We start from the raw sequence: 89,832 nt of genomic DNA, 5'->3' as shown, positions 1-89,832 counted from the left end.
ATTTTAGAGATTTTTGGCTCGCCGTCAACCACTAATTTCATTTTTTTGAAATTAGTTACTAGATACTAGTTCATTAGCGCAAAAAACGCACAATAAGATAAAGAAATAATCTTAAATAACGTAAGCCAAAGCTTCAGTAAGACTTTGTATTTCAATCGTACCTGCGATTTGCTCTGCTACTTGCTTATCGACATAACGGCTATTCATCAGGATTTTACAATCGATACCCGCATTATCCGCTGCTTGCATATCAGAAAGTTTATCACCAATTAAAATACTCTTTGCCAAGTTAACTCCAAATTCTTGTTGTGCTTGGATGATCATACCTGGTTCTGGCTTGCGGCACTGGCAAGACATGACAAACTCATTAACGCCCTTTAAAGGGTGATGAGGACAAAAATAAACTTTTGAAATTTCGATATTTTGTTCAGTGAATGCTGCAACCATCCATTTTGATAGCTTTTCAAATGTTGGAATATCGTACATTCCGCGTGCTATACCTGCTTGGTTAGTTATAACAAATATTTGATAGCCTTTGTCTATTGCTCTTTTACAAAGCTCAAAAATGCCATCAACAAATTCGAAGTCTTCAATTTTATGAACGTAACCATGGTCAATATTAATAATGCCATCTCTATCGAGAAAAAGTGCTTTACTCATTTAAGATCCAAATAAATATCTAATATTAGAATAAAAAAGACGAGCATAGCTCGCCTTTTCATTATCGTCTTTCTATATACTCTCTGGCAACTATCAAGTTTGCCAAATAAGTTTACATGCAAAGACCACCATCTATTTCAACCACACGACCAGTGAAAAATTCATTTTCAAAAATGTAATTTACTGTATGCGCTATTTCATCTGCCTCACCTAAACGCCCTACTGGTTTCATTTTTTCTAGACGTTCACGCATTTCAGGCTTCATAGCATCGGTCATTGCTGTTCGGATAACCCCTGGCGCAATAGCACCAACACGAATACCGTGGCGGCCAAGTTCTCTGGCCCATGTTACTGTCATGGCAACAACACCAGCTTTTGACGCTGCGTAATTAGTTTGTCCCATATTACCACCGCGAGCAATTGATGACATATTAATGATAACGCCTTTACGGTTTCCTTCAATCATATGAACAGCAGCTTCACGACCGCATAAAAATACGCCAGTAAGGTTTACATCAATAACAGATTGGAACTGATCTAATGACATTTTTTTGCTAACAATGCCATCTTTAGCTTTTACAAACATACCATCTCGTAATATGCCTGCATTGTTAATTAAGCCGTCAATGCCGGAAAAATCTTCATTTATTTTTGCAAAGGTCGTTTCTACTTCACTTTCATTGGTAACATTTGCTAAATAATATTTTGCGTGAGAACCAGCTTCTTCAACTAAAGCTACTGTTGTTTGCAGTTGCTCTTCATTTAAGTCAATTAGCGCTAATTTCGCGCCCATTTTTGCCAAGTTCAATGCCATTGCACGACCTAAGCCTTGACCACCACCGGTGATAACGATAGTTTTGTCATTTAAATTCATTTGTAATCCTCTATTCTCTTTTTACTTATCCATTAAATTCACGTCAACTGAACTTATTTCACTTCAAACTTAGTGAGGTTCAGTTATATAACAGTCAATTCAAAATAATCTTTTATAAGTTTTTTATCGGCGTAAAAAACCAATCTAGTAGCTCTGACGGAATATCTTCAATATGGTTGAATGCCCATTGCGGCTTTTTATCTTTATCAACCAATAATGCACGGACACCTTCTCTAAACTCAGGATATTGACAACAACGAAGACTTAAATTTAGTTCAGATAAAAAGCATTCAGCTAAAGAATAGTTCTTACTACTCTGCAGTTGCTGATAGATTATCATAGCTGAGAGTGGGCTGCCTTTTTTTAATTTTACTTGTGCACTTTGCAACCAATCACTATTTGTTTCTAACGCTATTAACGCGTTATAGCTAGAAACGATATTATCTGATACAAATAGCCTGCTAATTAATTTCCAGTGCTGCTCAATATTCGATTCTATTAATTCAAACGCTTGGTGACTGGTTTTAGTATAATGCGCTAATATTTCATCAAGCAGCTTGAAGTTCTCTTCTTTATTTTTCCATGAAACCTTACTTAAATGCAGTAATATTTCATCTTTAAAATCACTTTTAATTGCGTTATTAGCTAAACCAATATTGAGCGCATCTACCGCATTAAAAACAACGCCTGTAAGACCTAAAAATAAACCTATATTATTAGGGATTTTATTCAAGAACCAACTTGCACCGACGTCTGGATATAACCCAATGGTAATTTCAGGCATTGCTAATAAAGACTTTTCTGTGACGACTCGATGGCTAGCACCTGCGAATAAACCAATACCACCGCCCATAATATAACCATCACCCCAAACTAAAATGGGCTTAGTAAATTCATGTATGAGTTGGTCAAGTTGATATTCTTTAGTGAAAAAGTCATGAACTAAACTATCGACAATATTTTGATCATCAACAAACAGTAAATGCGCTATTGATGGCTGTTCGTCCTTTACTTCAAGACTATGATATAAACTGACAACATCACCACCAGCACAAAACGCTTTATCACCAGCCCCTTGCAATAGCACCATAGCGACTTCGTCATCAGCCTGCCACAGTAATAATTTCTGTAGCAGCAACTCAATCATATTCATGCTTAGCGCATTAAGAGATTGCGGCGAGTTTAATTCAGCAATGGCAATTTTTTTATTATTGCCTGTAACGAGTTCACTAAAAATTACGGGTGACATATTTGCTCTTTGCTCGATATGTTATTCATCTAGACTTGCATCAATTTCAACAACGGTTCTACCAGTAACTGTGCCGTCAACATAAGCATCAAAGGCATTAGGTAAATCTGCGAATTTAATCGTTGTTGGTGAAATCAGTGCCAACTTGCTAGGTTTAAGATCACTAGCTAAGCGTTTCCAACCTTGCTCGCGAACAGAAAGTGGCATTTCAACGGAATTTATACCCAATAGGCTAACACCACGTAAAATAAAAGGCATCACAGTCGACTCAAGCTTAAAGCCTCCTGCTAAGCCAATGGACGCGATATTACCCCAGACATTAGTTGTACGTGTTAGCCATGCTAGTGTATCACCGCCAACATTATCAATGGCACCGCCCCATTGAGCATTCTCTAATGGTTTTGACCCCATATCGATATCATGTCGATTAAGTAATTGACTTGCACCAAGTTCTTTTAAATACGCTTCTTGTTCGGTTTTACCGGTAAATGCAATGACTTCATAACCGATATTAGACAGCATATTAATAGCAAAACTGCCAACTCCCCCAGTCGCACCAGTCACTACAATAGGACCTCGTTCAGGAATTTGGCCATTATCTTCCATACGTTGAATGGCAATAGCTGCGGTATAGCCTGCAGTACCCAATGCCATAACGTCACGTAAACTCATTCCTTCAGGAAGGTTTACTACAGAATCAGCTTTCACACGAGCATATTCGCTATAACCACCGTCATAAAGTTCTGATAATTGCGCACCACATACAAGAACTTTATCACCTGTGTTAAAACGAGCGTCATCTGAGCTTACTACAACACCAGATAAGTCGATGCCACCAACTAATGGGTAAGTTCTTAAAATTCTGCCTTTACCCGTCGCGGCAAGTGCATCTTTATAGTTAATATCAGAATAAGCAACTTTGATAACAACTTCACCAGCAGTTAAGTCACTCATTGCAATTTGTTCAAAGCCACTGCTAATAGTTTTTTCATTTTTATGAATACGAAATGCAGTAAATTTTTCTGGAACTATAGACATGGACTCACCTTTATATAAATTGTTTTATAGCCAGTTTAAGAGTTTTCACAAAGTGGCTAGAACTAATGAATTATCAAGCATCTTATAAGCAAAATACTTAAGCAATTAGACATTAGTCCCGCACTCAATAAATTATCAATTATTATAATTGAATAAGTTTTCAGGCATCGTCATTAAAGTTTTGCTACCCGCTTCAATAGACTTAATATGACTATCAATTTTAGGTAATAAACGTTCAATGAAAAATGCACCTACATACATTTTCGCTTGGTAGAACTCTTCCGAAGGTTGTGAAACTGATTTTTCAGCCATCATCGCCCACATGTAGGCATAACTTACTAAGCCAAAAGCTGCTAAATAGTCAGTTGCCGATGCGCCGACCATATCTTTGTCATTACCTTGCTCTGAAATAATTAAATCAGTTATCGTTTTTAACTTAACAAGTGATTCACTTAGCGGGTTAAGGTACGGCAATAAAGCTTCGTTACTCTGGTTTGCATTAACAAAACTATTAATTTCAGCAAAGTAATGTTCAAGGAATTGTCCTTTATTCGCGACCACTTTACGACCCAATAAATCAAGCGCTTGAATACCATTAGTACCTTCATAAATTTGCGCAATACGGACATCACGAACCAGTTGTTCTTGACCCCATTCGCGCACATAACCGTGGCCACCAAACACCATTTGACCTAAATTGCAGCTTTCATACGCCATATCAGTCATAAACGCTTTAGCAACGGGCGTTAATAATGCTACCAATTGCTCTGCCTGCTGCTTATCTTCTTGATTATCCGAAAATTTAACAATATCTAATTGCTTGGCAACATAGGTAGAAAAACAACGCCCGCCTTCATTGTACGCACGCATAGTTAACAGCATTTTACGAACATCAGGGTGAACAATAATTGAGTCTGCTTTTTTGTCAGGTGATTTCTTACCGGTAGCACTGCGGCCTTGAATGCGTTCAATGGCATATTCTGCAGCTTGTTGATATGATGTTTCAGCAGCACCAACACCTTGAATCCCCATACCTAAACGTTCATAGTTCATCATAGTGAACATGTAGTTTAAGCCTTTATTCTCTTCACCAACTAAATAGCCTTTGGCACCGTCAAAATTCATCACACAAGTTGCTGAGCCTTTAATGCCCATTTTGTGTTCAATTGACCCACAACCAACGGTATTTCTTTCGCCTAAACTACCGTCGTCATTAATTAAGAATTTAGGTACCACGAACATTGAAATACCGCGCGGCCCTTCTGGTGCCCCCGGTATTTTCGCTAACACTAAATGAATAATGTTCTCTGTTAAGTCTTGCTCACCACCGGTGATAAATATTTTAGTGCCAGAAACAGCAAAGCTACCATCTTCTTGCACTTCAGCTTTGGCGGTCATAATGCCTAAATCACTACCGGCATGTGGCTCGGTTAAACACATAGTGCCGGCCCATTGGCCAGAATACATATTTTCTAAATAGGTTTGCTTCATCTCAGTCGAAGCATGAGCTGACAGCGCTAAACAGGCGCCAGCAGTCAACATTGGATAAAGCGCAAATGAAATAGAGGCAGATTGCGTCATTTCTTCAACAAATGATTGCAACATTTTTGGCATACCCATGCCGCCATGCTCAGGGTCACCACTTAATGCCCCCCAACCACCTTCACAATAAAGCTGATATGCCTTAGAAAAACCGTCAGGTGTTGTAACATCGCCATTACTCCAGGTTGCACCTTGTTCATCACTATTGCGGTTCAACGGCGCAATAACTTCAGAAGTTAGCTTTGCCCCTTCAGATAAAATAGCATCTGCGGTGTCTTTATCAATCATGTCCGCAACAGCAGGCATAGTCGCCCACAATTGCTCAGCATTAAAAACTTCATGTAATAAGAACTGCATATCACGCATTGGCGCTTGATAATTACTCATAACAATGTTCCTTACATATTACGGCGGTATTGACCACCAGCATCAAATAATGAGTTAACAATTTGACCCAAAGAACAAACCTTACAAGCATCCATCATGAGTTCGAAAATGTTTTCATGATTAATCGCAGCACTTTGCAGGCGTTTCAATAGTTCTTTCACTTCAACTTCATTAGCTTTATTTAAGCTTGCTAACATATCAATTTGATAGGTTTTCTCTTCTTCAGTTGCACGAATAACTTCATCAGGTACAACCGTTGGAGAACCCGTTGAACTTAAGAAGGTATTAACACCAATAATTGGGAATTCACCTGAATGTTTCAAATGCTCGTAGTGCATACTTTCTTCTTGAATTTTGCCACGTTGGTACATAGTTTCCATTGCGCCAAGAACACCACCACGCTCGTTAATACGATCAAACTCTGTTAGTACGGCTTCTTCAACCAAGTCAGTTAGCTCTTCAATAATAAAGGCACCTTGGATCGGGTTTTCATTTTTCGACAAACCTAATTCACGGTTAATAATTAACTGAATAGCCATGGCACGACGAACACTATCTTCCGTTGGTGTAGTAATCGCTTCATCATAAGCATTAGTATGTAATGAATTACAGTTATCATTTATCGCGTAAAGTGCCTGCAAGGTCGTACGAATATCATTGAAATCAATTTCTTGCGCATGCAGAGAACGGCCTGAGGTTTGGATATGATACTTCAACATTTGTGCACGAGCATTAGCACCATATTTATTCTTCATAGCTTTCGACCAAATACGACGAGCAACACGACCAATTACCGCGTACTCTGGGTCAATACCGTTTGAGAAGAAGAATGATAAGTTAGGCCCAAACTCATTAATGTCCATACCTCGGCTTAAGTAGTACTCAACAAAGGTAAAACCGTTAGCTAAGGTTAATGCCAATTGGGTAATTGGGTTAGCACCAGCTTCTGCAATATGGTAACCAGAAATAGATACGGAATAGAAGTTACGCACGCCTTTCTCAATAAAGTATTCTTGAACATCGCCCATTAAACGAAGGGCAAACTCGGTTGAGAAAATACAGGTATTTTGCGCTTGATCTTCTTTAAGAATGTCGGCTTGAACCGTACCACGCACTAAGGTTAATGTGCGCGCTTTAATTTCTTCATAAACCGCTGGTGGCAATACTTGGTCACCAGTAACACCTAGAAGCATTAAACCTAAACCATCATTACCTTCCGGTAATTCACCTTGGTAACTCGGGCGTTCACAGCCTTTGTCTTTATAAATCTTTTTAATGGTTGCGTTAACTTCTTTTTCTAAACCATTTTCAGTGATAAAACGCTCACATTGTTGGTCAATAGCCGCATTTAAGAAAAAGCCTAGTAACATAGGTGCTGGGCCATTAATCGTCATTGATACTGACGTCATGGCGTGAGCTAAATCAAAACCAGAATAAAGTTTCTTAGCATCATCCAAACAACAAATAGAAACACCAGCATTACCAATTTTACCGTAAATATCTGGACGAATGGCTGGATCGTTACCGTATAAAGTTACTGAGTCGAATGCTGTTGATAAACGTTTCGCCGGCATGCCTTTAGAAACATAATGGAAACGACGGTTAGTACGTTCTGGGCCACCTTCACCTGCGAACATACGGGTTGGATCTTCACCTTCACGCTTGAACGGGAATAAACCTGCGGTATATGGGAACTCACCCGGGACGTTTTCTTGTAAGTTCCACTTTAAAATATCACCCCAACCTTGGTATTTAGGCATGCTAATTTTTGGAATTTCACTACCTGACAACGACGTTGAATGGGTTTCTATTGATAACTCTTTATTACGTACTTTAAATTTAAATTCAGAGTCTTTATAACGCTGAACCTTAGTTGCCCATTCTTCAATTAATAGTTTATTTTTCGGATCTAAATCTAATTCAACTTGGCTATATAAGGCTTCTAATTGTGTAACTAAACCTGATGATACTTCTGAGTCAGTTTCTTTTGCTGTTTCAATCGCCTTATGAATACCATAAAGTTTTTGTGCCACCTTAGCTTGCTTTTCAACCCAAGTATCATAGCCACGGTTATTTTCTGAAATTTCAGATAAGTAACGAATACGAGCGCCAGGAATAACACTGCTCTTATTAGCTAAGGTTCCGTCAACCGATAGCAAGTCGCCAACAGTTAAGCCTGCTTTATTGTTTAGTTCAGTGATAACGGCATTGTATAGTTCAGTCATGCCTCGGTCATTAAATTGTGAGGCGATAGTACCGTATACTGGCACTTCATCATCACCCGCTTCAAACATGCCGCGGTTACGTTTGTATTGTTTTTTCACGTCACGTAACGCATCTAACGCGCCGCGTTTATCAAATTTGTTTAATGCGATAATGTCAGCAAAATCAAGCATATCGATTTTTTCTAGCTGAGTAGCCGCACCATACTCTGGCGTCATCACATATAAAGAAACGTCTGAATGTTCTTCAATTTCAGTGTCTGATTGACCAATACCTGATGTCTCTAGAATGATCAGGTCAAAATCTGTTGCTTTCAGAATATCAAGCGTATCGTTAACATAAACCGATAACGCTAAATTCGACTGACGCGTTGCTAATGAACGCATATAAACCCGATCATTGTTTACCGCATTCATTCGAATACGGTCACCAAGTAGTGCACCACCAGTTTTACGTTTTGACGGGTCAACCGAAACAATGGCAATTTTACTGTCATCTGTTGCCATTAAAAAGCGACGAATTAATTCATCTACCAGTGATGATTTACCCGCACCACCGGTACCAGTAATACCTAATACTGGAGTTTTACTAACTGCAGATATTTTGCGAATTTTATCAAGTGCTGCCTTGTTTTCTTCCGGTGCATTTTCTGCTGCTGAAATTAAACGAGCAATGGCTTGTTTTTTATCTTGTAACGGAATCACTTTTTTAAGGTTTGCAACATCATCTTTTTTAACATCTAAACCAGTTTTAAAGTCACAACGCTCAAGCATGTCATCAATCATACCTAACAAGCCAAGTTCACGACCATCATCTGGAGAGTAAATGCGGGTAATGCCGTAATCTTGCAGCATTTTAATTTCTTCAGGTAGAATTACACCACCGCCACCGCCAACAATACGAATATGTTCACAACCACGCTCTTTTAACAGGTCATACATATATTTGAAATATTCGTTATGACCACCTTGATACGAAGTCATAGCAATAGCATTAGCATCTTCTTGAATCGCGGTATTAACCACCTCTTCTACACTGCGGTCATGACCAAGATGAATAACTTCTGCACCACTTGATTGTAAAATTCGACGCATAATATTAATAGCTGCATCATGACCATCAAATAGCGAGGCCGCGGTTACGATACGAATCTTATTTTTTAACTGATATCTTTCAGTATTCATCTTAAACTCTCTTAATTTGTCAAAATTGTTTTTTTATAAAACAATATTTACCAGAACAATTACATATAGACGCTATAAACAAATTGCTAATGCACTAGTTTTAGTCATAAAAATTGATAATAGAAACCTAATGATAAAATTAGACCATACTAAAAGTATGATGAACATTGATTTTATTGTTAATTTGATGGACTATATTGTGATTGCAGTAGTAAAAAGAAGTTCATCGAAAATTTAGGCAATCATGGCAAACAATCAAAGTTATAGCTCTTCAGATATTCGCTTGTTTATTCCGATATTCTTATTAAAAAAGTTGTCCAAGCATCGCTTAACAGATGGTTTATACCCAGTTTCATTAGGGATGACCCAAGCAGCCAGCAACTATAAGTTGCAGCAAGGAAACGAAGACTGCTATACGCTCATCTACTGTTTTTCAGGTAAAGGTAAATTACAATATAAAGGGCGAGAGAGAGTAATTGAACGTGGCGATCTTGTTATTATAAAGCCAAACTCTCCTTTTACATTTACCATTGCGCAATCAAATGAAACAACATTAAATAGTGTTTATTGGGTTAATTTTACCGGCGATTTAGCTCACGATTTTGCTGAGCGATTATTAATGAAAATGGAAGGAGGAGTAGCACAGGTTGGGGTTCAGAATAATATAGTTACCGATTTCGATCATTTATTAGCACTAGGGGCAAGGGGCTACACTGCCACCAACGTAATACATGCTGTACATATTCTACAGCAGGCATTAAGCTTTTTAGCACTACAATTACGCCTAACTATATTTAACAGTAACTCTAGCTTCGACCTTGAAGCTGTCGAGGCTCTTATGCGTAATAGTTTACATCAAGAGTTAAGCTTAGATACTTTGGCACATTACAGCCAATTATCGAAATTTCACTTTGCTAAAAAGTTTAAAGAATTAACCGATAGCTCCCCTATTCAACATTTTATTAATATGAAAATTCAACATGCCTGCTCGCAATTAGATAACACAGATATTACCATTAAGGATATTGCTAATGACCTTGGCTACAGTGATCCTTATTATTTTTCTCGACTATTTAAAAAGGTTGTTGGTATATCACCAAAGCAATACCGAGACTCTCGTCATAGCTTGTGAATTGAAAATAACAAAACATGTCTGAATATCATAAAATCAATTACAGTAAAATTTCTTTATTAACATAAACATACCTAACTTAAACTCAATAAAAAAGCTACATTGACTTAACCAATGTAGCTCAAAATTATTATTTCGCTTTAAAATAAAATGATTTAGCGAAAATTAAATATATAAATAATATTCAACTAACCGCTCAACTTTTTGTTCTTAGCAAAGTCAATCCAATCATTAACCAGAGTAGTATTGCTATCGCACCACCGCCACTGCTTGCGCGTTCAGGTAAATCAGGTGTCGTTACAACATTCGTCAAGGTTACGTTTTGCTCTGTTGAAACTTTTGCACCGCTATTATCTGTTATCTGTAATTCAATAGTAACGTTACCCGCACTGGTAAAACTATGCGTTAATGTTTCTCCATTGCCGATGACTGAGCTGCTACCAGAAGTTACTGTCGACCACTGGTATTGAACGATTTCACCATCTGTATCAGTACTTTCTGAAGCATTAAAATCACAAGTAAGGTTTTGACATGAAGCTGAAAATTTAGGCTCTGGAAGCTTATTCGTTAAATCCGTTTCCAATACTATAGTTTGCTCTGAACTCGCTTGTAAATTGTTATTATCCTCGACCAGTAAACGGACTTTAACTTCTCCAGCTGCAGAGAAACTATATTGTAGTGACTTACTATCACCAATAACTTCAAGTTCATCATCACTGATATATCTTGCCCATTGATAACTGGTAATTTCACCATCGTTATCAAGACTTTGAGATGCGTCAAAAGTACAGTTTAAATATTGGCAGTCGACGGTAAAACTTGAAATAGGAGCACTGCTATCTGAGATATTAATAAAAGCAGATTGTACAACACCATATTGACCATCCGTATCCTTTGCTCTTGCCGAAATTAAGTGCTGACCAACGGCTAGATCGGCTGTGTTTACCTGTATATTTGCACTAACTGTGTCATTAGCAACCTCAAGGTTTTGCAACGTAATAACCTTATCAGTATCAGTAAAGTTGCCATCAATTACATATTCGAATGACACCACATCAAAATCTGCACTGGCTAATTGAGATTGTTTGGTCGCGCTAATATCTAGCTCAACTATTGCTGCAGGTACAATTGTTATCTGTTCGGAGTTGTCATTAAGTTTAAGCTCAGAAATATCGGGACCTATTGATAATAAATACGGTGCTTCACTGACTTTAGCTGCATAAATTAGTGCTTTTAGGTTATCCGGCTTGATGTTGTTTTCATATGCGGTGCAATCTTGAAAAAATGATGTACCTAATTCAAATGTAATGGCCGCAACGCCAAGTTCACCGTAACTAACATTGTCACTCGTACCATCAGTAGCATACAGCCCTATTGATTGCTGCGGTGCATAACCATTAAACCAAGCTAATTTATTACCTAGATGTAAAAAGCCAATATTATTTGGAGATAGTCCCTCTTTATGACCATAAGGCCATAAAATTAACCGCCCATAACTGTGAAGATCTAAATGTAGACCGCTTTTATTTTTTGGTGCAGCGTCAGAGTCATTTTCGCCACGCTCATCAGGGAACAATGAACGAATGTAATTAGAAACCGCCTGAGTTTCAGGCTCAGATTCTGCTGATATACCGCGATAGACTTCTGAGCACTCATTGCCACTTGAGCCATTTGCTGTAACACCCCAAGTTTGCGCAAAGTTTCGATTAAGGTCGACACCAACGGTAGAGCCCGCACAATGATTACTATTGGTATTTTTACGTTGAAAGATTTGATTTTCAGCAATTTTTCGGCCGTCGGGATTCATATGCAGCATTAAATGCACTTCCCGATTATCAACAATCCACTTCGCTTCTGCATTAGTTTGATAATTATTCAATAACCATTTAGCAAAATCTAAATTAAGAGCTGCAGGGGCATACTCTCTCGCATGCATACTACTATGAACAAAAAGAATTGGTTTAGGCTGAGTTAATTCGGTGTTAGTGATTTTCAATACCATTAAGTCATAACCACCTTGCTGACTAACTTTTCTCCATGAATCGCCAACATCTTGCCATGAGGCTAATTTAGGGAAGTTATCTGCTAAAGCTTGTGCTTGACTATAGGTACCTTCAACCGTTTCAAAGCACGAAAAACCGGAGATAGGGTCTTCGGCTGAATTACTTTTGGGAAAAACTGTTTTGTTATCAGCAAAGGTTTTTGAAAACTCGTTAGTCCATGCAAGTGCTGGTTCAATTTTAAAACCACGATCTAACAGCAATGCTTTCTCTGTTTCGCTTAATGTCGCAATTAGAAATTTTTCTTTATGATTCACTTCCAATATCGCATGATGTAGTGAAATTAAAGCCTGATTAGCAAGCACTTGATCTGAATAAGTGACTTTTGAAAATGTTGGTTGCTTATTTGCGTAAGTGGATAAGCTGATCATTAGCGATACAACTAACAAAACACCAAAAAGCGCTCGTAATAAAATATTCATTCAATACCTTTGTGACATTAATGTATTAACTTACAGCATTTATTAACATTAATTTAACAATATTAAAAGTTTAATTCGATAATTAACCTGATATCTGTATTAAATAAAACAAAAAAGTCGCAGTAGCGACTTTTCTCTTATCATTAAAATTTCAGTATGATAAAAATTAAATACTTGCTAGCGCACTATAATTGGCCATGACATATTCATGAAAAATAGAGCACAAAATAAAAAGCTACTGTAATGCTAATTGCCACTTACCACTGTAGGTGCGGTCGTTAAATGTTGAAGAAGAACTCGACTCTACTTCCCTATTAACGCGAACCAAACGCGTTCCATCGATTTCAAACTGCGAAGTTATTTCGCTTTCTGCTGTCATAGAAAAGAAGATATAAGCACTACCCTTACCTGAGTAGCTCATTCGCGTTTCAATAGGGACCCCTTTCTCATTAATTAACACTTTGTAACTACCATTAAATTTACTGACATAGCCGCGTATTTTCTTATCATCAATAAAGCTTTCTAGTGGTAATTTAAAATTTAACACTCGCACGCTTTGGTTCAAATAATCTGTACTCGTTTCGCCTACGAACTCACCTTGCTCGATTAAATCTAATATTGTTTGCGCAGAAGAGAAAAGCGGAATTAACGAAGAGGCAGAGAGTATTTCAGCGCCATTTAACACCGGAGTATCAGCTTCTTCGTCGGTCATTTTGAGTCGATTTTCTTCGGCAATACGATTTAACACATATTTTGAATAACGAATATCTAAGCCTTCAATACTTTCCGATAACGTTGACTGTATCGCGCCTGTTTTTAACTTCTTATCTTGCCCTTCTCCTCTACTTTCAGAAAAAGAAACATCTAAAACTCCTGTGATAGGCTCACTACCGTTAAGCTTGTTCAGCGCTTGTTTCAATTCAGCGACACTATCGGCCCAAACGGGTAGTGATAAAGAAAAGCATAAAAGCCCGACGGCGAAAGATTGCGTGTTAGTCAATGCCATAAATTACCTTTTTATTATTATATTGCTAATATTTGCTTGCTCGAATGGCAATATTTATAACTTAAATTTCAAATTAATTTCAATATCAGTATGCTAAAGAAGTGTTACTAACCATTTCATTTTAAATATTATTTTATATTAAGTCCTAGAATATAAAATGATTTAACAATATTTTATTTATCAATTAAGCAACTTAACTGAAGATCAAAAAAGCTCGCCTAAAAGCGAGCCATTTTATTGGAATTACAAAGCATTATTAATTTTACATATATCATCTATTGTTCATTGAGTATTCAGAGAGCTTATCCCTTAAATTTACGAGACGCTAAACCGATTAACCCTAATGCTAAAATAGCTAATGTTGTTGGTTCTGGAACATCAGTCGTCCTATTCGCAACAAAGAATAACTTTTCGTATGATGAACTTGAGTTTAGCCCTGTAATATCATTAATCCTATAACCGCCAGTAAAACTTAAAGTATGCAAACACATGCTATTCGGACTAGAAGAAACATCACATTGGTTATTACTTACCGTATCACTTAATACCGTAAATCCCCAAGACCAGTTATTTGAAAACCACCAGTTAGCTCCATTTACTACATGAGTAGTACTTGTTTGCCCCGTATCAAAAGTTACTTCATCTAGCAAACCATGTGCAAGTGACAGTAAATTATTACTTCCTGTCGCTCTCCCTGCCATCATCAAATAATCACCGTCGCAAACATCTAATACATTTTCAGCGAAATTACCAATGGTCACACTCATGGTTTCTTGATAACAAAGAGTCCACCCTCCACCGGTAACAGTAGAAATATCTATGTTTGATTGAACACCAAAAGGATCGTATATAATTCCAGCGTTAGCAATTCCACTTACAGCCAAAGCAATGCTAGCAACTAAACTCTTCAAGAATTTATTTTTCATTTAAATATTCCTTTTTAATATTTATTTAACACCTTTGAAAGGTATTTGATAACGCTAAATACTTTCGATTTAATAAGCAGACAATATGCCAGCATTAAAACACAAATAAAAACAATAAATTAACAGTTACTCGGAATTACATATTTACACATTTGTAAAATAACCTGACACTAGGCTATACTCTAAAAACTAAACTCGTTTTCAGTATTATTTTCACTTTTCAGCACATTAAAACTAAAAAGAGCTACTGTTAAAAACAGTAGCTCTAAACTTATTCAATAGCCTACTAAGTAAGTGGGCTTTTATAAAATGATAAGTAACTACATCATTTCTACAGCAATTGCTGTTGCTTCACCACCACCGATACAAAGTGATGCTAAACCTTTGCTCAAGCCTTTATTCTTCAATGCGTGAATTAACGTCACCATGATACGCGCGCCACTAGCGCCTAAAGGATGACCTAAAGCACATGCGCCACCGTTCACGTTTACTTTCGCTACGTCTAATTCAAGTTCTTTAATACCTAACATAGTTACCATGGCAAACGCTTCATTGATTTCAAACAAATCAACATCTGCAGTTGTCCAATTAGCTTTTGCTAGCACTTTTTTCATTGCGCCAACAGGTGCTACCGTAAACTCTGCCGGCTTTTGAGCATGCATAGCATGCGCTACAATCTTACATAAAGGCGTTAAACCACGCTTTTGTGCTTCTGATAACTTCATCATCACAAGTGCTGCTGCACCATCAGAAATCGAGCTTGAGTTAGCGGCGGTAATCGTACCGTCTTTCTTAAAGGCTGGACGTAAGCTAGAAATTTTATCAGGGCGTGCATTACCAGGCTGTTCATCAATTTCAAAAATTGAATCACCACGACGAGATTTAATCGTTACTGGTGCAATTTCATTGGCAAATGCGCCATCAGCAATTGCTGCATTAGCACGTCCTAAAGAACGAATGGCATAGGCGTCCATATCTTCACGGCTAAATGCTGATTCATCAGCTGTTTCTTGCGCAAAACAACCCATAGCAATACCATCGTAGGCATTTTCTAAACCATCAGTCATCATATGATCAAGTATTTGGCCGTGACCCATTTTAATACCTGAACGCCCTTTTGGCATTAAATGCGGAGCGTTAGTCATACTTTCCATGCCACCAGCAACAGCTACATCGATAGAGCCAGCTAATAAAGCATCATGTGCTTGCATCGCTGCTTTCATACCTGAACCACAAACTTTATTAATAGTGGTACAAGCAGTTGATAAATCTAATTCTGCTTCTAAAGCCGCTTGACGAGCAGGTGCTTGCTTTAAGCCAGCAGGTAATACACAGCCCATGATTACTTCATCGACTTGATCATTTGATAAGTTAGCATCTTGCATAGCACCGCGAATAGCAGTAGCACCTAAACTGGTTGCACTCACAGCTGATAAACCGCCCATAAAACCGCCCATAGGGGTTCGTTTAGCAGCAACAATAACGATAGGATCTTGAGTAGACATAAAGCTCTCCGACAAAGTGTTTTTCGATATTATTCGATAACTCATTACAAGAATCGATAAGAATTGCGCAACAGATTAACTTAAATTTACCTTTACGCCAACGTAAACTTTATGGACCTTTAGTCTAATAACTATAAATTATTACAAAATTGACAATCATTCTTTACAGCATCAGAAACTAACATTTTATTTACATAGCCCAGGTCGCACTTTACGTTAACGTAAACTTATTGTATGGTAGCCAATAAATTAGGAAATAGCGTTTAACGGTGAGTAACAACATGGGCGATAAGAACCACGTCACCTTCTCAATTGGCGAACTAGCTCGGGAGTTTGATATAACAACCCGAAGTATTCGTTTTTACGAAGATCAAGGCTTAATACTGCCTACTCGTAAGGGACAAACAAGAATATACAACCAAAGAGACAGAGTTCGACTAAAGTTAATTCTACGCGGTAAACGCTTAGGCTTTTCATTGGCAGAAACAGGTCGCTTGTTCGAACTTTACGATGCGGATAAATCAAGCGCAACACAATTAAATACCATAATGGACTTAATTGCTGAAAAGAAAAATGATCTAAACCAACAACTAGAAGATATTCAAGCCGTTTTAATTGAATTAACAGGTTTAGAGAATAATTGTCAGGAAGCATTAGCTTCAATAGATAAATAACATTACCCGCTTAGGCGCATAACAAATTAAGTAATAGTTAGGGCTGTGCACACTTGCCGGTGTTAACAACACAAACAATTATTAGAAGGTACAACTATGATTTCTACATTTTCTTCAATGAATTTTAATTTAGGCGAAACCGTTGACATGATCCGTGACACAGTTAACGCCTTTGCTCGCGATGAAATAGCTCCTCGTGCAGAAAAAGTTGATCAAGACAACGAATTTCCAATGGATTTATGGCGCAAATTTGGTGACTTAGGTTTATTAGGCATGACCGTAGATGAAGAATATGGTGGTTCTAACTTAGGTTACTTAGAGCACATGGTTGCTATGCAAGAAATTTCTCGCGCATCAGCTTCTGTTGGCTTAAGTTACGGCGCTATGTCTAACTTATGTTTAAACCAATTAAACAAAAACGGTAACCATGAGCAAAAAGCTAAGTACTTACCAAAACTTTGTACTGGTGAACATATTGGCGCATTGGCAATGTCAGAGCCAAACGCTGGTTCGGATGTTGTTAGCATGAAATTACGCGCTGACAAAAAAGGCGATAAATACATCCTTAACGGCAATAAAATGTGGATCACTAATGGTCCAGATGCCCATGTTTATATTATTTACGCAAAAACTGACACTGCTGCGGGATCAAAAGGTATTACGGCATTTATCGTTGAGCGTGATTACCCTGGATTTTCTCGTCACCAAAAACTAGATAAATTAGGTATGCGCGGTTCAAATACCTGTGAATTAGTTTTCCAAGATTGTGAAGTTCCTGCTGAAAATATTTTAGGTGAGGAAGGTAAAGGTGTTCGCGTTCTAATGTCAGGCTTAGACTACGAACGTTTAGTATTAACAGGCGGTCCATTAGGTATTATGGATGCATGTATGGACTTAGTTGTTCCTTACATTCACGACAGAAAGCAATTTGGCCAATCAATTGGTGAATTTCAGTTAATTCAAGGCAAAATTGCTGACATGTACACGCAAATGAATGCCGCTAAATCTTACGCTTACATGTGTGCAATGGCAGCTGATCGCGGCGAAACTACCCGTAAAGATGCTGCTGGTGTAATTTTGTATTCAGCTGAACTTGCTACAAAAATGGCATTAGACGCGATTCAATTACTTGGCGGTAACGGTTATATCAACGAATTCCCAGCCGGTCGATTATTACGTGATGCTAAATTATATGAAATTGGCGCAGGTACATCAGAAATTCGCCGTATGTTAATTGGGCGTGAGTTATTTAACGAATCGGTTTAGTGTAATTTTTCTCATTGCCAATGAGCGCGATTTCTTTGTCAAAAATACACTCATAGACGACTATGCTTAGTATTTTTTCCTTGAACTCACGCCATTGGCTTCGATAAAGCTAAATAGTGAACCAATTCAGTAATTAAATTTAAATAAGAAAAAATAAAAGAATTAAACTTTCTGTGACTATTGCTATTGATTACTTTTAGCACAATCAAGTGTTAGAAAGTCAAAACAATATCAATGTGCATTGTTAACTTACTGACATTAACAACGTCAAAAATTAACAAAACGAACAACAAATAAAAGGTTATACCGTGGCTAAGATAATATCGAAAATCAATCCCCGCAGCCCTGAATTCATCGAAAATGCTGAGCATATGCAACTGCAAGTTGATGACTTAAAAGTTAAATTAGAAGAAATTAAACTAGGTGGTGGCGAACGTAGTCGTGAACGTCATTTATCTCGTGGTAAGTTACTACCAAGAGACCGTGTTTACGCCCTACTTGATCCAGGCTCAGCATTTCTTGAATTATCACAATTAGCCGCTTATGAAGTTTACGATGACAACGTACCAAGCGCCGGCATTATCACAGGTATTGGCCGAGTTGGCGGCCAAGAATGTGTTATCGTCGCCAATGACGCAACGGTAAAAGGTGGTACTTATTATCCACTAACTGTTAAAAAGCATTTACGCGCGCAAACTATCGCCCAAGAAAATAACTTACCATGTATCTACTTGGTTGACTCGGGTGGTGCAAACCTACCAAACCAAGACGACGTTTTTCCAGATAAAGAGCATTTTGGCCGTATCTTCTTTAATCAAGCCAACATGTCAGCACAAAGTATTCCACAAATTGCCGTGGTTATGGGTTCATGTACCGCTGGTGGTGCGTACGTGCCTGCAATGGCTGATGAATCAATAATCGTGAAAGAACAAGGTACGATATTCTTGGCAGGCCCACCGTTAGTAAAAGCGGCAACCGGTGAAGTGGTTAGTGCTGAAGATTTAGGTGGCGCCGATGTGCATTGTCGTACTTCAGGTGTTGCTGATCATTACGCACAAAATGATCATCACGCTTTAGAAATTGCCCGCAATGCCGTCAGTAATTTAAACCGTGTTAAACCAGTACAAATGGCAATTCAAGAAGTGGCGGAACCCGCTTACTCTGGTGAAGAAATTTACGGTATTGTACCTAAAGATTCTCGCCAACCATTTGATGTTCGTGAAATTATAGCTCGTGTCGTTGATGGCAGCGAATTCGACGAATTTAAAGCGCTTTACGGCACAACATTAGTCTGTGGCTTTGCCCGCATCTACGGTTACCCTGTCGGTATTGTTGCCAATAATGGCATTTTATTTGGCGAGTCTGCACAAAAAGGCGCTCACTTTATTGAGCTTTGTGCGCAACGTAAAATTCCTTTAGTGTTTTTACAAAACATTACAGGCTTTATGGTTGGCCAGCAGTATGAAGCCGGTGGTATCGCAAAACACGGCGCTAAAATGGTAACAGCCGTAGCAACAGCACAGGTTCCAAAATTCACTATTTTAATTGGTGGTAGTTTCGGTGCCGGTAACTATGGCATGTGTGGCCGAGCTTACGACCCCCGTTTCCTATTTATGTGGCCAAATTCGCGCATTTCAGTGATGGGCGGCGAACAAGCTGCGGGCGTACTTGCACAAGTTAAACGCGACCAAAAAGATAAACGTGGTGAAACATGGAGCGAGCAAGAAGAAGCTGACTTCAAACAACCAATTATCGACAATTATGAGCATCAAGGTCATCCATATTATGCCTCTGCTCGCTTGTGGGATGATGGTGTGATTGACCCAGCGGACACTCGCCAAGTACTCGGCTTAGCTATTTCAGCTTCTTTAAACAAACCTATTGAAGAGACCAAATTTGGTCTGTTTAGAATGTAGGGAGAAGTTGACTATGTTTACCCATCAAAATATTACAAGTCCTAGCGAACAAGTTTTATTTGACGTTGACAGCCGTGGTGTCGCTACTGTCACCATGAATAACCCTGATAAGCACAATGCCTTTGATGACAGTATTATTTTTGCACTAAGCCACTTATTTCATGAAATTGCAAAATGTCATGACATCAAAGTCATGGTATTGGCTTCAACCGGTAAAAGCTTTTCTGCTGGTGCTGATTTAGGTTGGATGAAACGTATGGCGTCTTACTCTTATGAAGAGAATTTAGCAGATGCCAATGCTTTAGCCCATATGTTAAAAAATCTTAATTTTTTACCTCAACCTACCATTGCTAAAGTGCAAGGTGCAGCCTTTGGCGGCGCAGTTGGACTAGCAAGTTGTTGTGACATTGTATTGGCTAGTGAAAAAGCCAGTTTTTGTTTAAGCGAAGTAAAACTGGGCTTAATTCCTGCCACTATTAGTCCGTATGTGGTGAATGCGATTGGTCAAAAAGCCAGTCGACGTTACTTTCAAACTGCTGAACGATTCTTTGCTGACAAAGCGCAACAACTAGGTTTAGTTGATGAAATTCTGCCATTGGAAGCATTAGATTCAGCCGTTGACAAAATGATAACGACATTACTGGAAAATGGCCCATTAGCCGTGCGCCAAGCTAAACAGTTAGCCCTTGATGTCGCTTACCAAGATATCGACGAAGCATTAATAGAAATAACCAGCGAACGCATTGCCGCGATCCGCGTATCAGCAGAAGGCCAAGAAGGTTTAAGTGCCTTTTTTGAAAAGCGCCAAGCCGCTTGGCAAGCCCCGTTGCAACAACAAGCATCACAACAAAAATCATTAGATAAAGGCGAAGGATAAACTCATGTTTACTAAAATATTAATTGCCAACCGTGGCGAAATCGCCTGTCGTGTTATTAAAACTGCACGAAAAATGGGTATTCTAACCGTTGCCGTTTATTCTGATGCCGACGCTGACTCCTTACATGTCAATATGGCTGATGAAGCTATATATATTGGTGGTTCCCCTTCGCGTGAAAGTTACCTATTATCAGAAAGAGTTATTGAAGCAGCTAAGCGCACCGGCGCACAAGCGATTCACCCAGGTTATGGTTTCTTATCTGAAAACGCCGACTTTTGTCGTATGTGTGCCGCACAAGGCATTACTTTCATTGGCCCACCGGTTGGCGCTATTGAAGCTATGGGTTCAAAATCTGCAGCTAAAAATATTATGGAAGCGGCACAAGTACCGTTAGTGCCAGGTTACCATGGCGATGACCAATCAGAGGCTGTGATCAAAAAAGCTGCCGATGATATGGGTTACCCTGTACTACTTAAAGCTACTGCAGGTGGCGGTGGTAAAGGTATGCGCCAAGTATGGAGCGAAGTAGAATTTTCTGAAGGTTTTGCAGCAGCAAAACGTGAAGCTAAATCTTCATTTGGTGACGATACCATGTTGGTTGAAAAGTACTTAACACAACCTCGTCATGTTGAAATTCAAGTATTTTGTGATAATCATGAAAATGCGGTTTATCTTTTCGAACGTGACTGTTCAGTGCAACGTCGTCATCAAAAAGTGATTGAAGAAGCACCAGCCTTTAGCATGAGTGAAGAACTACGTGCGAAAATGGGTGAATCAGCGATAAAGTCAGCACAAGCCATTGGCTATCAGGGTGCAGGTACCGTTGAATTCTTACTTGATATTGATGGTTCATTCTACTTTATGGAAATGAATACTCGCCTGCAAGTAGAGCATCCTGTTACTGAATTAATTACTGGCCAAGATTTAGTTGAATGGCAATTGCGTGTTGCTGCCGGTGAAGTATTACCTAAAGCTCAACACGAATTAAAAATCAATGGACACGCTTTTGAAGCGCGTATATACGCTGAAGATCCTAACAATGACTTTTTACCGGCAACCGGCACTTTAGACTTTTTACAACCGCCAGTTGAAAGTGAGTTTGTCCGTGTTGATACCGGTGTTCGTCAAGGTGATGAGGTGAGCGTATTTTACGACCCTATGATTGCTAAGCTAATTGTTTGGGACGAAAGCCGTGAAAAAGCCCTACAACGTATGGCGAAGGCACTTTCTGAATATCGCATTAATGGTGTTACCACTAACATCGACTTTCTCTATAACTTAGCGACTTGTGCGCCATTTGTTAATGCTGACATCGATACTGGCTTTATTGAAAAAAACCAAGAAATTATTTTTCATGAAAGTGAACAAGCTTTAGCTGGCGAATTGCCTATGGCAGCACTTTATTTAGTTTTATCACAAGAGTTACAGGCGCAAACTAAAGCTGCGAAAACTAACGATCCATTTTCACCTTGGAATATGACCAATGCATGGCGCTTAAATGAAGCCAACGTTCATCATATGGTATTGGCGCACAACGACACTGAGTACCCGATTGTTGTCGAACAAAAGCGCCAAGGCAGTGGTAGCTACTATTTGATTACTGTTGATGGTCAAACGGTTGATTGCCAAGGTCGAATAGATAACGACACGTTATACGTTAGTATTGATGGTTACCGCAGTCACGCAACCATTGCGAAAAACGGTACACAAATCAGTTTATACCACCAAAATGGCGTATTTAATTTCACTCATATTTTACCTGACTGTGGCGATAATAGCGGTGATGACAGCCATGGTGGTCTAGTTGCGCCGATGAATGGCACTATGGTGTCTGTATTAGTGTCAGCCGGCGATACCGTTACCGCAGAGCAACCATTAATGATAATGGAAGCAATGAAAATGGAACATACGATTCGCGCGCCAAGTAATGGCGTTGTTGACACAATTTACTATAAAGATGGTGACATGGTTGACGGCGGTGCTGAGCTTATTGCCTTCACAGCGGAGGAAGCATAATGACTGGTACAGCAAGCTTGCCATCGCAAGTCAAAATTGTTGAAGTTGGGCCTCGCGATGGCCTACAGAATGAAAAACTACAAATCAGTGCTAAAGATAAAATAGCGTTGATTGAAATGTTATCAGATGCCGGTGTTAGCTATATCGAAAGTGGTAGTTTTGTTTCACCTAAATGGGTGCCGCAAATGGCGACTTCTACCGATGTATTCAATGGTATCAAGCGCAAAGAAAACGTCACTTACGCAGCCCTAACTCCCAATATGAAAGGTTTTGAGGCAGCAATGGCGGTTAATGCCAGTGAAGTGGCGATATTTGGCGCCGCATCAGAAGCGTTTAGCCAAAAGAACATCAACTGCTCTATAGAAGAAAGCTTGCAACGTTTTGAACCGATAATGGCTGCTGCCAAAGCCGCTAACATTCCGGTACGAGGATATGTTTCTTGTGTTGTTGGCTGTCCTTATGACGGTTTTATAGAACCTGAACAAGTAGCAATGGTTGCAGAAAAACTATACCAGATGGGCTGTTATGAAATATCGCTTGGCGACACCATAGGTGTTGGCACGCCAGCAACCGTAACTAAAATGATACAGGCTGTTAGTGCCCGTGTGCCAATGGCAAAGCTCGCTGTGCACTTTCACGATACTTATGGTCAGGCGTTAACTAACATTTACAGCGCTTTGCAAGCCGGTGTCATGGTAGTCGATAGTGCTATTGCAGGCTTAGGCGGATGTCCATATGCTAAGGGCGCTTCAGGCAATGTCGCAACCGAAGATGTTTTATACATGCTTAACGGCTTGAATATTGATACTGGTATCGATTTTGACAAACTATTAGCAGCAGGTTGGTACATTAGTGACAAATTAGGCAAAGCACCTGTATCAAAAGTGTCAACTGCATACCGAGCTAAATAAGCTGGTTGTATTTAAATGTAAAGATTAAAAATAACGACAAAAATTTATTAATGAGGAACAAACAATGGCAGGATTTGACAAGGTAGTGTCAAGCTATGAAGAAGCTATGGCAGGTCTTGAAGATAATATGACCGTAATTGCCGGTGGTTTTGGCTTATGTGGTATTCCAGAAAATTTAATTAGTGAAATTAAACGTAAAGGCACCAAAGGTTTAACTGTGGTTTCAAATAACTGCGGTGTCGACGACTTTGGCTTAGGTATTTTACTTCCTGATCGTCAAATCAAAAAAATTGTCGCCTCATATGTTGGCGAAAATGCTGAATTTGAACGTCAAATGATGAATGGCGAACTTGAAGTGGAATTAACGCCTCAAGGAACACTAGCCGAAAAAATGCGTGCCGGCGGAGCCGGTATTCCTGCATTCTACACGGCGACAGGTTACGGTACTCCTGTTGCAGAGGGCAAAGAAGAGCGAGAATTTGACGGTAGGCATTACATTTTAGAACCTGCTATTAAAGGCGACTTTGCCATTGTTAAAGCTTGGAAAGCAGATCGCTACGGCAACTTAGTGTTTAGAAAAACTGCTCGTAACTTCAATCCTATGGCAGCAGCGGCGGGTAAAATTACTGTAGTAGAAGTAGAAGAAATTGTTGAACCTGGTGAGTTAGACCCAGATCACATTCATACACCAGGTATTTACGTTAACCGTTTAATATTGGGTTCATTTGAAAAACGCATTGAACAACGTACTGTTCGCAGCGATACATAATTATAAGTGTTAGTAAGGAGTAATTTATGGCTTTATCAAGAGAACAACTAGCACAACGCGTTGCGCAAGAGTTACAAGACGGTTACTACGTTAATTTAGGCATAGGCATTCCAACATTAGTGGCCAACTACGTACCTGAGGGAATGGAAGTGATGCTGCAGTCGGAAAATGGTCTATTAGGTATGGGGCAATTCCCTACCGAAGCAGAAATTGACGCTGACTTAATTAATGCAGGTAAACAAACGGTAACTATGGCAACGGGTGCATCAATTTTTGATTCAGCAGAATCTTTTGCCATGATCCGCGGTGGTCATGTTGATTTAACCGTTTTAGGCGCTTTTGAAGTGGACGTTAACGGCAACATTGCCTCGTACATGATCCCAGGCAAGCTAATTAAAGGTATGGGCGGAGCAATGGATTTAGTTGCTGGTGCCGATAACATTATCGTGACCATGACTCACGCATCAAAACATGGCGTTTCAAAACTACTCAGTAACTGTACACTACCGTTAACGGGTAAAGGTTGCATAAAAAAAGTATTAACTGACTTAGCTTTTATTGAAATTAAAAATGGTAAATTCTATTTATTAGAGCGTGCTCCAGGTGTATCGGTAGAAGAAATCATTTCATTAACCGAAGGTAAATTGGTTGTTGACGGTGATATTCCTGAGATGACTTTTTAAACGTAATAACAAATAGTTAACAAAAAACGATTAAATTAGGGGGCATTAGCCCCTTTTTTTGTGGTTAATTTCTTACAATATGTAGGTATTTGTCCTAAAACTGTAAACCCCTCTAAATTACACTCATTCCTAAAATCAAAATAATTGATTGTTTTAAAAGAATTAAATATAAAAACCTTTAACTATGGAAAACAAAATGCAACAAAGCAGTTGCATTTAATTCAAGATTTGGTAATACTGAAATTGACAAAGAAAAGGCAAGACACGCGAAAACGTGTTACGCAAAACCACCGGTCTAAGGGTAAGTATAATTCTGTATTTATCTATGACAGCGGAGTTACCGAGTTATTAGGTACATCCTGTGGTTTTTTCTTTTACTAACTCTATTTGTATTATAAAAGGTTATTAAAATGAAAAAATTATTACTAGTTACTACCGTTACTGCTTTAACGATGACGTCTATTATATCTGCGCCGAAAGCGCAAGCCGCCGACATTGCACAAAATGTATGTGAGTATGTTGCCGCCGACGACAAGAAACGTATGCGTTCATTTTTAAAGACGAATAAATTAAAAATTCGTAATATCTTCGCGGGTATCCAGTGTAATGGTAAAAACTTGTTAGAATTCGCTGCTACTAAAGGTTCAGTAAAAACTGGTTCTTTGATGATTAGTAAATTACCAAAGAAAACTGTTTCAGCTAACTTGGCACTTATTCAAAATGGATCGCAACCATTAATCGACGCTGCTAACAAACGTGTAAGCAGCTAGAAATTTATTTTCCAGTAGGCGTTAATACTTATTGTAAGTTCGATGTTTTACTAGTTAATAATTCTTATGTCTTTAAAAAGGCCAGCATATGCTGGCCTTTTTTTCTTTTCCGATTAAATAATATTTAAATCTTTAATTTCAACTAGCTACCTGCTAAAAAACGGATTAAAATCTTTATAAAATAGTTATAGTTTTGGTTGTCTAAATGCCACATAAACGCAGTTATATTAATAGCAACAATGCACTCGTTTTAACTGGAGGTGGCGCTCGTGCGGCTTATCAAGTTGGTGTATTATCGGCAATTGCCAAGTTTATCCCAAGAAATCATGGTATTCCCTTCCCTATTATTTGTGGCACATCTGCCGGCGCAATTAATTCAACCGCTTTAGCCTGTTATGCCTCATGCTTTCAATTAGGCGTTAAGAAACTCGAATGGGTTTGGAAAAACCTCGATCCTGGACGTATTTACCATAGTGATGCTATACGTGTATTTAGCCATTTATCAGCAGGCTTGCTTGGCAGCTTTCAAGCAGACTATGCAAATAAACGAGCTCGAAGTTTATTGAATAATGCGCCATTACTCGATTTACTAAACATGGTGATAGATTTTAGTCGCATTGATACCAATATTAGGCGTGGATATTTATCAGCGGTTTCTGTAACAGCTTCAAGTTATACCAGCGGTGACTCCATTAGTTTTTTTCAATCGTTGGAATCTATATCGCCTTGGTTTAGAGCAAAGCGTCGAGGTGAGCCAACCCAATTGAACAGCCAGCATTTAATGGCCTCCGCTGCTATTCCTTTAGTGTTTCCTTCAGCTAAGGTTAAACATGATCATTTGGGCGACGGATCTATTCATCAGCTTTCACCATTAAGTCCAGCAATACATTTAGGCGCAGAAAAAATATTCATTGTTGGTGTTGAACAGCCGAAAGAGCCAATGCACGCACAAGAAAACAACCCTCACCCTCCAACAACGGCAACTATTGCAGGTCACCTACTAGATACGATTTTCTCTGATACTTTACAAAGTGATATTGAGCGTATGGAGCGTGTCAACCACACTTTGTCATTAATACCCGAACATTTAAAACAAGAAACCGTAGGATTAAAAAATATAGAGTCTTTGCTAATTAATCCAAGTCATGACTTTAATGCCATTGCGGTTAATTATTTTGATAGATTGCCACTATCTATCAGACTATTACTGCGCAGTGTTGGTATTACTAATGACGCAGAATCGAGTTTAGTCAGTTATTTATTATTCGATAAAAATTATTGTAAAGAATTAATTAATTTAGGCTTTAATGATGCGTTAGAGCAAGAAAATAAAATTCGCGAATTTCTTAACTTATAAATTTTCACAGCAATACTGGTAATAGTTTAAGCAACAGCAAAGCATGCACTAATTATCAAGCGCTTACTTTGCTGCTAATATTTTTAAACCGCGATATAAATGCCAGCCTATTTGCTAAGGCCCTTCCTGTACAAATCGCTCTGCCCTTTCAACACGGCGAGGTTTGCCACGCACAATCAAGGTATCTTGAGGCTTTAAAATGGTTTCAGGTGTCGGATCTTCCGTTTCAATATCATCACGTCTTAATGCCACAACAACAACGCGACGTTCATGCAGTTTTAGCGACTCAATAGAGTGACCGTTAGCATAGGAATTATTAGTTAAAATAATTGCGTGAGCGAATTCAATACGGTCAATCGCATCAGGGCTCATATCAGTATGTTCACCCTGGAAGAACCCATGCAAGTGGTTGTAATGATTTTTACGCTCTTTTTGCACACGACGGACAATTTTTGAAAAAGGTACACCTGTTAAAGAAAGCACCTGAGATACCAACATCAGACTCCCTTCCAAGCTTTCAGGCACAACTTCATTTGCGCCAGCAGCATGTAACTCATCAAGCTGATCATCGTTACGTGTTCTCACCAAAATAGGCACCTCTGGCGCTAAAGAGCGAACTCTTTGAATAACATCAATCGATTGCTTATCTTCACCAAATGCAATCACAACTAATTTAGCCTTAGATAATTGTGCAGCATGTAATAACTCAGCTTGACGAGAAGAACCAAATAAAACATTCTCACCCGCCTCACGTGCTTTTGTGGCTCTTAATGGGTCAATATCGATAGCAACGAAGTCTATTGACTCTTGCTTTAAAAATCGACTAACTGTTTGACCAATGCGCCCAAAGCCACAAATAATCACATGCTCATTTAGGTTTGTGCTTTTTGGCAGTTGTTCTAAAGGTTCAGTATCAATTTGCTTTTCACGACTAAACCACAATGCCCAACTACGGGCGTGAGCAACCATATAAGGCGTTATTGCCATACTTAATACACCCGTTCCTAATAAAATAGAAGCCGTTTTATCAGGAAGAATTTCTACTTGGCTTGCTAAGGCAATCAATACAAAGCCAAATTCGCCCATTTGCGCCAGCATAATACCTGAGGCCCAAGCATCTTTAGGTGACTCACCCGCCCGTATTGCTAATATGCTAATCACGACAGTTTTTACCGCCATAAAGCAAACTAATAATAAAATAATGGTAAATGGTGAAGAAAAAACAACGTTAATATCTAACTTCATACCGACAGTCACAAAAAACAAGCCAAGCAGTATGTCACGATAAGGCCTAATATCAGCTTCTAATTGGTGCTTGTATTGGCTTTCGCCAAGCATCATACCCGCTAAGAAGGCACCTAATGCCATTGATAAGCCGAACCACTGGGTTAATGCTGAAGCCACCAGCGTGACTAATAGGGTCGTTAAAACAAATAACTCATCGGTTCTTACTTGCGCAACCATGTTAAACAATCGCGGCAATATCCACTTACCAGCAAAAAGCAATAATGAGACTACAAAAACGCCTTTTACTAAGGCAAATAGCAGTGCCAAGATAAACGATGAATCTCCGCCTTGCGCCAGTAAAGGTATAATAATTAACAACGGGACAACTGCAACATCTTGGAAAAGTAAAACAGCAACAGATAACTGCCCGGACTTTTTCTTCATGCCACCACTTTCACTTAATTGCCTAATAACAATTGCGGTTGAAGATAGCGCTAAAATACCACCAATAGTTAATGACGCGGCAAAACTCTCGCCAAACAACATTGAGACGACCATAAACAACACTAATGAAATGCTTACCTGCAAACTGCCAACAGTTACCACTAGGTGCCGCATTGCCATCAACTTAGGCAACGAGAACTCAAGCCCAAGCGTAAACAATAAAAACACAATACCTAATTCAGCAAAGTGTTCGTAATCAACATGTTCCTGTGCCAATGCCAAACCATGCTCGCCCACTAATACTCCCGCAACTAGGTAAGCTAAAATAGCCGGCAGTTGTAAACGACGAAATAACCAAACAATTAATACGGCACTAGTTAGTATTGCCAGTAATTCTAAATGACCTGTCACATGTAATCCTTACGAAATGAGAAACGGCAATGCTGCATTGAGAAACAAGCAACTAGTCTAAGTTTAGCCCCCTAAATGGCTGTTTGTCTAAGATAATTTAAAATTTTTACGGATAACTTCACTAATATGGTACCAAAAAGAGAGCATGTAATTTTTACGAAAATAAAACGTCTAGGTACGCAAAACAATTTCCTTTATTAAGAGGTTAAAACCCGAAGGTCAAAACACTTCATTTACATTCAGGCTGATATTTTTACAATAATTAAACAACAGTAAAAAATAGGTATATTTATTGCTTTAATAAAAATGAAGTTACAGCCCCCAAATGAACGGTACATTATATGCGCACAGTAAATATTGTTAATCATCCAAATTCAAAGTTTAACGCTTTCACGTTATTTCAACATAACGACAAAAATAGTGAACGAAACCTTGCCTTGCTTGAGCAGTTACAAACCACATTGGACGTCAAGGGCTTGATTGATATCTTTGCGACAGAAGTATCAAAATACCTTGATTTTACTGGAGTTTATTTTAAGTACAACGAAATTTGTGCAACAGCAAGAGGCAGTAGACAAGCTAAAGCAGAGCGACAGTTTGAACTTAAGCTTAATGGAAAGTTTATTGGTTTATTAAGTTACTCCGTTAACAGTCCTGTAAGTATCACGAATTTCAAAATACTAACAGAGCTTCATCAGTTACTTGTCAATCCACTGAATAATGCTATTCGTTATCATCAAGCAATGCAATTAGCCATGCAAGATGCATTAACAGGATTAGGTAACCGTCGAAGTTTTGACAAACAACTACAGCGCACTATGGCACAGGCAAATCGTCGACATACTCGTGTTGGCTTAATCTTGTGTGATCTAAATAAATTTAAGGCAATTAATGATTCGTTTGGTCACATAGTTGGTGATCATGTTTTAGAGCATTTTGCTAATGCACTCCGACAAAGTGTTAGGGGTACTGACAGCATATTCCGCTTTGGCGGTGACGAATTTGCCGTAATTGTTGAAGATGCTTGCGAACAGTCGTTAGCTGCCATTGAGCATCGAATTTATCAAACTATGGAAAATGATACGCTATTAACTAAATATAACGTTACCAGTAGCCTTGGCTTAGCCTTTATGAACAGAGCTGATTCTGCTGACAGTTTTTTTCAGCGAGCTGATACCGCGCTTTATTCGCAAAAAATGAATATGCCAAGAAAACTTAGTGTTGTTTCTCAGAAAACCAGTTAACGTCCAATATATTATGTAACTTCCTTCAACACCTGACGTTTTTCATCAGGTGTTGAAATAATATGCATGCGGCAAATTCTTACCGCTAAAGAGAACTGTTCTGTGCCAAGCTTTGCCAGCAACTGACGAAAAAACAACCTATCTAAAGTAAAGTTGTCACAATAGTGCTCAATAGCCTGTTCAACACTCGGGTAATACACACCATCAAATAAAAAGCTGACAACAGTATCTTCTTGTTCTAGCTCCATACCGTTTAGTATTAGTGGCCACCCCTTTGAGTTAACCCGTTGCTTTGCCACTTCATACATAAACCAGGCACTTTTTTGAAAACCAGCAAAACAACCTTCTTCAAAGCCAGAGTTTGCTAACTCTTGTTGTGTCCAATTAAGCCCTATGGCTAAATCTTTTTTATACTTTTTAATAAGGTATTTTTTAACAAATTGTTTTACTTGCCAAATAGTATTTACTTTTGCTCGCAAAGCCGCACTATTGCATTCGTCGCAGCTGGGTAATGTCAGTGTTGGATGACTACAATCAAAAATAAGATGGTATTGATGAGGGAAAGTAAAATGGGCTCCGGCTGGCTCTTCGCAAAACCAGCACTGGTGCCTATGTTCAAATGGTACTTCTATAAAATGATCATCGTTGTGCATGAAGCAATATCAAAATAAAATTTATAATATGTTTTATTAACGGCGTTTTTTAGGAGCGCTTTTATTTTGTTGCTTTTTAGCTTTAGCACGACGTTTCGCTGCTGGCGTAGCATTGGCCTTTTTACGCGCTAGCATCTGGTTTTTCTCTTGCGTTGCCTTATATCGACTCTTCTTTAATGGCGCATCTTCTTTGGCATCGTATTGCGATGGTAAAGCTCTATCTAACTCATAACCAGGAACAATAATACGCTCAAACTTACGTCCAATTAATGCCTCAATGTTATCTAAAAACTGCTCATCTTTTGGACTCACTAAAGAAATTGCCGTACCAGACTTGCCTGCTCGACCTGTTCGGCCAATACGATGCACATAGTCTTCTGCTAAAAATGGTAAGTGGAAGTTAACCACATACGGTAAATCAGCTATATCAAGTCCGCGCGCTGCAACATCAGTGGCGACAAGTACGCGTACGGTGCCATCAACAAACTGCTCCAGTGCTTTGTTACGCGCCCCTTGGGTTTTATCACCATGGCACAATGCCGCCTTTATACCGTCAAGTTTTAGTTCTTTTGCTAATACATTAGCACTTTCTTTAGTACCGGCAAATACCAACACTTGTCGCCAATTATTAACGCCAATAAGCTCAGATAATAATTCTGCTTTACGCGTTTCTGACACCCAATAAACTGACTGCTTAACTTTACCTGATGTTGAGTTTTGACGTGCAACTTCAATCGTTTTAGGTGTTTTTAAAATTTTCTTCGCTAGCGTTTTAACTTTATTGGAAAATGTTGCAGAAAACATCAGTGTTTGATGTTTTGCTTTAATCATCGCAGAAATACGTTCAATATCGTTGTAAAAGCCCATATCTAACATACGATCAGCCTCATCAAGCACTAAGAATTGTACTTGTGATAAATCGAGGTTTCTTTGCTCAAGATGCTCTATTAATCGACCTGGCGTTGCCACTAACACATCAACACCATTTTTTAACATTTTGGTTTGTGGTGGCATATTAGCACCACCAAACACCGCACCACTTCGTAAAGGTAAGAATTCACTATAGGCTTTGATGTTATCAGAAACTTGTGCTGCAAGCTCTCTAGTTGGCGTTAAAATCAAGGCTTTAACCGTTGTGGTAGTATCAAAACCTTCTACATCAGGTTTTACCTTGCGTGCCAATATATCTAATATTGGTAATGAAAAAGCTGCTGTTTTACCTGTACCGGTTTGTGCACTCGCTAAAATATCAACACCGGTACGGATCATGGGAATAGCTTGTTGCTGAATTGGCGTTAGGGTTTTATAACCACATGCTTTTACCGCCTTTAATAAATTAGTCGATAAACCTATTGCATCCACACTCATCACATCACCATCTTTTCATCATCAATAGCGCAGTTATAAAAACGCGCCCCAAAATATTAAGGCGCGGATTATAGCAGCTTTGTTAACACTTGTTGGTATTAAAATAACACTACTTATTATTCCAAATACCTTTAGTCAAATTAAAGCGTTGTTGTTCGGCATTATCTGGCTGGTAGCGCGGTAATTCGCCATTATCATGTTGTTGATGATAATCTTTAGCAATAGTAATAACGACTTTTGAAAGTAAAAATAGTGCAGTAACATTAAAAATTGTCATTAATCCAGTTGATAAATCTGCTAAGGCGATTACTTCCGGCAAAGTAGCAACAGAGCCAAACACTAACATTAATAAAAAGCCAATACGTAAAAACCACCGCCCCAGCAAATTATCCATATTCAAATATTTCAGATTATTATCAGCGTAAGCAAAATTAGCAACGATAGAAGTGAATGCAAACAACAAAATTGCAATAGTAATAAAATCACTTCCCCATGATCCCACTTGATAGGCTAACGCTTGTTGCGTCAGCTGAATTCCTTGTGCTTCACTACCAGTATCCTTGAATAATAAAATCAATATTGCCGTGCATGAACAAATAACAATGGTATCAAAAAATACCGCTAACATTTGAATATAACCCTGTGATACTGGGTGCGGAGGGAAAGGCTCAGCCGCAGCCGCAGCATTAGGTGAGCTGCCCATACCTGCCTCATTCGAATATAAGCCTCGCTTAACACCTTGTACTATCGCAGCACCTACTAAGCCACTACCAGCTTCTTTTAAACCAAAAGCTGAGGCAAAAATATTACTAATAACCGCTGGAATTTTTTCAATATTAAGAAAAATTACGCTGATACAAACAAGTAAATAAAGTAGGCCCATAAAAGGCACGGTCAATTCTGCAAATCGAGCAATGTTTTTTAAGCCGCCAAAAACAATAAAACCTGCCGCTAGGGTAATAACTATGCCGGTATAAAGTGGATTAAAACCGTATGAGCCATTAAAAGCGTCAGTAATTGAGTTAGCTTGTACTGCGCTGAAGACAAAGCCATAACCAAAAAATAAACACAATGAAAACGTTACTGCCAATTTTTTATTATTTAAACCCTTGCTCATATAATAGGCTGGGCCACCACGAAAATTGCCATTACTGTCACGCTCTTTATAAAGTTGACCTAAAGCGCTTTCGGCAAATGCAGTGGCCATGCCAACCAAAGCAATTAACCACATCCAGAATACAGCACCCGCACCACCTAATGATATGGCGACTGCAACGCCCATCAAATTCCCCGTGCCAACACGGGCGGCTAACGACGTACAAAGCGCCTGAAATGAAGAAATACCTTGGCTTGAGCTTTTTCGACTAGATTTCAAGATGCTGAACATATGGAAAAAACGACGAATTTGTAGCCCTTTTAGTCGAATGGTAAACCAGATACCACAGGCACTGAGCAGATAAATTAAAATACTGCCCCATAAATAACCGTTAACCGTTCCTATCCATACTTCAATAAAGCTCGGCTCAACCACATTGTTCTCCAAAGATATTATTATTTTTATAAAAGAGCACGCAGCTTAACAAAAAAATTCGAGGGATAAATGGCTTAATTGATTAAATGGCCTATTTTCATTGAGAAAGAACGAAATAAATTGCAATTCAGTATGTAAAACCTCATCGGTGCCTTATTTAAATCGGCATATAAAGCAGCTAATACTGCTCAACTAAAAAGTTACAAAGCTCTTTTGAATTAAATGGTTTGCGTAATACTGGGTATGGCCATTGATTGTCTTCTTCTGCTATATAACCACTAATGGAATAAATACTAATATCTGGAAACTTTGCTTTAACAAGATCCACTGCTTCCCTGCCTGAAACATCTGGTAAAATCATGTCAGTAATAAAAATATCAAACTTTTCGTCACTCGCTAATTTTTTCAAAAGCATGGCTTTATCTGTAACATGGCTAGCAAAAACCCCTTCACTTTCAAGGTAAATAGAAATAAATTCAGCAATACTTTCTTCGTCATCGAGGATCAGCGCTCGCTTACCTGGCATATGTAACTTAGCTTTATGCTCCGCTCCCACTAAACTTAAATGTGGAGCACCATTACATTTAAATACTAAAGTGAAATGCGCACCACCAAGCTCTCCCTTACCTTCAACTTGTATCTGACCATTGTGTTTATATATGGTGCTGTACACATTAGCTAAGCCAATACCATTACCTTTGTTAACAGATTTACTGCTGTAAAAAGGGTCAAATATTTTTGAAATATTTTCTTGCTCGATACCTATACCACTATCTTGAACATGAATTTCTAAACGATTCTCCGATAATAAATTCGCGGAAATATGAATTTTACCAATCAGGCCTTGCTCTTGAATTGCATCTTGCGAATTAAGCACTAAATTCAATAGAATGTTAATAAACTCCCCCTGAGGGAATTTTATTGCGCAGTTAACTTTGCTAATGTCTAAAGTAAAATCAATTGTGGGTAACAATAATTGTTTAAATAAATATTGGTTTTCTGTAATTTCTTTCATCGGGTCGAATTCAATAACTTTTACTGTAGGTTTACGCGTAAAGGCTAACAAACGCTCGGTGACACTTTTACCTTTATCTATGGCATTTTTAACTCGTTCAATATAGCCATGAATATCTCGCTCCCCTTGATTAAACCTAAGCTCCAACATTTCAGTTGCCCCGAGAGCTACACCTAAAACATTATTGATATCGTGAGAAACATTACCAAATGTATTTCCGAGCAATGCTAGCCTATTACTAATAATTTGTTGTTGATCTTTACGAAACTTTTCAGTGATGTCTTCAACAATCCAAATATAAACCCCTTCATCCCGCTCATAAGTTATAGATAAATCAAAAACAGAATTATATTTATCAAAACTAATGCTATTTTTCTTAATCTGGCCTTGTGCCTTTGCCATACGTTTATAGCTAATATAATCAGTAATACTAAAATTAATATAATTAAACAAAACTGAGTTTTCGCCATGATTTTGTGGCGAAAGATCTTGATAAACCACGTTGTCATTTTCATCAATAAAGAAAATTGGCACCTTAATAGTGTTATTAACTAGTGCTAATAGTTTAAGCTTCTCAATGATTTCTTCAGATTTTGTGATATCGCGACAAATACCAAAAATACCAGTAACCTCACCATTATAATCAATTTCTACCTCCGCTAATACTTCAACTTTCACTTGTTGTCCGGAAAGATTCTTAATGATACTTTTGAGATAAAATCCTTGTTTTAGCTTTATGGCTTGCGCCATTTTATCTCGAATTATTGGCTGTTGCTCTTCAATATAGTGGCTTAAAGCACTGTGGACATCAGGTTTATAACTACCAGGATCTAGACCATGAATATGATAAATACCGGTTGACCAAAACAACTCCTCTGAAAAAATATCGTATCGCCAATGCCCCGAGTGCATCAGTTCTTCCGCTAGTACTAGGTAATTGTTTTTTTCTTTTAGACGTTCAACTAACTGATAATTTTCTGTAATATCTTTAACCGAACCAAACATTTTATGTGGTTTATTATCTTTATACGTAAACACTTTTCCAACAATGCATAACCATTTCGTTATGCCAAATTTAGTTTTAATAGGAAACGTCATATTTACGCAAGGTGTGCGTCCATTAAGATGTTCACTAAACATAGCGTATATATTTTTCAAAACATCTTTCGTTACGAGTTCTTTACCTAATGTTGCTGAACCGGTGAATGCTTCTTCGCCGTAATCTAAAATTGCCATCATATGCGCCGAATAGAACATAATCTTCTTTTCAATGTTCCATTCCCAAAACGCCTCTTCAATACTACTGAGTACCTGTTTTACATCTTTGGTTGAAGGGTCATGATTAAAGCTTGCGGCTTCTAAATACTCAGTTAGAAATACCGCATAACCATATTCCTGCTTAGTAATACGTATAGTACAAGGTATTGATTGCTCTGATTGGTTAAGTAGCAAAATATGCTGAGGGTGGGTAACAATATTACTGCCATGAGCATGCGACTGGCGATTAGACAAATGCTGCTTAGCAAGTACTTCAGGAAGTAGAAGCTCAACAGGCTCACCAATTAACTGCTCAACGCTATAACCCGACAAACAGGCCAATTGCGCATTACAATCAACAATAACACCGTCAAAGTCAGTACATAATACGGCAAACGGAATATTGGCTAAGCTAATGTTTTCAGCTGCAATCAAAATAATTCATCCTCTTCTTCAAGCTCAAGACTCTCTTCCTCTTTCTGCAAATTAAGAGACTTAAGTTCATCAACACTTTGTAGAGCACTATCGAGTAGCTCCCCAACTTCAAGGAAATTGATATCATCTTGCGTATGTCGTTTTAATGCTTTATGGACTAAATCAGTTAAGTATTCTTCTTGCTCAAAGCTCATATCTAATATGTGAAAACTCTGACCAATATTAGTGACAATTTCATTCATAACTTCTTGTTGATGGTGCTTTGAAATCGCTAACATTTTTTTTGTTTGGATAACCGCTTGCTGAATTTTGTCTTGTACCGTTATTAATGAATTTTGATAACTAATAAAAGCAATTCTGGCACCTACACATTCAATGACAGAAGCGAGTGCATCAATATAAATATCGGTATCTATAGTGCCATCTTCGAGGTTTAAAATTAAAATTGATACTAAGTCATGATTGAAAATAGTTCGTGCGCCAAATCGATATAAACGAGGCTTTATTTTTAGCAGCTTCATAACGTCGATTTCGACCGGCGAACAAACACCATTTTTAGAACTATAAAAACAATTTTCACCACTGATAGGGTAAAAACCAATACAGCCTTGTAAGTTCATGCTATAGAGATAAGAAAACACTTCATCTCTTATTTTTTCTAGCGTAAAGCATTGGTTTAGTTTTGAAGTCAGCTGCATACAGCTGCCATATTTTGATGCTTGCGCCATCGAAATATTAATTACTCGATCTTTCGACTGTAATTCGCTTTCGAATGAATGCATTTTCTCCTGATATTCAATTAAACGTTTCAATTTATTAATCAGGGCAAGCAATGAAATAGGTTTAGCTAAAAAGTCATCGGCACCACATTCTAGCCCTTTTAAAATAGCATCTTCCGTGGCTAGTCCTGAATATAGAACAAAAGATCGCGCAACATTATCGCCACTCACTTGTTGCTTAATCCAATCTGAGCCTTTTTCATTACCGATATTTTCATCGACCAAGGCAATATCAAAATAATCCGTACCAACGTTTTCGATTATATTGCTAACATCTGCAAGGTTGCTTGCGCAATGTACGATAAAGTCCAGCTCTAAAGCCTCATTTAAAAGCTCCAAATAGGTGTGGTCATCATCAATGATTAATACATTTGGCTTAGACATAGTTATTATCCCTGTTAAATATTTCCCTTCAAAAATCTGTACGCTAAAGTTTCAATACATAAACGCTATGCAGCATCAAATACCGCATATTGATTCCTTTTATTAGCCTTAGCTTGATATAGCGCTAAATCAGCCTGCTCAATAAGCTCATTAATATTCTTGGCACCCAAATTTGTCGATGAAACACCAATACTGACCGAAACATACGGTAATACTGTTGAGTATTTATGTTCAATTTTTTCAGCGAGCAATGCATTAATAATTTCTTGTGCTTTAAAACGGGCGCCAGCAATTGGCGTATAAGGCAGAGCAATAATAAACTCTTCACCACCGTAACGGCCGATAATATCTGTTGAATGATCGAGTGCGAAATTAAAAACATTAGCGACTTGTGCTAAACATTGGTCTCCTTGTTGATGACCATAGTTGTCGTTATAGAACTTAAAACAATCAATATCTAACATTAAAAGTGAAAACTCTGCATCGTCTTCAATGTTTTTCTCCCAAGCAATATTGAGCATATTGTCGAGCCCACGACGATTAAGCAGTTGTGTTAATGGGTCAATACTACTGAGCTCTTCCAACTGTTTATTAGCTCGCTGTAATGCCGATTTCATTTGAGAGATTCTTGCCATAGCCCTAACTTTAGCTGCTAAAACTACTTGTTTTACCGGCTTAGTTAAATAGTCATCACCGCCTGCATCAATCCCCTTGGCTAAATAGTTTTCACTGTCATTTGCACTAAGAAAAATTATTGGCATCCATTCTTGATATTTTGAACGAATAATTTTGGTTAATTCAAAACCATTCATTTCAGGCATTTCAATATCCATTAATATTAAGTCAATATTGTTATTTTCTAATATTGCTAATGCTTCTAAATGCCCGCTGGCGCATACCGCCTTAAAACCACTATCTTCAATCATGGCAATAATTATTTGCCTTTGGTAACTACTATCATCAATAACTAAAATATCCAAAATAACTCCTAAAAAAGTTGGCTAATTAGCCCAAAGGTAGGTCGACTCAACTGTTCGACCACCATCAAAATACTGCAAACTTTCTGCTAACTTCTCTACCAACTCAATTCCCCTGCCACAAAGCTGAACATCTGAAGCTAAAGCATCAGGTTTATTTTTTCTGGCACTTTCTATATCAAAACCCGTACCGCTATCGCTCATGTTAATTTTAAGGCGACCGCCTTTGGGTAATGGAAAATACTCAATGGCAATTTCAATGAACCCTGATGTTAATGACTTCAAACGCACTTCTCTTTCATGATAATACTCAGTGAATCCATCGGGGCGTTTTTTTAGTTCAGAGCTTAAAGCCAAGACCCCATGCTCTAATGCATTGGTATACAGTTCAGTTAATATTGTTTGTAAACTTAACCAGTGTTCACCATTACCTTCAATTTCATGAATATGATTCATAACAATAGGAATCGGATTCACTGCTGCTAACCGTTCACCGGTTAGTGATAATTGCCATTGCCAGGCCGGCGAGGAGGCAAGGAAAAGACTGGTTTTGTTTTCGTCAGACAAGCCATCATCAATGCTACTAGCTTTTTGATAGCTTTGTTGCCATCCAAAACAAGGAATATCAACTAAAGATATGTCATCCTCTTGCTCCATACCTTGACAAAAAGCTTCAACACTCGCGCCTACACTTTCAGAAATATTACCTTTAGTGATACCTATTTTTACCGCTTTTTCAAAACGTTGGTAATCATACATTTGGTCAAGCTTATTCCGCGCTTCAACAATACCATCGCTGATTAATATCACTCGATCTAAATCCTGTACGGAAATGACCGTCATTTTGGTTTCAGGTAATAAAGTATCAATCACTCCCATCGGTGGGTGACTCGAAGGTATTTTATGCTTGATTTCACCTTGTTCAGAAAACACATAGGCATCAGGAAGGCCGGCATTTATTATATGGATTGAACTCTCATGAGAGGAAACTGTGACAAAAGTTGCGGCTAAAAAAAGATCAGCTGGTAATAAATGATAAAGCTGAGTATTAATTTGGCTAATAATATCAAGCAGTGAAAAGCCTTTTCGGGTCATTGCTCGAAACGTTTCCGCCAGTGGTACAGCGCCGATTGATGAACGTAGACCATGGCCAGTAAAATCCCCTAGCAAAACATTCACATCACCATTAGGGCACAGTGCACTTAATTGTATATCGCCACTAAATAGTGCTGCTGCTTTTTTTAGAATGCCAATTCTATCTAGGCCAAAATTTCTTGCCTCGATAACATCTGACATTAATTTTTCGGCAATTTCTACATCAGTATCTTGTACTTGCTGCAATAGTTTCACTTGTCCGTACAAGTCACTAATACGTTGAATTGATTTTATTTTTGCTTTAAAAACTTGGGAAGAAAACGGGCGAACCAAAATGCCATCACCACCGGCTTCAATACTTTCAATGTAGGCATGCTCACTACTGTCATTGGTAACAAATATAAGCGGGCATAAGCTGTATTTATCAGAGCATTGTTTGATCTTTCGTGCGGCTTGATAACCATCCATCACCGGCATATTAATATCCATTAACACTAAGTCTGGCTGGTATTTAATGTATTTTTCAACACCAGCCAGGCCATTATTAGCAGAGATAACTTTATAGCCTTGCTCAACCAGCAAATGATTTAAAACATCACGTTGTAAATCAGAGTCATCAACAATCAACGCTAATTTCACATCTAAATTAATAGCAGCTGGTTCCATTGCCTATGCCTCAATAGTCAGCAAGCGATGAAATTGAGCAATCTCTAATATTTTATTCACCGTTTCATTAGGCTTTTGGATGACTATTTGGTTTGCGCTTTTTTCTGCATGATCTTTTAATAGCAAAATCATCCCTAACGCGGAACTATCCATATAAGTTGTTTTTGATAAATCCAAGTTAATCACTACATTAGTGCCCTGAAAATCAACATAGGCGTCTCGAAAATTTTGATGAAGAGAGAAATCAAACTTGCCATCAATCATGATGGATAATTCGCTACCGTCATTGGTGATAAACTTTTCTACTGTCATAATTAATCCTTAAAATTATTCGCTTAAATTACCCTACTCTCGCTTAACACAAACACTAAAATAGTTCGACTTCTCCAGCATCCATGTTTATTTGGCTTACACTACGCCGTGTATCACGTTCTTTCGTTTCATCAATAATCTTATGACACTGCTTTTGCAGCTGCATTAATTGCTCAGTTAAGCACTCTGGCTTAACCTTAATATCATCTAATAGTTGATTTAATAATGTCACCGCAGCTAAGTTACTTTTAATGGAAGTTAACGTTTGACTAGTCATATCTTCAAACTGTAATGAACGAACCGCGTTTGCAACATGAGTCGATATTTGTGGTGTAATCAACGACAGTTTTTGAATAACGCGGCTGCTATCAAGACTAGCGTTCCCCATCAAATCAATCATTTCTGTCACTTTATCTTTTGCTTTAAGGGTGGGCGTCATATCTGCGGATGCCATTGCCTCAACTGATGCTCGTAATTGGCTAATAATACTTTGTACACCAGAAATTTTTTCACGAATGTCTTCATTTAATCCGGTAGAGTTAATCGACAACTCTCTAACTTCATTGGCTACTACGGCAAACCCTCGGCCACTTTCTCCCGCCCGAGCAGCTTCAATAGCGGCATTGAGTGCCAGCAAATTTGTTTGATTGGCAAGGTTTTCTACTTGCCCAAGTAAAGAAAATATACTGTCAAATTGGCTGATCATGTCATCGGTATACGACAAGGTTTCTAAGCTTTTTTTACTTGTATTAACAATAACTTCTACAAAGTCATGCAATGTTTGATTAGTTTGGTGAATAAACAACTCTATTGCTGAGTCTTCTTGCTCTTCCGAGCTAATAACACTTGATAGCACTTGGTTAATTAACGTTTGCTGTGACTCACATAAAGCTTGTAAGCTTTTAAAACTCGTAGAAATATCACCAACCGCGTCTCCAACAAAGCTATTGGCACGATTCACTTCATTCTCAACAATGACCACTTGCTTAGACAGCAAACTGCTAATCTTCTGAAAACTTAACTCTACTTGTTGAATATCGTCCGAACTAACAGCACAACCAGACAGCTTTAAGTTATCCCTTGTTTCTCGCTGACGTAATTGCCAAACAAAAATACTTAGCACCACTAATATCAAGACAGCAGAGAAGTAATTTACCGAAACAACCAGCGATTCAACTAAAAGCATACAGGTGGCGATAATTCCTAGCAGTACTAGCACTTTATCAATCTTCATAAGCTTTCTCTTTTATCATATCCCAGCCCTGATTAGCGTGCTTTAATAGGGATTGAGTAATACTAGCTAATGGTAGCTCTTGTCGATGAGCATTTAATTTGTGGGCATAACCAGGCATCCCCCAAACTAGACTTGAATCTTTATCTTGAATAATAGTCATAGCTCCGCGTTCTTTTAGGCCTAGTAACCCATTCGCGCCGTCTTGCCCCATACCAGTTAAAATAACGGCTTGAACATTAGCTGCTAACGGTTGTAAAGAATTAAAAAGCACATCAACGGCTGGTTTATGACGGTTTACAGGTGCCGTATCTTCTAGAATACAAAATAACCCACTCAGTTTAGATCCCACTTTTAAATGCTTACTGCCGGGCGCTATATAAACGTGGCCATCTTTAATTTGTTCACCATGAGTCGCTTCTTGCACAGTCACCTGCGAGTTTTTATTCATACGCTCAGCGAATCGTGCGCTAAATAAACTAGGAATATGAAGAGCTATAACAATTGCAGGAGCATTCGAGGGCAGCGTAATAAGTAAACTTTTTATCGCATCAGTTCCTCCAGTAGAAGCGCCAATCGCTATTAAGTGATTACTGCGGCGGCAGCCTTTAAATTGATTAATTTCTACCTGGCGATTAGCAACCACACGCTGATTACTGGTGAAATTTGTATTTCTAACACTTGCCGCATAACTTATTTTTTCAACTAAAAGTTGCTTGAACTGCTCTTTTTGGCCAGTTAAGTCTTCAAAACTTGGTTTAGCAATAAAGTCTATCGCACCAAGTTCAAGTGCTTTAAAGGTTGTATCTGCGCCTTTAGTTGTTAATGTCGATAACATAACAACTGGCATTGGCCTAAGTCGCATTAAATTACTTAGAAATGTAATACCGTCCATTTTTGGCATTTCAACATCAAGTGTTAAAACATCAGGGTTTAATTGCTTAATGAGTGTTCGAGCAACAAGAGGATCTTTTGCTTCACCAACAACTTCAATCGTCTCGACATCACGCAAAACTTCTTTAATAATGCTCCTGATCACTGAAGAGTCATCAATAATAAGTACTGTGATTTTTTCCATGTCACACCCGTCCTTTAAAATAGCTCTATCTCACCGTCACTGGCTATATCTTGCAGCTGACTTTGATAATCACTTTCCCTTCTCGTTATCGTATCATTATGCAAATGGTCGATAACTTTGACTAATGCTCGGCCTGATTGAGGCTCGAATATCACCTTGCGAGGGTGAATTGAACCTAAATCTGAACTAATCAACGGGATATTTTCATCCTCTAAATAACCTAGAACAAAGTTAATATTACGAGCACCAATATCCGACATATTTTCCAATACCCGAGCCCCACCAAATGCTTTTGCTTTAAGGTTATGTCTTTGGCCGCCATTTTTTAAAATTAAATTAATTAAATATTCCATGGCAAAATTTCCATAGCGAGTTGCATCTGAATGCATTCCTCGCTGTCCCCAATCAACTTCGTGTGCCTCTTTATTCGTTAGCGGCAACATAAAGTGATTCATGCCACCAATATTTTTTTCATCATCCCAAATACATGCGGAGACACATGACCCCAAAGTAGTTGCAATGGGAATGTATTCTTTAGAAACATAAAATTCTCCAGGGAGAATTTTTGCCACTACCGCCCCTCTTTGACTGTCCCAATAGTGATTAATATGAGCAAACTCTGCTAAGCATTGCGCCTTAAAATGCTCTACATCTGCGCTTTTAGTTTTGATCAGCAATATTAATCATCCTTGATTCTTTACTAAAATGGTTTGCGAAACATGGTTCTTCCAACATTTTCAAAATATTGTTGATAAGACCCTAAATTCTCACTATGCCCTAAGATCAACAAGCCACCGGGGGCAAGCATATGGTAATAATGTTCAAATAAATTAATTTGTGTTTGTTTATCAAAATAAATAATGACATTACGACAAAAAATAATGTCAAATGGTCCTTGCATTGGCCATGGAGCAAGTAAATTTAACTGCTTAAATCGAATACAATTTTGCAGCGAACTATTTACTTTCACCTGCTCTTTTGACGAACCAAGACCACGCTTAAAATATTTATTTTTTAGGTATTGCGGAATATCAGCAACACTTTCCAGTGGATAAATACCTGCTTTGCCTTGCGCAAGTACATTGCTATCAATGTCGGTTGCAAGAATTTTAGCATCCCAATGAGAGCAATCATCAGCCAGCGCTTCTTGTAACGTTATCGCAATACTATAAGGCTCTTCACCAGTTGAGCTTGCCGAAGACCATATTCGAATACGTTTATTCGTATTATTGCGACTTAATAATCGAGGCAACTCAGTTTTACTCAAAAAATCAAAGTGGTGCTGCTCTCTAAAAAAACTAGTTAAATTAGTTGTTATTGCATTAATGAAATAACGTTCTTCCTGTTCAGGTTTTGCTTTTAACAACTTACAATAGGCTGAAAAACTTGGCAATTTTCGCTCGCGAACAATACGAGTAAGTCGCCGATATACCATTTCCCGCTTCGCCTCATTCAACACAATGCCAGCACAATCATAAGCAAACTGGCAAATATAATTAAACTCGCTCGTCGTTAAACTAACCGCTTCATCTCGCTGCTGCACGATCATAATGCGTTAAAACTCTTCCCATTCCTGGTCACTATTGACGACGTTAGCATTTAACCGTTCTCTATATACTGGACGAGCGGGCTCTTCAACAGCTGACAATCTTGGCTTTGTACGGTAGCCTCTTTCAGCTTGGCTTGTGGCTCTGGTATGGCCACGCCTAGTAGTAGTTTCAATTTCCTGTTCTTGAGTAAAAAATGCTATTTGTTCGAGTAGATTTTGCGCTTGCTCTTCCATTGATTTACTTGATGCCGCAGCTTCTTCGACTAAGGCTGCATTTTGCTGAGTCATTTCATCCATTTGACTAACTGCCGCACCAACTTCACCAATGCCCGCCGCTTGCTCTTTACCTGCACTATCAATATCACCAATCATCTTACCAACTTCACCAATGGCGCTGGCAAGTTCAGCAAAAGTTTTACCGGTTTCATCAACCAATTTAGTCCCTTGCCCAACAGCTTCGACACTGTCGTTTATTAAACCTTTAATCTCTTTAGCTGCACCGGCAGAGCGCTGTGCTAAATTGCGCACTTCAGCGGCAACAACCGCAAAGCCACGTCCTTGCTCTCCAGCTCTAGCCGCTTCAACCGCAGCATTAAGTGCTAATAAATTAGTTTGGAAGGCAATCTCATCAATCACGCTAATGATGTCAGCTATTTTTTTGCTCGACTTATTAATATCACTCATAGCTGAAATTGCATTTTGTACAACATCGCCACCATTACTGGCTTTGTCCATAACCGTTGACGACAACTTGCTCGCTTCCGTAGCGTTTTCAGCATTTTGTTGCACGGTACTGGTTAACTCTTCCATTGCCGACGCCGTTTCTTCTAATGATGAAGCTTGCGATTCCGTGCGATGGCTGAGCTCATTATTGCCTTGTGCTATCTCACGAGAAGAGTCGAAAACATTGGTAGAGGCACTGCGAATATCACCCACCATTTCGTTTAATACGCCGATGAATTCGTTAATTGAATCACCAATAATACTAAACTCACCAACTAAGTCAGTTTCGATACTGCGCGACAGGTCCCCTTGCGACATAGTGATCAAAATATCTTTTATTTCTGCAATGGCTTCTTTGCGACCAGTAATATCAGTGGCATATTTAACCACTTTAAAAGTATTGCCATTAAGGTCAAGAATTGGATTATACGACGCTTGAATCCAAACCTCTTTACCTCCTTTACCTAAACGCTTGTACTCTCCGCTGTCGTACTCTCCACGATTTAATTTGTCCCAAAACTGTTGATATTCAAGATTATTTTTATCCGATGGTTCAACAAATATACTATGATGCTGGCCTTGAATTTCAGCTAAGGTGTAGCCCACCGCATTTAGGAAGTTATCATTAGCAGTAATAATGGTACCGTCCATATTAAATTCGATAACCGCTTGTGATTTACCAATGGCATTTATTTGTCCAGAAAAGTCTGCATTACGTAATTTTTGCTTGGTAACATCAGATGCAAACTTAACCACTTTCAATGGTTTGTTATTTAAATCAAAAATTGGGTTATAAGACGCTTGTATCCAAATTTCCTTGCCGCCTTTACCTAAGCGTTTGTATTCACGCGCTTCATGCTCACCACGATTTAAACTTTCCCAAAACTGTTTATATTCGTTACTCACTTTAAACTCTGGCTCAACAAACATACTATGATGTTGGCCTTGAATTTCTTCTAGTGTATAACCAACGGTATTTAGAAAATTATCATTGGCAGTGATAATGGTGCCGTCCATATTAAATTCGATCACAGCTTGTGACTTGCCAATTGCTTTGATTTGACCAGAAAAGTTAGCATTGCGTAACTTTTGTTGTGTTACATCAGTGGCAAACTTAACCACTTTCATAGGCTTGCCATTTAAATCAAGAATTGGGTTATAGGAAGCTTGTATCCAAATTTCTTTGCCGCCCTTGCCTAATCGCTTATATTCCTTAGTTTCATATTCACCGCGGTTTAAGCTGTCCCAAAATAATTTATATTCTGCACTTATTTTGAATTCCGGCTCAACAAACATGCTGTGGTGTTGTCCTTGAATTTCCTCAAGGGTGTAGCCCACTGTTGCTAAGAAGTTTTCATTGGCAGTCATAATGGTGCCGTCCATATTGAACTCAATCACTGCTTGAGACTTACTAATAGCAGCAATTTGTCCTTGAAAATTAGCTCTACGTAATTTTTCTTTGGTGACATCTGTGGCAAATTTAACCACTTTCACCACATTATTATTGTTATCTAAAATAGGATTATATGACGCATGTATCCATACTTCCTTGCCACCTTTACCAATGCGCTTATATTCTTTCGACTCATACTTACCGTTATTTAAGCTCTGCCAAAACTCTCGATATTCATCACTATTTTCGACTCCCTGTTCGACAAACATGCTATGATGTCGACCTTGAACTTCTTCTAGCGAATAGCCGACCGTTTGTAAAAAATTATCATTGGCGGTGATAATTGTGCCATCGGGGTTGAATTCAATAATTGCCTGAACTTTATCAATAGCGTTCAATTTCGCTACCATGTCTGCGATTTGCAAATCGTTATCTTGCACCGCTGAAACGTCATTACTTTGGCTCATTGTCGTAAAATTCCCTGTCGATTGAATATGTTCAAATAAATGTTTAGGTAGTGCTGACTCTACTAGTGGTTCAGTTAAATGTTGTATGACAGCTATCCAAGCGCGCTTTAGGGCAAATGGAAAGTTGTCTTTATTAAACTCAATTAACGCATCAATAAATGCCTGAACTACACTTGTTTGCAGATTAACTAAGTCCTGATTAATTGCCTTTACACTATTTTTTACTGCATTCTTTTTCACTGCCGTTAAGTTGGGTATTTGCTGATTAAGCATATCGATAACACAGCGTTTATCCGTTTTTGCTTTCGTTATTAATACACTTTTAAAGTTCGGCTGTGCGATAAATAAATGTTGATAAAAAAGTGCATTAACCTGCGATAATTCGTTTTGTAACTCTTGCCAGTGCGCTTGTACTAAACCGATTTGTTTTGGTGTCATGGTAAATTAACTCCAATATTTTCTTGTTAAACCGCAACTGCATTTGTTTCAGTTGAAGGTGTTTCAGCAGGTTTAATCACTTGATAAAGTTCATTTTGTTCAAGCAACGAGTTACTGTTGAGTAAAATAATTAATTTTTCATCAACAGACGCTAAACCTTCTAAAAAACAACTATCAATTTGCTGGCCAAACGCCGGAGGCTTACGAATATTTTCCGACGAAAACTTATAAACCTCAGAAACTGCATCAACAACTATGCCCACAACCATTGGATTTGTGCTATCGGGGCTACGTAAGATTATGGTAACGGTTTGCTCGTTATACGGCAGTGGCGCTATCCCAAAGCGTTGACGAAGATCGATGATGGGAATAATAACGCCACGTAAGTTTATCACCCCTTTAATATATTCTGGTTTATTCGGTAATTCCGTAACTGAACTCCACACCCGAAGCTCTTGAACAGATAAAATATCAATGCCAAATTCTTCACCGTTAAGGATAAAAGTCAGGTATTCTTTTTCTCGTTTCATACTGATATCCCTACTAGTTTGATTGATGCTGTTCAATAACTTGCAATGCCAAAACATCAAGCAGGGTGACCACTTTATCACCCACATTTACCATGCCAGCAATATAATGCTGAGCTAGAGTTCCTCCAAAGGCGGGCGTTGCCTTAATATCATCTTCTTCTGCGTTTAATACGTCTGATACCGCATCAACTACAAAGCCCATTGTGCGATACTTGTTATGGTGCTGAGCCTTTAGTACCATGACAACCGTTGTTTTGCTGTAGTGGGCTTTACCAATACCAAATTTAATTCGCAAATCAATAATAGGTACAATCACACCCCTCATATTAATTACACCTTTGACAAAAGACGGAGCATTAGGGATATGGGTAGGTTGTTCCCAGCTTCTTATTTCTTCTACCGATAAAATATCAACAGCATATTGTTCAAGGCCTAATGAGAATGTTAGGTATTGTTCTCCGCTTGAAATAAAGTCTAACCCTTCAAGTGCGTACTCTCCTTCAACCGGAATTTCATCGACCAGCGCTTGGATATCCATTAGTGCACAACCTCTTCTGCCATTACATTAACTTGCTGTTGTTTTTTTGCCTGCTTTAAAGCCATGGTTATCATGCTTGGCACATCTAAAATCATCGCTACCGAGCCATCACCTAAAATAGTTGCGCCAGAAACACCTTCAACTTGCTGATAATTATCGTTAAGACTTTTTACTACCACTTGCTGCTGAGCAAGTAAGTCATCAACCATTAGCCCCACTTTTTGGCCGTCAGCTTCAACTACAACAAGCAAAGCATTTTTAATTTCTTTGTTTTGAGCGGGAATATTAAACAGTTGATAAATAGGAATAACAGGCACGTTATCTTCTCTAAGTCGATATAGCACCATATCACCTGAGGTACGATTTATTTGACTTGCTTGTACTTGTAAAGATTCAACAATAGTAATGAGTGGAATAATATAAACTTCGCGTCCAACTTTGACTAATTGGCCGTCTAAAATAGCAAGAGTTAGTGGTAAAAAGACTTTAAAATTACTGCCTTTACCTAAGCTAGATTCTATCTGTATTCTTCCGCCTAACGATTGAATATTTCGCTTAACAACATCCATTCCGACGCCACGCCCCGAAATATCGCTGAGTTCTTTAGCTGTAGAAAAGCCCGGTTCAAATAATAAATCGTAGACTTGGTTATCGGTCAAACTAATAGATTCATCAACAAGGCCTTTTTCAATGGCTTTTGTTAGCACAGCGTCTCGGTCAATTCCGCCACCGTCATCTTTAATTTCAATGACGATGCTGCCACCTTGATGGTAGGCATCAAGTGTTACTGTGCCTTTTTCAGGTTTACCATTAGCAATTCTAATTTCTGTAGCTTCAATACCGTGATCCACAGCATTTCGAACGAGATGCACAAGCGGGTCGCCTATTTGCTCCATCACAGTTTTATCTAATTCTGTTTGCTCACCACTGATCACTAACTCTATTTCTTTATTCATTTTGCGCGATAAATCATGAATCAAGCGCGGAAAACGATTAAAAGCAAAACTTATTGGCAGCATACGTATACGCATTACGCTTTCTTGTAGCTCTTTCGTGTTCTGCAATAACTGCTCTAATCCAGAATTTAAGCGAGCAACTTTTGATAATTCAAAATCATTACCTAATTCAGACAGCATAGATTGAGTAATAACAAGTTCACCAACTAAGTTGATCAAGCTATCAACTTTATCAACACCAACCCGAATAGAACCTGACTCAACTTTGGCTTTATTGGCGACATTACCTCTGGCAGGTTTAAGCTTTTTCGCTGTTTTTTCAGTCGCTTGTTCTGTTATTTTTTCGTTGTTTATCGCTTCAACGTTGTCCTTACTGGGCTCAATATCCGTGGCAATTACATTTTTGCTTTCACTTTCGTCATCAGCTTTATCTGTGTTAACTACAGCGGCTTCTGCTTGACTAATGGTTAACTGACATTCATCTTCAACCCATTCAAAAATTTCAGTAATATCTTCATAGTTAGCATTAGTCAAAAGCTCTATTTGCCAAGAAATGTAAAGCTCAGTAGCATCAAATTCCGTTAAACTTGGGATACCATTACAATCTGCTTGCAATGAAACTGAGCCCAATTCTCTTAACGCATTTAACAATAGCAGCGGATCATTACCAGTTTGCACTAAATGGTGTTCAGGAATAAAACTAATTAACCAACGAGACTGCCCTGATGGACTGTGCGTATCTATTGTTGCTTCTTCAATACTATCAGCACCGCCAGTGTCTATTACTGCGACTTCTTGTTTGGGATTTTCATTATTTAATGTCGCAGTTAATAACGTTGATGTTGCAATGACTTTACTATCGTCATACTCAGTTTCATCACGAATAGCTTCAATCAGCAATCGCATACAATCGACTGAATCAAGTAGTATCTCAACATCTTTTTGCACCACGTCTCTGCGACCATCACGCATTTCATCAAGTAGTGTTTCTACCAAATGAGTAAATTCTGTGACGTGGTTAAAGCCAAACGTACCTGCTCCCCCTTTTATAGAGTGCGCGGCCCGAAAAATAGCATTAATACTTTCATCATCGCCGGGCGCTAAATTTAGTAAGCTTGCTTCCATTAGCTCAATGCCTTCGAAGCTCTCTTCTAAAAACGTTGGAATAAATTGAGACAGGTCAATACTCATATTAATTACCGCACGACACGTTTAATGGTGGCTAATAATTTATCAGGATTAAAAGGTTTCACTAACCAGCCTGTAGCCCCAGCAGCCTTACCTCGTTGTTTCATATCAGTTGAGCTTTCAGTGGTTAACATTAAAATTGGGGTGTATTGAAAACTGGTTAACTTTCTTAACTCTTGGCACAGTGTAATGCCATCCATATTGGGCATATTCACATCCGTTATTACTAGATCAAATGTGCCCGACTTTGCTTTCGATAAGCCTTCTTGACCATCACAAGCTTCTACAGTTTGATAACCAGAGCTTTTCAAGGTAAAGCTGACCATATCGCGTATCGAATTAGAGTCATCGACTACTAAAATTTTTGACATTTTAATTCCTTTGCAAATGTTAAAAACTACAAAACCTAAGCAGCAAAGTATTGCTGTAAAATTGCATCTTCAAGCCCTAATTGCTCAAAGCTTTGTTTAATTATTTTTGAGGTAGATTGCCAAATCAATTGTTTATTTTGGGCGGCAATATAAATAACACTGGCAAGAATAAGCTGTGCGCCTAAAGTGTCGATTCGTTCAACAGCGCTGTCGTCGAATTCAACTGTATCAGTATTTTTGATTTCATTTAGAAGTTCAGTGCGACATGCTTCTACTTGCACTATTGTTAACTGAGGAGGAAATTTATACATGCTTATCCTTAGCAATTAAGATTGTTCTTCTTGAACCTGTGTACCATTTAAAGATATGACATCAAAATTATTTTGCAAGTATTAACGTAAAAAAAACATTATTTTTTTATAATTTACAACTTGTTACCTTTTAAGATAGCGGATTTACTATTTAATTTTGAAATGTTAACTCTGCTAAGATAAGCTAGAAAAGCCGTTGTAGTACTATAATAAAACTTACGATTGGTCGTGATAAATTGATTAATAAACAAGGAATGTTTTATGTCAGATAGCAAGAGAAAAGCACCAAGCCAAATATTTACTTGGTTTGAAAAAATGAAGGAAAATTACGATAAAAGTGTGTTAACGATTATCCAACGATTCGAACAAAACAATCACAAGCAGCAAAATCGTATAGATGAAGCACATAAAAGCCATATCAACATCATGCATGAACAACATGCAAATCAAATAGCGCAACTCATTAGCCAGTTAGATAAAAAAGAGCAAGAAATTTCCTATTTCAAACAACAAATTGCTCTACAACAACAAACAATCAGCCAATTAAATAATAAATACGATAAAGTGACGATGGAGTTTATTGCTTCCTCACAAGCGTCAAATACCTATAAAGACATTTTTGACGATAATGGCTTTATTAATATTGAAAATATTTCCTTAAATAAATCGATAAACGAAACTCTCTCTCCAGCGACTCAGCCGTTAGCGCCAGACGTTAAAGCTCAAGACGATGAATCACCATTTTACTCACCCGACACTGAGCAAGACTTGGAGCTTGAGGAAAGCTATCAACAAGCTCTACAAATGCGCAAAGATAATGATAAACAATCGGCATTTAACATTTTTAAAAAAGCAGCAACATTGGGACATGTGCAAGCTATGGGAGCCCTAGGACGAGCATACTTTCTAGCAGAAGGAGTAGAAGAAAACCCTATTCAGGGTTTAGCTTGGTTAATTAATGCCGCTAATTTAGGGTTGCCTCAAGCAATTAGACGCGTAGAGCACTTTAGGAGCAATGAACCTAAACTTTACCAAGAAGCAATGTTACTCGCCCAAGAGTTAGCTAGCGAATGTTTAGCGGCATTAGTATAAACGTTAGTACCTTAATTTTCAGGTACTAACGAATAGCCTACGAAAACGAGCGGAAACGTATAAGTCTATAATGCTTTAAATATTTGCTCGACAGAGTCTTTCGCGTCGCCAAATAACATTTGTGTATTGTCTTTAAAGAATAATGGGTTTTGTACGCCCGCATAGCCAGTATTCATTGAACGCTTAAACACAATAACATTTTTTGCTTGCCAAACTTCAAGTACTGGCATACCCGCAATTGGACTGGCGGGATCTTCAGCAGCCGCTGGATTAACAGTATCATTAGCGCCAATCACCAATACCACATCCGTCTCTGAAAAATCATCGTTGATTTCTTCCATACCAAGCACAATATCATATGGAACTTTTGCTTCTGCTAATAGAACATTCATATGCCCAGGTAAGCGTCCAGCAACAGGATGAATGGCAAAGCGAACATCAACGCCCTTCTCTTTTAACGATTGCGTCATCTCGTAAACAGGGTATTGTGCTTGCGCGACGGCCATACCATAGCCTGGTGTAATAATAACTGACTTAGCGCCACGTAACATATCAGCCACAGCGTCGGCATTAACTTCAACATGCTCGCCATAATCAGTATCACTATCAATAACAACATCAGTGCCAAAACCTCCCGCAATAACACTGATAAACGAGCGATTCATTGCTTTACACATAATATAAGAAAGAATTGCTCCTGAAGAACCAACAAGAGCACCAGTAACAATTAGCAAGTCGTTACTAAGCATGAAACCTGCTGCTGCGGCAGCCCAACCAGAGTAAGAATTAAGCATAGAAACAACAACTGGCATATCAGCACCACCAATTGATGCCACTAAATGCCAACCAAAAACTAGTGCAATCGCTGTCATTAAGAACAAGGCAGTATTACCGCCACCTTGTTGTACGAACATTACCATTAAAATAAATGACAACACGCCCGCAGCCAAATTCATCTTATGTCGATGAGGTAACATCAACGCCGCTGAATTTATAATGCCGCGTAACTTACCAAAAGCCACAACTGAACCAGTAAAGGTTACAGCACCAATAAACACGCCTAAAAACACTTCAACTAAATGAATATTTGTCGCCATTTGCTGACTTTCAGTGAAATTAGCCATTACAGAATGGTCCATTTCAAAATAACTATTAAAGCCCACTAATACCGCTGCTAAACCTACAAAACTGTGTAATATTGCCACCAGTTCCGGCATCTGTGTCATTTCTACTTTTTTAGCTAACTGCAACCCTATCACTGCACCTATCACCATAGTGACAAAAATAATCCAAACGTTATCAACACGCGGATCTGCAATAGTGGCAATAAGCGCAATCACCATACCAGCAATACCATACCAATTGCCGGTTTCAGCCGTTTGCTGCTTGCTTAAACCTGATAAACTAAAAATAAATAATAACGCGGCTACAATGTAAGCTGCGCTGATCAAACCTTGAGAAAATTCCATAACAGCGCCCCTTATTTTCTAAACATTTTTAACATACGTTTAGTGACAACAAAGCCACCAACAATATTGATGGTAGCAATTAGAATGGCAATTGCAGCAAGTACCTGAATCAGTAAACTACTATTACCAACCTGCAATACTGCACCTACTACAATAATGCCTGATATGGCATTAGTTACACTCATTAAAGGTGTGTGCAATGAGTGGCTAACATTCCAGACAACGTTATAGCCAATGACACAAGCCAAAACAAAAACAGTAAAATGTGAAAGAAAGTCTGCCGGTGCAACACTAGCAACCCATGCAAACAATAAGGCTCCTGCAGCCATAAGTGCATGTTTTTTATTTTGGTTCATTGGCTCTTCAGGCTTCACCTCAATAACTTTAACGGGCTCTACCTTAGTTGCAGCTGGAGCAGCGCTAACTTGAATAACAGGTGGTGGAAAGGTAATTTCATCCTGTTTAACAACGGTCATGTTTCGAATTACGACATCTTCGAAATCAATATTTAACGTACCGTCTTTTTCTTTGCATAATAGTTTAGTTAAGCTGACTAGGTTATTAGCGTATAATTGCGACGACTGATTGGGTAGCCTCGAAACAAGGTCAGTGTAACCAATAACTTTAACACCGTTGGCATTAACTACTTTTCCCGCTTGGGTTAATTCACAGTTACCACCGCCAGCTGCTGCTAAATCAACAATGATACTGCCGGTTTTCATTGATTCAACCATTTCAGCGGTAATAAGTTTTGGTGCCGGTTTGCCTGGAATCATGGCAGTGGTGATAATAATATCAACATCTTTTGCTTGTTCGGCAAATAGTGCCATTTCTGCGTCAATAAAAGCTTGGCTCATTTCTTTAGCGTAACCATCACCAGCGCCAGTATCTTCTGGCTCTTCATAGTCGAGTTCTAAGAATTCTGCCCCCATACTCTCAATTTGTTCTTTTACTTCAGGGCGAGTATCAAATGCGCGAACAATTGCTCCTAAGCTACCTGCGGTGCCAATTGCCGCTAACCCCGCAACACCCGCACCTATGATCATAACTTTTGCCGGTGCCATTTTTCCTGCAGCAGTTATTTGCCCCGTTAGAAATCGACCAAAATGATGAGTGGCTTCAATTACGGCACGATAACCTGCAATGTTTGCCATTGAGCTAAGTGCATCCATAGATTGACTGCGCGTCATCCTTGGTACCATTTCCATCGCTAATGTTGTGATTTGCTTATCTCTCAATGCCATCAAAATAGCTTCATTTTGTGCCGGTGCAATAAAACTTATCAAATAAGCGCCTTCTTTCATTAACGCTATTTCATCAAGACTAGGTGGGTTCACTTTAAAAATGATATCGGATTGCCAAATATTCTTCTTGGTAACGGCAGTTGCACCTGCATCAATAAACTCTTGATCGGTAAAGCTTGCCTTGGTGCCACAACCTTTTTGTATTTGTACTGTAAAACCAAGCTTACCTAACGCAGTAACAGCCGTAGGTGCACTCGCCACTCGGTTCTCACCTGATGAGGTCTCTTTCGGTATACCAATAATCATAAATCACCCTTTTTCATCACAAATTACCCATTAAAGTCACTTTTCGATGCAACTTTATAATCAAAAACTTTAGGTAAATAATTAAACTGAACGTTAATGTTATTTTTATTTCTTTTTAGTTAGCTTAATGTTTTACCATTAATTGTCTACTTTTCATACATTAAGCTTATTTATTTTCAGTATAAGTTAGCGATAATGGTTTTTAATCTTTATAGTTCTAAGGTCTAGTTTGCAGACCAGCATAAATTACTTAAGCTGGTAATAATTATCTTAAACAGGAATATATTATGATTTATCGACTTGCTGATGTTAGCCCTAGCATAACCGATAGTAGTTTTATCGCTCCAAACGCAACATTAATTGGCGACGTTGTTTTAGGGGAACATAGTAGCATTTGGTTTAACGTGGTTATTAGAGCAGATCTCGCGCAAATTAAAATAGGTGAAAATAGTAATGTTCAAGATGGCTCTATCTTACATGTTGATGCAAAATTTCCGATGACCATAGGCGATAATGTCACCGTAGGTCATAAAGTAATGTTACATGGCTGTACTATTGGAGAAAACACGTTAGTAGGCATGAATGCTGTTGTACTTAACGGTGCTAAAATCGGCAAAAACTGTTTAATAGGAGCAAACAGCTTAGTCACAGAAAATATGGAAGTACCTGACGGCCACTTAGTGCTGGGGTCGCCTGCAAAAGTTATTAAAGCTCTTGATGTATCAACTCAAGCTTTATTTACGCAATCAGCTCAACACTATGTTGAAAATGGCCAGCGCTATTTAACTGAGTTGCAGCCTGTTTAACACCCGTTAGCAATTTTAAAATGATTTAAACAAGTAAGTAAAAGCTATTAAATACTAGACTCTTTAATAGCTATTTATTTGGGTATTACAAAAAATGGTACGTATAGATTGAAGTAGCTAGATTCAAAGTAGTTTTAAACATCTAAGATAAGCTTATAGCTCAATCTAAGTCATTTAACGGCCACGTTACAATATGCTCAGGAAAGTCTTCCAACTCAACATCATCATCTTTTACTATTTTGCCACGAACTGACATACCCGCTTGATGCATTGCTGATTTTTTGCCGTTATTTAATAGCGGGTGCCAAGATGGCATACCTCGCCCTTCTTTTAATCGACGGTAAGTGCAGCTCGGCGGCATAAAGAAAACATCGTCTAAATTTTCTTGTGTTAACTGCACACAATCAGGCACGAGCTCAGTGCGTTTGTCATACTTCGAACATTGGCAACTTTTATCATTAAGTAAATAGCAGGCAATATTCGAGTAATTCATTTGTTCACCATCAGCAATATGAGTTGTTGGCATAAGCTCTGTCTCATCTGTGGTGTTTTCATCATCAATAAACTTATGTAAACAGCACTTAGCGCATCCGTCACATAGCGACTCCCATTCCGGCCGGGTCATCTCATCTAATGATTTAGTTTCCCAAAAACGTTCAATAATAAACTTTTTTGACTTCAGCTTTGAACGACTGTTTTTCTTACTCATAAGGTTAACTTAATACAACTTATTGGATAGGTGGAAATTTAATGTGATCTGACAAATGCCCTACTGAACTAACAAAATAGTACGACAAATTCCAATGCATTAAGCTCTTGTAGTTATTATAAGCAAGATATGCGCGACCGTTGGCATCATCAGGAAAAACCAAAGCAGCTTTGATATCCACATTAGGTAAATTAGTGCCATCAGTACGACGAATACCTAAAGCTTGCCATTGTGCTAAAGTTTTTTCAGTTTTAGCCCAAGCTTTTAACCAGTTTTTACGACCGCCGGTATTTTTTGGGATAGCTAAAGCGACATCAAAATCACTTGGTAACTTAACTTGGCGTCCCCAAGTTAACTCATCATTCCAACCTTCTTTCTTAAGATAATTTGCCATTGAAGCAAAAACATCGGCTTGATTACCCCAAATATCTTTTTTGCCATCACCATCGCCATCAACAGCATAACCTACAAAAGACGTTGGCATAAACTGGTTTTGCCCCATAGCGCCGGCCCAAGAACCTTTCATGCTAGCAACATCAATATGGCCTTCTTTTAAAATTTGTAGCGCCGCCCACAACTGTTTCTTGAAAAACGCTTCTCTACGCCCTTCATAAGCTAAAGTTGATAAAGCCGAAATAACATTATAGTTACCCATTATTTTACCAAAATTGGTTTCTAAGCCCCAAAGAGCCACTATAAACCTAGCTTGTACGCCATATTTTTGTGCAACTTTTTCTAACAACACCTGGTGCTTTTTGTACATGGCACGGGCACGTTTAATTTTCCAATTAGGTAAACGTTTAGGTAAATAAGTATCAAGTGTTTCAACCTTTTCAGGCTGATTACGATCTGCTTTTACTGCCCGTTGATGAAACACAACGTTAGCAAATGACTCATCAATTAAGGCTTGCTCAAATCCTTTCGCTAACGCTTCTTGCTTTAAGCTTGCCATATATTGCTCAAAGCTGGGTTTTGTTTTGGCACTAGCAGCCTTGTCTGCAGCTATTGCCTGCTGTGATAAGAATACAAGACCAAATGACAATACTGCTATTTTCAGAGACTTAATTGAGCGCATTAGCCCTCCTCATCAGCAGATTGATTTTTATTGGCTTTTTTCATTTTTTCTTTATGTTCTTTTAACATATCTTCTTCTGGTGGTGTAAGTTGCAAATAATAACCTTGAGCTGATAAGTTTTCTTTTACCTTGTCTAGCTCGGCGAAGCCTAATTTAGTTTTGGTAGCAAGGTTTAGCACGGTAACCATAATGGGTGTACCAAACATTTTTAAGAGCGCTTCAGGAACATCAGAGAAGTCATCTCGTTTATTAATGAAAAGATAAGTTTGTGCTTTTTTGGAACTTTTATAAACACTACACAGCATAATGGAGACCTATGAAAAAAATGGTTTATGGAATTTTGTTAAAATATTTCGCTTAACATCAAATCATTAAGCTATCACAACAATATAAAAACAGATGAATTGTTATGTAAAAATTTATTTGAAACGAACTTTATTTAAAATCGTTTTCGGCGAACGCTTGCAACTTATCACCTAACAGCGGTTTACGCCAACCTTGTATTATATCAACTAACTGCGGCGTATTTTCCGCACCGTTAAGTTTAAAATGCCAAGAAAGAAATTGGTTTATTTGCTTTTTCGACGCTAAGTTCTCAACCAGTAAATTCGCTTCATCACCAACTTGGGCAATAAAGTGTTTAACTTTCTTAAAAATTTGCTTATAGCCTGGGTACTCGTCAAGGCGAACAATTTGTTTTGGTAATTCAGGGCTTTGCTGTTCATTAGCCCTTTTTAATACCATCAACATTGCTTTGCCTTTATGTCGAACATCTAGCAATTCAACACCTTCAATATTGCCCATAATACCGACATTACTTGGGTTAACTTGTGCTATTGCTAACAACGTATGGTCTTTCGCAATAAACCCAATAGGACGGTCTTTTTGCTTGGCCTGCTGATAACGCCAAATAGTTAATTGTTGTAGCCTAAATAATTGTTGAGGACTTAAACGCCATGCCATTTTAATATTGCGATAAAGCTGGTTTTCATCGATAGCACTAAATTTGCGCTCTATCATCAATTCACTTTCTTGCCTTGCTGCGGCTAACCAACCTGAGTTTTCAATATCCGCCATTAACAATGGTAATATATTAAATAAATGTTCAACGTCCGCTTGTGCGTATTTTAGCTGTTTTTCCGTTAATGGACGCTTCATCCAATCGGTACGCGATTCTGACTTATCAAGCTCGATATCAGTATAATGAGCGATCATCGCTGCGTAGCCCATCGACAAACCATGGCCTAAAAATGCCATGATAATTTGACTATCAATTAAGTTAACCGGGCGACAATTACCAGCGGTTAAAAATACCTCTAAATCTTCAGAGCAAGCGTGAAGCACTTTTTCGATATTGGGGTTTTCCATTAACTGCCAAACCGGCGTTAAATCAGTTATCGCTACAGGATCAATAAGCGCTAGCGTTTTACCATCATTAATTTGAATTAAGCCTAATTTCGCATATAGGGTGCGAGTTCTTACGAACTCAGTATCAATGGCAAGAACAGGTGCTTGAGAATAACTTTGACAAATTTGGTGTAACTGTTGGGCGTTTTCAACGTAGATTTTTTCAAGAGTTGCTTGCACGAAATGTCCTATAATAACCAATGAATGAGGTAAATATTTCCACCGTTGCCGACACCCAAAATGAGCGCTCAGAAGTTGTGAAATAAATTAATCTGTTAACGTTAACGGGTACAATATCTTATTTTCTCACAATGCCAAAATGAAAAGTGACAAGTAAGCTAAACAAACTTGCCACACGCATTGCGTTTAACTGTTAACGTCTGCGGCGAGTAGCCTGCTGACTGCGATGTTGATGTTTTTTTACCGAACGGCGTATTCTGCGGCTCTTGGCATTGTCCATCGCTTTTTCATCAACTTTTACCTTACTCTGGGTTTCAGGTGGTAAATCAACTAATTTGCGATAGTAATTAACGTCTTTTAGGTTTAATTCTGTCCAGCCACCAAGCGGCAATTGACGTTTCATTTCTAAATCGCCGTAACGAACTCGAATTAAGCGACTTACTTGTACGTCTTGGCTTTCCCATAAACGACGTACTTCTCGGTTACGCCCTTCTGAAAGTACCACATGGAACCAGTGGTTACGCCCTTCACCACCACGATAAGTTATTTTTTGAAATTTAGCTGGGCCATCTTCTAATTTCACACCATGGCGCAACGTTTGTAGCATAGCTTCGTTTACTTCGCCGAAAACACGCACTGCGTATTCACGCTCTACTTGCTTAGACGGATGCATTAAGCGGTTTGCTAGTTCACCATCGGTAGTAAACAGTAACATGCCTGACGTGTTAATATCTAAACGTCCTACAGCTATCCAACGACTGCCTTCAAGTTTAGGTAGGCGATCAAATACCGTCGGTCGCCCTTCAGGGTCTTTACGGGTACACATTTCGCCTTCTGGCTTGTTGTACATCAATACACGACATAAATCATCTTCAACAGGCTTGAGCTTTATTTGATGACCGTCTACACGGATCAATTCATTACCTTCCACACGGTCGCCTAAGTAGGCAGTTTTACCGTCAACGCTAACACGACCAGCGCTAATATATGTTTCCATTTCACGGCGAGAACCTGCGCCCGCACGCGCTAATACTTTTTGCAATTTTTCAGACATCTGTCTTAACTCTCTTACGTCAGTAACTTTATGAAAGTCTAAATAACATAACTTTCACTACGTCTCTGTCTCTTAAGTTTAGGGAATATTAACGATAGTAAATAAACCCTTCGATTGGTTTGATCTTAGCTTAATTTTAAACTAATACCTTAATTTGTTAGTTCAACCACCGACATTAATTCAGGTAATTGCTCAAGGGACGTTAATGAAAAGTAATCAAGAAATTCTTGTGTACTTGCATATAACACCGGTCGACCTGGTACTTCCTTATGTCCTACCGTTTTAATCCAGTTTCTTTCTGTTAGTGTTTTAATAATATGACTACTAACAGCCACCCCACGAATATCTTCTATTTCACCACGAGTTATCGGTTGTTTATAAGCAATTAATGCCAATGTTTCCAATATCGCTCGTGAGTACTTTGGCGCTTTTTCTTTATAAAGATGTGCTAAGTCGGCACTTAAATCTGTTGGGGTTTGAAAGCGATAACCAGTAGCAATTTTAGTTAATTCAATACCACGGTTTTTATAGTGCGCTTGAATGGCAATAATTGTATCACGAATACGTAAATTACTAACACGATATTCAATTAAAAAATCACGTTTAAGTGCCTGCACAGACAGTGGCTTGTCGGCTACAAATAGTGCGGCTTCTACCAAACGTGCTAACTTTTCATCACTAACATCTTTAAAGCGTATTTTATCGTTCATATAGCTCTTTTTAATAATTCACTATTCATTAGGGAAACAAGTATAAACTTATGCCGTATTTTTAGGTAAACAAACCCGTAACCGGCCATAAACTTCAGTTTGTAAGCAATCAATTAATGACTCTTTTATCAATTCTAATATGGCTAAAAATGTTACTACGACACCATTTTTACCTTCGGATAAAGTGAATAAGTCACTAAATTCGATGTAATTATTACTATTGTCTGCCTCTTTAAGCCGCGCCAAAATATCAGCCATTCGCTCACGCGTCGACAATGACTCTTTTTGAATATGATGATGTTCAAAGGCTTGATTACGCTTAATAACACCATGTAGTGCCGATACCAATTCTTGCAAATCAACTTTTGTATTTTCTACTTTCGGCACAAAATTTTCTGCCAACTCTACTTGGGCAATAAAATTATCGCGGCCCATTCGAGGTATGTCATCAATATTTTCTGCTGCTTGCTTGATCACCTCATACTCTTGAAGCTTTCTAACAAGCTCAGCACGCGGGTCGCCTTCTTCAGCTTCTACCGCTTGTTTAGGCAATAATAAGCGTGATTTAATTTCCGCTAATATTGATGCCATCACTAAATATTCAGCAGCCAATTCCAGCTTGATGTCTTTCATTAACTCAACATAGGCCATGTATTGAGTGGTGATAGGTGCGATTGGCAAGTCTAAAATGTCAAATTTTTGCTTACGGATCAAATAGAGTAATAAATCCAGCGGCCCTTCAAACATTTCTAGAATAACTTCTAGCGCGTCAGGGGGAATAAACAAGTCTTGAGGTTTATCTAATATGGCTTCACCACGCAAAAATGCAAACGGCAGAACTTGCTGTAGCATCACCCCTGATGCTTGTTCGTCATCGAGCTTTTTGCTGGTTTTTGGCAGTTCAGTTAGTTCTGACATTTTATTATTTTAAGCGCTAATAGTCTTAGGAAACGTCTATGCTATTGAAACGGTGTTGGGTCACCTTCACCCACGCGAATAATTTCAACATCGTCATTAGAAAAATCAATCACGGTTGTCGGATGTTCGCCTAAATGACCACCATTAATAATTAAATCAACTTGATGCTCTAAAATATCGCGAATATGCTCTGGGTCAAACTCAGCCATATCTTCACCAGGCATGATCAAAGTAGTCGACATAATTGGCTCACCGAGTTCAGCTAACAAGGCTTGAGCGATATTGTTGTCTGGCACACGAATACCTATAGTTTTACGTTTCGGGTTTAATAGTCGCTTAGGAACCTCTTTAGAGCCTTTAAAAATAAAGGTATATGGCCCGGGAGTATTGTTTTTCAGTAATCGAAAAGCACTATTATCGACCCGTGTATATTCAGATAACTCAGATAAATCGGAGCACATTAAAGTGAAATTATGTTCTTTATCTATATCACGTATTTTACAAACACGCTCTAAGGCTTTTTTGTCACCAATATGACACCCTAATGCATAACCTGAATCAGTAGGATAAACAATAACGCCACCTTGGCTTATAATAGCCGCAGCTTGCTTCATTAATCGGCCTTGCGGGTTATCTGGATGAACGTAAAAAAACTGACTCATGATGTGCTCCAATTATTAGTATAATTATCGAGTAATGACTAATTTTTACCATATTTGCCAAATAGGGTTTGCTTGTTCAGGCATAGTTAAATTACGGCCTAAATCACTCCAACGACTTGGCTGATGGAAATCTGACCCCATCGACGCATGTAAATCATATTCTAAACAAAAGCTTAGCATTAATTTTCGTTGTTCGTTATTCATTTGCGGTAAAACCACTTCTAAACCGTTACCTTGTGCCGCCTTAAAATCAACAATCAGGCGGCGTAACCATTTCGTTGATAAATCGTATCGTATTGGGTGCGCCATTACTGCCACACCGCCAGCAGCATGAATTGTTGCTACAGCTTCAACTATGCTGCACCAATTCGGTTTTACATAAGCTCGCTTGCCCTTACCAATATATTTATCAAACGCTGCTTGCATTTTACTGACCGCACCTTGCTGTAATAGAACTTTTGCAAAATGTGCACGAGTAATTGACCCAGTACCTGCCAATGCTTTGGCTTGTTGATAAACATCAGCAAAGCCGCATTTAGCGAGTTTTTCACCCATCGTTAACGCTCGCGTTTCTCTACGCTGCTGTTGTTGCGTGATTAACTCGGCTAACTCAGCATTACTGGTATCAATATTCAAACCGACAATATGAATTTCAAAACCTTGCCATTCGGTAGATATTTCAATGCCATCAATTAACGTTAATGGAATATTTTTATCTAAAATAGTTTGTTTTGCACTATCAAGCCCGGCAACAGTGTCGTGATCTGTGATGGCCAATACGTCAATTTGAAAATTAACCGCCCGCTCTATAAGCTCTTGCGGCGTAAGCGCACCATCAGAACAATTTGTATGGCTATGAAGGTCAACCCGCAAGCTTGATAAATCTTTATCATTTTTAAAATCAGTGGTTGACAACATAAGTGTAATCGGTTCTTCTATAGAGGCTTAAAACTACCTAAGGTATTAGCAAGTAGCTAAAATTAGGTAAGTGAATAAAACAATTTTACTGAGATAAAACAGATAATGATACAAGTAAAACAAACTATTTCTATGATTTGGTGGTGGCATAACTCTACATAAGTGGGTTGTGATGTTTACTTGTAAGTAAAAATTCAGAAAAACCCGCATTTTATTGCGGGTTTTTTGCTTTTATCTGACCGAGATTAAGCTGATATTTTCAGTTTGAATTAAAATTTTGAGAGACAACATGTTAAGAATTAAAGTTAAACGTTGGTTTTTATGGTGGCTTTTGCCTATTTACGCTGGATGACCGTATTTAAAATTATATTATTGTAGGAATAACCATGAACAACAAAGCACAACATCAAGATACTGCTATGCACCAGCAAATAGGTGCGGTAACAAGTATTACTAAAACCTTAAATTACCAGAGTGATCCCCTTGCGGTATTTCACACCTTATGTGGTGATGAACAAGGTCAATTAAAAGCAAACACCTTACTGCTTGAATCGGCAGAAATTGATAAAAAACATCAACTAAAAAGCTTATTACTTGCCGATACTGCGGTAAAAATTGTTTGTAATGGCCAACAAGTTACCTTTACTGCAAAAAGTAATAACGGCAACAATGCCCTTGCCTTCGCCAAAACCCAGCTAGCAAACAATCAGAATAGCATTACTATTACTGATATTGACGAAAATAGCTTCTTGGCAACTTATGCAGACATACCTGCAGAGCTAGACGAACGATCACGATTATTGGCTATTAACCCTTTTCAAAGCTTACGACTTTTTCAGGAACTCGAAAATTTAACTGACCACCCTTTCGCAATATTCCTTGGTGGCGCCTTTGCTTTCGATATGATGGCAATTAGCGAGCAATTACCCAAAGTAGTCGACGGCGAAAACACTTGCCCTGATTTTGTTTTTTATCTCGCAGAAACCATGATAATTATTGATCATGAAAAGCAAACAAGCGAAGTTATTGCCAATCTATTCTCTGGTGAGAATTACCACAACGAACAACAGACTATCGCCAATAGAATAGCGGAAATTGAAACAACGTTAGCTGATAACGTTACTGCAGAGCTGGCACCTAAAGCTAGCACTCAAAAAGTCACATCTGCGCAGTTAATGACCGATATTGACGACCAAGCTTTTTGCCAAATCGTTAATAACTTAAAAGAAAACATTTTAGCTGGAGATATTTTTCAAGTAGTACCTTCTCGTACCTTTAGTTTGCCTTGTTCTAATACTCTTAACGCCTACAAAGCCTTAAAGCGCCGCAACCCAAGCCCATACATGTTTTATTTACAAGACAGTGACTTTTGTATGTTCGGTGCATCACCAGAGTCGGCCTTGAAATATCAACAAAATAATCGCCAAGTTGAAATTTATCCTATTGCTGGCACACGACCACGAGGCTTTAATGCCGATGGCAGTTTGTCTCCAGATCTAGATAGTCGCATAGAGCTTGATTTACGCCTTGATAAAAAAGAACTCGCTGAACATATTATGCTAGTCGACTTAGCACGTAACGATATTGCCCGCGTTAGCCAACCCGGCACTCGCCATGTTGCCGACTTGTTAAAAGTTGACCGTTATTCACATGTAATGCATTTAGTCTCTAGAGTATGTGGCACTTTAGAAACTGAATTAGACGCCCTGCATGCCTACCAAGCTTGTATGAATATGGGCACACTTTCTGGTGCACCGAAAGTAAAAGCAACATCACTTATTCGCCAAGTAGAAGGCAAGCGACGTGGCAGCTACGGCGGGGCAGTCGGTTACATTACCGGTGATGGAGATATGGATACCTGTATTGTGATTCGCTCAGCCTTTGTCCGTAATAATGTTGCGCAAATTCAAGCTGGCGCTGGCGTGGTATTCGACTCAGATCCACAATCAGAAGCCAATGAAACTCGACAAAAAGCCCAAGCGGTTATCAGTGCGATAAATGATGCAGAATCAAAAGCACTTGTTATTAGTAGTGAAAAAGTAACACCGGAGCTTATGTCATGAATAATAAAAATACCTTAACCCAAGCTTTACCAGAAATTGTTATGTTAGATAACCTTGACTCATTTACCTACAACTTAGTTGATGAGTTTCGCTGTTTAGGCTATCAATTGACCATTTATCGCAATACCTTAAGCGCTGAGTTTATTTTTCAAAAGCTACAAGAAAAACAAAATACTAACCCAGCTGGCGCAATATTAGTTTTATCGCCTGGGCCAGGTGCTCCGCAAAACGCCGGCTGTTTAATGGCATTAATCAAGCTTACTGCGGGCAATGTTCCTATTTTAGGCATTTGCTTGGGTCATCAAGCATTAATTGAATATTACGGTGGTAAAGTTGGCCGAGCTTCAGAAGTTGTGCATGGTAAAGCATCAAACATTACGCATATTGAAAGTGATGAATTTAAAGATGTACAGCAACCTCTTCCCGTTGCCCGTTACCACTCTTTAGTCGCGTTAACTATGCCAAATACGCTTGAGACAACAGCGTATTTCACAACAGATAATGACGAAAAACTGGTGATGGCTATTGCGCAGCGTCAAGACAATATCATTGGTTTTCAATTTCATCCAGAATCAATTTTAACAACTTTTGGCAGCACTCTTTTAGCACAAAGCATCAAGCAGTTAGTAAATAACAATATGCTGAGCAAGGATTAATCATGGACAATATATTACAACAACTCGTTGACGGAAAATCGCTATCTCAAGCTCAATCTCAAGCATTTTTTGCTCAAGTCATGCAAGGAAACATTGCCCCAGAATTACTTGCTAGTGTATTAACAGCATTGAAAATAAAAGGTGAAACGCCGGAAGAAATCGCCGGTGCTGCAGTCGCAGTTAGAGAATATGCCACGTCATTTCCGCCACAAACACATGCAGTTAGCGATTGTGTTGGTACAGGTGGTGACGGAGCAAATACAATTAATATTTCAACCACCGCAGCGATATTAGCGGCCGCTTGTGGTTTACCTATGGCAAAACATGGTAATCGCAGCGTTTCTAGTATGTCTGGCTCTGCTGACTTACTAGAAGCATTTGGTGTTAATTTAACAATGTCGCCAGTAACTGCCAGTGAGTGTTTAGCAAAAGCAAACCTTTGCTTTCTTTACGCCCCAGCCTACCACCCAGGTTTTAAACATGCAGGCCCAGTACGAAAAGCTATGGGCATTCGAACTTTATTTAATATTCTCGGCCCGTTAGTTAACCCAGCAGCGCCAAAAATAATGTTACTCGGTGTTTATACACCAACACTTATACCTACAATGGCGAAAAGCTTAATGTTAACAGGGGTTGAGCGTGCATGGGTTGTTCACGGCAGTGGCTTAGATGAAATAGCATTACATGGCGAAACTCATGTGTGTGAAATCAATCAAGGTAAACTCGAACATAAAGTGGTAACACCTGAAGATTTTGGTCTAGCTCGTTATGAACTTGAAGATATCAAAGGCGGCACTCCGCAAGAAAATGCCGACATCATCAAAGCGATTTTATCTGGTAAAGGGCAAACTGCTCACAACAGTGCCGTTATTATTAACTGTGCTGCACTTCTTTATTTACACGGCAAAGCTGACAATTTAAACGCTGCAGCTGAATTAGCAAAAACGGTTCTAGCATCAGGTGAAGCATTAAAGGGCTTAGAACTATTAGTTGATATTTCAAACAGCAATAACGAGAGTAATAAGTAACATGGCTAACGTATTAGAAAAAATTGTTGCTGATAAACGCATTGAAGTGGCACAACGAAAAATTGATATGCCACTAGCAAGCTTTAAGAGTGCACTAGTTCCAACAGAAAAAGATATGTATGCAGCACTTGATAGAAACAGTGGCAAATCACACGCTGGTTTTATTTTAGAATGTAAAAAAGCATCACCTTCTAAAGGTTTAATAAGACCCGACTTTGACGTTGCTAGTATCTGTAGAACGTATGACAAATATGCCGCTGCTATTTCTGTACTAACCGACGAAAAATACTTTCAAGGCACCTTTGACTATTTAAAAACGGTTACTGACATTGTTAGCTGCCCCGTGCTAAATAAAGACTTTTTTGTTGATAGCTACCAAGTATATTTGGCTCGTCATTACGGTGCTGACGCTATTTTACTGATGTTAAGCGTACTCAACGACGAAGAATACCAGCAACTAGAAAGCGTTGCTAAATCACTGAATTTAGCTATTTTAACCGAAGTATCAAACGACGAAGAATTAACGCGTGCCATCAACCTTAATGCGAAATTGATCGGCATTAATAATCGTAATTTACGCGATTTATCGACCGACATTTCTCGTACCTTTGATTTTGCGCCAAAAATTCCTGCTGATAGAATTATTATCTCAGAGTCAGGTATTTATACCAATGCACAAGTGCGCGAACTTGCGCCAGCTGTCGATGGCTTTTTAGTCGGAAGTTCGGTAATGGCGAAGGATGATATTGATTTAGCCTGCAGAACGCTTATTTATGGTGAGAATAAAGTTTGTGGTTTAACTGCAGCAGAGTTTGCACAAACGGCTATTGAAAGTGGCGCACAATTTGGTGGACTTATTTTCGCAGAAAAATCACCTCGTTGTATTTCACTTTCACAAGCTGAAAGTATTGTTAACGCTGCGCCTAGCCTAAATTATGTCGGTGTTTACGTTAATGAATCCATAGAGACAATTGTTGAACATGCAAAACTATTAGCGCTATTTGCAGTGCAGTTGCACGGTGGTGAAGATCAGGCGTTTATCAATGAGCTAAAAGCAGCATTGCCAGAAAATTGTCAAATTTGGAAAGCAACTAAAGTTGAAAACGACATTCCACCATTAACACTTGAGCATGTTGACCAGTGGATCCTAGACGGTAAAAATCCAGGAAGCGGCGAGGCGTTTGGTTGGCGAGCGTTAGCCGAAAGTGAGCAAGACTTGTCACATTGCTTGCTCGCAGGTGGATTAAACCAAGACAATATTAGTAATGCTGTAATACAGCTAACCACACAAGATTTATTTGGTCTGGATATCAATTCAGGTGTTGAAGATAGCCCAGGCGTAAAAAGCCGTGAAAAACTAGCAAATGTTTTTGCGCAAATTCGGAATTATTAAAATGACTGTAGAAAATAAAGGGAAAAAAATCTTACCAGCATACTTTGGTGAGTTCGGTGGCATGTTTGTTGGCGAATTACTTGTGCCAGCACTAGAACAATTAGAACAAGCATTTATTGAGTCGCAAAGTGACGAAGCTTTTCTAACCGAGTTTAATAACTTATTAACTAATTATGCGGGCCGTCCTACGCCACTAACTTTATGCCGTAATATTGTTGAAAACCCACTAGCAAAAATTTACTTAAAACGTGAAGACTTATTACACGGCGGCGCACATAAAACCAACCAAGTGCTTGGCCAAGCCTTGCTAGCAAAACGTATGGGGAAAACGGAGATTATTGCTGAAACCGGTGCCGGCCAACATGGTGTTGCCACCGCTATAGCTTGTTCGTTACTTGGCTTAAAATGTAAAGTTTACATGGGCGCAGTAGATTGTCAGCGTCAGCAACCTAACGTATTTCGCATGAAGTTAATGGGCGCTGAAGTTATTCCTGTTACTGCTGGCAGTGGCACATTAAAAGATGCCGTTAACGAAGCACTACGTGACTGGTCTGCCAATTATGATAAAGCGCACTATTTATTAGGTACAGCTGCCGGCCCTCACCCTTTCCCGACCATAGTACGTGAATTTCAAAAAATGATCGGCGAAGAAGCAAAGCAACAATTGCTTAGCGAAGAAGGTCGACTGCCAGACTACGTTATTGCCTGTGTTGGTGGCGGCTCAAACGCTATTGGTATGTTTAATGACTTTATTCCAGATGAAGGCGTTAAATTGATCGGCGTAGAAGCCGGTGGTAAAGGAATCGACAGCCAGCATCACGGCGCGACACTGGTTGCAGGTACAAAAGGCATGTTACACGGTAACTACACCTACATTATGCAAGACGACAATGGTCAAATTGAAGAGTCTTACTCAGTATCTGCAGGCTTAGACTACCCGGCAGTTGGCCCACAGCACGCACAATTAAAAGACTCAGGTCGAGCGCAATATGTGCCAATTAATGACGATGAAGCACTTGAAGCATTTCAATTACTGGCTAGAAATGAGGGTATAATTCCCGCTTTAGAGTCTTCACATGCGTTAGCACAAGCATTAAAAATGGCTGACGAAGTGACTGAAGAAACAATATTTTTAGTTAATTTATCTGGTCGTGGCGATAAAGATTTAGCGCACGTAAATGCAATAATTTCTCCGAAAACAGCAGAGCAAAGTACTCTCGATGGCAGTAAAGTAAAGCATAGAGGAGAAGCGTAATGAGCCAAGTTAACCAAATTACCACCCGTTATGACCAAGCCTTTAAAAATTTAGCAGAAAAAAATGAAGGCGCATTTATCCCATTTGTCACTATTGGCGACCCAAATGCCGAGCAGTCATTTGAGATAATTAAAACCCTAATTGACGCTGGTGCTGACGCCCTTGAGCTTGGTATTCCGTTTTCAGATCCAAGTGCTGACGGTGTAACTATTCAAATGGCAGCATTACGTGCCTTAAAAGCTAATGTTAATACTGATGTTTGTTTAGATATTCTAGCGCGTGTGCGTGCTTATGCGCCTGATATGCCAATTGGCCTATTACTTTACGGCAACTTAGTGTTTGCCCGTGGTATTGATAAGTTCTATGCTGATGTAGCCGCAGCAGGCGTTGATTCAGTATTAATCGCCGACTTGCCAATTCGTGAGAGTCAGCCATTTAGAGCAGCGGCAATTAAACATGGTGTAGCGCCTATTTTTATCGCCCCACCTAATGCTAGTGAAGAAACATTAGAAAAAGTCGCGCAATTGGGTGCAGGTTATACCTATGTGCTTAGCCGTGTTGGTGTAACGGGTACAGAAACGGATGCGGAAATGACCGGACATAAACTGATCAATGCCTTAAACAACTTTCAAGCAGCGCCATCAGTGATTGGTTTTGGCATTTCAAAGCCAGTACAAGTAACCGAAGCATTAGCAACGGGCGCAAATGGTGCAATTAGTGGCTCAGCAGTGGTTAAAATCATTGAAAATAACTTAGGCGATAATGACGCTATGCTAACAGCATTAGCTGAATTTGTTACTTCGATGAAAGCAGCAACTAAGCTTTAGTTGTGGCTTAATGAAATAGCCTAATCTAGCAGAATTTGATTAGGCTATTTTCGATTTAATGACGATGTAGAGTAACTGTTACATAGTTATACAGGCGTATTCATGTTGTGAAGCAAGGGTATCGCTCCCATTATTTTCCCCACTTTAACAGCTTGTTAAACATCTATTGGATTGATACCAGATATACTTAATTCAAAATGGTGCTTTCTCTTATAGTCGGATAAATCTATTTCTTGAAAGCTAATTTCATCAAGTTTACTCTCAGTAGGAGTAACTTGCCCTATGCGAAAAATACATTTTGCTTTCGGAGAAAAAGCAAATTTTATATAGAAATTATTAAATTGAGCGTCTAATTGATAAATAAAGTTTTCATTCTTCTGCTCCCTTATAACTTCAATATTCATAACTTTTGGCATACGAAAGTCAGGAATTTTGTACCCAACAATTACTATTGGCTTATGATTGAGAGCATTAAAGTCAGCATTAGACCTTAGCCAGTTAATTGATTCTTTAAATTCCAGCAAATATTCAGTAGGAAGTAGTGAAACCAAAATCTTAAGTAGTGATTTATATACATTCAAAGTAGAAAATGTACTTCCTTTTGATAATATATTCTTTTCAAATTTTCCAACTTCTTTAGATTCAATATTTAAATATAGATTATCCGATGATAGTGTAACATTTCCATTCACTTGTTTTTTTGTATAACCTTTTTTCCCTTTTAATCCTGTAAACCAAGACGGAGGAATGAATTTACTCAGGTCATTTTCTATTCCTTGGCCGAATAAACGATTACATGAGTCACACTCATCAAGAGTAAAGATACTTTTATTACCAAGAAACTCAGGTATTGAGTGTGAAATATTTTCAAAAGAGCAGTTACTTTCTTTGCAAAATCGGCAAATTTTTTGACTTTCTCCAATTTCAATCGCTGGGCGTTCAGAAAAATTGTTTTGCGTGTGCTGAAATATAATTTCTACCATGATTACCCACTGCCATTTAACAGATTATTATGTAGATGTCTCATTAATTATCACCTATTACCATTTGAACCAAAAAACAATATCCTTTATTTTCAATAAGCTTACCTTTCACCCTACTTGTGAGTAACTAGGTATAATACTAAGAAGCTTTAGTAATATGCCTATAATAACCTTATTTTTATAAAACTATTTCAATAACTTAAGTTCAATCAGCCACTTTCGATATTATTACTAGGAATTTCCAATAATACGCATGACTTATTCATTAAAAAATAACAATTCATCGACGTGCATGGACGCACTAACACCTCGAAAGGCAGGATGCCTGAGAGAGGCATGAGCATCGCCATTCCTTCACATCCATGCGATCATGACATACGGCTCTTCCTGAGCGTAAAAAAGCTCATAAGCGTTAACTTATGAGCTTTTTAAATATTAACAGAATTTTCGTTTGATATTGATTAGCCTGAGATTTTCGCCCAAGTATCACGTAAACCTACGGTGCGGTTAAATACTAACTTACCCGCGGCTTTATCTTCTGCTGAAATTTTATTATCAAGACAGAAGTAACCTTGGCGTTCAAACTGAAAGGCTTTTTCTGGCTCAGCGGCAGCTAGGCTTGGCTCTACTTTCGCGTTAGAGATAGTAACTAACGAATCAGGATTAATTACAGTATGAAAGTCTTCTTCCGCGCCTGGGTTAGGTACAGTAAATAAACGGTCATACAAACGAACTTCAGCATCAAGGCTTTGCTCAGCAGCAACCCAATGAATAACCCCTTTTGGTTTCGTACCGTCAGTTGGGTTTTTACCTAAAGTGTCTTCATTGTATTGACAATAAACCGTAGTTACCTTGCCTGCTTCGTCTTTATCACAACGGGTAGCAGTTACCACATAAGCACCACGTAAACGCACGGCTTTATCAAGCACTAAACGTTTGTATTTCTTATTTGCTTCTTCTCTGAAATCTTCCGCTTCAATGAATAGCTCTTTAGCAAATGGTACAACGCGAGAGCCTTGACTTTCATCACTTGGATGATTCTTAACATCAAGGTTTTCCACTTGCCCTTCTGGGTAGTTCTCAATAACCAATTTAATTGGATCAAGCACTGCCATTGCACGTGGTGCGTTGTCATTTAGATCTTCACGGATACAAGCATCTAGTACGCTCATTTCCACGGTGTTATCCATTTTTGTTACACCAATGCGTTTGGCAAATTCGCGCATAGACGCAGGCGTGAAGCCGCGACGACGAAATGCAGCAATGGTTGGCATACGAGGATCATCCCAACCACTAACTAAGTTTTCTTCAACTAAGTTATTGAGTTTACGTTTACTCATTACCGTATACTCAAGGTTCAAGCGAGAAAACTCATACTGATGCGGTGTACTTTCAATAGAAATATTTTCAATTACCCAGTCATATAAACGGCGGTTGTCTTGAAACTCTAACGTACAAATTGAATGGGTAATGCCTTCAATAGCATCAGAAATACAATGAGTGAAATCATACATTGGGTAAATGCACCATTTGTCACCCGTTTGGTGATGGTGAGCAAATTTAACGCGATAGATAATTGGGTCACGCATACACATGAAGCTTGACGCCATGTCTATTTTTGCACGCAATGCACATTCGCCTTCTTTGAAGCCACCGTCTTTCATTTTTTCAAATAATGCTAGGTTTTCTTCAACTGAAGTATCACGGTAAGGACTATTTTTACCGGGTTGTTTTAATGTGCCACGATATTCACGTGTTTCTTCGGCATTTAAAAAACATACGTACGCTAAGCCTTTTTCAATCAACTCAACAGCGTAGCCATATAAACGGTCAAAGTAGTCAGAAGAATAATGAATATCCCCCGCCCATTCAAAACCTAACCATTTAACGTCTTCTTGAATAGAGTTAACGTAATCAATGTCTTCTTTTTCAGGGTTTGTATCGTCAAAACGTAAATTACATAAGCCTTGGTAATCTTGTGCGATACCAAAGTTTAAGCAAATTGATTTCGCATGACCAATATGTAAAAAACCATTTGGCTCTGGCGGAAAACGTGTTTGCACACTGCTATGCTTACCACTAGCAAGATCGGCATCAATAATTTGACGAATAAAATTTGTTGGACGGTTTTCTACTTCCGACATCCACAGAACCCCTAAAAATTGAGAATAAATTACGATAATGCGCCATTATATCAATAGATTTAATAAAATCGCACCTAAAGATTCACATTACTTTATAAATTTTTAGCTACGATTACATGACTAATTTTAAAGAGTTTATTTCGCACTATTTATAAGTAGTTAAAAGAACAATTTTTTTGCTACTACAAAATAACTATTCAATAAGAAAACTATTAAGAATACATGTATTTCAAAACAGTCATTCACATCAGACCAGTTAATTGCTATGTTACGAAAATTAAATATTAATAATGCTAAAAGCTCCGATAATGTCTGAAAAATCATCGATTACACCATTTAAAAACATTAAACCAATGACGTTAGGTAAGTTAGTTAATTGGCAGCAAAAATCAAAAAGCCAAATGACCGTAAATGGTTATTACCGAGCTGGTGATGCATCAGGTGAGCGTATTCATTTACTACACGGTACTGGCTTTTCTGCTATGACACTTGCAGCAATGGCATCTAATCTACCAATTGATAGCTCGATTTGGTTAACAGATGTTCCTGGCCATGGCTTATCTACTCAACCCTCTAAACGTATGCCAAATTGGCAAAAAATGGCGGATACCATAGCTGACGCTATTTACCAGCAAGCTGATGTAGAAAAAAATGGCCCATTAATCGGTATAGGACACTCTATGGGGGCTGTTTTAACTTTACTTGCCGCTGCTAAATACCCGAATCTATTTAGCAAAATAATCTTACTTGACCCTGTGCTATTTAAAAATGAAATGATTGTTGCTCAGCAGCTAATGCGAGCAACAGGAGCATGGCGTCACAGGGCGTTAGTAAAATCGGTAAGCAACCGTACAGCGAAATGGCCAAATATGGCAACAATGTGCAATGAAATTAGCAGTAAATCATTCTATAAACCCTGGCATCCTCAGGTTGTCGAAGATTACTGTCAATATTCAACTATCACTCGTGTGGATAAATCAGTGCAATTATCATGTGATCCTAAGTGGGAAGCGTCTATATTTGGCTCATATCCGAAGGGCCTTTGGCAAGCGGTACGGAAAATCAACATACCAGTCGACATTTTATTAGCGAAAAACACTTACTTCTTTATTCCTTCAGCGGTGAAGCGCGCAGCTAAAATTAACAACAACATACAATGGCAAATGTTTGGTGAACACCATTGTTTTGCTATGGAACAACCAATTGAAACAGCAGCAGTTATATCAACATTGTTATCACAGAAAAAATAGCTAAAATATATTCAGAAATGGCGTTTTAAGCACAGTTTTTTGTACAATTAAATGAAATTATTATTTATTTGAAATAAAATGCGCTATGCCCTTATCTTTATTAAGGGAATTATTCGGAAATGCATTTTGAAATTATTATACTCGCTAATTATTATTAGTTACTTTAGTTCTTCCGTATTTGCGCAAGAACAAACATTAGAAATTGTAACCGAACATTGGCCGCCTTATATAGTGCAAGCGTCTGATGTAAAAGGTGAAATTTCCGGTATAGTGACAAAAAAAATTAAAGCCATATTTGACAATACAACACTTAAATATCAAATTACGGCATACCCGTGGGCACGTAGTTATTATCTAGCGAAAACCAAGCCAAACACCCTTATTTACTCAATTTATAAAACCGAGCAACGCTCCAAGCACTTTAAATGGTTTTGCCCTATTCATGATAAAACCCCGGTAAATATCTATAAGCTGAAAAATAACCAAACCGACATTACTAACTTAATTTCACTCGAAAATGCTATTGTTGGCGTACTTCGAAACGACAATAGCCATAACTATATGCTAGATAAAGGCTTTATCGAAGGAAAAAATTTACTCGTTTCATCAAATGAAGAAAATAACATTCATCATTTACTAAGTGGTAAAATAGATGCCGTAATCCAATCTAGAGAGGCTCTGCTATACCGAATTAAAGATAGCGGCGTAACCATTGCTGACTTCGATATAGGCTTTCAATTGCATAAAGAAGGCAATACTGAACATTGTATGGCACTAAGCAACAACTCTGATCCAGAGTTAATTAAAACCGTAGAAAATGCATTTAATACGTGGCTGAAAAATAAATAACCCCTTCTGAGGCTAGATCCAGTATTTCTCTACAGTACAGAATGCGTTAATATAAGAGTGATCAAAATAACAAGGATGTAAAAAATGAATAAGTACTGCCTTTTCGGCCTAATTTCAGCGCCATTATTATTTGTTAAAGTTGAAGCTATTGAGCTATCAAAGCACTTAAGCACTACAACTGATCCAGTTCCCATTTCACGAATCAACCCTAAATATCCAATTGATGCAGCTAGAAATCAGCGAGAAGGCTGGGCACGCTTTAGTTTCATTATAGAAAAAGACGGCACTGTTTCTAATGTAATAAATACAGAAAACTCAGGTAGTAAAGACATTACCCTAGCAGCCAAAAAAGCACTATTAAAATGGAAGTATGAACCTGCAATGGAAAATGGCGAACCTATTCAACAATGTGTGAATAGCGTGCAAATGGATTTTAGAATGAACGAAAACGGCACAACTGGTGCAACTAAACGCTTTAGAAGTTTATTTTCAAAAGCTCAAGGAGCATTGGTGGAAGAAGATTTCACACAAGTCGATAAATATTTAACTAGTTTGAAAAAAATTAAATATATGCATATGTCTGAGAATAATTATTTACAGTTATTACTCGCGAAATACGCACGCGTTCTAGGTAATGAAAGTAAGCAACTATCACATTTGTATAAAGTCAGGTTTGCATTTGATGACGGAAATAGTAAGCAAGAGTTATCAGTTTTACAACAGCGCTTTGCCTTAGAAGTGAAACTCAATCGGTTCAAAGCAGCTTTTAGAACTTTTGAACGTCTAAAAAAGAACAAACTAGCAAAGCCTTATTTAGAACAATATCAATTACTCATTAATCAAATAGATGATCTTATTGGCTCTAATGAAAATATCATTGTAGATGCTAATATAAGAACTAACGATTACTGGCAATATCCGCTTGTCCGTAATGAGTTTAGTCTTACGAATATTGACGGGGAGTTATCAAAAATGGATATTCGCTGTGCTAACAAGCGCCATGTCTACACTGTTGAAGAAAACAATACTTGGCAAATTCCAGAATCATGGCAGCAATGTAATATCTTTATTTATGGTGAAAATGACACAAAATTCACCGTTGTTGAGCATCCATTTAAAGTATAAAGTTGCTATAAGCACGTATTGTTACTTAATACGTGCTTTGGCCATATCTGCCATTTGTGGCGACAAGCTTGACAAAGCATTTAGTTCACTTTCTAACACCGCTTTTGGTAGCTTTTTGATGAGTAGTTGACCTACTTCATTTGCCTTTTTTTTCGCAGCAAATATCAAAATATTATCTTTATCACAACTTACATCTTTATAAACATTTCGTAGCTTTAATCTACTTGCCTTCAGCAACTTTCTTAATCGGCTTTTGTCATCTACTGCAACGTATTCGCAAATATTTTTGGCGACATTAAAGCTATAACTTTTTGGTAAAAAGCTTAGCCAGAGTATGGTCAGAATAAAAATTGTAGTGAACAACTTCATAAATACCTCGCAACTCAATCAGCAGTGATTTTGCTTTAAGTTTAGCTGGAATTATGAAAATAACTTGCGAATTGAAGCATTAATTAAATCACAAACTAATAAAGGCTATTTGCCCTTTAATCCATATATATAATTAGCAATTCGCAATTTAACGGTGCTAACTCCAAAGTATCCTCTTTGGGTTTAAAAACATCAGCATTACGCTGGCCCATGTGAGTTTGCTTCAATTCACGTGTTAACCAATAAGATTGAGATATATCATCATCAGTTTTTATCTTTAATTGCTTACCGTTAAAAACATAGTTTCCATTTACTAGCGCTAGCTCGTCTTCATAGATACCTTTTTCATATTCAAGTATGAATCGCCCATTATTTTTAAACATTATTGTTGCGTCGGCAAAAGCACAATATTGTGTCCTTAAATATGGCGGCATAATTGCTTTAGTATTATTTTCATTGCGTATATATAAACCGATATGGTTTTCACTATAAAAATGCCTTCCTTGTGCAAACGAGAGGTGCTGCGGTCTACTTAGGTTTTCAGCTACTAAAATTGACTCAATTGCTTGTAGCATACTTAGCTGTCTATAATTTGGATGGGTGGTAATTGTTGTTGTCAAAAACTCCTCAGGAACAGTAATATCTGTATGCTTTACCTTTACATTTAAGGCCAGCAATTGCCTTTCAATTGCCGAGATTTTTTCTTTAGAAAATCCCTGATTGGTAATATGAACATAAGTCTGACTGCAAGCCATTAATAAACAAAATAGCACTAATACGACAAATTTAGAAACATTCACGTAAGCTCATTCCTTCAGTATAATTTTTAGTATTATTATCAAATAAATTATTGATTTAATTTAAAATGATAACAATAAGTTAAAATAAAATGAATTGCTATTGAGCTTTTTCAGGTCATTATAGCTACCGCCTAATCAGGTAACTAACGAGAGTATAATGAGTTTGAAAAAGAGACTAATTAATAGCATCGCCTTATCGTTTTTATTTTTAACTACGATAAGCCTGGCAGCAGCAGTTACACAAAAACCGATGACACAGGGACTTAATCATCTAGGGCTAACGGTAAAAGATTTACCGGCTTCCGCTAATTTTTTTATCAAAACACTTGGCTGGAAAAATGCTGGTGGTTACCCTGATTACCCATCGATATTCGTAACAGATGGCGCGTTATTTTTGACTCTTTGGCAAACTAAATCTAAAAATGAAACTATTGAATTTAATAGAAAAAACAATGTTGGATTACATCACCTTGCACTCACTGTAGCCAGTGAAGAAGCATTGCATGAATTACATCGAAGATTTAAGTTAATGCCAAATGTGATGATAGAGTTTGCGCCAGAATTAAACGGTAAAGGGCCAACAATTCATATGATGATTAGAGAACCTAGCGGCAATAGAATTGAATTTGCTTATAATCCCCCTAGAAACAACTAAATTTGGACAATAAAAGAGCGCAAATTAATTGCGCTTTTCTTACTTTAAATCAATGCTCTAATTATCAAGTGTTAAAACTGAGCAACGACTTGTTCAACAACAGTTTTAATCGCTTTACTCGGGTTGTCTTGATCAGCTGATTTGATGCGTTTAACTGCCCAACCATGCCAAACCGGCTGGCGGCTTTTAACATCATAAACGTCAATAGCAAGCTTACCTTCAGTATAATTCCTAACATGAGTCTCATTAGCGATGCCAATACCGCCATAATATCTATGTCCCCATACTAAATTCGTACGATATGTTGTAGGTAATGAATCAACTTTTACCTTTTCTCGGCTTCCCATGGTGTAAGAGATAGTAAAATCTGCTTTTTCTGCGTTATCAACAAGCTGATAACCTTTAGCAACAAAAGCTTGTTCAATGGCATTATCAATTCTCACTTTCATTACTGGATTTACATCAACAGGCTCTGCTAATACTTTCGTTTCATTAAGCCATGCAAAAGTTTTATAGTGACTCGTTGAAATTTCACTATTTCGATCAAAGTTTACTCTAGCTTGTTGAGTTGATGCACAACCTGCAATACCGCCGATAAGTGCCAAAAGAATAATTAATTTACGTTTTAACATAAGTCCTTCCAATAACTTTGATGAATTGCAACCTATCAACAGGTTAACATACAAATAGCAAAAAACTGTTGATTTTTGTAACTATAAATACTGAAAATATAATAATAGATTAAGCCAAATAATAATAGTAAACTTTTAAAAATCAGCGACTTGTTGAGATTACTTAATTAAAATTTGTGAACTAAATAATACGAAGCACTCTTATATAGCTAGCTTAGATGACCTGAGATTTAGCTAATTAAGTTCACGATAATAGCAGTGAACATAACTTAGACAATATTTTTATTAGCAAATTTGTAATTTTCCATTGACAGCAATTACTAAACCCCTTAATACTATAAGCATTCACAATAAAGTTACTTTTTAACAGCAAGAAATAATTATTATAAAATGATATCAATAAATACACTTAACTCGCTCCTCAACGTCGTCGTGGTTTTCAAACATAGCGTGGGTGATATTGTGTGTAAAAAGTAAACGTACAAGTTTCAAAAATAAAACCCTCGCTCTGCAAAGACCGAGGGTTTTTTTATGGCAATTTAACTTTCAATTAAAGGGATTATGTATGACTAAAGAGCTTTACACAGGCGCAGAGCTAGTAGTAAAGGCACTTTCAGCGCTTCAAGTAAAATACTTGTTTGGCTATCCAGGTGGCACGGTACTAGATATATACGACGCATTATTTCAACAAGAAGATGTCGAACATGTACTCGTTCGTCATGAACAAGCTGCAACCCATATGGCAGATGGTTTTGCTCGTGCTACCGGAGAGGTTGGTGTTGTTTTAGCAACTTCAGGTCCTGGAGCAACCAACTGCATAACAGGGATCGCCACCGCCTATATGGACTCTATTCCTATGGTGGTACTGTCGGGCCAAGTGCCAACAGGTTTAATTGGTGATGACGCGTTTCAAGAAACGGATATTGTCGGTTGTTCTCGTCCGATTGTGAAGCACAGCTTTAACTGTCGAGATATTGCGGAGATTCCAAATATTATCGCAAAAGCGTTCTACATTGCTAAAACCGGTCGTCCTGGCCCCGTTGTTATTGAGTTACCTAAAGACTTATTAATGCCAGGAAATAGCGCCGAGTATAAGTTAGAAAGCAACATAAAAATGCGCTCTTATAATCCGACGGTTAAAGGGCACCATCGACAAATTAAAAAAGCAGTGCAAGCTATTACACAGGCGAAACGCTTAGTTGTATACTCTGGCGGCGGTATTGTTATTGCTAATGCTGCAGAGTTACTAACAACACTCGTTGAAAAGTTAAATGCACCAATTACCAACACTTTGATGGGTTTAGGCGGTATTTCAGGCCTACATGATAACTTTATTGGTATGTTGGGAATGCACGGCAGTTTAGAAGCGAATAAAGCTATGGCTCATGCCGATGTTATTTTGGCACTTGGGGCAAGGTTCGATGATAGAGTCACCAACAACGTTAAAAAATTCTGCCCTAACGCAACTATTATTCACGTTGATATAGATCCAACATCAATATCTAAAACCATCAATGCTCATATACCAGTAGTAGGCTTAGTTGATATTGTCATTCAGCAAATATTGACAGAGTTAGCTGACGTTGATTTTGCTATTGACGAGGAAAGTAACACAAATTGGTGGCAACAAATAAATACTTGGCGAGAAGTGAAAAGTGTAAGTTACCAACAAGACGATGGAAAAATTAAACCTCAACGTGTAATTGAGGCAATGTATAAAGCCACACAGGGTGAAGCATATGTTTGCTCTGATGTTGGCCAACACCAAATGTTTGCCGCACAGTATTACCCTTTTAAGCAACCGCGTCAGTGGATAAATTCTGGAGGCTTAGGCACTATGGGTTTCGGTTTACCAGCGGCTATGGGCGTAAAAATGGCTTTTCCAGAAAGCCATGTAATTTGTATCACTGGTGACGGTTCAATTCAAATGAACATTCAAGAGCTGTCAACATGCATGCAATATAATTTACCTGTAGTTGTTATATCTTTGAATAATCGTTCTTTGGGGATGGTACGCCAATGGCAAGATATGATATACGGCGGCCGTCACTCTTCATCTTATATGGAATCGCTGCCCGATTTTGTAAAGCTTGCCGAAGCATATGGCCATATCGGCATGCAAATTAATACTTTAGACGAATTAGAGCCAACACTAGAAAAAGCTTTTGCTATTAAGAAAAAACTCGTCTTTGTTGATGTTTTAATTGATGAAAAGGAACATGTATACCCTATGCAAATACGCACTGGAGCCATTGATGACATGTGGATAAAGAAAGGAGTAAAGGCATAATGCGCCGAATTTTAGCAATATTACTGGAAAACGAGGCGGGGTCATTATCTCGTATTGTCGGTTTATTTTCTCAGCGAGCTTTTAATATTGAAAGTTTAACTGTAGCACCAACTGAAGATGCAAGCCTATCGCGTATTACCATAGCAACCAAAGGCGATGATAAAATTCTTGAGCAAATTGTTAAACAGGTTAATAAACTCATTGATGTAATAAAAATTACAGACTTGACTGAGCGTCAGCATGTAGAACGGGAGTTACTGTTAATTAAAGTTCTTGCGATGAACGACAAATCCCGTACAGAAGTTAAACGTATTACCGACATCTTTAGAGGGGCAATAATTGATATTGGTAAACAAGTTTATACCATTCAATTAACGGGAGATACTGGGAAGCTAAACGCATTTATTACCACGTTAGCGAATGAAACTGAGATTATCGAATCTGTGCGCTCAGGTTGTGTTGGTATAGCCAGAGGTGAAAAGGCGTTGCGTGCAAAGCAGTAGTAATACTGTAATTTACAGAATAATACAAAAAAGCCAGCATTAATGCTGGCTTTTATATAGAGAAAAGCGCTTTAGTTAAAGCGACGTCTTATTCCCGCAAACATTAATAACATTAATCCTGCAAAACCAAAGCCTGCACCTTGTCGTTCTACTTTCTCTTCTACAATACTACAATCTTCAATTTCGCCTTCAATTGGTTTCATGGTTATTGCACGAACAACATCTTCAAATAGTTGTTCACCCTTATCGTCCAGCATTAATTCACCTTTTGAATCACGACGAGGCACTTTGACAATTGCAGTCGCCGAAATTTCATTCGAGTCATTAATATCACGTGCTTCAATAACTGTATAATCGCTATCGCAGGCTAAGAAGTCATTAAGATCAGTGAATGTTTTTGCAGTCATATCATATAAAAAACCATGGGTTCGACGAGGATTACTCGAACTATCATTATGAGTTTCATACTCGCCTTCACCAACAATCATGCCGGCTTCATTAATCGCACGGGCTGTACTCGCACTACCAATAAAGAAGTCCTCTGGAAATGTCATTTCCATATTTTCAGCATTAGTATCTACATGATAGAACTTAGTTCTTTGACTACCATTAACAAAAGTATTTACATGGCCTACTGCAATTCCCGCATCATTGATATCGTATGCGCGAGAATCAAAATACTTACTATGATCATCAGTAAAGTCAGTGACAGTCCCATCTTTATATACTACTGCATAAAAGTGTCTAGTTTCTGTAGAACTTGGTTCGGTAACTTTTTCATCCCACCAACCATGGGCATAACCAACAACAACCCCATGGTTATTTACTGCCTGAGCATAATTAACATACTCGCGATTGTCACTTTCATGAGGTGTAACTAAATGGCCTAAAGTCTCTGACGTGACTGTTCCTTGCGCATCAATAGTCCACTTTATCGCCTCTGTATTGTAAACATTAGCAATAATACGCTGAACACAGATATCAAACGGAATATCATCTATAACATCAGGATCGGCACAACCTCCCGTGTCATCAGTAATAAAGTCAATAGCATCTTGATCAATACTAGTACTGGCGTAACCAACCGCAATATTCGACTCACTGATATCTAGAATTGCTGACTCACCACCAAAGCGCTGCTCAACTGGCAACTCTAATTCACTCGGAGGAATAATTTCGATGATACTTGCGCCGCCATCAGGAGAGAAAAAGCCACGAGTTGTAAAGTCGCGAGCCCAGTGAGTAACTTCATCACCGTCACTCTCTGTAAAGTCAATAGGTAAATATGGTGCAGAAGCGTTGCCATAAACCCAGCCTTCATTGGTAATACCGTTAATATACTCTTTCGTTGAGCGAGTATAAACATCGGTACCTACGAACTTTTTATCAAAAACGTTAAATAGCGTTGTTTCGCCATTAAAATTTGTCATTGCGAAAACATCGCCAACTTCTTGATATAGAGTATTACTCGTTCTAGACCTTAAAAAACGAATAACCCAAGATAAGTCATTCGCAGTCGGGCTTCCAGCTCTAAGTGCTGTTTCATCTTCAATATCATTAAGCTCATGAATAGCTTCAAATGTATCATTAGCTAACTTGACAATGGCATCGAAATCGTCTTCATCAAGATACTGAAATTGAACAGGAAAATTGTATATATCAGTACCGGAAATTGCTGCTTCACCATTATTATTTTCTTGTTGTGAGTAGGTATATTTTAAAGTTGAGACTGCGCCTTTATCGATAACTTGGTATGTGGCAGCATTAACAGCGGATATTCCTAATGCACTAGTGATACCTAATGCTAAAATCGATTTTAAAAATTTGTTCATGTAACTACTAAACTCACTATCGTTATTATTCATCTAATTCTTGCCACCTAGCATAGGCAGCTTCGAGGTTGGACTCACTTTCGGCTAACTGGTTCAATATTTTATTTGTTAGCGCTTGTTCTTGACTAAAAAAATCAGATTGATTCACTTGCTGTTGCAAGTCGTCAATCTGGTTTTCAAGCTCGTCAATTTGCCTGGGTAAATTTTCTAACTCTCTTTTTTCTTTAAAAGACAGCTTTTTCCTATTAGTAGACTCAGTATTAACTACAGCAGTAGTCTTCACTTTTTCTTCTTTTATAGCTGGCTTTATCATGGCTTCGCGTTGTTTTTCTTTATAAGCAACATATTCATCAACATCATCATAACCACCAACTATTTGCGTGATATGCCCTGTGCCATCAAAATACAAACAACTACTAACACAGTTATTAACAAAGTCACGATCATGGCTGACTAAAATAACCGTTCCTGCATAATTTGCAACGACTTCTTCCAGCAACTCTAAGGTTTCGATATCCAAATCATTAGTGGGCTCATCGAGTATCAATAAATTACTTGGGCGTAAAAATAAACGAGCAAGTAATAGGCGATTCTTCTCACCACCGGATAAAGCTCTAACAGGCGTTCTAGCGCGCTTAGGACTAAACAAAAAGTCTTGCAGGTAGCCCAATACATGGCGAGGCTTACCGTTTACCATGACTTCTTGCTTGCCTTCACCAACAATTTCTTGCACAGTTTTATTAACATCTAATGCATCGCGGTGTTGATCAAAATAGGCAACTTCTAAATTAACGCCTGAGCGCATTTTACCGCTAGTGGCTTCAAGTTTACCCATGATCATTTTAATCAAAGTGGATTTGCCGGTACCGTTAGCGCCAATAAATGCTAATCGGTCATTGCGAGTGATCAATAAATCCAAGTTTTTAATGATAACTTTATCATCAAATGCGATAGATACTTGCTCAGCTTCAAATACCAGCTTACCAGAACGGTCGCCTTGGGTAATATTCATAGTACTTTGATTACGAACATCACGACGAGCTTGGCGCTCTAACCTTAACTTTTCAAGTGCTCTAACTCGACCTTCATTACGAGTACGACGTGCCTTTACACCTTGTCTTATCCAAACTTCTTCTTCAGCCAGTTTCTTATCAAACAACGCATTTTGCTGTGTTTCTACTTGTAAGTCATGAGCTTTTTGTTCTATATATAAGTCATAGTTACCTGGATAGCTTTTCAATATTCCACGGTCAAGATCAAGAATACGTGTTGAAACACCGCGAATAAACGCCCTATCATGACTAATAAATAGTATTGTCCCGGCAAAATCTTTTAAAAATGACTCTAGCCACAACACACTTTTAATATCTAAATGGTTAGTTGGCTCATCAAGCAATAAAATATCTGGTGCAGTTACTAGTGCTTTAGCTAGTGCTAACTTGCGTAACCAACCACCAGAAAGATCACAAATACTATCATCGGCATTTAATGACAATGTAGTCATTACTTGCTCAATACGCTGTTCATCTTGCCAAGCATCAGCCAGTTCAAGTTGTTCTTGAACACTGGATAGTTTAGCTAAGTTTTCTTCTGAAGGATCTTCAGTAACATCATGGATAATCACATGGTAACGTTTAATTAAATCGGCATTTTTCTTTACCCCTTGGGCAATATAATCAAAAACACTGATATTTGAAGATTCTGGCGGATCTTGCTCAAGCATAGCAACTTGCATAGTACTAGATTTTAGCACTTGCCCATCATCCAAAACTTGCAAACCCATTAACACTTTCATTAATGTCGATTTACCGGCGCCATTTCTTCCGACTAAACAAATTCGTTCACCCGTTTGTACACTCAGGTCTGCTTTATCTAAGACTTTGTCTTCACCAAAGGCGAGTTCACCTTGTGAAATACGAATTAATTCCATAAATTACAACAACTCCAAAATTTGTTTTTGTTCGAACGGCCAGAATAATTTCTTTTGATCTTCTAGACGTTCTAATACTGGAATACTGATCCGGTACAAATCCACTAGCTTTTCATCATCAATAATATCAACAACCGTAATGTCGATTTCAGGCATCACTTGCACGCACAAGGCCAATGCGTCCTCACATAAATGGCAACCATCTGTACCGTATAAATTAAACTTAACCGACATACTAGTTAGCCTTACGCGTTAATAACCAACTGTTATGGATATGCTTATTACGTTGAAAATCTTTGTCTCTTGTTTTGTCACTCATTTCTTGCACATTAAGCCCCAAAGCAGTCATGGCATCAAAGTCCATTTTAAAATTACGCTTATTGTTGGTAAATATTAATTCACCGCCCTCTTCTAAAGACTTCAAGCCATCAGTAATTAAGCTAACGTGGTCACGCTGAACGTCAAAGCTTTCGCCCATACGTTTTGAATTCGAAAATGTAGGCGGGTCGATAAATACCACATCAAATTTTTGTTCATTATTTTTCAACCATTGTAAACAGTCAGCTTGAATAAACTGATACTTATGGCCTGATAAATTATTTAAAACAAAATTATCTTGCGCCCAGCTCAAGTAAGTATTTGACATATCAACCGTTGTTACAGAGCTCGCGCCATGCAAGGCTGCCTGCACTGATACCGAGCCGGTATAAGAAAATAAATTCAATAGTGATTTATTCTTTGCTTTCTTAGCAACTATTTGACGGGTTTTTCTGTGATCTAAGAATAAGCCTGTATCTAAATAATCCCACAAGTTAACTTTAAGCTTTGCGCCATATTCATTAACAACCATTGATTTCTTTGATTGCTCAACTCGTTGGTATTGATCTTTCCCCTTTTGCTTGGCACGGGTTTTAATAATCACCTTATCTGTTGCAACATCAAGCACTTTAGGCGCGAAATAAACCACTTCTTGTAAACGTTTAGCAACTTTTTCAGCTTCTATTTTTGCAGGAGCAGCATATTCATGAATAACAAGATGATCAGCATAAACGTCAACAGCAACATTGTATTCTGGAATGTCAGCATCGTATAAGCGATAGCATTCTACTTGCTCTTGTTTCAACCAACCTTTTAAGTTTTTCTTATTCTTTAATAATCGGTTAGCAAACGCAGAATCTTTTTGCTCAAACTCAGCATTAACATTACTACTAGCAACTTGCTTATTGTCTAAGTTATATAAGGCAAACTGACAATCTAGCGGACCATTTTTAAACTTATAACGTTTAAAACTAACCATTTTCATCATAGCAAGCAGTTCAACATTGGCCGTTAACACGGCAACACGCCAATTAGCAAAATGTGATTTAAACTTTTTACCTAACAGAGCAAAAGTTTCTACAAGTTCAGGTAACTCACCAATACGCTCACCATAAGGAGGGTTAAACAGTATTGTACCTGTTGGGCCAAAAGCATTTTTAATATCATTGGCATTTTTACAAGAAAACTCGATAAAACGCTGTATGCCAGCATTTTTAGCATTTTGTTGTGCAGTTTTTAATACGCGACTATCAAGGTCAACACCAAAAACTTTTGCTTTTAGTTGTGTTAAACCAACATGCGATTGCTCAATGGCGGCCGACTTTGCAGATTTCCATGCGTCGAGTTCATGACCCAACCAATAATCAAACCCCCATTGCGCTCTGTCTATACCTGGCGCGTAACCTGCTGCCATTAAAACAGCTTCAATCACGACTGTTCCAGAACCACACATAGGGTCAACTAAAGGTTTAGTGGTGTCTTCCAACCAACCTGAACGGGCAATGATTGCCGCAGCTAAATGTTCTTTTAATGGCGCAGCACCAGTATTTTCTCGATAGCCACGCTTAAATAAACTACGTCCGGAAAAGTCTAAGTAAATAGCTACCTTCTGCTTTAGTAATCTAGCTTGAAAGCTAATTTGTGGAGCTGACTTATCAACGGAAGGACGTTCTTCGTTTAACTCTCTAAAATGGTCAACAATGGCATCTTTTATCGTTAACGCTCCAAACTGCGTATTACGAATTTCATCACTTGTACCAACAAAATCGATTGCAAAGGTTTTATCTACTGAAAAAACATCAGACCAAACAATTGACTTTGCAGCAGCATATAACTCATCTTTATTTTCTGCAGCGCCCTCGCCTAGCTTAAGCAATACACGTGTCGCTAAACGTAAATGAAGGCAAATATGATAAGCCTGTTCAATGCTAGAGTAAAAATAAACTCCTTCAGGCTTTTGAACAACTTGTTCCGCGTTTAAATCTTTAAGTTCTTGCGCCAGTAATATCTCTATTCCTGGAGAGGTTAATGCTAAAAATTGCTGCATAAGGTTTTCCAATCTAATTTATGCCCGCGATTATAAACTAAAGAAGCACTTTACTTATAGCCATTTTACAAATTTGCGCAAAGTAACAACAAACTAAGAAAATATTTATGCTAATTTTGCTTAAATATCCGTAATTGAATGAAATACGAGTCATTCGAGAACAAAAAAACAACAAGTGAAAAATAAATAAGATTAAAGCGGAAAATAAACTTAAAACAGGTTGCAAATTACAGAATGTATCCTTATTATACGCCTCGCTTTCAGGGAGCAAGCATTTGCACCTTGGCGTATTCTTAAACTAGAATTAAAACAAG

At 38.3% G+C, this 89,832-nt stretch carries 75 protein-coding genes and 1 riboswitch; of the genes, 26 read left to right on the top strand and 49 right to left on the bottom strand.

Translation table 11 applies throughout. The features are described from left to right. Positions 1–111: 111 nt before the first annotated feature. The 6 genes from gmhB to AC27E9_RS18190 form a co-directional block, all read right to left on the bottom strand. On the bottom strand, positions 112–660 hold the full coding sequence (gene gmhB / locus AC27E9_RS18215; RefSeq protein WP_487132674.1) for a D-glycero-beta-D-manno-heptose 1,7-bisphosphate 7-phosphatase: 549 nt from the start codon (positions 658–660) through the stop codon (positions 112–114). Positions 661–772: 112 nt separating this feature from the next. After that, the gene (locus AC27E9_RS18210; RefSeq protein WP_487132673.1) at positions 773–1,534 is read right to left on the bottom strand and encodes an SDR family oxidoreductase; all 762 of its coding nucleotides are present in this window, start codon (positions 1,532–1,534) and stop codon (positions 773–775) included. Between the two features lie 112 nt (positions 1,535–1,646). Beyond that, on the bottom strand, positions 1,647–2,783 hold the full coding sequence (locus AC27E9_RS18205; RefSeq protein ID WP_487132671.1) for an enoyl-CoA hydratase/isomerase family protein: 1,137 nt from the start codon (positions 2,781–2,783) through the stop codon (positions 1,647–1,649). A gap of 21 nt (positions 2,784–2,804) precedes the next feature. After that, complete coding sequence (locus AC27E9_RS18200) at positions 2,805–3,821, bottom strand: oxidoreductase (RefSeq protein WP_487132669.1); 1,017 nt, start codon at positions 3,819–3,821, stop codon at positions 2,805–2,807. A gap of 135 nt (positions 3,822–3,956) precedes the next feature. Further along, on the bottom strand, positions 3,957–5,750 hold the full coding sequence (locus AC27E9_RS18195) for an acyl-CoA dehydrogenase C-terminal domain-containing protein (RefSeq protein WP_487132667.1): 1,794 nt from the start codon (positions 5,748–5,750) through the stop codon (positions 3,957–3,959). Between the two features lie 11 nt (positions 5,751–5,761). Further along, the gene (locus AC27E9_RS18190; protein ID WP_487132665.1) at positions 5,762–9,157 is read right to left on the bottom strand and encodes a methylmalonyl-CoA mutase family protein; all 3,396 of its coding nucleotides are present in this window, start codon (positions 9,155–9,157) and stop codon (positions 5,762–5,764) included. 244 nt (positions 9,158–9,401) lie between these two features. Between AC27E9_RS18190 and AC27E9_RS18185 the strand changes: the two genes are divergently transcribed. After that, entirely contained in the window at positions 9,402–10,289 is an 888-nt protein-coding gene (locus AC27E9_RS18185) for an AraC family transcriptional regulator (RefSeq protein ID WP_487132663.1), read from the top strand. Between the two features lie 196 nt (positions 10,290–10,485). On the opposite strand, the gene AC27E9_RS18180 is transcribed toward AC27E9_RS18185, so the two are convergent. From AC27E9_RS18180 to AC27E9_RS18165, 4 genes are all read right to left on the bottom strand, one after another. Then, positions 10,486–12,771 (bottom strand): M14 family zinc carboxypeptidase, encoded by a 2,286-nt coding sequence (locus AC27E9_RS18180; RefSeq protein WP_487132661.1) that lies wholly within the window; start codon positions 12,769–12,771, stop codon positions 10,486–10,488. A gap of 235 nt (positions 12,772–13,006) precedes the next feature. Beyond that, entirely contained in the window at positions 13,007–13,777 is a 771-nt protein-coding gene (locus tag AC27E9_RS18175) for a hypothetical protein (protein ID WP_487132660.1), read from the bottom strand. 302 nt (positions 13,778–14,079) lie between these two features. Beyond that, positions 14,080–14,703, bottom strand: a complete 624-nt coding sequence (locus AC27E9_RS18170) for a PEP-CTERM sorting domain-containing protein (protein WP_487132658.1) — start codon at positions 14,701–14,703, stop codon at positions 14,080–14,082. A gap of 320 nt (positions 14,704–15,023) precedes the next feature. Then, positions 15,024–16,208, bottom strand: coding sequence for an acetyl-CoA C-acyltransferase (locus tag AC27E9_RS18165; RefSeq protein WP_487132656.1), 1,185 nt, complete (start codon positions 16,206–16,208; stop codon positions 15,024–15,026). Between the two features lie 281 nt (positions 16,209–16,489). On the opposite strand from AC27E9_RS18165, the gene AC27E9_RS18160 reads away from it, so the two are divergent. The 10 genes from AC27E9_RS18160 (at position 16,490) to AC27E9_RS18115 (ending at position 27,448) form a co-directional block, all read left to right on the top strand. Then, positions 16,490–16,882: a MerR family transcriptional regulator gene (locus AC27E9_RS18160; RefSeq protein ID WP_487132654.1), complete on the top strand. Its 393-nt coding sequence runs from the start codon at positions 16,490–16,492 to the stop codon at positions 16,880–16,882. A gap of 96 nt (positions 16,883–16,978) precedes the next feature. Continuing rightward, a complete protein-coding gene (locus AC27E9_RS18155) occupies positions 16,979–18,148 on the top strand; it encodes an isovaleryl-CoA dehydrogenase (RefSeq protein ID WP_487132653.1) in 1,170 nt (389 codons plus the stop codon). Between the two features lie 308 nt (positions 18,149–18,456). Further along, positions 18,457–20,064, top strand: a complete 1,608-nt coding sequence (locus AC27E9_RS18150) for a carboxyl transferase domain-containing protein (protein ID WP_487132651.1) — start codon at positions 18,457–18,459, stop codon at positions 20,062–20,064. A 13-nt stretch (positions 20,065–20,077) separates the two neighbouring features. Further along, positions 20,078–20,941: an enoyl-CoA hydratase/isomerase family protein gene (locus tag AC27E9_RS18145; protein ID WP_487132649.1), complete on the top strand. Its 864-nt coding sequence runs from the start codon at positions 20,078–20,080 to the stop codon at positions 20,939–20,941. A 4-nt stretch (positions 20,942–20,945) separates the two neighbouring features. Beyond that, a complete protein-coding gene (locus AC27E9_RS18140) occupies positions 20,946–22,958 on the top strand; it encodes an acetyl/propionyl/methylcrotonyl-CoA carboxylase subunit alpha (RefSeq protein WP_487132647.1) in 2,013 nt (670 codons plus the stop codon). Then, positions 22,958–23,869, top strand: coding sequence for a hydroxymethylglutaryl-CoA lyase (locus AC27E9_RS18135; RefSeq protein WP_487132645.1), 912 nt, complete (start codon positions 22,958–22,960; stop codon positions 23,867–23,869). The genes AC27E9_RS18140 and AC27E9_RS18135 overlap by 1 nt, the downstream gene beginning before the upstream one ends. A gap of 64 nt (positions 23,870–23,933) precedes the next feature. After that, positions 23,934–24,638 carry a CoA transferase subunit A gene (locus tag AC27E9_RS18130; RefSeq protein WP_487132643.1) on the top strand — a complete coding sequence of 235 codons (705 nt, stop codon included), beginning with the start codon at positions 23,934–23,936 and terminating at the stop codon, positions 24,636–24,638. A 26-nt stretch (positions 24,639–24,664) separates the two neighbouring features. Further along, a complete protein-coding gene (locus AC27E9_RS18125) occupies positions 24,665–25,321 on the top strand; it encodes a 3-oxoacid CoA-transferase subunit B (protein WP_487132641.1) in 657 nt (218 codons plus the stop codon). A 246-nt stretch (positions 25,322–25,567) separates the two neighbouring features. Further along, positions 25,568–25,666, top strand: a riboswitch (cyclic di-GMP riboswitch). Between the two features lie 65 nt (positions 25,667–25,731). Further along, positions 25,732–26,091, top strand: coding sequence for a DUF3718 domain-containing protein (locus tag AC27E9_RS18120; protein WP_487132640.1), 360 nt, complete (start codon positions 25,732–25,734; stop codon positions 26,089–26,091). Positions 26,092–26,296: 205 nt separating this feature from the next. Next, a complete protein-coding gene (locus tag AC27E9_RS18115; protein ID WP_487132638.1) occupies positions 26,297–27,448 on the top strand; it encodes a patatin-like phospholipase family protein in 1,152 nt (383 codons plus the stop codon). 114 nt (positions 27,449–27,562) lie between these two features. Here AC27E9_RS18115 and AC27E9_RS18110 read toward each other — a convergent pair whose 3' ends face one another. Beyond that, positions 27,563–29,530 carry a cation:proton antiporter domain-containing protein gene (locus AC27E9_RS18110; RefSeq protein WP_487132636.1) on the bottom strand — a complete coding sequence of 656 codons (1,968 nt, stop codon included), beginning with the start codon at positions 29,528–29,530 and terminating at the stop codon, positions 27,563–27,565. Positions 29,531–29,871: 341 nt separating this feature from the next. Here AC27E9_RS18110 and AC27E9_RS18105 point away from each other — a divergent pair, with 341 nt between their 5' ends. Beyond that, on the top strand, positions 29,872–30,774 hold the full coding sequence (locus tag AC27E9_RS18105; protein ID WP_487132634.1) for a GGDEF domain-containing protein: 903 nt from the start codon (positions 29,872–29,874) through the stop codon (positions 30,772–30,774). Between the two features lie 11 nt (positions 30,775–30,785). On the opposite strand, the gene AC27E9_RS18100 is transcribed toward AC27E9_RS18105, so the two are convergent. The 18 genes from AC27E9_RS18100 to AC27E9_RS18015 form a co-directional block, all read right to left on the bottom strand. Next, a complete protein-coding gene (locus AC27E9_RS18100) occupies positions 30,786–31,427 on the bottom strand; it encodes a hypothetical protein (protein ID WP_487132632.1) in 642 nt (213 codons plus the stop codon). A 36-nt stretch (positions 31,428–31,463) separates the two neighbouring features. Further along, complete coding sequence (locus tag AC27E9_RS18095; protein WP_487132630.1) at positions 31,464–32,795, bottom strand: DEAD/DEAH box helicase; 1,332 nt, start codon at positions 32,793–32,795, stop codon at positions 31,464–31,466. Positions 32,796–32,904: 109 nt separating this feature from the next. Beyond that, complete coding sequence (locus AC27E9_RS18090) at positions 32,905–34,326, bottom strand: alanine/glycine:cation symporter family protein (RefSeq protein ID WP_487132628.1); 1,422 nt, start codon at positions 34,324–34,326, stop codon at positions 32,905–32,907. A 178-nt stretch (positions 34,327–34,504) separates the two neighbouring features. Next, a complete protein-coding gene (locus AC27E9_RS18085) occupies positions 34,505–37,033 on the bottom strand; it encodes a PAS domain-containing sensor histidine kinase (protein WP_487132626.1) in 2,529 nt (842 codons plus the stop codon). Then, entirely contained in the window at positions 37,030–38,196 is a 1,167-nt protein-coding gene (locus AC27E9_RS18080; RefSeq protein WP_487132624.1) for a response regulator, read from the bottom strand. The genes AC27E9_RS18085 and AC27E9_RS18080 overlap by 4 nt, the downstream gene beginning before the upstream one ends. 65 nt (positions 38,197–38,261) lie before the next feature. Continuing rightward, on the bottom strand, positions 38,262–39,176 hold the full coding sequence (locus tag AC27E9_RS18075; protein WP_487132622.1) for a GGDEF domain-containing response regulator: 915 nt from the start codon (positions 39,174–39,176) through the stop codon (positions 38,262–38,264). A 21-nt stretch (positions 39,177–39,197) separates the two neighbouring features. Next, positions 39,198–40,934, bottom strand: coding sequence for a SpoIIE family protein phosphatase (locus AC27E9_RS18070; RefSeq protein WP_487132620.1), 1,737 nt, complete (start codon positions 40,932–40,934; stop codon positions 39,198–39,200). A gap of 3 nt (positions 40,935–40,937) precedes the next feature. Continuing rightward, positions 40,938–41,246: an STAS domain-containing protein gene (locus AC27E9_RS18065; protein WP_487132619.1), complete on the bottom strand. Its 309-nt coding sequence runs from the start codon at positions 41,244–41,246 to the stop codon at positions 40,938–40,940. 55 nt (positions 41,247–41,301) lie between these two features. After that, positions 41,302–42,480: a methyl-accepting chemotaxis protein gene (locus AC27E9_RS18060; protein ID WP_487132617.1), complete on the bottom strand. Its 1,179-nt coding sequence runs from the start codon at positions 42,478–42,480 to the stop codon at positions 41,302–41,304. Further along, positions 42,470–43,555, bottom strand: coding sequence for a protein-glutamate methylesterase/protein-glutamine glutaminase (locus AC27E9_RS18055; protein ID WP_487132615.1), 1,086 nt, complete (start codon positions 43,553–43,555; stop codon positions 42,470–42,472). The genes AC27E9_RS18060 and AC27E9_RS18055 overlap by 11 nt, the downstream gene beginning before the upstream one ends. Before the next feature lie 14 nt (positions 43,556–43,569). Then, a complete protein-coding gene (gene cheD, locus AC27E9_RS18050; protein WP_487132676.1) occupies positions 43,570–44,229 on the bottom strand; it encodes a chemoreceptor glutamine deamidase CheD in 660 nt (219 codons plus the stop codon). Between the two features lie 26 nt (positions 44,230–44,255). Then, complete coding sequence (locus AC27E9_RS18045) at positions 44,256–45,104, bottom strand: CheR family methyltransferase (protein ID WP_487132613.1); 849 nt, start codon at positions 45,102–45,104, stop codon at positions 44,256–44,258. Between the two features lie 6 nt (positions 45,105–45,110). Next, a complete protein-coding gene (locus AC27E9_RS18040) occupies positions 45,111–48,125 on the bottom strand; it encodes a PAS domain-containing protein (RefSeq protein WP_487132611.1) in 3,015 nt (1,004 codons plus the stop codon). A 26-nt stretch (positions 48,126–48,151) separates the two neighbouring features. Next, positions 48,152–48,655, bottom strand: coding sequence for a chemotaxis protein CheW (locus tag AC27E9_RS18035; RefSeq protein WP_487132609.1), 504 nt, complete (start codon positions 48,653–48,655; stop codon positions 48,152–48,154). Positions 48,656–48,668: 13 nt separating this feature from the next. Continuing rightward, positions 48,669–49,193, bottom strand: a complete 525-nt coding sequence (locus AC27E9_RS18030) for a chemotaxis protein CheW (protein WP_487132607.1) — start codon at positions 49,191–49,193, stop codon at positions 48,669–48,671. Then, a complete protein-coding gene (locus AC27E9_RS18025) occupies positions 49,193–51,340 on the bottom strand; it encodes a chemotaxis protein CheA (RefSeq protein ID WP_487132605.1) in 2,148 nt (715 codons plus the stop codon). Before AC27E9_RS18025 ends, AC27E9_RS18030 begins: the two co-directional genes overlap by 1 nt. Positions 51,341–51,345: 5 nt before the next feature. Next, positions 51,346–51,708 (bottom strand): response regulator, encoded by a 363-nt coding sequence (locus AC27E9_RS18020; protein WP_487132604.1) that lies wholly within the window; start codon positions 51,706–51,708, stop codon positions 51,346–51,348. Between the two features lie 35 nt (positions 51,709–51,743). Beyond that, a complete protein-coding gene (locus AC27E9_RS18015; RefSeq protein ID WP_487132602.1) occupies positions 51,744–52,019 on the bottom strand; it encodes an STAS domain-containing protein in 276 nt (91 codons plus the stop codon). Positions 52,020–52,280: 261 nt separating this feature from the next. Between AC27E9_RS18015 and AC27E9_RS18010 the strand changes: the two genes are divergently transcribed. Then, positions 52,281–53,111, top strand: coding sequence for a tetratricopeptide repeat protein (locus AC27E9_RS18010; RefSeq protein ID WP_487132601.1), 831 nt, complete (start codon positions 52,281–52,283; stop codon positions 53,109–53,111). Between the two features lie 65 nt (positions 53,112–53,176). Here the strand turns inward: AC27E9_RS18010 and pntB are convergent, their stop codons facing one another. Continuing rightward, positions 53,177–54,580: a Re/Si-specific NAD(P)(+) transhydrogenase subunit beta gene (gene pntB / locus AC27E9_RS18005; protein WP_487132599.1), complete on the bottom strand. Its 1,404-nt coding sequence runs from the start codon at positions 54,578–54,580 to the stop codon at positions 53,177–53,179. A gap of 11 nt (positions 54,581–54,591) precedes the next feature. After that, complete coding sequence (locus tag AC27E9_RS18000) at positions 54,592–56,130, bottom strand: Re/Si-specific NAD(P)(+) transhydrogenase subunit alpha (protein WP_487132598.1); 1,539 nt, start codon at positions 56,128–56,130, stop codon at positions 54,592–54,594. A 287-nt stretch (positions 56,131–56,417) separates the two neighbouring features. Here AC27E9_RS18000 and AC27E9_RS17995 point away from each other — a divergent pair, with 287 nt between their 5' ends. After that, positions 56,418–56,936, top strand: coding sequence for a gamma carbonic anhydrase family protein (locus AC27E9_RS17995; protein WP_487132596.1), 519 nt, complete (start codon positions 56,418–56,420; stop codon positions 56,934–56,936). A gap of 160 nt (positions 56,937–57,096) precedes the next feature. On the opposite strand, the gene AC27E9_RS17990 is transcribed toward AC27E9_RS17995, so the two are convergent. The 9 genes from AC27E9_RS17990 to rnm all read right to left on the bottom strand — a co-directional run bounded on the left by AC27E9_RS17990 (position 57,097) and on the right by rnm (position 64,569). Then, complete coding sequence (locus AC27E9_RS17990) at positions 57,097–57,645, bottom strand: YcgN family cysteine cluster protein (protein ID WP_487132594.1); 549 nt, start codon at positions 57,643–57,645, stop codon at positions 57,097–57,099. A gap of 19 nt (positions 57,646–57,664) precedes the next feature. Further along, the gene (locus AC27E9_RS17985; RefSeq protein ID WP_487132592.1) at positions 57,665–58,720 is read right to left on the bottom strand and encodes a lytic murein transglycosylase; all 1,056 of its coding nucleotides are present in this window, start codon (positions 58,718–58,720) and stop codon (positions 57,665–57,667) included. Further along, positions 58,720–59,025 carry a YcgL domain-containing protein gene (locus AC27E9_RS17980; RefSeq protein ID WP_487132590.1) on the bottom strand — a complete coding sequence of 102 codons (306 nt, stop codon included), beginning with the start codon at positions 59,023–59,025 and terminating at the stop codon, positions 58,720–58,722. The genes AC27E9_RS17985 and AC27E9_RS17980 overlap by 1 nt, the downstream gene beginning before the upstream one ends. A gap of 130 nt (positions 59,026–59,155) precedes the next feature. Beyond that, entirely contained in the window at positions 59,156–60,307 is a 1,152-nt protein-coding gene (gene rnd / locus AC27E9_RS17975) for a ribonuclease D (RefSeq protein ID WP_487132588.1), read from the bottom strand. A gap of 193 nt (positions 60,308–60,500) precedes the next feature. After that, positions 60,501–61,361 (bottom strand): 23S rRNA pseudouridine(2605) synthase RluB, encoded by an 861-nt coding sequence (gene rluB, locus AC27E9_RS17970; RefSeq protein WP_487132587.1) that lies wholly within the window; start codon positions 61,359–61,361, stop codon positions 60,501–60,503. 149 nt (positions 61,362–61,510) lie between these two features. Continuing rightward, positions 61,511–62,071, bottom strand: coding sequence for an SMC-Scp complex subunit ScpB (scpB, locus tag AC27E9_RS17965; RefSeq protein ID WP_487132585.1), 561 nt, complete (start codon positions 62,069–62,071; stop codon positions 61,511–61,513). A 48-nt stretch (positions 62,072–62,119) separates the two neighbouring features. Further along, the gene (locus tag AC27E9_RS17960; RefSeq protein ID WP_487132584.1) at positions 62,120–62,989 is read right to left on the bottom strand and encodes a segregation and condensation protein A; all 870 of its coding nucleotides are present in this window, start codon (positions 62,987–62,989) and stop codon (positions 62,120–62,122) included. Positions 62,990–63,030: 41 nt separating this feature from the next. Continuing rightward, positions 63,031–63,651 (bottom strand): L-threonylcarbamoyladenylate synthase, encoded by a 621-nt coding sequence (locus AC27E9_RS17955; protein ID WP_487132582.1) that lies wholly within the window; start codon positions 63,649–63,651, stop codon positions 63,031–63,033. Between the two features lie 45 nt (positions 63,652–63,696). Continuing rightward, complete coding sequence (rnm, locus tag AC27E9_RS17950) at positions 63,697–64,569, bottom strand: RNase RNM (RefSeq protein ID WP_487132580.1); 873 nt, start codon at positions 64,567–64,569, stop codon at positions 63,697–63,699. Between the two features lie 386 nt (positions 64,570–64,955). Here rnm and AC27E9_RS17945 point away from each other — a divergent pair, with 386 nt between their 5' ends. The 6 genes from AC27E9_RS17945 to trpA are packed head-to-tail and all read left to right on the top strand — an operon-like array spanning position 64,956 to position 71,791. Then, positions 64,956–66,632, top strand: a complete 1,677-nt coding sequence (locus AC27E9_RS17945) for an anthranilate synthase component 1 (RefSeq protein WP_487132578.1) — start codon at positions 64,956–64,958, stop codon at positions 66,630–66,632. Further along, on the top strand, positions 66,629–67,288 hold the full coding sequence (locus AC27E9_RS17940; RefSeq protein WP_487132576.1) for an aminodeoxychorismate/anthranilate synthase component II: 660 nt from the start codon (positions 66,629–66,631) through the stop codon (positions 67,286–67,288). The genes AC27E9_RS17945 and AC27E9_RS17940 overlap by 4 nt, the downstream gene beginning before the upstream one ends. A gap of 2 nt (positions 67,289–67,290) precedes the next feature. Next, positions 67,291–68,316 (top strand): anthranilate phosphoribosyltransferase, encoded by a 1,026-nt coding sequence (gene trpD / locus AC27E9_RS17935; protein WP_487132575.1) that lies wholly within the window; start codon positions 67,291–67,293, stop codon positions 68,314–68,316. Position 68,317: 1 nt separating this feature from the next. Continuing rightward, the gene (gene trpCF / locus AC27E9_RS17930) at positions 68,318–69,709 is read left to right on the top strand and encodes a bifunctional indole-3-glycerol-phosphate synthase TrpC/phosphoribosylanthranilate isomerase TrpF (protein ID WP_487132573.1); all 1,392 of its coding nucleotides are present in this window, start codon (positions 68,318–68,320) and stop codon (positions 69,707–69,709) included. Between the two features lies 1 nt (position 69,710). Next, entirely contained in the window at positions 69,711–70,964 is a 1,254-nt protein-coding gene (gene trpB / locus AC27E9_RS17925; RefSeq protein WP_487132571.1) for a tryptophan synthase subunit beta, read from the top strand. Next, positions 70,964–71,791, top strand: coding sequence for a tryptophan synthase subunit alpha (gene trpA, locus AC27E9_RS17920; RefSeq protein ID WP_487132569.1), 828 nt, complete (start codon positions 70,964–70,966; stop codon positions 71,789–71,791). Before trpB ends, trpA begins: the two co-directional genes overlap by 1 nt. A 155-nt stretch (positions 71,792–71,946) precedes the next feature. On the opposite strand, the gene AC27E9_RS17915 is transcribed toward trpA, so the two are convergent. Further along, positions 71,947–72,774, bottom strand: a complete 828-nt coding sequence (locus tag AC27E9_RS17915) for a hypothetical protein (RefSeq protein ID WP_487132567.1) — start codon at positions 72,772–72,774, stop codon at positions 71,947–71,949. A gap of 461 nt (positions 72,775–73,235) precedes the next feature. Then, on the bottom strand, positions 73,236–74,918 hold the full coding sequence (gene glnS / locus AC27E9_RS17910) for a glutamine--tRNA ligase (protein WP_487132565.1): 1,683 nt from the start codon (positions 74,916–74,918) through the stop codon (positions 73,236–73,238). A gap of 308 nt (positions 74,919–75,226) precedes the next feature. Here glnS and AC27E9_RS17905 point away from each other — a divergent pair, with 308 nt between their 5' ends. From AC27E9_RS17905 to AC27E9_RS17895, 3 genes are all read left to right on the top strand, one after another. Beyond that, a complete protein-coding gene (locus tag AC27E9_RS17905; protein ID WP_487132563.1) occupies positions 75,227–76,168 on the top strand; it encodes an alpha/beta fold hydrolase in 942 nt (313 codons plus the stop codon). A gap of 126 nt (positions 76,169–76,294) precedes the next feature. Continuing rightward, positions 76,295–77,017, top strand: a complete 723-nt coding sequence (locus AC27E9_RS17900) for a substrate-binding periplasmic protein (protein ID WP_487132561.1) — start codon at positions 76,295–76,297, stop codon at positions 77,015–77,017. 84 nt (positions 77,018–77,101) lie between these two features. Beyond that, positions 77,102–78,142 carry an energy transducer TonB gene (locus tag AC27E9_RS17895; protein WP_487132559.1) on the top strand — a complete coding sequence of 347 codons (1,041 nt, stop codon included), beginning with the start codon at positions 77,102–77,104 and terminating at the stop codon, positions 78,140–78,142. A gap of 21 nt (positions 78,143–78,163) precedes the next feature. Here AC27E9_RS17895 and AC27E9_RS17890 read toward each other — a convergent pair whose 3' ends face one another. Together AC27E9_RS17890 and AC27E9_RS17885 are read right to left on the bottom strand one after the other, a co-directional pair. Beyond that, positions 78,164–78,511, bottom strand: a complete 348-nt coding sequence (locus AC27E9_RS17890; protein ID WP_487132557.1) for a DUF3718 domain-containing protein — start codon at positions 78,509–78,511, stop codon at positions 78,164–78,166. A 116-nt stretch (positions 78,512–78,627) separates the two neighbouring features. Continuing rightward, a complete protein-coding gene (locus tag AC27E9_RS17885) occupies positions 78,628–79,311 on the bottom strand; it encodes a hypothetical protein (protein ID WP_487132555.1) in 684 nt (227 codons plus the stop codon). Between the two features lie 157 nt (positions 79,312–79,468). On the opposite strand from AC27E9_RS17885, the gene AC27E9_RS17880 reads away from it, so the two are divergent. After that, entirely contained in the window at positions 79,469–79,966 is a 498-nt protein-coding gene (locus AC27E9_RS17880) for a VOC family protein (protein ID WP_487132553.1), read from the top strand. Between the two features lie 71 nt (positions 79,967–80,037). Here AC27E9_RS17880 and AC27E9_RS17875 read toward each other — a convergent pair whose 3' ends face one another. Further along, entirely contained in the window at positions 80,038–80,598 is a 561-nt protein-coding gene (locus AC27E9_RS17875) for a DUF4136 domain-containing protein (protein ID WP_487132551.1), read from the bottom strand. 565 nt (positions 80,599–81,163) lie between these two features. On the opposite strand from AC27E9_RS17875, the gene AC27E9_RS17870 reads away from it, so the two are divergent. Then, positions 81,164–82,888, top strand: coding sequence for an acetolactate synthase 3 large subunit (locus AC27E9_RS17870; RefSeq protein WP_487132549.1), 1,725 nt, complete (start codon positions 81,164–81,166; stop codon positions 82,886–82,888). Then, a complete protein-coding gene (gene ilvN, locus AC27E9_RS17865) occupies positions 82,888–83,391 on the top strand; it encodes an acetolactate synthase small subunit (protein WP_487132547.1) in 504 nt (167 codons plus the stop codon). The genes AC27E9_RS17870 and ilvN overlap by 1 nt, the downstream gene beginning before the upstream one ends. A gap of 71 nt (positions 83,392–83,462) precedes the next feature. Here ilvN and AC27E9_RS17860 read toward each other — a convergent pair whose 3' ends face one another. The 4 genes from AC27E9_RS17860 to rlmKL are packed head-to-tail and all read right to left on the bottom strand — an operon-like array spanning position 83,463 to position 89,518. Continuing rightward, positions 83,463–85,256, bottom strand: coding sequence for a DUF3466 family protein (locus AC27E9_RS17860; RefSeq protein ID WP_487132545.1), 1,794 nt, complete (start codon positions 85,254–85,256; stop codon positions 83,463–83,465). Next, entirely contained in the window at positions 85,249–87,153 is a 1,905-nt protein-coding gene (gene uup, locus AC27E9_RS17855; RefSeq protein WP_487132543.1) for an ATP-binding cassette ATPase Uup, read from the bottom strand. The genes AC27E9_RS17860 and uup overlap by 8 nt, the downstream gene beginning before the upstream one ends. 3 nt (positions 87,154–87,156) lie before the next feature. Further along, positions 87,157–87,387, bottom strand: a complete 231-nt coding sequence (locus AC27E9_RS17850) for a glutaredoxin family protein (RefSeq protein WP_487132541.1) — start codon at positions 87,385–87,387, stop codon at positions 87,157–87,159. Position 87,388: 1 nt separating this feature from the next. Then, positions 87,389–89,518: a bifunctional 23S rRNA (guanine(2069)-N(7))-methyltransferase RlmK/23S rRNA (guanine(2445)-N(2))-methyltransferase RlmL gene (rlmKL, locus tag AC27E9_RS17845; protein WP_487132539.1), complete on the bottom strand. Its 2,130-nt coding sequence runs from the start codon at positions 89,516–89,518 to the stop codon at positions 87,389–87,391. Positions 89,519–89,832: the final 314 nt, after the last annotated feature.

The organism is Colwellia meonggei, assembly GCF_057537295.1.
This window is presented reverse-complemented; position numbering and strand designations above follow the sequence as displayed.

Coding starts and splice junctions, on each gene's coding strand:
- AC27E9_RS18025 (WP_487132605.1), bottom strand. CDS start 51,340: ATGAGTATTGACCTGTCTCAATTTATTCCAACGTTTTTAGAAGAGAGC.
- AC27E9_RS17985 (WP_487132592.1), bottom strand. CDS start 58,720: ATGCGCTCAATTAAGTCTCTGAAAATAGCAGTATTGTCATTTGGTCTT.
- AC27E9_RS17960 (WP_487132584.1), bottom strand. CDS start 62,989: ATGTCAGAACTAACTGAACTGCCAAAAACCAGCAAAAAGCTCGATGAC.
- AC27E9_RS17890 (WP_487132557.1), bottom strand. CDS start 78,511: ATGAAGTTGTTCACTACAATTTTTATTCTGACCATACTCTGGCTAAGC.
- AC27E9_RS18195 (WP_487132667.1), bottom strand. CDS start 5,750: ATGAGTAATTATCAAGCGCCAATGCGTGATATGCAGTTCTTATTACAT.
- AC27E9_RS17990 (WP_487132594.1), bottom strand. CDS start 57,645: ATGAGTAAGAAAAACAGTCGTTCAAAGCTGAAGTCAAAAAAGTTTATT.
- AC27E9_RS18140 (WP_487132647.1), top strand. CDS start 20,946: ATGTTTACTAAAATATTAATTGCCAACCGTGGCGAAATCGCCTGTCGT.
- AC27E9_RS18185 (WP_487132663.1), top strand. CDS start 9,402: ATGGCAAACAATCAAAGTTATAGCTCTTCAGATATTCGCTTGTTTATT.
- trpB (WP_487132571.1), top strand. CDS start 69,711: ATGACTGTAGAAAATAAAGGGAAAAAAATCTTACCAGCATACTTTGGT.
- AC27E9_RS18095 (WP_487132630.1), bottom strand. CDS start 32,795: ATGAGTGTGGATGCAATAGGTTTATCGACTAATTTATTAAAGGCGGTA.
- AC27E9_RS18205 (WP_487132671.1), bottom strand. CDS start 2,783: ATGTCACCCGTAATTTTTAGTGAACTCGTTACAGGCAATAATAAAAAA.
- AC27E9_RS18190 (WP_487132665.1), bottom strand. CDS start 9,157: ATGAATACTGAAAGATATCAGTTAAAAAATAAGATTCGTATCGTAACC.
- AC27E9_RS18030 (WP_487132607.1), bottom strand. CDS start 49,193: ATGGATATCCAAGCGCTGGTCGATGAAATTCCGGTTGAAGGAGAGTAC.
- AC27E9_RS17860 (WP_487132545.1), bottom strand. CDS start 85,256: ATGAATAATAACGATAGTGAGTTTAGTAGTTACATGAACAAATTTTTA.
- AC27E9_RS17850 (WP_487132541.1), bottom strand. CDS start 87,387: ATGTCGGTTAAGTTTAATTTATACGGTACAGATGGTTGCCATTTATGT.
- AC27E9_RS17940 (WP_487132576.1), top strand. CDS start 66,629: ATGAATAATAAAAATACCTTAACCCAAGCTTTACCAGAAATTGTTATG.
- AC27E9_RS18170 (WP_487132658.1), bottom strand. CDS start 14,703: ATGAAAAATAAATTCTTGAAGAGTTTAGTTGCTAGCATTGCTTTGGCT.
- uup (WP_487132543.1), bottom strand. CDS start 87,153: ATGGAATTAATTCGTATTTCACAAGGTGAACTCGCCTTTGGTGAAGAC.
- AC27E9_RS18105 (WP_487132634.1), top strand. CDS start 29,872: ATGCGCACAGTAAATATTGTTAATCATCCAAATTCAAAGTTTAACGCT.
- AC27E9_RS18065 (WP_487132619.1), bottom strand. CDS start 41,246: ATGACAGTAGAAAAGTTTATCACCAATGACGGTAGCGAATTATCCATC.
- AC27E9_RS18165 (WP_487132656.1), bottom strand. CDS start 16,208: ATGTCTACTCAAGATCCTATCGTTATTGTTGCTGCTAAACGAACCCCT.
- trpCF (WP_487132573.1), top strand. CDS start 68,318: ATGGCTAACGTATTAGAAAAAATTGTTGCTGATAAACGCATTGAAGTG.
- AC27E9_RS18060 (WP_487132617.1), bottom strand. CDS start 42,480: ATGAAGATTGATAAAGTGCTAGTACTGCTAGGAATTATCGCCACCTGT.
- AC27E9_RS18080 (WP_487132624.1), bottom strand. CDS start 38,196: ATGTCTAAGCCAAATGTATTAATCATTGATGATGACCACACCTATTTG.
- AC27E9_RS18145 (WP_487132649.1), top strand. CDS start 20,078: ATGTTTACCCATCAAAATATTACAAGTCCTAGCGAACAAGTTTTATTT.
- AC27E9_RS18130 (WP_487132643.1), top strand. CDS start 23,934: ATGGCAGGATTTGACAAGGTAGTGTCAAGCTATGAAGAAGCTATGGCA.
- AC27E9_RS17995 (WP_487132596.1), top strand. CDS start 56,418: ATGATTTATCGACTTGCTGATGTTAGCCCTAGCATAACCGATAGTAGT.
- AC27E9_RS17880 (WP_487132553.1), top strand. CDS start 79,469: ATGAGTTTGAAAAAGAGACTAATTAATAGCATCGCCTTATCGTTTTTA.
- trpA (WP_487132569.1), top strand. CDS start 70,964: ATGAGCCAAGTTAACCAAATTACCACCCGTTATGACCAAGCCTTTAAA.
- AC27E9_RS18010 (WP_487132601.1), top strand. CDS start 52,281: ATGTCAGATAGCAAGAGAAAAGCACCAAGCCAAATATTTACTTGGTTT.
- AC27E9_RS18115 (WP_487132638.1), top strand. CDS start 26,297: ATGCCACATAAACGCAGTTATATTAATAGCAACAATGCACTCGTTTTA.
- AC27E9_RS17980 (WP_487132590.1), bottom strand. CDS start 59,025: ATGCTGTGTAGTGTTTATAAAAGTTCCAAAAAAGCACAAACTTATCTT.
- AC27E9_RS18200 (WP_487132669.1), bottom strand. CDS start 3,821: ATGTCTATAGTTCCAGAAAAATTTACTGCATTTCGTATTCATAAAAAT.
- AC27E9_RS18135 (WP_487132645.1), top strand. CDS start 22,958: ATGACTGGTACAGCAAGCTTGCCATCGCAAGTCAAAATTGTTGAAGTT.
- rluB (WP_487132587.1), bottom strand. CDS start 61,361: ATGTCTGAAAAATTGCAAAAAGTATTAGCGCGTGCGGGCGCAGGTTCT.
- AC27E9_RS17875 (WP_487132551.1), bottom strand. CDS start 80,598: ATGTTAAAACGTAAATTAATTATTCTTTTGGCACTTATCGGCGGTATT.
- AC27E9_RS18015 (WP_487132602.1), bottom strand. CDS start 52,019: ATGTATAAATTTCCTCCTCAGTTAACAATAGTGCAAGTAGAAGCATGT.
- AC27E9_RS18175 (WP_487132660.1), bottom strand. CDS start 13,777: ATGGCATTGACTAACACGCAATCTTTCGCCGTCGGGCTTTTATGCTTT.
- AC27E9_RS18040 (WP_487132611.1), bottom strand. CDS start 48,125: ATGACACCAAAACAAATCGGTTTAGTACAAGCGCACTGGCAAGAGTTA.
- AC27E9_RS18045 (WP_487132613.1), bottom strand. CDS start 45,104: ATGATCGTGCAGCAGCGAGATGAAGCGGTTAGTTTAACGACGAGCGAG.
- AC27E9_RS17870 (WP_487132549.1), top strand. CDS start 81,164: ATGACTAAAGAGCTTTACACAGGCGCAGAGCTAGTAGTAAAGGCACTT.
- AC27E9_RS17915 (WP_487132567.1), bottom strand. CDS start 72,774: ATGGTAGAAATTATATTTCAGCACACGCAAAACAATTTTTCTGAACGC.
- AC27E9_RS18160 (WP_487132654.1), top strand. CDS start 16,490: ATGGGCGATAAGAACCACGTCACCTTCTCAATTGGCGAACTAGCTCGG.
- trpD (WP_487132575.1), top strand. CDS start 67,291: ATGGACAATATATTACAACAACTCGTTGACGGAAAATCGCTATCTCAA.
- AC27E9_RS17895 (WP_487132559.1), top strand. CDS start 77,102: ATGAATAAGTACTGCCTTTTCGGCCTAATTTCAGCGCCATTATTATTT.
- AC27E9_RS18055 (WP_487132615.1), bottom strand. CDS start 43,555: ATGGAAAAAATCACAGTACTTATTATTGATGACTCTTCAGTGATCAGG.
- AC27E9_RS17945 (WP_487132578.1), top strand. CDS start 64,956: ATGAACAACAAAGCACAACATCAAGATACTGCTATGCACCAGCAAATA.
- gmhB (WP_487132674.1), bottom strand. CDS start 660: ATGAGTAAAGCACTTTTTCTCGATAGAGATGGCATTATTAATATTGAC.
- rnm (WP_487132580.1), bottom strand. CDS start 64,569: ATGTTGTCAACCACTGATTTTAAAAATGATAAAGATTTATCAAGCTTG.
- AC27E9_RS17905 (WP_487132563.1), top strand. CDS start 75,227: ATGTCTGAAAAATCATCGATTACACCATTTAAAAACATTAAACCAATG.
- AC27E9_RS18100 (WP_487132632.1), bottom strand. CDS start 31,427: ATGCACAACGATGATCATTTTATAGAAGTACCATTTGAACATAGGCAC.
- AC27E9_RS18070 (WP_487132620.1), bottom strand. CDS start 40,934: ATGGAACCAGCTGCTATTAATTTAGATGTGAAATTAGCGTTGATTGTT.
- AC27E9_RS18210 (WP_487132673.1), bottom strand. CDS start 1,534: ATGAATTTAAATGACAAAACTATCGTTATCACCGGTGGTGGTCAAGGC.
- rlmKL (WP_487132539.1), bottom strand. CDS start 89,518: ATGCAGCAATTTTTAGCATTAACCTCTCCAGGAATAGAGATATTACTG.
- AC27E9_RS18000 (WP_487132598.1), bottom strand. CDS start 56,130: ATGATTATTGGTATACCGAAAGAGACCTCATCAGGTGAGAACCGAGTG.
- scpB (WP_487132585.1), bottom strand. CDS start 62,071: ATGAACGATAAAATACGCTTTAAAGATGTTAGTGATGAAAAGTTAGCA.
- AC27E9_RS18180 (WP_487132661.1), bottom strand. CDS start 12,771: ATGAATATTTTATTACGAGCGCTTTTTGGTGTTTTGTTAGTTGTATCG.
- AC27E9_RS18120 (WP_487132640.1), top strand. CDS start 25,732: ATGAAAAAATTATTACTAGTTACTACCGTTACTGCTTTAACGATGACG.
- ilvN (WP_487132547.1), top strand. CDS start 82,888: ATGCGCCGAATTTTAGCAATATTACTGGAAAACGAGGCGGGGTCATTA.
- glnS (WP_487132565.1), bottom strand. CDS start 74,918: ATGTCGGAAGTAGAAAACCGTCCAACAAATTTTATTCGTCAAATTATT.
- pntB (WP_487132599.1), bottom strand. CDS start 54,580: ATGGAATTTTCTCAAGGTTTGATCAGCGCAGCTTACATTGTAGCCGCG.
- AC27E9_RS18155 (WP_487132653.1), top strand. CDS start 16,979: ATGATTTCTACATTTTCTTCAATGAATTTTAATTTAGGCGAAACCGTT.
- AC27E9_RS17955 (WP_487132582.1), bottom strand. CDS start 63,651: ATGAGTCAGTTTTTTTACGTTCATCCAGATAACCCGCAAGGCCGATTA.
- AC27E9_RS18125 (WP_487132641.1), top strand. CDS start 24,665: ATGGCTTTATCAAGAGAACAACTAGCACAACGCGTTGCGCAAGAGTTA.
- AC27E9_RS18035 (WP_487132609.1), bottom strand. CDS start 48,655: ATGAAACGAGAAAAAGAATACCTGACTTTTATCCTTAACGGTGAAGAA.
- AC27E9_RS18020 (WP_487132604.1), bottom strand. CDS start 51,708: ATGTCAAAAATTTTAGTAGTCGATGACTCTAATTCGATACGCGATATG.